General features: G+C 70.9%; 97 protein-coding genes (1 of these 97 running past the window's edge). 55 read left to right on the top strand and 42 right to left on the bottom strand.

Features of this window, described 5'->3' with window-relative positions:
• The 3 genes from ACWGPE_RS04325 to ACWGPE_RS04315 form a co-directional block, all read left to right on the top strand.
• Nucleotides 1-51: the 3' end of a 5-(carboxyamino)imidazole ribonucleotide synthase gene (locus ACWGPE_RS04325; RefSeq protein WP_255679981.1), read on the top strand. It extends 1101 nt beyond the left edge of the window; 51 of the gene's 1152 nt are visible here — the last part of the coding sequence; its start codon lies off the left edge, out of view; it ends in the stop codon at nt 49-51.
• 99 nt (nt 52-150) lie between these two features.
• Complete coding sequence (purE, locus tag ACWGPE_RS04320; RefSeq protein WP_255680535.1) at nt 151-618, top strand: 5-(carboxyamino)imidazole ribonucleotide mutase; 468 nt, start codon at nt 151-153, stop codon at nt 616-618.
• The gene (locus tag ACWGPE_RS04315) at nt 615-1988 is read left to right on the top strand and encodes an LCP family glycopolymer transferase (RefSeq protein WP_452048212.1); all 1374 of its coding nucleotides are present in this window, start codon (nt 615-617) and stop codon (nt 1986-1988) included. The genes purE and ACWGPE_RS04315 overlap by 4 nt, the downstream gene beginning before the upstream one ends.
• A gap of 51 nt (nt 1989-2039) precedes the next feature.
• On the opposite strand, the gene ACWGPE_RS04310 is transcribed toward ACWGPE_RS04315, so the two are convergent.
• The gene (locus tag ACWGPE_RS04310) at nt 2040-3179 is read right to left on the bottom strand and encodes a glycosyltransferase (RefSeq protein ID WP_452048211.1); all 1140 of its coding nucleotides are present in this window, start codon (nt 3177-3179) and stop codon (nt 2040-2042) included.
• Nucleotides 3180-3322: 143 nt separating this feature from the next.
• Here ACWGPE_RS04310 and ACWGPE_RS04305 point away from each other — a divergent pair, with 143 nt between their 5' ends.
• The 3 genes from ACWGPE_RS04305 to ACWGPE_RS04295 all read left to right on the top strand — a co-directional run bounded on the left by ACWGPE_RS04305 (nt 3323) and on the right by ACWGPE_RS04295 (nt 7787).
• The gene (locus ACWGPE_RS04305; RefSeq protein WP_231431604.1) at nt 3323-4273 is read left to right on the top strand and encodes a glycosyltransferase; all 951 of its coding nucleotides are present in this window, start codon (nt 3323-3325) and stop codon (nt 4271-4273) included.
• Nucleotides 4270-5103 carry a glycosyltransferase gene (locus tag ACWGPE_RS04300; protein ID WP_452048210.1) on the top strand — a complete coding sequence of 278 codons (834 nt, stop codon included), beginning with the start codon at nt 4270-4272 and terminating at the stop codon, nt 5101-5103. The genes ACWGPE_RS04305 and ACWGPE_RS04300 overlap by 4 nt, the downstream gene beginning before the upstream one ends.
• Nucleotides 5104-5237: 134 nt before the next feature.
• Nucleotides 5238-7787, top strand: coding sequence for an LGFP repeat-containing protein (locus ACWGPE_RS04295; RefSeq protein WP_452048209.1), 2550 nt, complete (start codon nt 5238-5240; stop codon nt 7785-7787).
• A 41-nt stretch (nt 7788-7828) separates the two neighbouring features.
• On the opposite strand, the gene ACWGPE_RS04290 is transcribed toward ACWGPE_RS04295, so the two are convergent.
• The 5 genes from ACWGPE_RS04290 to ACWGPE_RS04270 form a co-directional block, all read right to left on the bottom strand.
• Complete coding sequence (locus tag ACWGPE_RS04290) at nt 7829-9778, bottom strand: DUF6541 family protein (protein WP_452048208.1); 1950 nt, start codon at nt 9776-9778, stop codon at nt 7829-7831.
• 152 nt (nt 9779-9930) lie between these two features.
• Nucleotides 9931-11136, bottom strand: coding sequence for a glycosyltransferase family 4 protein (locus ACWGPE_RS04285; RefSeq protein WP_452048207.1), 1206 nt, complete (start codon nt 11134-11136; stop codon nt 9931-9933).
• Nucleotides 11133-11747: an acyltransferase gene (locus ACWGPE_RS04280; RefSeq protein ID WP_231431600.1), complete on the bottom strand. Its 615-nt coding sequence runs from the start codon at nt 11745-11747 to the stop codon at nt 11133-11135. The genes ACWGPE_RS04285 and ACWGPE_RS04280 overlap by 4 nt, the downstream gene beginning before the upstream one ends.
• A gap of 31 nt (nt 11748-11778) precedes the next feature.
• Nucleotides 11779-12156, bottom strand: a complete 378-nt coding sequence (locus ACWGPE_RS04275) for a DUF2304 domain-containing protein (RefSeq protein WP_231431599.1) — start codon at nt 12154-12156, stop codon at nt 11779-11781.
• A 5-nt stretch (nt 12157-12161) separates the two neighbouring features.
• Complete coding sequence (locus tag ACWGPE_RS04270; protein WP_231431598.1) at nt 12162-12899, bottom strand: glycosyltransferase family 2 protein; 738 nt, start codon at nt 12897-12899, stop codon at nt 12162-12164.
• Between the two features lie 69 nt (nt 12900-12968).
• On the opposite strand from ACWGPE_RS04270, the gene wecB reads away from it, so the two are divergent.
• The 11 genes from wecB (at nt 12969) to ACWGPE_RS04215 (ending at nt 25651) form a co-directional block, all read left to right on the top strand.
• On the top strand, nt 12969-14039 hold the full coding sequence (wecB, locus tag ACWGPE_RS04265; protein ID WP_231431597.1) for a non-hydrolyzing UDP-N-acetylglucosamine 2-epimerase: 1071 nt from the start codon (nt 12969-12971) through the stop codon (nt 14037-14039).
• A 103-nt stretch (nt 14040-14142) separates the two neighbouring features.
• Nucleotides 14143-15246, top strand: a complete 1104-nt coding sequence (locus tag ACWGPE_RS04260; protein ID WP_231431596.1) for a DegT/DnrJ/EryC1/StrS family aminotransferase — start codon at nt 14143-14145, stop codon at nt 15244-15246.
• A complete protein-coding gene (locus ACWGPE_RS04255) occupies nt 15246-16232 on the top strand; it encodes a Gfo/Idh/MocA family protein (protein WP_231431595.1) in 987 nt (328 codons plus the stop codon). The genes ACWGPE_RS04260 and ACWGPE_RS04255 overlap by 1 nt, the downstream gene beginning before the upstream one ends.
• A gap of 4 nt (nt 16233-16236) precedes the next feature.
• The gene (locus tag ACWGPE_RS04250; RefSeq protein WP_231431594.1) at nt 16237-18015 is read left to right on the top strand and encodes an ABC transporter ATP-binding protein; all 1779 of its coding nucleotides are present in this window, start codon (nt 16237-16239) and stop codon (nt 18013-18015) included.
• Complete coding sequence (locus tag ACWGPE_RS04245) at nt 18012-19217, top strand: glycosyltransferase (protein ID WP_452048206.1); 1206 nt, start codon at nt 18012-18014, stop codon at nt 19215-19217. The genes ACWGPE_RS04250 and ACWGPE_RS04245 overlap by 4 nt, the downstream gene beginning before the upstream one ends.
• Nucleotides 19214-20536, top strand: coding sequence for a glycosyltransferase (locus ACWGPE_RS04240; RefSeq protein WP_452048205.1), 1323 nt, complete (start codon nt 19214-19216; stop codon nt 20534-20536). Before ACWGPE_RS04245 ends, ACWGPE_RS04240 begins: the two co-directional genes overlap by 4 nt.
• Entirely contained in the window at nt 20533-20955 is a 423-nt protein-coding gene (locus tag ACWGPE_RS04235; protein ID WP_231431591.1) for a hypothetical protein, read from the top strand. Before ACWGPE_RS04240 ends, ACWGPE_RS04235 begins: the two co-directional genes overlap by 4 nt.
• Complete coding sequence (locus tag ACWGPE_RS04230; RefSeq protein ID WP_231431590.1) at nt 20952-22187, top strand: glycosyltransferase family protein; 1236 nt, start codon at nt 20952-20954, stop codon at nt 22185-22187. Before ACWGPE_RS04235 ends, ACWGPE_RS04230 begins: the two co-directional genes overlap by 4 nt.
• On the top strand, nt 22184-23380 hold the full coding sequence (locus tag ACWGPE_RS04225) for a glycosyltransferase family protein (protein WP_231431589.1): 1197 nt from the start codon (nt 22184-22186) through the stop codon (nt 23378-23380). The genes ACWGPE_RS04230 and ACWGPE_RS04225 overlap by 4 nt, the downstream gene beginning before the upstream one ends.
• A 22-nt stretch (nt 23381-23402) precedes the next feature.
• On the top strand, nt 23403-24785 hold the full coding sequence (locus ACWGPE_RS04220; protein WP_231431588.1) for a polysaccharide biosynthesis protein: 1383 nt from the start codon (nt 23403-23405) through the stop codon (nt 24783-24785).
• Nucleotides 24782-25651, top strand: a complete 870-nt coding sequence (locus ACWGPE_RS04215) for an NAD-dependent epimerase/dehydratase family protein (RefSeq protein WP_452048204.1) — start codon at nt 24782-24784, stop codon at nt 25649-25651. Before ACWGPE_RS04220 ends, ACWGPE_RS04215 begins: the two co-directional genes overlap by 4 nt.
• Here the strand turns inward: ACWGPE_RS04215 and ACWGPE_RS04210 are convergent.
• Both ACWGPE_RS04210 and ACWGPE_RS04205 read right to left on the bottom strand, forming a co-directional pair.
• Complete coding sequence (locus ACWGPE_RS04210) at nt 25648-26076, bottom strand: hypothetical protein (protein WP_231431586.1); 429 nt, start codon at nt 26074-26076, stop codon at nt 25648-25650. The two genes, ACWGPE_RS04215 and ACWGPE_RS04210, sit on opposite strands and share 4 nt — an antisense overlap.
• The gene (locus tag ACWGPE_RS04205) at nt 26073-27434 is read right to left on the bottom strand and encodes a glycosyltransferase (protein ID WP_452048203.1); all 1362 of its coding nucleotides are present in this window, start codon (nt 27432-27434) and stop codon (nt 26073-26075) included. The genes ACWGPE_RS04210 and ACWGPE_RS04205 overlap by 4 nt, the downstream gene beginning before the upstream one ends.
• A gap of 106 nt (nt 27435-27540) precedes the next feature.
• Here ACWGPE_RS04205 and ACWGPE_RS04200 point away from each other — a divergent pair, with 106 nt between their 5' ends.
• Nucleotides 27541-28842 (top strand): nucleotide sugar dehydrogenase, encoded by a 1302-nt coding sequence (locus ACWGPE_RS04200; protein WP_452048202.1) that lies wholly within the window; start codon nt 27541-27543, stop codon nt 28840-28842.
• The gene (gene glf / locus ACWGPE_RS04195) at nt 28839-29990 is read left to right on the top strand and encodes a UDP-galactopyranose mutase (protein ID WP_231431583.1); all 1152 of its coding nucleotides are present in this window, start codon (nt 28839-28841) and stop codon (nt 29988-29990) included. The genes ACWGPE_RS04200 and glf overlap by 4 nt, the downstream gene beginning before the upstream one ends.
• Before the next feature lie 59 nt (nt 29991-30049).
• Here the strand turns inward: glf and ACWGPE_RS04190 are convergent, their stop codons facing one another.
• Both ACWGPE_RS04190 and ACWGPE_RS04185 read right to left on the bottom strand, forming a co-directional pair.
• Nucleotides 30050-31972: a glycosyltransferase gene (locus ACWGPE_RS04190; RefSeq protein WP_231431582.1), complete on the bottom strand. Its 1923-nt coding sequence runs from the start codon at nt 31970-31972 to the stop codon at nt 30050-30052.
• 49 nt (nt 31973-32021) lie between these two features.
• Complete coding sequence (locus ACWGPE_RS04185) at nt 32022-33251, bottom strand: lipopolysaccharide biosynthesis protein (RefSeq protein ID WP_452048201.1); 1230 nt, start codon at nt 33249-33251, stop codon at nt 32022-32024.
• Between the two features lie 186 nt (nt 33252-33437).
• Between ACWGPE_RS04185 and ACWGPE_RS04180 the strand changes: the two genes are divergently transcribed.
• On the top strand, nt 33438-35027 hold the full coding sequence (locus tag ACWGPE_RS04180) for a methyltransferase domain-containing protein (protein ID WP_231431580.1): 1590 nt from the start codon (nt 33438-33440) through the stop codon (nt 35025-35027).
• Nucleotides 35024-35233 (top strand): hypothetical protein, encoded by a 210-nt coding sequence (locus ACWGPE_RS04175; protein ID WP_231431579.1) that lies wholly within the window; start codon nt 35024-35026, stop codon nt 35231-35233. Before ACWGPE_RS04180 ends, ACWGPE_RS04175 begins: the two co-directional genes overlap by 4 nt.
• 60 nt (nt 35234-35293) lie before the next feature.
• Here the strand turns inward: ACWGPE_RS04175 and ACWGPE_RS04170 are convergent, their stop codons facing one another.
• The 6 genes from ACWGPE_RS04170 to ACWGPE_RS04145 are packed head-to-tail and all read right to left on the bottom strand — an operon-like array spanning nt 35294 to nt 44596.
• The gene (locus ACWGPE_RS04170) at nt 35294-36688 is read right to left on the bottom strand and encodes an SDR family NAD(P)-dependent oxidoreductase (protein WP_452048200.1); all 1395 of its coding nucleotides are present in this window, start codon (nt 36686-36688) and stop codon (nt 35294-35296) included.
• Nucleotides 36685-37434 carry an ABC transporter ATP-binding protein gene (locus ACWGPE_RS04165; protein WP_231431577.1) on the bottom strand — a complete coding sequence of 250 codons (750 nt, stop codon included), beginning with the start codon at nt 37432-37434 and terminating at the stop codon, nt 36685-36687. Before ACWGPE_RS04165 ends, ACWGPE_RS04170 begins: the two co-directional genes overlap by 4 nt.
• Nucleotides 37418-38287 carry an ABC transporter permease gene (locus ACWGPE_RS04160; protein ID WP_231431576.1) on the bottom strand — a complete coding sequence of 290 codons (870 nt, stop codon included), beginning with the start codon at nt 38285-38287 and terminating at the stop codon, nt 37418-37420. The genes ACWGPE_RS04165 and ACWGPE_RS04160 overlap by 17 nt, the downstream gene beginning before the upstream one ends.
• Nucleotides 38288-38344: 57 nt before the next feature.
• On the bottom strand, nt 38345-39601 hold the full coding sequence (locus ACWGPE_RS04155) for an O-antigen ligase family protein (RefSeq protein ID WP_231431575.1): 1257 nt from the start codon (nt 39599-39601) through the stop codon (nt 38345-38347).
• Nucleotides 39598-40998 (bottom strand): O-antigen ligase family protein, encoded by a 1401-nt coding sequence (locus ACWGPE_RS04150; RefSeq protein WP_452048199.1) that lies wholly within the window; start codon nt 40996-40998, stop codon nt 39598-39600. The genes ACWGPE_RS04155 and ACWGPE_RS04150 overlap by 4 nt, the downstream gene beginning before the upstream one ends.
• 10 nt (nt 40999-41008) lie before the next feature.
• Nucleotides 41009-44596 carry a bifunctional glycosyltransferase/CDP-glycerol:glycerophosphate glycerophosphotransferase gene (locus ACWGPE_RS04145; protein ID WP_452048198.1) on the bottom strand — a complete coding sequence of 1196 codons (3588 nt, stop codon included), beginning with the start codon at nt 44594-44596 and terminating at the stop codon, nt 41009-41011.
• 236 nt (nt 44597-44832) lie between these two features.
• On the opposite strand from ACWGPE_RS04145, the gene ACWGPE_RS04140 reads away from it, so the two are divergent.
• Nucleotides 44833-47412 (top strand): CDP-glycerol glycerophosphotransferase family protein, encoded by a 2580-nt coding sequence (locus ACWGPE_RS04140; RefSeq protein WP_452048197.1) that lies wholly within the window; start codon nt 44833-44835, stop codon nt 47410-47412.
• Between the two features lie 210 nt (nt 47413-47622).
• On the opposite strand, the gene ACWGPE_RS04135 is transcribed toward ACWGPE_RS04140, so the two are convergent.
• On the bottom strand, nt 47623-49206 hold the full coding sequence (locus ACWGPE_RS04135) for a polysaccharide pyruvyl transferase family protein (protein WP_452048196.1): 1584 nt from the start codon (nt 49204-49206) through the stop codon (nt 47623-47625).
• Nucleotides 49207-49459: 253 nt separating this feature from the next.
• Here ACWGPE_RS04135 and manA point away from each other — a divergent pair, with 253 nt between their 5' ends.
• Complete coding sequence (gene manA / locus ACWGPE_RS04130) at nt 49460-50734, top strand: mannose-6-phosphate isomerase, class I (protein WP_452048195.1); 1275 nt, start codon at nt 49460-49462, stop codon at nt 50732-50734.
• Nucleotides 50735-50768: 34 nt separating this feature from the next.
• Here the strand turns inward: manA and ACWGPE_RS04125 are convergent, their stop codons facing one another.
• A complete protein-coding gene (locus ACWGPE_RS04125) occupies nt 50769-51725 on the bottom strand; it encodes a GlxA family transcriptional regulator (RefSeq protein ID WP_231431569.1) in 957 nt (318 codons plus the stop codon).
• A gap of 99 nt (nt 51726-51824) precedes the next feature.
• On the opposite strand from ACWGPE_RS04125, the gene ACWGPE_RS04120 reads away from it, so the two are divergent.
• The 5 genes from ACWGPE_RS04120 to ACWGPE_RS04100 all read left to right on the top strand — a co-directional run bounded on the left by ACWGPE_RS04120 (nt 51825) and on the right by ACWGPE_RS04100 (nt 58267).
• Nucleotides 51825-51971 (top strand): hypothetical protein, encoded by a 147-nt coding sequence (locus ACWGPE_RS04120; protein ID WP_231431568.1) that lies wholly within the window; start codon nt 51825-51827, stop codon nt 51969-51971.
• Between the two features lie 147 nt (nt 51972-52118).
• Nucleotides 52119-53081, top strand: coding sequence for a UDP-glucose 4-epimerase GalE (gene galE, locus ACWGPE_RS04115; protein WP_231431567.1), 963 nt, complete (start codon nt 52119-52121; stop codon nt 53079-53081).
• 169 nt (nt 53082-53250) lie between these two features.
• A complete protein-coding gene (locus ACWGPE_RS04110; RefSeq protein ID WP_231431566.1) occupies nt 53251-53571 on the top strand; it encodes a WhiB family transcriptional regulator in 321 nt (106 codons plus the stop codon).
• A 105-nt stretch (nt 53572-53676) separates the two neighbouring features.
• The gene (locus tag ACWGPE_RS04105; RefSeq protein WP_452048194.1) at nt 53677-56802 is read left to right on the top strand and encodes a glycosyltransferase; all 3126 of its coding nucleotides are present in this window, start codon (nt 53677-53679) and stop codon (nt 56800-56802) included.
• On the top strand, nt 56792-58267 hold the full coding sequence (locus tag ACWGPE_RS04100; protein WP_231431564.1) for a DUF5719 family protein: 1476 nt from the start codon (nt 56792-56794) through the stop codon (nt 58265-58267). The genes ACWGPE_RS04105 and ACWGPE_RS04100 overlap by 11 nt, the downstream gene beginning before the upstream one ends.
• Nucleotides 58268-58316: 49 nt before the next feature.
• Here the strand turns inward: ACWGPE_RS04100 and ACWGPE_RS04095 are convergent, their stop codons facing one another.
• Nucleotides 58317-58757, bottom strand: a complete 441-nt coding sequence (locus tag ACWGPE_RS04095) for a hypothetical protein (protein ID WP_231431563.1) — start codon at nt 58755-58757, stop codon at nt 58317-58319.
• Between the two features lie 45 nt (nt 58758-58802).
• Between ACWGPE_RS04095 and ACWGPE_RS04090 the strand changes: the two genes are divergently transcribed.
• The 3 genes from ACWGPE_RS04090 to ahcY all read left to right on the top strand — a co-directional run bounded on the left by ACWGPE_RS04090 (nt 58803) and on the right by ahcY (nt 61997).
• Nucleotides 58803-59018 (top strand): DUF3499 family protein, encoded by a 216-nt coding sequence (locus ACWGPE_RS04090; protein ID WP_231431562.1) that lies wholly within the window; start codon nt 58803-58805, stop codon nt 59016-59018.
• Complete coding sequence (locus tag ACWGPE_RS04085) at nt 59015-60451, top strand: phosphomannomutase/phosphoglucomutase (protein WP_452048193.1); 1437 nt, start codon at nt 59015-59017, stop codon at nt 60449-60451. The genes ACWGPE_RS04090 and ACWGPE_RS04085 overlap by 4 nt, the downstream gene beginning before the upstream one ends.
• A 64-nt stretch (nt 60452-60515) precedes the next feature.
• Nucleotides 60516-61997, top strand: a complete 1482-nt coding sequence (gene ahcY / locus ACWGPE_RS04080; RefSeq protein ID WP_231431560.1) for an adenosylhomocysteinase — start codon at nt 60516-60518, stop codon at nt 61995-61997.
• Between the two features lie 101 nt (nt 61998-62098).
• On the opposite strand, the gene ACWGPE_RS04075 is transcribed toward ahcY, so the two are convergent.
• Complete coding sequence (locus ACWGPE_RS04075; protein WP_275506611.1) at nt 62099-62959, bottom strand: RDD family protein; 861 nt, start codon at nt 62957-62959, stop codon at nt 62099-62101.
• Between the two features lie 17 nt (nt 62960-62976).
• On the opposite strand from ACWGPE_RS04075, the gene ACWGPE_RS04070 reads away from it, so the two are divergent.
• Nucleotides 62977-63975 carry a stage II sporulation protein M gene (locus tag ACWGPE_RS04070; protein ID WP_275506612.1) on the top strand — a complete coding sequence of 333 codons (999 nt, stop codon included), beginning with the start codon at nt 62977-62979 and terminating at the stop codon, nt 63973-63975.
• A gap of 141 nt (nt 63976-64116) precedes the next feature.
• On the opposite strand, the gene ACWGPE_RS04065 is transcribed toward ACWGPE_RS04070, so the two are convergent.
• The 6 genes from ACWGPE_RS04065 to ACWGPE_RS04040 form a co-directional block, all read right to left on the bottom strand.
• A complete protein-coding gene (locus ACWGPE_RS04065; RefSeq protein WP_275506613.1) occupies nt 64117-64854 on the bottom strand; it encodes an aquaporin in 738 nt (245 codons plus the stop codon).
• A gap of 168 nt (nt 64855-65022) precedes the next feature.
• Nucleotides 65023-66360 carry a DUF58 domain-containing protein gene (locus tag ACWGPE_RS04060; protein WP_452048192.1) on the bottom strand — a complete coding sequence of 446 codons (1338 nt, stop codon included), beginning with the start codon at nt 66358-66360 and terminating at the stop codon, nt 65023-65025.
• Nucleotides 66361-66406: 46 nt separating this feature from the next.
• Nucleotides 66407-67477 (bottom strand): AAA family ATPase, encoded by a 1071-nt coding sequence (locus tag ACWGPE_RS04055; protein ID WP_452048191.1) that lies wholly within the window; start codon nt 67475-67477, stop codon nt 66407-66409.
• Complete coding sequence (locus tag ACWGPE_RS04050) at nt 67474-68742, bottom strand: DUF4350 domain-containing protein (RefSeq protein ID WP_452048190.1); 1269 nt, start codon at nt 68740-68742, stop codon at nt 67474-67476. The genes ACWGPE_RS04055 and ACWGPE_RS04050 overlap by 4 nt, the downstream gene beginning before the upstream one ends.
• On the bottom strand, nt 68739-69389 hold the full coding sequence (locus ACWGPE_RS04045; protein ID WP_452048189.1) for a DUF4129 domain-containing protein: 651 nt from the start codon (nt 69387-69389) through the stop codon (nt 68739-68741). Before ACWGPE_RS04045 ends, ACWGPE_RS04050 begins: the two co-directional genes overlap by 4 nt.
• A gap of 2 nt (nt 69390-69391) precedes the next feature.
• A complete protein-coding gene (locus ACWGPE_RS04040) occupies nt 69392-70504 on the bottom strand; it encodes a glycerophosphoryl diester phosphodiesterase membrane domain-containing protein (protein ID WP_452048188.1) in 1113 nt (370 codons plus the stop codon).
• A 402-nt stretch (nt 70505-70906) separates the two neighbouring features.
• On the opposite strand from ACWGPE_RS04040, the gene mtrA reads away from it, so the two are divergent.
• The 7 genes from mtrA to ACWGPE_RS04005 all read left to right on the top strand — a co-directional run bounded on the left by mtrA (nt 70907) and on the right by ACWGPE_RS04005 (nt 81071).
• Nucleotides 70907-71587: an MtrAB system response regulator MtrA gene (gene mtrA, locus ACWGPE_RS04035; protein WP_231431551.1), complete on the top strand. Its 681-nt coding sequence runs from the start codon at nt 70907-70909 to the stop codon at nt 71585-71587.
• A 17-nt stretch (nt 71588-71604) separates the two neighbouring features.
• Nucleotides 71605-73275: an MtrAB system histidine kinase MtrB gene (mtrB, locus tag ACWGPE_RS04030; protein WP_231431550.1), complete on the top strand. Its 1671-nt coding sequence runs from the start codon at nt 71605-71607 to the stop codon at nt 73273-73275.
• Complete coding sequence (locus tag ACWGPE_RS04025; protein WP_452048187.1) at nt 73268-74971, top strand: GerMN domain-containing protein; 1704 nt, start codon at nt 73268-73270, stop codon at nt 74969-74971. The genes mtrB and ACWGPE_RS04025 overlap by 8 nt, the downstream gene beginning before the upstream one ends.
• A 95-nt stretch (nt 74972-75066) precedes the next feature.
• Nucleotides 75067-75906, top strand: coding sequence for a ComF family protein (locus tag ACWGPE_RS04020; RefSeq protein ID WP_275506618.1), 840 nt, complete (start codon nt 75067-75069; stop codon nt 75904-75906).
• Nucleotides 75907-75929: 23 nt separating this feature from the next.
• Nucleotides 75930-76634, top strand: a complete 705-nt coding sequence (hpf, locus tag ACWGPE_RS04015) for a ribosome hibernation-promoting factor, HPF/YfiA family (protein WP_231431547.1) — start codon at nt 75930-75932, stop codon at nt 76632-76634.
• A 179-nt stretch (nt 76635-76813) separates the two neighbouring features.
• Complete coding sequence (gene secA, locus ACWGPE_RS04010; RefSeq protein WP_231431546.1) at nt 76814-79609, top strand: preprotein translocase subunit SecA; 2796 nt, start codon at nt 76814-76816, stop codon at nt 79607-79609.
• Nucleotides 79610-79616: 7 nt separating this feature from the next.
• Complete coding sequence (locus ACWGPE_RS04005) at nt 79617-81071, top strand: carboxylesterase/lipase family protein (RefSeq protein WP_452048186.1); 1455 nt, start codon at nt 79617-79619, stop codon at nt 81069-81071.
• Between the two features lie 132 nt (nt 81072-81203).
• Here ACWGPE_RS04005 and ACWGPE_RS04000 read toward each other — a convergent pair whose 3' ends face one another.
• Nucleotides 81204-81653 (bottom strand): Rv3235 family protein, encoded by a 450-nt coding sequence (locus ACWGPE_RS04000; RefSeq protein WP_231431544.1) that lies wholly within the window; start codon nt 81651-81653, stop codon nt 81204-81206.
• 182 nt (nt 81654-81835) lie between these two features.
• Between ACWGPE_RS04000 and ACWGPE_RS03995 the strand changes: the two genes are divergently transcribed.
• On the top strand, nt 81836-82435 hold the full coding sequence (locus ACWGPE_RS03995; RefSeq protein ID WP_275506619.1) for a hypothetical protein: 600 nt from the start codon (nt 81836-81838) through the stop codon (nt 82433-82435).
• Nucleotides 82436-82538: 103 nt separating this feature from the next.
• Here the strand turns inward: ACWGPE_RS03995 and ACWGPE_RS03990 are convergent, their stop codons facing one another.
• Nucleotides 82539-82832 carry a helix-turn-helix domain-containing protein gene (locus tag ACWGPE_RS03990; protein ID WP_275506620.1) on the bottom strand — a complete coding sequence of 98 codons (294 nt, stop codon included), beginning with the start codon at nt 82830-82832 and terminating at the stop codon, nt 82539-82541.
• A gap of 132 nt (nt 82833-82964) precedes the next feature.
• On the opposite strand from ACWGPE_RS03990, the gene ACWGPE_RS03985 reads away from it, so the two are divergent.
• From ACWGPE_RS03985 to ACWGPE_RS03975, 3 genes are all read left to right on the top strand, one after another.
• Nucleotides 82965-83585, top strand: coding sequence for a CpaB family protein (locus tag ACWGPE_RS03985; RefSeq protein WP_231431541.1), 621 nt, complete (start codon nt 82965-82967; stop codon nt 83583-83585).
• Between the two features lies 1 nt (nt 83586).
• Nucleotides 83587-84828, top strand: a complete 1242-nt coding sequence (locus ACWGPE_RS03980) for an AAA family ATPase (RefSeq protein ID WP_452048185.1) — start codon at nt 83587-83589, stop codon at nt 84826-84828.
• 116 nt (nt 84829-84944) lie between these two features.
• A complete protein-coding gene (locus ACWGPE_RS03975; protein ID WP_231431539.1) occupies nt 84945-86438 on the top strand; it encodes a sensor histidine kinase in 1494 nt (497 codons plus the stop codon).
• 157 nt (nt 86439-86595) lie between these two features.
• Here the strand turns inward: ACWGPE_RS03975 and ACWGPE_RS03970 are convergent, their stop codons facing one another.
• Complete coding sequence (locus tag ACWGPE_RS03970) at nt 86596-86844, bottom strand: WhiB family transcriptional regulator (RefSeq protein ID WP_055859573.1); 249 nt, start codon at nt 86842-86844, stop codon at nt 86596-86598.
• A 197-nt stretch (nt 86845-87041) separates the two neighbouring features.
• On the opposite strand from ACWGPE_RS03970, the gene ACWGPE_RS03965 reads away from it, so the two are divergent.
• Entirely contained in the window at nt 87042-87533 is a 492-nt protein-coding gene (locus ACWGPE_RS03965; RefSeq protein ID WP_231431538.1) for a hypothetical protein, read from the top strand.
• 95 nt (nt 87534-87628) lie between these two features.
• Here ACWGPE_RS03965 and bcp read toward each other — a convergent pair whose 3' ends face one another.
• From bcp to aroA, 3 genes are all read right to left on the bottom strand, one after another.
• On the bottom strand, nt 87629-88105 hold the full coding sequence (gene bcp / locus ACWGPE_RS03960; protein ID WP_231431537.1) for a thioredoxin-dependent thiol peroxidase: 477 nt from the start codon (nt 88103-88105) through the stop codon (nt 87629-87631).
• Between the two features lie 68 nt (nt 88106-88173).
• Nucleotides 88174-89211: a ribosome small subunit-dependent GTPase A gene (rsgA, locus tag ACWGPE_RS03955; RefSeq protein ID WP_231431536.1), complete on the bottom strand. Its 1038-nt coding sequence runs from the start codon at nt 89209-89211 to the stop codon at nt 88174-88176.
• Nucleotides 89208-90578 carry a 3-phosphoshikimate 1-carboxyvinyltransferase gene (aroA, locus tag ACWGPE_RS03950; RefSeq protein ID WP_452048184.1) on the bottom strand — a complete coding sequence of 457 codons (1371 nt, stop codon included), beginning with the start codon at nt 90576-90578 and terminating at the stop codon, nt 89208-89210. The genes rsgA and aroA overlap by 4 nt, the downstream gene beginning before the upstream one ends.
• 51 nt (nt 90579-90629) lie before the next feature.
• Between aroA and ACWGPE_RS03945 the strand changes: the two genes are divergently transcribed.
• Genes ACWGPE_RS03945 through ACWGPE_RS03935 form a run of 3 tightly spaced genes read left to right on the top strand, consistent with a single transcriptional unit; the run spans nt 90630 to nt 93902 of the window.
• A complete protein-coding gene (locus tag ACWGPE_RS03945) occupies nt 90630-91349 on the top strand; it encodes a sigma-70 family RNA polymerase sigma factor (protein WP_374201136.1) in 720 nt (239 codons plus the stop codon).
• Nucleotides 91346-91606 (top strand): zf-HC2 domain-containing protein, encoded by a 261-nt coding sequence (locus ACWGPE_RS03940; protein ID WP_231431534.1) that lies wholly within the window; start codon nt 91346-91348, stop codon nt 91604-91606. Before ACWGPE_RS03945 ends, ACWGPE_RS03940 begins: the two co-directional genes overlap by 4 nt.
• Nucleotides 91607-91664: 58 nt before the next feature.
• Nucleotides 91665-93902 carry an MMPL family transporter gene (locus tag ACWGPE_RS03935; protein WP_452048183.1) on the top strand — a complete coding sequence of 746 codons (2238 nt, stop codon included), beginning with the start codon at nt 91665-91667 and terminating at the stop codon, nt 93900-93902.
• Between the two features lie 72 nt (nt 93903-93974).
• Here the strand turns inward: ACWGPE_RS03935 and ACWGPE_RS03930 are convergent, their stop codons facing one another.
• The gene (locus ACWGPE_RS03930; RefSeq protein WP_231431532.1) at nt 93975-97751 is read right to left on the bottom strand and encodes a multifunctional oxoglutarate decarboxylase/oxoglutarate dehydrogenase thiamine pyrophosphate-binding subunit/dihydrolipoyllysine-residue succinyltransferase subunit; all 3777 of its coding nucleotides are present in this window, start codon (nt 97749-97751) and stop codon (nt 93975-93977) included.
• A gap of 144 nt (nt 97752-97895) precedes the next feature.
• Here ACWGPE_RS03930 and guaB1 point away from each other — a divergent pair, with 144 nt between their 5' ends.
• From guaB1 to ACWGPE_RS03910, 4 genes are all read left to right on the top strand, one after another.
• On the top strand, nt 97896-99335 hold the full coding sequence (guaB1, locus tag ACWGPE_RS03925; RefSeq protein WP_376931137.1) for a GMP reductase: 1440 nt from the start codon (nt 97896-97898) through the stop codon (nt 99333-99335).
• Nucleotides 99336-99474: 139 nt separating this feature from the next.
• Nucleotides 99475-100806 carry a hemolysin family protein gene (locus ACWGPE_RS03920; RefSeq protein WP_231431530.1) on the top strand — a complete coding sequence of 444 codons (1332 nt, stop codon included), beginning with the start codon at nt 99475-99477 and terminating at the stop codon, nt 100804-100806.
• The gene (locus ACWGPE_RS03915; RefSeq protein WP_231431529.1) at nt 100803-101840 is read left to right on the top strand and encodes a hemolysin family protein; all 1038 of its coding nucleotides are present in this window, start codon (nt 100803-100805) and stop codon (nt 101838-101840) included. The genes ACWGPE_RS03920 and ACWGPE_RS03915 overlap by 4 nt, the downstream gene beginning before the upstream one ends.
• Nucleotides 101841-101933: 93 nt before the next feature.
• Nucleotides 101934-102362 (top strand): VOC family protein, encoded by a 429-nt coding sequence (locus ACWGPE_RS03910; RefSeq protein ID WP_231431528.1) that lies wholly within the window; start codon nt 101934-101936, stop codon nt 102360-102362.
• 9 nt (nt 102363-102371) lie between these two features.
• Here ACWGPE_RS03910 and ACWGPE_RS03905 read toward each other — a convergent pair whose 3' ends face one another.
• Together ACWGPE_RS03905 and ACWGPE_RS03900 are read right to left on the bottom strand one after the other, a co-directional pair.
• Entirely contained in the window at nt 102372-103466 is a 1095-nt protein-coding gene (locus ACWGPE_RS03905) for an NADH:flavin oxidoreductase/NADH oxidase (protein ID WP_231432366.1), read from the bottom strand.
• Nucleotides 103467-103477: 11 nt separating this feature from the next.
• On the bottom strand, nt 103478-104128 hold the full coding sequence (locus tag ACWGPE_RS03900) for an HAD family hydrolase (RefSeq protein ID WP_275506626.1): 651 nt from the start codon (nt 104126-104128) through the stop codon (nt 103478-103480).
• Between the two features lie 24 nt (nt 104129-104152).
• On the opposite strand from ACWGPE_RS03900, the gene ACWGPE_RS03895 reads away from it, so the two are divergent.
• The gene (locus ACWGPE_RS03895) at nt 104153-105001 is read left to right on the top strand and encodes an ADP-dependent NAD(P)H-hydrate dehydratase (protein WP_452048182.1); all 849 of its coding nucleotides are present in this window, start codon (nt 104153-104155) and stop codon (nt 104999-105001) included.
• A gap of 59 nt (nt 105002-105060) precedes the next feature.
• On the opposite strand, the gene ACWGPE_RS03890 is transcribed toward ACWGPE_RS03895, so the two are convergent.
• Genes ACWGPE_RS03890 through ACWGPE_RS03880 form a run of 3 tightly spaced genes read right to left on the bottom strand, consistent with a single transcriptional unit; the run spans nt 105061 to nt 107653 of the window.
• Nucleotides 105061-105837 (bottom strand): amino acid ABC transporter ATP-binding protein, encoded by a 777-nt coding sequence (locus ACWGPE_RS03890; protein WP_231431525.1) that lies wholly within the window; start codon nt 105835-105837, stop codon nt 105061-105063.
• Nucleotides 105834-106736: an amino acid ABC transporter permease gene (locus ACWGPE_RS03885; RefSeq protein WP_376931135.1), complete on the bottom strand. Its 903-nt coding sequence runs from the start codon at nt 106734-106736 to the stop codon at nt 105834-105836. The genes ACWGPE_RS03890 and ACWGPE_RS03885 overlap by 4 nt, the downstream gene beginning before the upstream one ends.
• A 53-nt stretch (nt 106737-106789) precedes the next feature.
• Nucleotides 106790-107653 carry an ABC transporter substrate-binding protein gene (locus tag ACWGPE_RS03880; protein ID WP_275506628.1) on the bottom strand — a complete coding sequence of 288 codons (864 nt, stop codon included), beginning with the start codon at nt 107651-107653 and terminating at the stop codon, nt 106790-106792.
• 97 nt (nt 107654-107750) lie between these two features.
• Between ACWGPE_RS03880 and ACWGPE_RS03875 the strand changes: the two genes are divergently transcribed.
• The 3 genes from ACWGPE_RS03875 to ACWGPE_RS03865 all read left to right on the top strand — a co-directional run bounded on the left by ACWGPE_RS03875 (nt 107751) and on the right by ACWGPE_RS03865 (nt 110735).
• Nucleotides 107751-109007, top strand: coding sequence for a glycosyltransferase 87 family protein (locus tag ACWGPE_RS03875; RefSeq protein WP_275506629.1), 1257 nt, complete (start codon nt 107751-107753; stop codon nt 109005-109007).
• A 34-nt stretch (nt 109008-109041) separates the two neighbouring features.
• Nucleotides 109042-109344, top strand: coding sequence for a thiamine-binding protein (locus ACWGPE_RS03870; RefSeq protein ID WP_231431522.1), 303 nt, complete (start codon nt 109042-109044; stop codon nt 109342-109344).
• Between the two features lie 116 nt (nt 109345-109460).
• The gene (locus ACWGPE_RS03865) at nt 109461-110735 is read left to right on the top strand and encodes an MFS transporter (protein ID WP_231431521.1); all 1275 of its coding nucleotides are present in this window, start codon (nt 109461-109463) and stop codon (nt 110733-110735) included.
• A gap of 45 nt (nt 110736-110780) precedes the next feature.
• Here ACWGPE_RS03865 and ACWGPE_RS03860 read toward each other — a convergent pair whose 3' ends face one another.
• From ACWGPE_RS03860 to metX, 4 genes are all read right to left on the bottom strand, one after another.
• On the bottom strand, nt 110781-111431 hold the full coding sequence (locus tag ACWGPE_RS03860; protein ID WP_231431520.1) for a response regulator transcription factor: 651 nt from the start codon (nt 111429-111431) through the stop codon (nt 110781-110783).
• Nucleotides 111432-112724: a hypothetical protein gene (locus tag ACWGPE_RS03855; RefSeq protein WP_231431519.1), complete on the bottom strand. Its 1293-nt coding sequence runs from the start codon at nt 112722-112724 to the stop codon at nt 111432-111434.
• Complete coding sequence (locus ACWGPE_RS03850) at nt 112721-113875, bottom strand: sensor histidine kinase (protein WP_231431518.1); 1155 nt, start codon at nt 113873-113875, stop codon at nt 112721-112723. The genes ACWGPE_RS03855 and ACWGPE_RS03850 overlap by 4 nt, the downstream gene beginning before the upstream one ends.
• Nucleotides 113876-114028: 153 nt before the next feature.
• Nucleotides 114029-115234, bottom strand: coding sequence for a homoserine O-acetyltransferase MetX (gene metX / locus ACWGPE_RS03845; protein ID WP_231431517.1), 1206 nt, complete (start codon nt 115232-115234; stop codon nt 114029-114031).
• Nucleotides 115235-115343 lie beyond the last annotated feature (109 nt).

Raw genomic sequence — 115343 nt, 5'->3', positions numbered from 1 at the left:
GACGCCGTCGTCTACGAGGCGCGGGCGGCGGCGGCATTCTTCCAGGACTGACGTCGACCCGCGGTGGGGCGTTGCGGGGTTCTCCCAGCGCCCGGCCGTACACTCGATCAAGTGACTGAGACGAACACCAGCCCGCTCGTCGGCGTCGTGATGGGGTCGGACTCCGACTGGAGCGTCATGCGCGACGCCTCCGCCGTGCTCGACGAGTTCGGCATCGCCCACGAGGTCGAGGTCGTCTCGGCGCACCGCACGCCCGAGAAGATGATCGACTACGGCAAGCAGGCGGCCGCGCGCGGCCTCAAGGTCATCATCGCCGGCGCAGGCGGCGCAGCTCACCTGCCGGGCATGCTCGCCTCGGTCACGACGCTGCCGGTCATCGGGGTGCCCGTGCCGCTGGCGAAGCTCGACGGCCTCGACTCGCTGCTGTCGATCGTGCAGATGCCAGGAGGCATCCCCGTCGCGACCATGGCGATCGGCGGGGCCAAGAACGCCGGCCTCTACGCCGTGCGCGTGCTCGGCGCGTCCGACCCCGCCCTGCGAGCGGCCCTCGACACCTACGCCCGCGACCTCGCGGCGCTCGTCGAGCAGAAGAACGAACGGCTGAAGCAGACGCGATGAGCGTGGCAGCAAGCCCCATCCGGTACCCGGATGTCGCGTCGCGCACCGTGATGACCCGCCGCGGCTGGTGGCTCGTCGTCCTCAACTTCCTCATCCCGGGCGCACCGCAGGTGCTCGCGGGCAATCGTCGACTCGGCCGCTTCGGGCTCGGCGCCACCCTCGTGCTCTGGGCGCTCGCGATCCTCGCGCTCGTCGCCTGGTTCTTCTGGCGCTCGGCGCTGTTCACGCTGTTCACGACGACGTGGAGCCTGTGGCTCGTCGCGCTCGCGCTCCTCTTCTACGGCGTGCTCTGGGTGGTGTTGACCCTCGACACGCTCCGGCTCGTGCGCATCGTGAAGACGGCGCCCTCCGCTCGCGGCTGGATCGCGGGGCTGACGACGCTCGTCATGGTCTTCCTCTCGGGCGGCGCGGCCTACGGCGCGTACCTCTCGATCACCGCGAGCGGACTGATCTCGTCGATGTTCGTCGCCGGCCCCACCGAGCCGCCCGACGAGAACGGCCGCTACAACATCCTGCTGCTCGGCGGCGACTCCGGACCCGACCGTGAGGGCATGCGCCCCGACAGCATGTCGGTCGTGTCGATCGACGCCGAGACCGGCGCGGCCGTCACGATCGGCCTGCCGCGCGACCTCGAGTACTTCCCGTTCTCGGAGGGGTCGCCGCTCGCCGACGTCTATCCCGATGGCTACGGCGCGATCGACGGCTGCGAGGTCGACGTCTGCCAGCTCAACTCGGTCTACACCGAGGTGGAGCTCAAGAGCCCCGAGATGTATCCGAACGCCGTGTCCGAGGGGTCGGAACCGGGCATCGAGGGCATGCGCGACGCGGCCGAGGGCATCACGGGGCTCGACATCCAGTACTACGCGCTCATCGACATGCAGGGCTTCGAGGCGCTCATCAACGCGCTCGGCGGTGTCGACATCGACGTCGAGACGCGCATCCCGATCGGCGGCGACGAGGACAACAACGGGGTCGACGGCTGGATCGAGCCGGGGCAGCAGCATCTCGACGGCTACCACGCGCTCTGGTACGGCCGGGCGCGCTACGGCGTGGCCGGCGGCGACTACGAGCGGATGGCGCGCCAGCGCGTGCTGCAGGAGGCGATCCTGCGACAGTTCACGCCGACGAACGTGCTCGCGAAGTTCCAGGAGGTCGCTTCGGCCGGCGCCGACACGGTGAAGACCGACGTGCCGCAGTCGATGCTCGGGTACTTCGTGAACCTCGGCATGAAGACCAAGGAACTGCCGATGGGTCACGTCGAGCTCACGCCCGAGAACGACATCGACCCGACCGACCCCGATTACGAGTACATCCGGCAGCTCGTGCACGACGCGGTCGTGCCGCCCGCGACCGAGGAGCCGGCCGAGTAGGGCGGGCCTCCGCCCGGCCGCCGGCATCTCGGATGCCTCGGGGCGCGCCGCTCAGATCTCGGCGTGCAGCGCCCAGACGCGCTCGGCGGAGTCGCGCCAGCTGAACGCGTGCGCGCGGTCGGTGCCGGCGACCGAGAGCCGTTCGGCGAGGTCCGCGTCGCCGACGACGTCGGCGATCGCGCCGGCGAGCCGCTGGGCGTATCCGGCACCCCCGTCGCCGATCTCGACCGCACGGCCGGCGTCGGCCGAGATCTCGACGTACGCGGGCGTGTCGGAGTGGACGACGGGCACGCCGAGGTGGAACGCCTCGATGAGGGACGTGCCCGCTCCCTCATCGTGGCTCGGCGCGACGTACGCGGTCGCCCCGGAGAGCACGGTCGCCAGGTCGGCCGGATCGGCGAGCTCGAGCGCCCGTACCCGCCCGGGCGCGACGCCGGCCTCTTCGGCGACCGCCGCGAGGTGCAGCTCGCCCCAGTTCTCGGGACCGAGCACCACGAGCGGCACGTCGGGGGCGCCCTCACGGCCGAGCGCCGCGAGCAGGTCGACGACCCCGCTGCGGGGGTCGAGCGACCCGCTCGTCACGAGGTAGTCGCGGGGCAGTGCGAACCGGGCGGCCCGGTCCGCCGCGTCGCGAGGCATCTTCAGGCCGAGCCGCGGTGCCGTGCCGATGACCCGGACGCGGTCGCCGAAATCGGCGACCATCGCGAGCCGCTCGGCGAGCGCATGAGTGGGCACGACGACCGCGTCGGCGTGCTTGCGGGCCCGCTTGAGCATGCCCTTGTGCCACGAGACCGTGGTCGCGGTGAGCGACTCGGGGTGGGTCCACGCGAGGAGGTCGTGCACCGTCACGACCGTCTGGTCTCCGGTCGAGCGGTCGTGTCGCCGCAGCGGTGCGAAGAGACCGGGCGCGTGCACCATGCCGCCGCCGGGCGACGTGGTCAGGCCGAACTGCCATGCGGCCGCGAGCTCGCGTCGCGCGAGGCTCGTCTTGTAGAGCCCGGACAGGCCGGGGAACCGGGCGAGCAGCCGGTCGTAGTCGGCGGGGAGCGATGACGAGACGATGCCCTCGACCTCGCAGCCGGAGGGCGCCGAGGCGATGAGCGACTCGGTCAGCGCCTCGGTGTACCGGCCGAGCGCGCCGGGAACCGGCGCGACCACTTGGTCGACGATCATCCGAAGCGTCGTGGGCATGCCCCTCCTTCGAGTGTCACAGGCGACCCTCCAATCTATCGCGCCGCTACCCGAGAATCCGGCGAGAGCCCCGTGCTGTGGAAAGTCCGACGTCGGGGACAGGGCAAGATAGTGGGGAGCAATCCCGAGATCAGCGAGAGTCGATGAGTCCGTCACCTGTGCCACCGCGCGTCGTCGCCGTCGTCGTCGCCTACAACCGCGCAGCCCTCCTGACCGAGGTGCTCGCCGCGCTCGCGACGCAGCACGCCGCGCTCGCGAAGGTCGTCGTGGTCGACAACGCCTCGACCGACGACTCGGCCGACGTGGCTCGTGCCGCAGGCGAGCTCGTCGACCTCGTCTCGCTGCCGCGCAACACGGGCGGGGCCGGGGGATTCGCCGCGGGCATGGCCGTCGCCCTCGCCGACCACGAACCCGACTGGCTCTGGCTCATGGACGACGACACCGTGCCGACCGCGTCGTCGCTCGCCGAGCTGCTCGCCGCCGTCGACGGCACCGACCTCGTCGTCGCGGGCTCCCGCGTCGTCTGGCACGACGGTACCGAGCACCCGATGAACACACCGCGGGAGAAGCCGTTCGTGGCTCGCGACGAGCGCATCGCCGCGGCTCGCCGCGGAGGCATCCCGATTCGCAGCACCTCGTTCGTCTCGATGCTCGTGCGAGCCGACGTCGTGCGCGAGGTCGGCCTGCCGATCGCCGACTACTTCATCTGGAACGACGACTTCGAGTACTCGACCCGGGCGTTGCGCGGCCGCCGGGGCGTGCACGTGCCCGCATCCGTGGTCGTGCACAAGACGAAGGTGCTCGGCGCGACCGACGCCGATCCCGGGCCCCGCTTCTACTACGAGGTGCGCAACAAGCTCTGGATGTTCCGCCGCTCCGCGAGCCTGTCGAGGGGTGAGAAGCTCCTCTACGGCGCCTCGAGCGTGCGCCGGTGGGTTCGCACGGTCGTACGGTCGAGCGACCGCACGACCCTGCGCGACGGCTGGCGGCGCGGCTATCGCGACGGCACGCGCACTCGGCCGCGGCCGAACGCGATGGCGCTCGACGGGCTCGGCCGCGCGAGCGACGCGGTGCGCCTGGTGGAACCGACGTGAGCACGCCCTTCTCGCTGCTCATGCCCGTGTACCGCGGCGACGACGCCGCGCACTTCGCGAAGGCCTTCACCTCGAGCGTCGGCGACCAGACCGCCCGACCGGCGCAGGTCGTGCTCGTGCAGGACGGCCCCGTCGGCGACGACCTCGCGGCCGCGATCCACCGCGTCGTCGGCGAGAGCCCGGTGCCCGTGATGCACCACGCCATCGACGAGAACGTCGGGCTCGCTCGAGCCCTCGAGACGGGCCTCGGCCTCTGCGAGCACGAGATCGTCGCCCGCATGGACGCCGACGACATCTCGCTGCCCGAGCGGTTCGCACGGCAGCTGCCCGTGATCGAGGGCGGCGTCGACCTCGTCGGCACCGGCATGTTCGAGTTCCTCGACGACGGCGGGGCGATCGTCGCCCGACGCACCCCTCGCACGGGCCACGACGAGATCTCGCGCTACGCACGCTTCCACGACCCGTTCAGCCACCCCACCGTCATGTACCGGCGCACCGCGGTCGAACGCGCGGGCGGCTACCAGCCGCTGGGGCTCATGGAGGACTACTGGCTGTTCGCGAGGATGATCCACGCCGGGGCCTCGGTCGAGAACCTGGCGGAGCCCCTCGTGATGTACCGCGTGGGCGCGGGCGCGTACGCGCGCCGCGGTGGACGCGCGCAGTGGCGCAGCGAGCTCGAGCTGCAGCGGGCGCTGCGTCGGATCCGGTTCACCAGCCGCTGGGAGTACCTGCGCAACGTGACCGTGCGCGGGGTGTACCGGTTCGTGCCCGAGCGAGTGCGCAAGGTCGCCTACCGGCGGCTGATCGCGGGCGGCGGCAGCACGGACTGAACGGCCGTGCGCAGGCACGCCGGTGCCGTCGTGTCGGTGAGTCCGACGCGCGCGAGAACCCCGCATCTCCCGTTCGAGCGCCCTGATGGATAGCATGGGCGGGACCGGAGTTCGGGGGCGGGACGGTTCGGAAGATGCGTACAGGGTTGAAGCGGCGGATGCTCGCGGTCGTCACGGCACTGGTTCTGGCCGTCGGTTTGGCCACGGCCGACGGCATCGCCGATGAGGCGCCCGCGACGGCCGCGGTCGGCTCCGCGTTCAATCCGGGCATGATCATCAGCGACGCCGTGTTCTACAACAGCGGCACGATGACGGCGGCGCAGATCCAGTCCTTCCTCAACGCGAAGGTGCCGACCTGCCGGTCGGGGTACGTGTGCCTGAAGAGCTATCGGCAGACGACGACGTCTCAGCCGGCGCGGAGCGAGGGCTGCTCGGCATACGCCGGTCAGGCGAACGAGACCGCCGCGCTCATCATCTACAAGGTGGCACGCGCATGCGGCATCAACCCGCAGAGCCTGCTCGTCCTGCTCGAGAAGGAGCAGGGGCTCGTCACCGACACGTGGCCGACCTCGAGGCAGTACCGGTCCGCGACGGGCTACGGCTGTCCCGATACGGCCGACTGCGACATCAACTACTACGGGTTCTTCAACCAGCTCTACAACGCCGCCTGGCAGTTCAAGAAGTACCGCGCCCGACCCGATCGCGCATACCGGGCCGGCCGGTACAACACGATCCAGTGGCACCCGAACTCCGCGTGCGGTACGTCGCAGGTCTACATCCAGAACCAGGCGACCGCCGGCCTCTACCTGTACACGCCGTATCGACCGAATGCCGCGGCGCTGCAGAACCTGTACGGGACCGGCGACGGTTGCTCGAGCTACGGCAACCGGAACTTCTGGCGCATGTTCACCGACTGGTTCGGCTCGACCGGGGGCTACACCGTCGATCCGAACCTGCTCTCCCTCTACAACTCGACCGGTGGCGCCACGGGCATCCTGGGGCCGGCGACGGACAAGCCCGTGCACTATGCCGACGGCGGCGCGGGGCAGGAATTCCAGCGCGGATGGGCCTACTGGCACTCGACGACGGGCGCCTTCCGCACGGCGGGCACCGTCGGCAGGTCGTACATCACGCTGAAGGGGCCCACCGGCGTGCTCGGCTACCCGCTCTCGAACCCGAAGAGCGAACCGCTCTCAGGGTCGAGCCAGCGGTTCCAGAAGGGCTCGCTCTATTACTCGCCGACGACGAAGATCCACATCGTCTCCGGCAAGATCCTCACGTCGTACACCACGCTGAAGGGCCCGTCGGGAGTGCTCGGCTTCCCGGTCTACAGTGCCATCGCCGGCCCGAACGGCGGCTTCGGCCAGCAGTTCCAGTACGGCTGGTTGTACACGTCGCCGACGACGAGCATCCATCGTGTGTCCGGCGCCATCGCGAAGTCGTACCAGGCGCTCAAGGGCCCGGCGGGCATTCTCGGCTACCCGATCGCCGCGCAGAAGTCCGCGGGCGACGGATGGGTCAGCCAAGCCTTCCAGAAGGGCGTGCTGTACTACTCGCCGAGCGGGGGAGTCCACTACGTCCTGACGAAGATGCAGGCCGGATACGCGCTTGCCGGCGGGGTCACCGGGGCGCTCGGCGCACCCGTCGACAGCACGAAGACCTACGGCAGCGGCCTCGGCCAGCAGTTCCAGAAGGGATGGCTGTACTGGGGGCCCGACACGGGCTTCGTGCGCAGCTGGGGGGCGATCGGGAAGTCGTATGCGGCGCTGAAGGGACCTTCGGGCCTCCTCGGGTTCCCGGTGTCGACGCCGAAGACCGCGGCGAACGGATGGACGACCCAGACCTTCCAGAAGGGTCTGCTCTACTACTCCTCGTCGTACGGCATCCACTACGTCCTCAACACGATGAACGCGGCCTACGTCAAGGCGGGCGGGCTGACCGGGAAGTACGGCATTCCGCGCGACAGCACGAAGTCGTACGCCGACGGCGGATTCGGCCAGTGGTTCAGCAAAGCCTGGGTGTACGTCTCCTCGAAGGGCGTCGGAACCACGACCGGCGTGCTCGGCACGTCGCATTGGAAGCTCGGCGGCGGTGGCGGTGTGCTCGGCTATCCGACTGCGGCGCAGAAGTCGGAGCCGGGCAGCGGTCTCAGCCAGCAGTTCACCGGCGGCGGCCTGTACTACTCGCCGAAGTACAGCATCCATTACGTGCGCAGCACGCTCAACACCGAGTACCTCCGCCGTGGCGGAGTCAGCGGTTCCCTCGGACATCCCCTCGGGAGCACCCTCGGGTTCAAGGGAGGCTACGGGCAGCGGTTCGTGAACGCCTCGCTCTACTGGTCCGAGGCGTCGGGGTACCAGACGACGAGCGGGGTCATCGCGACCTCCTATTCCGCGCTCGGCGGCCCCGACGGCGTGCTCGGCTACCCGGTCGCGCCGCAGCGCAAGGAGCCGGGCGGCGGCCTGAGCCAGGAGTTCCAGAAGGGATGGCTCATCTGGTCGCCGTCGTCGGGGATCGACCGGATCGCACGCCCGATCGGCGAGTACTACTTCCAGAACGGTGGGACCGAGGCCTTCGGCTACCCGAAGAACAGCACGGTGTCGAAGACCGGTGGAGTGCTCGAGCAGGAGTTCGCGAAGGTCCGGCTGCGCTGGACGAGCACGGGCGGTGTCGTGAAGTACTGAGTCCGACGGCGGTCCGGGTGACCTGAACCGGCCCCGCCGGGTCAGTCGCAGTCGACCGCGTAGAGCCCGATCTCTCCGTCGGCGTCGACGAGCGTCAGACCGTCGGCGTCGGCGTCGATGCCGGTCAGCCCGGGATACTGCTCGGCCCGTTCGTCCGTGCCGAAGATGAATCGGTCGCCGAAGTCGAGGACGTGCGTGACGCCGAGATCGCGCGCCGCGGCGCAGGCCTCGGGAGTCCCATCGGCCAGGCCTTCCGCGAGGGCCCAGTACGCGTCGGGGTAGGCGCCGCCGACATGCGGGAACAGCGTCCGGAGGCCCGTGTACGCGTACACCAGCGAACTCCCGTTCCATGGATTGCCGGCGATCACCGCGTCGTCGGGCACGAGTTCGGGGATCCGGTCGAGGAAGGCCACCTCATCGCGGGAGAGCATCACGCTGCGATCGTCGAGTCGGTACCGCGCGGCGACATAGGGGCTGCTGTCGGCGACGTTCGACGCGAACGGCACGCCGATCGCGACGAGGGTCACGACGATCATGGTGGCGAGCGCGGGCAGGCGCGGGGTGCGCCGGCCGCTCGTGCGTCCGAGGCGAACGCCCCGGGCGAGCCATCGGGCGACGCTCACGGCGCCGAGGGCCGCGAGCGGGATCGCGAGGACGGGCGTGAGGGCCGCGAGCCGGTAGGCATCGTTGTACCAGACGCCCGTGATGGCGGTGCGGAGCGGGCCCGCCGGCCAGCCGACCGCCACGGCGTAGAGGAGGACGCTCAGCAGGTAGGCGCCGACCGTCCAGCGCAGTCTCGGCCGCCAGCAGGCGACGACCAGCCCGATGAGCATGAACGCGCTCACGACCCAGGCGTAGTCGAGGTCGATGGGGCCATTCGTCAGGGCCTCGCGAACCGCCGCCGGGAAGTTCCTGCTCGGCATCCAACCGTTGTCCATGGTCGTGGTCCGGGCGAACGCGACGGCCTCGACCGCGAACAGCGCGATCGCCCCGACGGACGAGAGCACCGCGACGCGGACCCGGCGCTCCGGCGCGGCCCGCCGGCTGGCGCGGACGACCGCGTACACGACGAGCGGGACGGTGAGGACGAAGAGGCTGAAGAGCGCGTTCGGGTGGGCGAGCGTCATCCCGCCGACGATCCACGCGGCGGCGAGGGCGAGCGCGACGGGCCGCATGCCGAGCATGGACCGCCGCTGGACCAACGCCGTGAGCAGCGCGAGCGCGATCGACAGAACGGCGACGGCGAGCAGGTTCGGGTAGAGCACGCCGAACCAGAGGAGCATGGCCGGGAACGCCCCGAACACGGCGCTGAGGCCGCCGACGAGGAGGGCGTGGAACGGTGCCCTGCCGAACAGCACCCGTGCGAGGAACACGCAGGCCACCGTCCATACGACGGATGCGACCGCGAGCGCGACCGCGTTCGTCGCGACCGGGATGGACGCACCGGTCAGCTGGACGACGATCGAGACGATCGCGTGCCACAGCGTCGGATAGAAGCTCGTGACCCGCCCAGGCGTCGTCATCGTCATCGCGGTCGGCGAGGCGTTGCCGGTGTCGAGGATCCACTGCACCGCGTTCAGGTGGAAGACGGTGTCATAGGTCTGTGCCGGATCGCCCGGGGCGCCGATCTGGGGCGCGATGAACAGCAGGGTGAGCACGGAGCCCAGTACGACGGCGATCGACTGAGCAAGGAAGGGACGCCCCCATTCGTTCCGGCTTCCGCGTGCAGGGGCGATCGTCAGCCGGCGACGCAGCACGAGCAGGACGAGCGCGACTACGAGCGAGAGGATGAGGGGCGGGGCGATCGTCCAAGGCAGCCCGACCCAGGGCGCCACGACCGACGAAAGGCCGATCGATGAGATCGACGAGCCGATGGCGACGCCGACGAACGCGATGCCGCGGAGCCGGAGCGCGGCGGCGATGGGCGCGCCGATGCCGATGAGGAGCGCGACGACGGTCGCGAAGACCGGGGCGAATTCGAACCAGGACATCGCGCGTTCAGCCTGCGCAACCGTGATCGGCGAACGTGCCGCAGGACGATCGGGTGGAGGTCCGGTCGCGTGAGGGGGCGAAGGTCACGTGCTCGGCTCCATTTCTGAGGGACGGTCCATGCTACTCGACCGGTCGCGGCCGAAACCGGGCGTCAGCCGAGCGCGCCGAGCACAGCTGCGGCCGCGGAATCCCCGACCGCGTGAAGCGAGGCGTTGCGCTCGACCCACGCGGCGCGATGGCGCCGTTCGGCGGCCGCGCGGTCCGTGCCGTGGCCGCGCAGGAGCGCCAGCATGGCATCCGCGACGGCTTCGGGGGTGAAGGCGGCGTGGACGCCGAGGCCGTGCTCCCCGACGAGTATGCCGCCGCTGCTCGCATCGGATCCGGCGAACACGACGGGAGTGCCGCAGGCGGCGGCCGCGTACGTCTTCGTCGGACGCGCGAAGTCGTAGCCCAGGCCGGGCACGATGCTCACGAGCGCCCCGATCGCTCCGCGGATCCATTCGGCGGAACGCTCAGGAGGAACGACTCCGCCGAACGTGACGGCGTCGGGTGCGGTCTGGGCCGCGAGCTCGCGCAGCTGCGCCTCGGAAGCGCCCTGACCGAAGAACCGGAGCTCGACCTCGGGGAAGTGTTCGCGCACGAGCGGCAGGGCCCGGATGAACACCTCCGGCCCCTGCCACTCCGACATCGTCCCGGTGTAGACGAAGTACGGTGCGCCGCCGTCGGCGGCGGGACCGTCGGGGGCGAACACGTCGGTGTCGATGCCGTTGCCGACGGTGGCGATCCGGTCCGGTCGGACGCCGAACCGCGCGATCCGGTCGGTGACCTCGTCCGAGATCGACAGCACTGTCGAGGCGTGACGCATCGTGACGCCCTCGAGCCAGCGGATGGCGGAGACGACGAATCGCGGCGCACCGATCGCCGCGACGCCGTCGGTCCAGATGTCGGCGGCGTAGTAGGCGTACGGGCGGCGCCGCAGTGCGCTGACCGCCGCGACGATGATGCCGGTGGTCGGTGGTGCTTCTGCGACGGCGAGGTCGAAGCGATTCCCGAGCAGCCGGAACACCAGGGGGATGTCGAAGCTGAGGTACTGGAGGTAGCCGCGCACGTTCCCGCCGGCGTCGCGGAGTGCGGGGAAGCGCGAGATCTCGAGGCCGGGCGACGCCTCATCGGTGCCTCGGGGCGCGGTGGGCGGCGGGGTGGTCGTGAGCACTCGCACGGTCGCCGAACGATCGATGAGCGACCGGGTGAGGGCCCGCAACCGGAACGCCCCGGCACTGACCTCTGGCGCGTACAGCCTGGTCGCGAGGACGACGCGGGGGGCGGCGGGGTTCTTGGGAGCCCTTGCGGGACTCACGCAACGACCTCGTGGAGCTCGCCATTCGACTCGGCGTAGCGGGCGCCCGTCTGCGGGCACACCCATTCCCCGTCGCCGAGCTGCTCGAGCGGCACACCGGCCCGGCCGACCCAGCGGATGCGGCGCGCAGGGACGCCCGCGACGAGCGCGAAGGCGGGAACGTCCTTCGTGACGACGGCGCCCGCGGCGACCGTCGCCCATGCTCCGATCGTGACCGGCGCGATGCAGACGGCACGTGCGCCGATGGAGGCGCCGCGCTCGATCGTGACGCCGACGGGCTCCCAGTCGGATGCGGTCTTGATCGATCCGTCCGGCGCGATCGCACGAGGGTAGGTGTCGTTCGTGAGGACGGCGGCCGGGCCGATGAACACGCCGTCTGCGAGCTGCGCCGGTTCGTAGACCAGGGCGTAGTTCTGGATCTTGCAGTCATCGCCGAGGCGGACGCCAGAGCCGATGTACGCGCCGCGGCCCACGATGCACCGCTCGCCGATCTCCGCGCCCTCGCGGACCTGTGCGAGGTGCCAGATCTTCGTGTCGTCGCCGATGCGTGCGTCGGGGGAGACGTCTGCGCTCTCCGCGATGGTTGCCACGATGGACTCCTTCTTGCTCATGGCGGGGTCTCGTCCCGGACGCCGCGGCGCCTCAGGAACGGTCGTCGGGGAGATCGCGCTTCGGGTCGATCCGCTCCTCGAGCCGCTCCAAGCGTACATTCTGCAGCGCGGACTCCTCGGCGAGCGTGCGCGTCTTGTCCTCGAGATCGGTCAGCTCCGCACTGTGCTGGAGATTGACCAGGAACAGCAGGACGATCGAGATGAAGAAGACGAGGTTGCTCGGGACGCCGACGCCGAGCACACCGGCGAGCCACGCGACGCTCGCGGGGAAGAGCGCACCGACGAGGGCGAACAGCGCCGCGAGGATCCACCAGATCGCGTGGCGTTCGCGGAGCCGGCGGCGCCGGAGGAGTTCGATCACGGACGCGAGTGCGATCAGGGCCGCACCGATTCCGAGGAGATAGGTCATGGTGCTCATTCGGGCACCCCGGCTCCCGTGAGGCGCACCCGGGGCCGGGTCATCGCGAAGACGAGCGCCATGCTCGCCCTCGCGAGATACGCCGCGGCCTTGACCGGATGGTGCGACGGCACGCCCCCCTGGCGATCGCGCATCGCCACGGGCGACTGCCGGATCCGGAGTCCGGCGCGCGCCGCGATCACGAGCGCCTCGACGGTGTCACCGAGGTACTCGGCAGGATAGGTCGCCGCGAACAGCGAGACCGCGCGCGGGCCGCTGGCCTTGAAACCGCTCGTCGCATCCGTGAGCGTCGTACCCGAGATGCGCCCGATGACGGAGGCGAGGACCTTCATCGCCCATCTCCGGGGGCCGCGGGCGCTGTACTCGCCCGTTCCGGCGAATCGGGCACCGATCACGATGTCGGCGTCCTCGAGTTCGGCGACCAGCCGTGGCACGTCCCGCGGGTCGTGCTGTCCGTCCGCATCGACCTGCACGACCGCCGAGTACCCGTTGCGCAGGGCGTAGCGGAAGCCGGCTCGCATCGCCCCTCCGACGCCGAGATTGAACGGGAGGTCGACCACCGTGACCCCGCGATCCCGCGCGACGGCGACCGTCCCGTCGCCCGAGCCGTCGTTGACGACGAGGCAGTCGATCGTGGGAAGGGCCTCCGAGATCTCGTCGAGCAATGGCCCGAGCGCCTGCTCCTCGTTGAACGCTGGCAGCACGATGAGCGGGCGCAGCGGAGTCGAGGGCATGACGGTGATACTAGCAATCGAACCCTTTCGAGAACGTGCGCGGAAGTCGCGCTCGTCTACGATCGATGCGTGAAGGTTCTCAGTGTCGTCGGCGCCCGCCCGCAGTTCGTCAAGCTCGCTCCCATCGCCCGGGCCGCCCAGTCTGCCGGCGTGGAGCACGTCATCGTCCACACCGGGCAGCACTACGACCCGATGCTGTCGGACGTCTTCTTCGACGACCTTCGCATCCCCGCGCCGACGGTGCACCTGGGTGTGGGGTCCGGCAGCCACGGAGTGCAGACCGGCGCCATGCTCGGTGCCCTCGACGCCGTGCTGGGCGAGCACGACCCCGACTGGGTTCTCGTGTACGGCGACACCAACTCGACGCTGGCGGCGGCCGTCAGCGCCGTCAAGCTGCACTACCCGGTCGCGCACCTCGAGGCGGGGCTGCGGTCGTTCAACCGGCGGATGCCCGAGGAGCACAATCGCGTGCTCACCGACCACGCGGCGGACCTCTGCCTCGCGCCGACGCAAGTGGCGCTCGACCACCTCGCCGCCGAGGGCCTCGCCGAACGCAGCGTGGTCGTCGGCGACGTCATGACCGATGTCCTGCTGGCCGTGCGAGACGCCGTCGCCGACGAGTACCCGAAGCTCCTGGAGGAGGCGGGACTTCCGGAGCGCGGCTACTACCTCGCGACGATCCACCGCGCTGAGAACACGGATGACCCCGATCGCCTCCGATCGATCGTCGAGAGCCTCGCCAGCCTCGACCGGCCGGTGCTGATCGTGGCGCACCCGCGCCTCGTGGCGAAGGCGGCCGAGCACGGCATCGAGCTCTCGACCGGCACGCTCGTGCCCCATCGTCCGCTGCGCTACCCCGAGCTCGTCTCGGTGGCGCTCCGCAGCGCGGGTGTGGTGACCGACTCGGGAGGTCTGCAGAAGGAGGCGTTCCTGCTGGGCGTCCCGTGCACGACCGTTCGGACGGAGACCGAGTGGGTGGAGACGGTCGAGCTCGGCTGGAACGTGCTCGCGGAGACGCATGAGGAGATCGCGCGCGCCGTCCAGCGGCCGGCGCCCGCGCCCACCGATGCGCAGCCGTACGGCGACGGTCGTGCGGCCGAACGCGTGATCGAGGCGCTGCTCGCCGGCTCTCGCGCCTGACATCGGCGCCATCCGACCGCGATGGCGCGAGTTTTCGGAGACGGTAGGATTGGCGGTCGTGCCTTGTGCCGTCGAGCAGAACTACGTAGTGAAAGGTGGGCGCGTGAGCGGTCCAGAGTTCATCCCTGCGGCGAAGCCGATCATCGGCGACGAGGAGCGAGCGGCGGTCGATGCCGTGCTTCGTTCCGGAATGGTCGCGCAGGGGCCTGAGGTCGCCGCGTTCGAGCGCGAGTTCTCCGAGGTCCTGCTCGACGGCAGGGCTGCCGTGGCCGTCAACTCCGGCACGTCCGGGTTGCACCTCGGCCTGCTCGCCGCTGGCGTCGGGCCCGGCGACGAGGTGATCGTTCCGTCCTTCACGTTCGCCGCGACCGCCAATTCGGTCGCCCTGACCGGCGCGACGCCGGTGTTCGCCGACATCGAGCCCGACTACTTCGGCCTGGACGTCTCGTCGGTCGAGTCGCTCATCACCGAGCGAACGGTCGGCATCATGCCGGTCCACCTGTACGGGCACCCGGCGAACGTGGGCGCACTCGGCGATCTCGCCGAACGACGCGGGCTGAAGCTGTTCGAGGACGCCGCGCAGGCGCACGGGGCGTCGCTCGGCGGCCGTCGGGTCGGAACGTTCGGCGCGTTCGCGATGTTCAGCCTCTACCCGACGAAGAACATGACGTCGGGCGAGGGCGGAATGGTCTCGACGGGAGACCCCGAGGTCGAACGACGACTCCGCCTGCTGCGCAATCAGGGTATGGAGCGCCAGTACCAGAACGAGATCGTCGGGTTCAACGCGCGGATGACCGACATCCACGCCGCGATCGGCCGAGTCCAGCTGACGAAGGTGGATGCCTGGACCCGGGCGCGTCAAGAGAACGCGGCGTTCCTCGACGCCAACCTGAAGGGCGTCGTCGTACCGCCCGTGGCGCCCGACGCCGTGCACGTCTACCACCAGTACACGATTCGCGTGGTCGACGATCGCGATGGCTTCGTCAGGGCGCTGAAGGAGGAGCACCAGGTCGGCAGCGGCGTCTACTACCCGATCCCGAATCACCGGCTCCCATCGCTCGCGCAGTATGCGCCGGGCCTCGACCTCCCCGAGACCGAGCGCGCCGCGCTCGAGGCCGTATCGCTGCCCGTCCACCCCTCGCTCACGCAGGGCGACCTGGAGCGCATCGCCGCCGCCGTCGAAGCCGTGGCAGGGGCCGGCGCCTGATGGCCGCGCTGCGCGCCGGCCTCCTCGGCGTCGGCATGATGGGCCGGCACCACGCACGGGTGCTCCGCGAACTCGACGGCGTCGAGCTCGTCGCGATCGCCGATCCCGGCGGAGACCCCCACGGCGTCGCGGGCGGTCTCGAGGTGCTCCCCGACATCGACGCGCTCATCGCGGCGGGCATCGACGTCGCGGTCGTGGCGGTACCGACGCGATTCCACGAAGATGCCGCGCTGAAGCTGGCGGACGCCGGGATCCACGCGCTCGTCGAGAAGCCCATCGCGGATTCGGTCGAAGCCGGTGCCCGCATGGTCGATGCATTCCGCGAGGCCGGCCTCGTCGGCGCGGTCGGACACATCGAGCGCTTCAACCCGGCGTTGCAGGAGCTGCGCCGCCGGCTCGAGGCCGGCGAGCTGGGGGCGGTCTACCAGATCCAGACGCGGCGGCAGGGTCCCTTCCCCTCGCGAATCGCCGATGTCGGGGTCGCGAAGGACCTCGCGTCGCACGATGTCGACCTCACCGCGTGGGTCGCGCAGAGCGAGTACGAGACGGTGTTCGCGCAGACCACCTTCAAGAGCGGGCGCGAACACGAGGACATGATCGCGATCACGGGCCGACTGGCGTCCGGGGCGATCGTCAGCCATCTCGTGAACTGGCTCAGCCCGATGAAGGAGCGGGTCACCGTCGTGACGGGTGAGCGCGGAGCGTTCGTCGCCGACACGTCCACGGGCGACCTCACGTTCTACGCGAACGGCACCATCCCGCTCGAGTGGGAGTCCGTGACGGCGTTCCGGGGAGTGTCCGAGGGCGACGTGACGCGCTTCGCCTTCCCGAAGCGGGAGCCGCTGCGGGTCGAGCACGAGGCCTTCAGGGACGCGGTGCTCGGCAAGCCGAGCGACGTCGTGACGATGGAGCAGGCGCTGCGGACGCTCGCCGTCGTCGAGGCGGCGCTCGAAAGCGCCCGCGAGGGCAAGGTTCTGCAGCCCTAGCACCATGAAGCAGATCGCTCGCACGCTTCGGCGGCTCCTGCCGTTCCTGCCGCACTCGGCCCGGCGGTTCCTCCTCGTGTTCTCACTGGTATCCGCGGGGCTCGCCGTCGTCGACGTCGTGGCGTTGATGCTGCTCGCCCTGACGCTCGCCGCGGTGATCGCCGGTGGTCCGTTGTCGCTGCCCGTCATCGGCGCGATCGACGAAGCCCAGGTGCTGTGGCTGGTCCTCATCCTCGCCCTGGTCGTCATCGGCAAGTCGGCGGCCAACGTCTGGCTCCAGTGGATCGCCACGCGGCGGTTCGCCTCCTACGAGCTCGCGATCGGCCAGCAGCTCTTCGGCGCATACATTCGCGCGTCCTGGACGGACCGACTGTCGCGCAACAGCGCGCAGATCGTCGCCATGACCGACAGCGGCATCGCCAACGTCGTGGCCGGCTTCCTGCTGCCGCTCACGACGCTGCTGGGCCTCCTGGTGACCTCCGTCGGCGTGGTCGGCGTCATCGTGTTCGCGCAGCCGGCGACGGCGCTCGTGACGGTCGTCTACCTGGGCGGCATCGCCATGCTGCAGTACGTCGTGCTGAGCGGCAAGACGCGACAGGCGGGCAGGGTCGCTCGCGATTCGTCGTTGCGCGTCGCGGCGCTGATCTCGGGGATGGTCGCGTCCCTGAAGGAGATCACCCTGCGGGACAAGGCGGACGAGGTCAGCGAGGTCATCCGGAGGAATCGCGCCCAGACCGCGCAGGCGCGCGCGAACGCGAGCTTCCTCTCGACGGTCCCGCGGTTCATCTTCGATGCGGCGATCATCGGCGGCTTCCTCATCGTCGGCGGAGTCGCGTTCCTCTTCGGGGGACGGGAGGAGGCCATCGCCGCGATCGCGCTCTTCGGCATCGCCGGATTCCGGCTCGTTCCATCACTCACCGGCTTCCAAGCGGTCATCACCCGGACCATGACGTCCGTCCCGTACGTCGATGCGGTGGTCGCCGACATCGAGGCGTCGACGAAGTTCCTCGCCGATCGTGAGGTGCTCGGCAAGGCGCCGCTGCCGGGCCAGCCCCGAGTGCTCGAACTGACGGACGTCGCGTTCACCTTCCCCGGCAGCGACATCCCGGCGGTGCGCGAGGTCGACCTGCGTGTTCCGATGGGATCGACGATCGGCATCGCGGGTGCCTCGGGCGCAGGCAAGTCGACCCTCATCGACCTGCTGCTCGGCCTGCTGACGCCGACCGGTGGACAGATCCGCATCGACGGGCTGCCGCTCGAGGACGTGATGGATGCCTGGCGCAAGCACGTCGCGTTCGTCCCGCAGGAGGTGACGCTCTTCGACGGCACGATCGCGCAGAACATCGCCCTGACGTGGGGTGACGACGTCGACCTGGCCCGAGCCGAGCAGGCCGCCCGCCGTGCTCAGTTGTGGAGCGTGATCGAGCAGCGTGCGGACGGCCTGAATGCGCGCGTCGGCGAGCGTGGGCTCACGCTCTCCGGCGGCCAGCGCCAGCGCCTCGGCATCGCCCGTGCGCTCTACACCGATCCGCTCGTCCTCGTCCTCGACGAGGCGACGAGCGCGCTCGACACGAAGACGGAATCCGACGTCGCCTCGGCGATCCGGGAGTTGCGCGGCGACGTCACCGTGATCGCCGTCGCGCACCGCCTCAGCACGATCCGCGATTCCGATGTCGTCCTGTTCATGAAGGACGGAACGGTGGCGGCGCAGGGCGATTTCGCGACGGTCGTGGCGCAGAGTCCTGAGTTCGCGGCGCAGGCGAAGTTGGCCGGGCTCGCATGACCGGCGTCCTGACGGGCATCAAGCGGAAGGCCGGGATCGCGTACCGACTCGTCGTCGGACGGCTGCCCGATCGGGTCTCGCGCTGGCTCCGGCCGCCGTCGCGCCGGTTCTCGCCCGCGGACGTCCCGCCGCCGGTGACCGCACCCTCCGGCGAAGCCCGCCTCTACGTCGCCCCCGCGAACTTCGCCGCCCAGGGCTACCGCTGGGCACGCTCGGCCGAGCGTTTGCCGGGTGTCGGCGCCGTCAACATGCAGTACCGCACACGCGGCGACTTCGGATTCCCGGCCGACTACTCCGTTCCCGAGATGGTGTTCACCTCGTCGGGGGACTGGGGGCGGCGGCAGCGGGACGCCGTGGCGGAGCGGTTCACGCATGTGCTCATCGAGGCGGAGCGGCACCTCTTCGGCCTCGCTTTCCAGGGGTTCGTGGAACGAGAGGCGATCTGGCTGCGCGACCGCGGGCTCGCGGTCGGCCTCGCGAGCCTCGGAACGGACCTGCGCCTGCCCAGCCGCCACGCCCAGGTCGACAAGTGGTCGCCGTTCCGGGACGCGGATCAGGATTGGATCCGAGCGCTCGAGGCGCGCGCGCTCAAGAACCGGCAGCTCTTCGCCCGGCTCGACGCGCCCTCCTTCGTCGCGACGCCCGAACTCCTGCTCGACTGGCCGGCGGCGTCGTGGCTTCCGATCGTGGTCGATCCGGCCGAGTGGAAGGCGGAACGCGAAGCGCTGTCCGGCGGAACGCCAGTGGTCCTGCACGCTCCGACGAACCCGGCGGTGAAGGGCACCGCGCTCATCGAGCCGATCGTGAATCGCCTGTCCGACGAGAAGGTCGTCGACTACCAGCGGATCGTCAAGGTCCCCGCGAACGAGATGCCGGGTCGCTACTCGGACGCCGACATCGTCCTCGACCAGTTCACCCTCGGCATCTACGCGACGACGTCGATCGAGGCGATGGCGGCGGGTCGACTGGTGATCGCGCATCTCCACGATCAGGTCCGGGACCACATCCAGCAGGTGAGCGGACGCGAGGTGCCGGTGGTCGAGGCGACACCCGACACCCTTGAAGAGGTGCTCCGTGACGTCGCCGAGCGTCCCGAGGCGTATCGGCCGATCGCGAACGCCGGTCCTGCCTTCGTCGAGGCCGTCCACAACGGGGAACTGTCGGCGCGCGTGCTCGCGCCGTTCCTGGGGCGGACACCATGAGCGGGCGCCACCTCCTGCTCACCGCATGGGCGTTCGCGCCGGCCAGAACCAGCGGTGTGTACCGTGCCATCGGACTCGCGAACGCCTTCGCGGCGCGCGGATGGGAGGTGACCGTCCTCACCGCTCCACGGAAGCTCTTCTCCGATGAGGGACTCATCGACGCGTCGCTGTCCGCCCAGGTCGGCGAACGGGTGCGCAGGGTCGAGGTGCCGTTCTCCTCCGGCCTGTACGCGAGCGACGTCGGCGACTGGACGCGCGCGCAGGCGCGATTCCCCGAACTCTGGGGTGCTGTGCGCGGACTTCCGTTCCCGGAGGCGGGCTTCGGCGGATGGCGTCGCGAGCTCGTGCGGGCCGCCGAGGAGATTCACCGCGCGCGACGCGTCGACGTCGCACTCGGCACGGCGAGCCCGTCCGTCGACTTCATCCCCGGCTGGCACCTGAAGCGCCGGCACGGGGTTCGGAACATCATGGATTACCGCGACGCCTGGACGATCGACGTCTTCACCGGCGGGCGGAATCCGCGCGCGACGCGACGTGCGGAGCGCTGGGAGTCCCGACTGATCGAGTCCGCGGACCAGATCTGGTTCGTGAACGAGCCGATTCGTGGTTGGCACGCCGCGAAGTACCCTCGGTCGAGCGAGCGGATGCGGGTGGTCCCCAACGGGTTCGACACCATCGACGGCGTCTCGCCCGCCGTTCCCCTCGTGTCCGCAGCCCCGGATCGTCCGCTGACGTTCGGCTACATCGGCACCATCAACCACGGCCAGTTCCCCGCCGAGGAACTCCTGGCGGGCTGGGTGCGGGCCCGCGAGCGCTCGCCCGAACTGGCGCGGGCGAGGCTCGTGCTTCGAGGCCACCTCGGGCGGACTGGGATCGCCGGCGAACATCTGGAGAGCTTCCTGCAGCGCGGTTCCGCGGTCGGCATCACCTACGAGGGGCCGGTGGCGAAGGCGCAGATCCCCGAGGTGTACGCAACCTTCGACGCGCTGGTGCTCGCCCTGGCGAGCGGGCCCGGGGTGACGAGCGGCAAGGTCTTCGAATTCGCGGCGACCGGCCTCCCCGTCGTCTCGGTGCACGATCCGTCGAGTGCGGCGTCGGCGGTCATGGCGGGTTCGCCTGCGTGGTCGCCGTCGGCCTCGATGGCCGCCGACGACATCGCCGATGCGCTCATCGCCGGCGCCGCGCAGGCACGCGCGCAGACCGACGGATCGAGGGCTGACGCGATCTCATGGGGAGCCCGTTGGGAGCGCGGGCATCAGCTCGAGGCCGCCGTCGACGGTGTCGATCGCTTGCTCCCGGTGAACGGTGGTGGCCGATGAACATCGTCGTGCTCGCGCCCAGCGGGCGCCATTCGGCCGAGGACCTCCCGGGGCTGACCGACGAGGACAGCGTGACCGTGGTCTGCTGGAGCGGCCCCGCCGTGCCGGAGACCGACGGGTGGGTGACCCTGCGGCAGTCGCACCGATCCGCCAGGCTGGTCGCGGCGCTCTCCCACACGTTGCCGGGACGGATGCTCGTGCGGGTCCTGCCGCTCGACGGCGGCGTTCGATTCTGGCGCGCTTCGGCTTCGGCTGCAGAGGTGGAGCGCCGGATCGGGGACGCGGACATGATCATCGCCGCCGAACGCGACGCCGGGTTCGCAGCATGGAAGTGGCTGCAGCGCGGCGAGCGCGGTGGTTCGACCACGGTCGCCGTGCGCGGGTACGCCGCGGCGCGGACCAGGATCGCACACCGGTGAGCGGTCTCGGCTCCGTCCTCGCCCCTCTGGCGCCGATGCTCGCTCGCCTCGTTCCCGAGCCGCTGCTGCTCCGGGTCCTTCCATCGGGGTTGCGCTGGGATCCGACCGGCCTGGCGGTCGCCGTCGCCCCGTCGTCACGGGTCGCCGTGTTCATCGGTCCGGCGAACTCCGCAGGGCAGGGGTTCCGGTGGGCCAACGCCATCCGGAACGACCTCGACGGGGCCGCGGCCGTCAGCCTCGCGACGATTCCGCGCGGGGCTCGGAACCCTGCGTTCCCGGTGGACGTCGCGGTGCCGTTGGCGGCCACCGTCTTCTCGCGGCGCTGGCAGCGCGCCCAGCGCCGCGAACTCGTCGAGGGGTTCTCGCACGCGCTGATCGAGTCCGGTCGGCACCCGTTCCGCGGCGCGCTCGGGGGATCGGCGGCGGACCCGCTCCGCGAGCTGTCGCGATCGGGCCTGTCCGTCGCGTTCCTCTGGCACGGGAGCGACATCCGGCTCCCGAGCGCGCATGCCCGGAGCGAACCCGACTCGCCGTTCGGGCGTTCCGGCTCCTATCCCGACGATCAGACCGCCAGGCTCGAACGCAACGCCGCGGCGAACCTCGAGGCGGTCGCCGAATCCGACTTCCCGGTCTTCGTGTCGACGCCGGGTCTCCTCGACGTCCCGCGGGCGGTCTGGCTCCCCGTCGTCGTCGACATCGACTCGTGGACCGCACCCGACGCGCCGCTCACCTCGGACCGCCCGGTCGTCGCCTACGCCCCGAGCAATCCGGCGATGAAGGGCGATCCCTCGATCGACGCCCGGCTTCAACGGTTGGATGCGCGTGGCGTCATCCGGTACCGCCGCCTCGAAGGCGTGCCCGCAACGGAGATGCCGGGGGTCTATCGGGCCGCGGACATCGTGCTCGACCAGTTCCGCCTGGGAGACTACGGCGTCGCTGCCTGCGAGGCCATGGCCGCCGGCCGCGTCGTCGTCGGTCACGTCTCCGACCGCGTGCGAACCGAGGTCCAGCGGGCGACCGGCCGGGAGCTGCCCATCGTCGAGTCGCGCATCGACGCGGTCGAGGAGACCGTGCTCGCCCTCCTCGACGATCGGGCGGGTGCGCGGGCGATGGCGGCCTCCGGGCGCGCCTTCGTCGAGGCGGTCCACGACGGGCGAGCGTCTGCGAGGACGCTGTCCGAGTTCCTCGGCACCTCCGCCGCATCCGAAGCCAGTGATCAGGAGCGACCATGACAGCATCCCGACCAGCCCGCATCCTCTGCATCTCCTTCTCGGACATCACCGCTGACGCGCGCGTGCTCCGGCAGCTCGACGTGCTGTCGCGCTACGGGCACGTCACGACGCTGTCCTACGGGCCACGTCCTGCCGCCGCGGACGATCACATCGAGATCGACAGCGCGCTGCCGTCGCTGCCCCAGACCCTCGGCGGCGTGCTGAAGCTGGGTCTCCGCCGCTATGCATCGGTCGAGCTCGATGCGCCCGCGGTGAAGGCGGCGCATCGGCTGCTCGCTGGCCGCGAGTTCGACGTCGTCGTCGCCAACGAGGCCCGCGCGCTTCCCCTGGCGTTCACCGTGGCGGGTTCGCCGAAGATCTGGTGCGACCTGCACGAGTGGGCCCCGGCCGAGCGCTCCCACGTGCTGTCGTGGCGACTCCTGGTCGCTCCGTTCATGGACTGGGTGTGCGCACGCTACCTTCCGCGGGTCGATGTCGCGACGTCCGTGGGTGCGGCCATCTGCTCGATGTACGAGGAGCGCTACGGCGTCACCACCGAGCTCGTGCGGAACGCCAGGCCGTTCGCCGACGGACTGGGGCCGTCGCCGATGGAGAACGACCGCATCCGGCTCGTGCACAGCGGAGGCGCGGTGCCGGGTCGCAACATCGAAGCGCTCATCGATGCGGTCGACGACCTGGGGGACGGCTACAGCCTCGATCTCTTCCTGATCGCAGCCCGGCAGGGCGATGCGTACTGGAAGAAGCTGCTCGCCAGGATCGAGGCGAGCCCCCGCACGACGTTGCACGAGCCCACGACTCCGAGCGGACTCCCCGCAGCGCTGAACCCCTACGACCTCGGGGTGTACCTGCTCCCGCCGCACACGCCGAATCACCGCCTCGCATTGCCGAACAAGCTCTTCGACTTCGTCCAGGCGCGGATCGGGGTCGTCTTCGGACCGGGGGACGAGACCAGTCGCGTCATCGACGACAACGGCATCGGAGCCGTGACCGCCGGTTACGAGGCCGACGACCTCACGGCGACCATCTCCGCCCTCTCGCGTGAGCAGATTGCGGCGTTCAAGCAGGCGGCGGATGCCGCGGCGGAACGATTGTCCTCCGATGCCGACATCGCCGTCGAGGAGCGGATCATGGCGCGCCTGACCGGGAGCCGGCCGCAGGACGTCGACGAGGGATCGGATAGGATCGGGGAGTGAACAGGTGGCTGGAACGAGCGCAATGAGCCGGGTATTGGTCGTCGGGTACGGCACCGCCGGCATCGGGATCGCCGACGATGCGAAGGCGCTCGGAGATGAGGTCGTCGGGTTCCTCGACGACGTGAAGCAGGACCCGCAGGTGCTCGGCCGCCTCTCGGATGTCAATCGTGTCGTCCGCGACCACGCCGTCGACTCGGTGTACTTCGCCATCCCGACGATCGATGCGGCCGGGCTGCGCGAGTTCCTCACGGGGCTGGAGCAGACCGGCCTCCAGTTGTCGATGCTGCCTCGGACCTACGACACGATCAGCCGTGAGACCGTCAGCGTCAGCGACCTGACCGACGTCGACGTCCTCCAACTGGTCGGGCGTCGGCCGGTCAAGCACGACATGCTGGACGCCCGACGGATGGTGGAGGGCCGCAGGGTCCTCGTGACCGGGGCGGCCGGCTCGATCGGGTCCCGGCTGGTGGAACACCTGCTCAACCTCGACGTCGCGACGGTCGTCGCCGTCGACTGGTGGGAGACCGGCCTGTTCCACCTCGCGAACCGACTCGACGACGAGCGGCTGGAGGTCGCCGTCGCGGACGTGAAGAACGTCCGTCGACTCGAGCGGATCTTCGACGCCGCGCGTCCCGAGCTCGTCTTCCACGCCGCGGCTTACAAGCACGTGCCGCTGATGGAGGAGAACCCGTCCGAGGCGATTGCGAACAACGCGCTCGGGGCGGAGAACGTCCTGCGCCAGGCGATCGCATCCGGGGCGAGTCATGCCGTCTATGTCTCGACCGACAAGGCGGTGCGACCGGCCAACGTCATGGGTGCCACGAAACGACTGGGTGAACTCCTCCTCGGCGACCTCGCGCGCGACTCGGGCGCGACGAAGCTGACGGCCGTGCGATTCGGGAACGTCCTCCAGAGCAACGGCAGCGTGATGGAGACGTTCCGACGACAGATCGAGCAGGGCGGACCGCTCACGGTCACCCATCCCGATGTCACGCGCTTCTTCATGACGATCGACGAAGCGGCCCATCTCATCATCCAGTCGGCCCTGCTGGGCGCGAACGGCGACATCTGCGTGCTCGACATGGGCGAGCCGGTGCGCGTCATGGATCTGGCCGAGAGTCTCGTGAAGGCGACGGCGCCGCACATCGACATCGAGGTCACCCAGCTCCGCCCGGGCGAAAAGCTCTACGAGGAACTCACGTACAACCCCGAACTCGCCACGAGCACGGCCAACAGCAAGGTGTTCATCCTCCAGGTGGAGGAGGAGATGGACGTGCCGGTGGCGGAGATCCGACGGACGCTCGATCGTGGGCGCGCGGGCGACCTCTCCGACGAGGACGCGCGAGCCGCGCTCGTGCAGATGGGGTTCAACATCGACCCGCGCCTGCCGCAGGCAGGGTCGTGACCGGAGGCATCCCCGAGCACACGATCCTCGTGACGGGCGGGCGGGGCCGTCTCGGTCGGCTGCTCGTCCGTGACCTGCGCGAACGCGGTTCCCGAGTGGTCTCGCTCGGCCGGACTCGACCCGACATGCACCACGACGACGAGATCGTCATCGACCTTCGGGATGCCGGGGCGGTGGCCGACCTCGCACGGCGAGTCGAGCCCGAGATCATCGTGCACCTCGCGTCCGTCCTGCACGGCGACGACCTGGTCGTGCAGAACCGGCTCATCGACTCCGCCGTCGTGGGTGCCGCGCGCGAAGCCCGCATCGGACGGGTCGTGCACGCGTCGTCAGGTGCCGTCTACGGGACGACCGCGACCGAGGCGCGTCGGGAGGACTCCGCACTCGCCGGTGACAGCCCGTACGCGACGTCGAAGATCGCGGGGGAGGAGCTGTTCCGCAGGCTCGCCGCGGATCGCCCCGAAGCGGCCGTGACGACCCTCCGGATCTTCAACATCGCCGGACCCTCGTTCCCAGACTCCCTGGTGTACAAGCTCGTGCACGCCACCCCGGCCGCACCGGCGACGGTCCTGGCCCCCGATCACTTCGTCCGTGACTACATCCATCAGGGCGACGTCGTCTCGGTGCTTCGAGCGGCCGCCGATGCCGAGCACTCAGGTCATCGCGTCATCAACGTGGGCGCGGGGGCGGCGGTCTCGACGCGGGTGCTGCTCGACCGGCTGCAGGTCGAGGACTCCCGGGTCATCGTGAAGGACGGCGGGCCGAGCACCAACTGGGCCGACGTCTCGCGCATGGTCGACGAGCTCGGAGTCGTGCCGAGCCGCATTCCGACCCTCGCGTGGGAATCGGCGACGCTCTCGGACTAGTCGCGCGCGGCGGCCAGGAGCGTCCGCGCGGGGGCGATGCCGTAGACGGCCTTCGCGTCGGCACCGGCCCAGCGTCGCACGCTCTTCCAGGCGGCGAGGATCCCGTCGCGCTCGAGTGCGACGATCAGGTCGGCGGCGGCGACGCGTGCGCGAAGCTCCCGGTGATGACGGGCCGCGCCTGAGAATCGCCGCCCGGGGTCGAGCGGGCTCAGTCGCAGCAGGTTGCGGCCGGCCGCGGAGCCGCCCAGGGCACGCTCGGCACTGCGCGTGAGGGACATCAGCGCCGGCTGCAGCACGATCGAGTGCACGTCGGCATCGGGCGCTGCCCGGGAGACCACGGTGATCCGGTCGCGCTCGGGGTCCGGCGCGAGCTGCCGAATCGCCGACGCCGTGGCGCCGGATGGGGCGAAGAGCACGATGTTCATCGGGGAACCCCCGCAGCGCGGCGATCCTCGACCATTGTGCGAAGCGATGCGATCTGGGGGCCGAGCTGCCGGTCGCGCTGGAACTGCGTCGCCCACTCGCGCGCGGCCCGGCGCTCCTCCGGGGTCTGGTCGAGCGCCGCGTGAGAGGCCGCGACCAGCGCGTCGGCGATGGTCTCCGGCTCGAGGTCGGCGACTGGGAACCAGGCGGGAGCATCGCGAAGCACGTCGCTCGCCGCGTTCCCGGGGTCGTGCACCGAGACGATGGGCAGCCCGGTGGCCGCGTACTCGTACACTTTGCCGCTGGTCACGTAGCGACCGGTGCCGAGGGCGAGCAGGAGCGCGTCGAAGCGCGCGTAGACGGCTCCGATCTCCTTCTTGGCGACTGCCCCGTGATAGCTGATGCCGTTCTCGGCGAAGGCGCCCATCTGTCGGGCGATCGCCTCGTTGGGGGTGCCGGCATGGTTCAGGTGGCCCCAGAGCTCGATGCGCGAGGCAGCGAGCAGCGGCGAGCGCGTCCGAGCCAGGCGCCACCCGTCGATGAGCCGATCGACCGGGACGGCCGCCGACATCGTACCGATGTAGCCGAAGACCAGACCCTGCTGGGAGGGTCGCCGGGTCGTCGTCTCGGGAGGCGCGTCGTAGCCGTTCGCGACGACTTGGAATCGGTCGGCCCGGGTCGGGTACAGGTCGGCGTGCCAGCGCAGGATCGGCTCGTTGACGAACCAGACGGCGTGGGCGTCCTCGACGAGCCTGCGCTCCCATTGCGCCACCGCGCTGCCCTCAGGCGACACGCGATCGCCGCTGAAGACGTCGAGCTGCCAGGCATCGCGGTAGTCCATCACGTAGGGCACGCCGAAGCGCTCGTGCAGGACGTGACCGGGAATGAAGTCGACATGCGGGTTCGCCGAGCCGAGGACGAGGTCGATCGGGTGACGCTCGTGGACCTCGACGGCCGCCGACTCAAGGGCGGGACGCCACCCGCCGTACGTCCGCTCGGGGAACGTGCGCTGTTCTCGACGCGCGTTGAGGACGTTCCACAGCTCGGGTGCCGCGGCACGCGATCGAGGCCATCGGCGCAGGTCGCTCTCGAACGCTGCAGCGTGGAACGGCACCCGAACGATGCTGATGGAAGGGTCGACGGTGCGCTCGAGGGATTCGTCGATACCCGTCGACATCGTGAAGGTCTCGCGCGGAGCCGTCAGCACCGTGACGTCCCAGCCGGCCGCGGCGAAGGCGTTCGCGGTGGCCCAGGCACGATAGACACCGCTGCCGCGGCAGGGGGGAAACCCCCATGCGACGTACAGGAGGTGCGGGCGGTGCTCGCCGGCGGAAGCGGGGGTCGGCGTCGGAGCACTCACGCTGCGGCGCCTCCCAACCGTCGATGTCCTGATGCAGTCTACCCGGTCGTCCGCCGGGGCTCGCCCGGTGCGGGCGTGCCCGATTCGTCGACCTAAGATGTTATCCATGCGTATCGCCGTCGTGGCCCTCGGAAAGATCGGCCTCCCTCTTGCTGTGCAGTTCGCCGATCAGGGCCACGAGGTCATCGGCGTCGATGTCAACCAGGCCGTCGTGGACCTCGTGAACTCGGGCACCGAGCCCTTCCCGGGCGAGGCCCACCTCCAGGAGAAGCTCGCCGAGCTCGTGCCCGCCGGGCGCCTGCGCGCGACGACCGACTACGCCGACGCCGTGCCGGGCGCCGACGCGGTCGTCATCGTGGTGCCGCTGTTCGTCGACGACGCGACCTGGGAGCCCGACTTCGGCTGGATGGACGCGGCGACGCGCTCCCTCGCCGAGCACCTCACCCCCGGAACGCTCGTCTCCTACGAGACGACGCTGCCGGTCGGCACCACCCGCGGCCGCTGGAAGCCGATGATCGAGGAGATCTCGGGCTTGGCCGAGGGCACCGACTTCCACCTCGTGTTCTCGCCCGAGCGCGTGCTCACGGGCCGGGTGTTCGAAGACCTGCGCAAGTACCCGAAGCTCGTCGGCGCGATGAGCCCCGAGGGCACCCGCCGTGCGGTCGAGTTCTACGAGGCCGTGCTCGAGTTCGACGAGCGCCCCGACCTCGCCCGAGCCAACGGCGTGTGGGACATGGGCTCGCCCGAGGCATCCGAGATGGCGAAGCTCGCCGAGACGACCTACCGCGACGTCAACATCGGGCTCGCGAACCAGTTCGCGCTCTACGCCGACGAGATCGGCGTCGACGTCTACGCGGTCATCGAGGCGTGCAACTCGCAGCCGTTCAGCCACATCCACCGCCCCGGCATCGCCGTCGGCGGGCACTGCATCCCGGTGTATCCGCGCCTCTACCTCTCGACCGACCGCGACGCCGAGATCGTGCGCACCGCGCGCCTGCTCAACGCCTCGATGCCCGAGCGGCTCGTCGGCCAGGCCGCGGGCGTGCTCGGCGACCTCACGGACCTCACCGCCGTCGTGCTCGGCGCCGCGTACCGCGGAGGTGTGAAGGAGACGGCGTTCTCCGGCGTCTTCGCGACCGTCGAGGCGCTCGAGGCCCGCGGGGCGAAGGTGCTCGTCCACGACCCGATGTACACCGACGACGAACTCGCCCGCTACGGATGGACGGCGTACCACCTCGGCGCGCCCGTCGATCTCGCGATCGTGCAGGCCGACCACGCCGACTACAAGACCCTCGCCGCGAGCGACCTGCCCGGCGTGCGGCTCGTCGTCGACGGCCGCAACGTCACAGCCGCCGACCGCTGGGTCGGCACGCCGCGGCTCGTGATCGGTGCGGGGGGCGCTCGATGACCGATCTCGTCGTCGTCGGGTCGGGGTTCTTCGGTCTCACCATCGCCGAGCGTGCGGCGAACGAGCTCGGCCTCACCGTGCAGGTCATCGACCGTCGCGACCACATCGGCGGCAACGCCTACAGCGAGGTCGACCCTGCGACCGGCATCGAGGTGCACCGCTACGGAGCGCACCTGTTCCACACTTCGAACGAGAAGGTGTGGGAGTACGTCAATCGCTTCACGACCTTCACGAACTACGTGCACAAGGTCTACACGAACCACAACGGCGTCGTGTTCCCGCTGCCGGTGAACCTCGGCACGATCAACCAGTTCTTCGGCGCCGCCTACTCGCCCGACGAGGCCCGGGCGCTCATCGCCTCGCAGGCCGACGAGTTCGACACCAAGCAGGCGGCGAACCTCGAAGAGAAGGCGATCTCGCTCATCGGGCGCCCGCTCTACGAGGCGTTCATCCGCGACTACACGGCGAAGCAGTGGCAGACCGACCCGACCGAGCTGCCGGCCGAGGTCATCAGCCGTCTCCCGGTGCGCTACAACTACGACAACCGCTACTTCAACGACACGCATGAGGGCCTGCCGGTCGACGGCTACACCGCATGGATCGAGCGGATGGCAGACCACCCGAAGATCGACGTCAGGCTCTCGACCGACTTCTTCGACGCGTCGCAGCCGTTCAACAAGGCGGCCGTCGTCGGCAACGTGCCCGTCGTCTACACCGGACCCGTCGACCGCTACTTCGACTCGTCGGCCGGGCACCTGAGCTGGCGCACCCTCGACTTCGAGCGCGAGGTCGTGCCGGTGGGCGACTTCCAGGGCACGTCGGTCATGAACTACGCGGATGCCTCGGTGCCGTTCACCCGCATCCACGAGTTCCGCCACTTCCATCCCGAGCGCGAGTATCCCTCCGACAAGACGATCATCATGCGCGAGTTCTCGCGTTTCGCGGAGCACGGCGACGAGCCGTACTACCCGGTGAACACCCCCGAAGACCGAGCGGCGCTGCTCGCCTATCGCGAGCTGCAGGACCATGAGCCCGACGTGTACTTCGGCGGGCGCCTGGGCACCTATCAGTACCTCGACATGCACATGGCGATCGGTTCGGCACTGAGCATGTTCCAGAACCGGCTCGTGGAGCGCTTCGCGCGCTGACATCGCAGACGAGAACGGCCCGGGGCGGATGCCTCGGGCCGTTCTCGTCGGGTCGGCGACTACTTCTTCGTCGTGAAGTGCGGCGCCCACGCCTCGGGCGAGGTGATCTCGGGCAGCGCAGCGCGATACTCGCGTGCGAGCTCGGGCCAGCGCTTGCGCAGCTCGCGGTGCAGGCGCCGGCTCTCGCGCAGCAGGCGCCGGAAGGTCTTCGGGTCGCGCGTGTACCGGACCTTGCCGGAACCATCCGCGGTCGACACGAGTGCGCTGTCGAAGTGGGGGAGCCGGAACCAGGTGCCGTCGCGCTTGGCGAGCTCGACCTGGGGTTCTGCGACGTTCTTCGGCGCGGGCCGGGTGAACCACTGGCGCACGGTCATCCTGACGGTGAACAGCACGAGCGCGACGCCGCGCGGTCCCTTCGGTCCTGCCGCGGTCTTCGGCACCGGGTAGACGCGTTTGCCCTCCACCGTCATCGGGATCTCGGACTCGTGCCGGAGCACGGTCTTCTCCGGGAAGTCGGCGGCCGCGGCGCGGAGTTCGCCGAGGATGGTCGCCATGCCGAGCTGCATGTGCACGGGCCCCGACAGGATGTCGCGGAGCGCGCGATGGCGCAGGGTCACGGGGTAGTACTGCATCGAGAGCAGGTGCTTGAGGTCCCACCGCTCGCTGTCGCGGGCGAGCAGCCCGCCGTTGGGGTAGGGGGAATGCAGCAGGCCGGCGACGATTCGGTTGCGGGCGTGGAAGTAGGCCTGCCAGTCGATCGAGTCGTCCTTGTCGAGCCATGACACGTGCCACAGTGCCATTCCGGGCAGGGTCACCGTCGGATAGCCGGCGTCGCGGGCGCGCAGGCAGTACTCGGCGTCGTCCCACTTGATGAAGGCCGGAAGCGAGAGCCCGACCGACCGGATGACCTCGGTCGGGATGAGGCAGAACCACCAGCCGTTGTAGTCGGCGTCCATGCGGGCGTGCATCCACCGCGTCTGCCGAAGGTTCGAGAACCGGAAGTCGTGCGGGACCTCGTCGTGCGGCTGGGCGTGCCAGACGAACGGCTTGAGGTCGACCGTCTCGGCGAAGGCGTGCAGCACCGGGCGGTTCAGCAGGTCGAACATGTGCCCGCCCACGACCACGGGGCGGGTCGTGTGCCGGGCGAACCGCACAGCGCGTGCGATGCTCTCGGGCTCGACCGTGACGTCGTCGTCGAGCAGGATGAGGAAGTCGCTCGTGTCAGCCTCGAGGGTCTCGGCCATCGACCGCGCGAACCCGCCGGAGCCGCCGAGGTTCGGTTGCTCGATCATGGTCAGCGTGTCACCGAGACGTTCGGCGACCTGGTCGAAGCCGGGTTCGTCGACGACGCGCTGGTTGCCCTGGTCGACGATGTAGATGCGGTCGATCACGTCGCGCGCCGTCTCGTCGCCGGCGAGGGCCTCGAGTGTGCTGACGCAGTAGTCGGGCTTGTTGAAGGTCGTGGTGCCGATGGAGGCGCCGCCCGAGCGCAGCTCGGAGGCATCCGTCTGCCAGCGGCCGTCTGCGACGACCACGTCGGCGTCGCCCGCCACGATGTCGAACCAGTACCAGCCACCGTCGCCGAAGGTCGTCACCGGCAGCTCGATCTCGTGGCGCACCGTGCCTGCGAACGGCTCGGAGGCGACGCGCTGCGGGACCCCCTGTGCGGTCGAGCGATAGACGAGCAGGGTGCCCTCGCCGCTCGTCTCGACCGAGAGGCGGATTCGCTCGACGTTCGTCCACTGCTGCCAGTACGAGGCGGGGAAGGCGTTGAAGTAGCTCGCGAACGAGACGCGTTCGCCGGAGGAGATGCGGAAGCGATCGCGCCCGAGCACGTCGTCGAGGTGCGCGCGGTCGCTCACCCGGACTTCGCGGTCGCCGACCTTCGCCCAGACGTCGGCGTCGACGTACAGCGAGATGACATCGGGGTCGGCGTCCTGTGGGAAGACGACGCGTTGGATCTCGTTCCAGGTTGCGCTCACGCTGCGGTGCTCCGTGTGTGTGGGGGTGGTATCGCGCCGCGGCGCGCGACTACGAGCCTACCGGTTCGGCCCGGCGAAGTCTGGGGGACAGGGTCACGAGCTGGACGCCGAGCACGCAGAGTTCGGCGACGGCGAGGCCCCACGCCACGCCCGGCGCGCCGATCCAGAGCAACAGCGGGTACATGAGGAGGGTGCCGACGATCGCACCGACGATCGTGCTCGTCGCGAGGGCCTTCGTGAGGCCGAACGCCGTGAGGCAGGCGAAGCCCGTGATCTGCGAGGCGAGGATCGCGGCGAGGTTCACGGCCATCGGGACGGCGAGATCGAACGGGATCGTCAGCGTGCCCCCGGAGAGCAGGTCGCCGATCCAGGGACCGGCGAGCGCATAGGCGAGGCCGCCGACCGCGCCGAGGCCGAGCGCGATGGCGGTGACCCGCCGGGCGCGCGCCGACTGCACGTCGGGAAGGGGGTTCGGCACCCAGCCCTGGGCGATCTGAACCACGGGGCGCGTGGAGTAGAGCGCGAGCCGGACGATGCGCTCGGCGAGTGCGTAGACGGCGGTCGCCTGAGGCAGGAAGAGGTCGATGAGCACGATCGGCACGTTGACGTAGATCGACGCCGTCGCGCTCATCGCAACGGGGCTCGCCTGGCCGGCCAGGTTGCGCACGGCGCGCACCGGGGAGAGTCCGAAGCGCCACCCCCGGTACCTCGCGAGGATGTTCCAGTTCGCGATGAGCGCGGACACGACGACGCCCGCGAGCTGCAGCGCGGCGAATGCGATGACGTCGCCGGTCGCGACGAGCACGAGCGCGCCGATGACGGTACCCGCGATGCGCGGCATGGTGTCGATGAGCAGGAAGCGCATCGGGCTCGCCTCGCCGACGTAGAACCATCCGGCGCCGAGCGCGACGAGCACGCCGCTCGCGACCGTGAGCGCCGCCAGCAGTGCGTCGCCGTCGACGATCGCGACGGCGATGACGATCGCGATCGGCACGATCACGAGGCAGAGCCACACCCGGCTGAGCAGGGAGTCGAAGTAGTACGCGCCGCGGTCGGCGTCGGGGCGGCTCGCGATCTCGGTCGGTCCGACGACGCCCCATCCGTACACCGCGAAGACGGACGCGAAACCCGCGACGGCCTGCGCGACCGCGATCGTCGCCCACGAATCGGCGCCCGCTGCGACGATGATCGCCGGGATGACCGCGAGACTCACGACGCCGCTGATCGCCACCGAAAGGCCGTATCCGCCGGCGTATCGCAGCGCGGTCTTCGTCTTCACGCGCGCGACCTCCTTCGCGATCGGGTTCGGGCAGTCGGCGCCCGGGGGTGTCGTGCGCGTTCCCGGCTATTCTCCCCCAGAAACGGGGACGTGAGGAACGGACCGCGGATGGGTGGATCGCACGCGTTCGCATAGACTCGGGACATCCCCTGGCCAATTGTCCGCCGACCCGAAGGAAGCGTGTTCGTGACTCTCTTCCGACGCGGTGCCCGGCGCGCATCGCTCAGAGTCGGGCGTCGGGGCCTCGTCGTGCGGTTCGACTCACCCGCGATCGGCCGCACGGTCGACGTCGAGATCAACGGCCGGAAGCTGTGGACCACGCTGGTGCCCGAGGCGGGCGGCCGGGCCGCGCACGTCCGCTGGCCCACGGTGCTGCACAGCCACCTCGACGGAGCGGGTACCGTCGTGCTGCGTGATCAGCGCAACGGTCTCGCGCTCGCGGAGGGCCGTTTTTCGTGGCCGGCGAAGCCCGGGGCGGTGGGCCTCGCCGAGCTCGTCGCCGCCGGGCAGATCATCGACAAGTGGGGCAAGCTCACCGACGCCCCCTCAGATGCATTGCATCGCCGGCTCATGGAGTCGATGCAGACCGTGCTCGACGACCTCGACGAACTGGGCTATACCGCGGCGATCACCGGTGGCACGCTGCTCGGAGCGATCCGCGAAGGCCGCATCCTCGCGCACGACGACGACATCGACCTGCTCGTCTACCTCGGTGAGGTGGCTCCGCCTGACGTCTCGATCGCGTCGTACGCGCTCGAGCGCCGCATTCGCGACCGGGGCCATGAGGTCGTCCGGCACAGCGACGCGCACCTGCAGGTGATGTTCGCGGGCGAGGAGTCCGGCGGCGCCGCAGGGCAGGTCAACCCGCTCGGATCGACGGTGCACGTCGACCTCTTCCTCGGCTTCCACGATCAGGGCGTCTACAACCAGCCGATCGCCGTGCGTGGAACCTTCGCGCCGGCGTCGCTGCTGCCGCTCGGCGAGGTGACGCTCGAGGGCGTGGCCGTGCCGTCAGTCGCCGACGGCGACGCCTGGCTCGCACTCTGCTACGGCACCGGATGGCGCACGCCCGACCCGTCGTTCCGCTTCCGCACCCCGTCGTCGACACGGCGGCGTTTCGAGAACTGGTTCGGCGTCTACGACCTCAATCGAGACTTCTGGGAGCGTCACATCAGGCTCGGGCGTTCGCGCCACTGGCACGGCGACGTCGAGCGGCTGCTCGCGGCGACGAGTCCCGGTGACCGGATCATCGACCTCGGCTGCGGCGACGGCGAACTCGCCGCGTCGCTCGCTGCCGCAGGCCGCCGGGTCGTCGCCGTCGACTACGCGCGTGCGGCACTCGCAGCGGCGTCGTCGCGCACCGGGCTCAGCGTGCAGCGCCTCAACCTCGCCGACCGGCGCGCGGTGCTCGACTTCATCGCCGACGAGCTCGCCGTCGGCGGCACTCGGCATTTCCTGCTCTCGAACGTGCTGCACACGCTCACTCGCGATGCTCGAGCGAACACGTTCCTGATGCTTCGAGCCCTCATCGATGCGGGCTCGGTCGTACTCGCCTCGTTCTCGGTGAACGCATCGTTCGTCTACGATCACGATCGCCCCGACACGTGGCACCTGCCGCTGAAATGGCTCCGCGACGAGGCATCCGCCTTCGGGCTCGATTGCGCCGTCGAGAGCCGGCAGATGCGCAAGACGGCCGCCGGACCGCGCACGGTCGCCACGGTCAGGCTCTACAGTACGAAGGTGGCCGCGTCAGCGGCCCGGGAGGAGGCACGGTGAACCGGTTCGAGGCGGCACTGCGCAAGCTGAAGCGCCGAGGCCCGGCCGTTCCCGAGTCGGCCGAGGTCGCTCGGTTGCAGGGCGAGATCGACGCGCTGCGCGCCGAGATCGACGAACTGCGGGTCGATTCGCGCCGCATCGCCGAGCTCTACGACCTTGTCTTCGAGCGCCTGCGCGAGCATGGCGAGCGGCAACCCAAGGGCTGACGCTTCTCGTATCGAGCAGCGCCGACGCCCAGCGGCGACGCGTATCGCGACTCCGCGACCTCAGCGCTTGGCCGAGGCGACCTGCACGTCGACGACCTGGCCCGTGAGGTCCGAGTCGAGCAGGCGCAGCGACACCGCCGCCACGTGCTCTGGGTCGAGCAGCGTGTGGGTCGGCTCCTCGCCGAACGCCTTCGTGCGCATCGGCGTGCGGGTGCGCTGCGGGTTGAGGCAGTTCACGCGCACCCCCGACTCGGCCCATTCGTCGGCGAGTGCCTGCGTGAGGTTCACGACACCCGCCTTCGTCGCGGAGTACATGCTGTAGCCGGCTCGGCCGCGTGTGTACGAGCTCGACGTGAAGAGCAGCAGCTGGCCCCTCGACGCCTCGAGGTACGGATACGCCTCCTGGGCGATCTTCGCCGGGGCGAGCAGGTTCGTCTCGAGCGTGTTGCGAAGCCGCTTCTTCGAGGTGTCGGTGAGGTTCGCGATCGAGAGCACACCCGCCGTGATCACGACATAGTCGATCGGGCCGTCGGCGGCTGCGGCCTTCAGCGCACGACGCACCTGCTTGCGCGAGGTGACATCGGTGCCGGTGGCCGACCGGCTGAACGAGTGCACGCGCGCTCCGGCGGCCTTCGCCTGCTCGGCGATGCTCGCACCGATCCCGTAGCTGCCGCCGAAGACGACGACCGACTTGCCGGAGAGATCGAGCGAGTCGGTGCCGTCGGCCGTGTGCGACGTGAGCGAGGTGGTCTGCAGCTGGAAGATCTTGTCGGCGATGTGGATGTCGAGCGGCTCGGTGATCTTCATGTTCTCGGCGGTGCCTGCGACGACCTTGATCGGCACGTCGGGCAGGTACTTGAAGATCACACCGCAGTCGTCGGTCGCGGCGAAGTCGGGGTCGCCCGCGGCGAGCTCGTACGCCCTCCGGATCGTCGAGAGCCGGAACGCCTGCGGGGTCTGACCGCGGCGCAGGCGCGAACGCGCCGGGATGCCCGTGATGATCGACCCCTCGTCGACCTCGATGATCGTGTCGGCCGAGGGGATGGCGGTGTCGACGGCGTCGTACTCGTCGAGCGCCGTGACGCAGTCTTCGATGATGCGCTCGTCGACGAACGGGCGCACCGCGTCGTGGAACAGGACCTTCGCGTCGCCGTCGTCCGGCAGCGCCGCGAGCGCGAGCTTGGTGGTGTCGTTGCGCGTCTCGCCGCCGGGCAGCACTGCGGTGAGTTTCGTGAACCGCGGGTCGGTCTTGAGGTGGTCGAGCTCGTGGAGGGAGCCCGCGTTCATCATGACGAGCACCTCGTCGATGAGCGGGCTGGCTTCGAGCGCTTCGAGGGTGTGCTCGACGATCGCTTTGCCCGCAATGCGGATGAGCTGCTTCGGCATGCCGAGACCGACGCGAACGCCGATGCCGCCGGCGAGGATGATCGCGATGGTCGAGGAGGACGGGGTCATCGGGTGGAAGCCTTCAGCGTCGTGATCGCGTCGCCGATAGCCCCGTCGAAGACCACTTCGCCTCGCCGGAGCACGATGCCCCTGCTGCAGAGGTCGGACACCATCCCGAGGTCATGGCTCACGATGAAGAGCGTCTTGCCGGCCGCGACGATCTCACGGATCTTCGTCTTGCACTTCTCACGGAACGGGGCATCGCCGACGGCGAGCACTTCGTCGACGAGGAGGATGTCGAGCTCGGTGTGAATGGCGACCGAGAATGCGAGTCGCACGAACATGCCCGAGGAGTAGTGCTTCACCTCAGTGTCGATGAACTCACCGATCTCGCTGAACTCCACGATCTCGTCGAAGCGAGCATCGATCTCGTCTTTCGACATACCCAGGATTGCGGCGTTCAGGTAGACGTTCTCGCGCCCGGAGAGGTCGGGGTGGAAGCCCGCGCCGACCTCGATGAGACCCGCGACGCGTCCGCGGGTCAGGACTCGACCGGCGTCGGGGCGCAAGACGCCGGAGACGAGCTTGAGCAGGGTCGACTTTCCGGAGCCGTTGTAGCCGAGCAACGCGATCGCCTCGGAATCGCCGACCGTGATGTCGATTCCGTTGAGCGCCTGGAACGACGTCGAGGTCCGCTTGCGCTTGAGCCAGGCGACGAAGGTCTCCTTGAATGACTGCGTGTGGCGGAGGGTATAGGTCTTCCGAACGCCCTCGACGATGATCCGAGGCGGTTCGAGTTCAGAGGTCTTGGGCAAAGCGACCCTCCAGCTTTCGGAATACGAACTGGCCGATGAGCAGCATGACGAGAGCGACGACGACCGAGATCCCGGCGAAGAACCAGAGATGCTCGGGTCGTTCGGCGGTCTCACTCGTCGTGGGGAACCAGAACGCCGAGTGGAAGAGTTCCACCGCCGAGGTGAGCGGATTGAGCATGTACAGGTCGAACAGCCAGGTCGGCAGCTTGTCTCGCACCATCGTGAACGAGTAGAGCACCGGGGAGGTCCAGGTCGCGAACATGAGGATGAGGTCGACGAGGTTCTGCGAATCACGGTACGAGACGTTGATGGAGCCGAAGAACAAGCCGAGCCCGGTCGCGATGAGGAGCACGATGAAGATGGCGAGCAACGCCCCTGCGAGCTGCACGAAGGTCGGCACCCAGCCGAAGACCAGGCACACCACGATGAGGATGCTGAGCTGCGGAAGGAAATGCACGAAGGCGATGAAGACGTCCGCGATGGGGAAGAGTTCGCGTGGAAGGTAGATCTTCTTGACGAGCGCCTTGTTGTTGACGATCGACTTCGTCGCATTGCCGAAGGCCTCGTTGAACAGGTTGACGACCACGATCCCCGAGAACAGGTAGATCGGGAACGCCTCGATACCTCGCGAGAGGTTGAGGAAGACTCCCATCACGACGTAGTAGATGAAGAACTGCGCCGTCGGCTTGACGTACGACCAGGCCCAGCCCAGGACGGAGCCGTGGTACCGCGTCAGGATGCCCTTGCGCACCAGCAGCCGCAGCAGGTATCCGTAGCTGAACACGTCGAGGATCCCACGTCCGGATCCGGGTACGGAGAACGCCGAGAGGTCGACGGGTTCGGTCTTGGACATCTCGACGATTCTATTCGCCTCGCGCCCGCGAGAATGCCGAGCGTTCGCAGGAGCCGCTCAGCTTCGCTTGAGCGCGTCGCGCCAGCTCATGTCGCGGGCGGCCTTGACCGCGCAGATCACGACGAGCATCCAGCCGCCCTCGTAGAGCGCGAAGCTCTCGGCGGCGCTCGTCACCGCGATCGCGACGAGCACGAGCGCCGGCCACAGGTAGACGACGCTGCGACGGTTCGAGGCCAGCAGCCACGAGCGCACGAGCGCGACGCCGATGAGTGCGGCGAATGCGAGGGCGCCGATGACGCCGACCTGGAAGTAGGCGTCGAAGTAGGCGTTGAGCGCGGATTCGTGCGCCCGGCCGACACCGGCTTCGAGCCAGGTGTACGGCGGAGCATCGGGCCACTTGCCGACCCAGCCCCAGCCCTGCAGCGGGTTCAGGCTCAGGTAGCGCGAGAGCTCGCGCCAGAGGTCGAGCCGCACGTCGAACTCGGCGCGTGCGTCGAGCAGCTCGATGATCCGGATTCGCAGGATCCAGCCGGTGACGAGCGCCGCGGCGACGAGTACGAGCAGTCCGAGTTGCCAGCGCCACCGGTTCTGTTCGGGCACGCGGCGGAGACCGTAGAGTGCGGCGAGGGCGACGAGGGCCGCACCGAGCGCGATCCAGGTGGTCGGCGAGCCCGCGAACACGACGCACAGCGCCGCGAGCGCGATCGAGAAGATCGTGCGGGTGCGCGTCACGATATGCGTGCGCCACTCGACGATGAAGGTGATGAGCGCGATGAGCGCCACGAACCCGAGCAGGTTGCGCGACCCGAAGATTCCCTGGATCGGGCCCAGCGCGGCGATGTTCCCCTCGACGCCCAGGAACTGGATGGGCTGATCGACGAGGATGCCGGAGAACACCTCGAGCGCGAGCGAGACGCCGAGCAGCAGCCGGAAGGTGTCGCCGAACGCACGAACGATCTGGATCGTGTCGCGCATGAGCGCGATGTAGATACCGAGTACCGCGTACGCGACGAGGTAGGCGACCCGCACGGCGGAGGCGAGCGGAGTGTTGCTCCAGAGCACCGAGGCTGCGCTCCAGCCGACGAACACGAGGATCGTGAGCGGCAGGATGCCGTACCACTCGATCGCCCGCCATCGCGTCACGAGCGAGGCCGCGCAGAGCATCAGCAACCCGCCGAGTGCTGCGAGGAGCCCGGGCCAGCCGATGAGCGAGCGTACCGCGTGCGTGGAGAACGCGAGCCCGATCGCGATCAGCGCGAGTGCCTGGGCGAACCGTGCCGATCCCACGAACTCGCGAACCGCGCCCCAGCTCAAGCGTCGTCCTTCGACGAGTGGTTCGAGGGGGAGCGGAGCGACGTCTCGAAACCCATTCCACCCGGCAGCCTTCGCCGGTCGGTCCCGGCCACGAGGGGCTCCGGCTTCCACTGCCGCTGCTTCGTCGCCCAGGCGATCGCGATGAGCAGCGCCCATCCGCTCTCGACGAGCAATCGGCTCTCCGCGAGGCTCTGCCCGATGAGTGCGACGATCAGGAGCAACGGCAGCAGGGCAGCGGCAGAATACGGGACCGCCCGCCCCGAGGCGTCCATCGGTCGGTCGACGGCGAGGAACCACGACCGCCAGAGCGCGCCGATGACGACGGCGGCGAACGCGAGCAGCCCGACGACGCCGATCTGCATCCAGACGTCGAGCCAGGCGTTGTGCGCCTGCAGGTACACGACGCCCTTGCGCACGGCGAGGCCGTCGAACGGCTCGACGAACGGGTTCCAGTAGCCGACCCAGCCCCACCCGAACCACGGCCGTTCGGTGATCATGCCGATCACCGAACTCCAGATGTCGAGCCGGCCGGTGAGGTCGTCGCCTTTGCCGAACACATCGAGCAGGCGCCCCCAGAACACCACGAGCAGCGAGACGGAGGCCACCAGTGCGCCGCCGGCCGCCCAGTAGACGCCGCGTCGACGATCGGGCCCGACGCGTCGCGCCCAGAGCGAGAACGCGAGGGCGACCGCCACGACGACCGCGACGAGGATCACGGTCGCCGACCGGGTCAGCGCGAATGCCGTGCCCGCGACGACGAGCCAGAAGATGCCGCTCGCGCGGCGCATGGCGCCGGAGGCGAGCATCGTCCCGAACACGATGATCGCGAGCAGGGAAGCCATCGCCAGCAGGTTGCGGCTCGCGACCACGCCTTCAATCGGGCCGCCGTCGAAGAGCAGCGCACGCGACCAGTAGAACGCCATCGGCAGCTTCTCGGCACTCGCATCGAAGTCGGGGAAGTTCGGCAGCAGCGGCTCGCGCACGAACGCCGCGACCCAGAACTCGAAGAGCAGCGACAGCGCGAGCACCCACTTGAGCGCGGCGGACAGCGCGTGGACGAGGCGCGGCCAGCTGAGGCACAGGGCGATCGCGACGCCGACGAACGTCGTGACGAGCGTGAGTGCGATGCCCAGCGCCGAGGCGCCGGGGTAGAACGACCACGCGATCGAGAGCGTCGCGACGACGAGGAAGACCAGGGTCGATTTCGGTACGCGCCGCCACTTCCACGTCGGCTTCGTGGTGACGACGAGCCAGATGGCGCCGACGACGACGAGCGCGGCGACGATGCCGAAGCCCCACCACCCGAGCAGATTGCGCCAGAACTGGCCCGCGAGCAGCGTGAAGAGCGCGAACGTCGCATACGCGCCGATGAGCGCGTTGCGCCGTGGGGACTCCATGCGGACAAGGCTACCGCGCGGCACTCGGCGGATCGGCGAGCGGAGGTGCATCCCCGCGCGGAACGAACACCCGGTCGATCAGCCGGTCGGCGGCGTTGCCGTCGTCGAGCGGCGTGAAGCTCGATCGGAACTGCGCACGCGCCGCAGCCCATTCAGCGCCGAGCCGATCCGGGTCGCGCAGCAGGTCGACGACCGCATCGGTCGTCGTCGCCCTCGGCCCTGGCGCCGTCGGCGCGTAGTCGAAGAATCCGGGTCGCTCGGCGAAGTACCGCTCCTCGTCAGGGGTGAAGAAGATCATCGGCTTGTCAGTCAACGCGTAGTCGAATCGCAGCGAGGAGTAGTCGAGGATCCCCGCGTCCGAGGCGAGGATCAGGTCGTTGATGTCGGGGTGGTTCGTCACGTCGATCGCAGAGCCGGCGGACTCCGCAGCACCGCGCGCGTTGAACGGGTGCCCGCGCGTGAGAACCCGGTACCCGGACCCGAGCTTTCGCGTGAGGGCGTCGGTGTCCAGGAACTCCGAGGCCGTGGCGGACATGTCGTCTGCTGAGAGATAGTCGCGGAAGGTCGGTGCGTAGAGGACGGCGAAGTCGCCCTCGGCCAGTCCCAGTGCTCGACGGGCACGCGAGCGCCGCTCGGCGGCGCTCGCGTCGAGCAGCGCATCGTTCCGGGGATACCCGATCTCGAGGATCTCCGTCTCGGCGGGATCGCGGTCGCGGAAGAATTCGAGCAGGTACGGCGTCGCGTACGGGGCGGGGGAGACGAGGTAGTCCCATTCGGCCGCGCGCCGGTGGAAGGACTCGATGCGCTCGGGCGGGAAGCCCAGCCTTCGCCACCAGGCGGCCCCGTTCACCTTGAAGGGGTAGCCGTGGAAGGTCTCGATGACCACTTGGCCGTCGCGCTTCTCGAACCAGTCGGGCTGGTGCACGTTGACGACGACGTAGTCGGCCCGCACGAAGGCTTCGAAGTACTCGCGCGAATTCTCGATCACCCGTCGGCCGCCTTCGGGCACGGCCGTCGAGTGGTCGCGTGCGGCCCAGACGAGTTCGAGGTCGGCGCCGCGCTCTCGCAGCCGCTCGTGCAGGGCAAGAGCCGTGTCGTTCGCCGACTCGCTGTAGAGGCAGCGGAACAGCACCATCGGACGCTCCGACTCGCCGGCGGCTGTCAACGCTTCGAGTCGGAGCCGTTCGATGCTGCCCGGGCCGCGGTCCTGAACCGGGCGGGCCACGTCGATGTCCACGACGAGCGTGTTCCAGTCGTCCGCCCGGACGGTGATCTGCTGGGTGCCGGTCAGCAGTGCGATGGGAAGGCGAAGGCGCAACCCCTCGTCGATGGCTGTGTCCCGTCCGGCGGACGTGATGCGGTACACGCCCCGGGGCAGGGGCATCGCGGCGCGGCCGAACTCGTCGATCGTGAGCGGAAGGGTGAGCGCATTCTCGCCGGGAGTGCGCGCGACGGGCACGCGCCGGCTGCCGGAGACCGCGGCGAAATCGCCGTCCGGGCGATCCTCGGTCGAGAGCACCAGCACGTCATCGGCGAGGGACACCCCGGAGAAGCAGTTCGTCTCGCGGCGGTGCACCGTGGCCGTGGCCGCCGGTACGGCGACTCCCGATGCCGTCCTCGTCTGCGTCCGCAACCCGGTCAGCCCATGACCTTCGACCCCGGCCGCGTCGTCGACCTCGACCCAGTGCCAGGCGCCGTGCTCATCCTGCGCCGTCACGTACCAGTCGCCGGGCCCGTGACCCGTTGCCGGCATCGGTCGGCCGATCCGGAGCGTCGCCCGCTGCACTCCGTCGCGACGTTCGACGCGGGCTTCCCGCCGTCGACGCCCGAACCGATCCATCGGGCTCACGAGCGCAACGCGCTGGAAGGTCCCGCCTGCCAGGCCGATCGTCGCCCGCGAACCGTCCGTCGCCCACGAGATGACCGACGCCGACGCGCGCCCGGTTCGGAGCACGGCGTCGTCGCCGTGCCCGGTGACGAGGTCGAGCCGGAGTCCCGTCGCGAGCGTCGTGCTGGCGAAGCTCGGGTGCGGGCTCGGACGGGTCGCGAGGCCCGTGCGCACGAGCGCGTCCGACCGGAGGGTGAGGCGGAGCCGGTAGTCCTCAGGATGATCCGCGAGCCGATCGAACGGCACGAACACCCGCAGCATCTGGCTCGAGCGATCGACATACGGTGTCGATCGGCTCGCGAGTTCGGCAGGGGCGTGGACCCACTCGCTCGCGACCGGGAGACCGATCTCGCCGCGATCCGGTACGAGCTCGACGGCGGCCAGCAACTCGGCTGCGTGCGGGTCGTGGCCGTCGATGTATGCGATGATTCCGAGTTCGATGCCGTCCTCGAGGCGCCGCGCGTGGGCGACCTCTGCGACGAGGGCGGATTCGCGGGGCGACAGCTTGAATGCCGACTCCGGTCCTGCAATGATGCCGTCCGCGGCATCTGGGTGCGCGTAGAGGGCGTCGCCCCGGAGCTCGGCGTGGTAGAACTCGCGTCGCCATCCATCGCGCTCGAGGAATCGAAGGGCGGCCTTCCGGTCACCGGCGGCCACGATGTGCGTCAGCAGCTTGCTCCGAGCATCGATCTCGTCCCAGACGGAATCGAGGTCGATCTGGTCGACGAGGTACTGCACGGACGCTGCGAACACAGCCCAGGCCTCGTCGGACATCTCGCGGATGAGCATGAAGAACTCGGTGAGGTTGTTCGAGATGATCTGGGCGAGGCGGGCACGCCTCGCCTCGGCGTGGCCGTATTCGGCGAGGACATCCAGCGAGGCACGGACGGCGCCCCAATGATCGGTGATGTTGCGGACGCTCGTGACCTGCTGGGAGATCGAAGTCTGGTCTTCGCGCATTCGCCAGTTGATCGACACGGTCGACAGCACGTCGAACGACCGGGCCATCGCATAGGCCCGGGCCGACACGGCCTGATCCTCGTAGAGCACGCCGACCGGGAACGCCAGCTCGGAGGCATCCCAGAACGCCCGACGGTAGACCTTGCTCCAGGCGACGGCATTGACCTGGATCTCGGGGAACTCCTCGAGGGTGCACGCGAACCGATCCCGCGCGTGAGCGGCATGGATCCACGGAGCAGCGGGCGGGAACCCGTTGCGATACTTGCGCCGGTACGGGGAGACCGCGAAGTCAGACCCGGTCGCTCGCAGCGACTCGATCGCCTGCGTGAAGACGTGCCGGTCGACGACGTCGTCGCTGTCGATGAAGGTCAGGTACTCGCCGCGTGCATTGGCGGCGCCCGTGTTGCGTGCCGAGCTCAGGCCGCCGTTCTCCTGGCGGATCACGACGATCCGCGGGTCGCGCTTGGCGAGGCGTCGTGCGATCTCACCGCTCCGATCGGGCGAGCCGTCATCGACGACGATGATCTCCACGTTCCGGTAGTTCTGTCGTCTGAGAGACGAGAGGCACTCCTCGATGTAGGCCTCGACGCCGTAGGCGGGAACGACCACGCTGAGGAGCCCGGCCTCCGACCGAACACCGCGGGAAGTGCGAAGACGGACTCCCTGTGCCCAGCCCAGGCCGTCGCGCACGCGGTCGCGCAGCGGCAGGAGTGAGTCGTGGGCGAGGAGGTCGATGATCGCGTGGCGCAAGTGGGTGTACTCCTACGACGGCTGTGTGTCGGTGGTGGGTGTCGAGCGGTGTACGACGCCCGGGCTCGCCCGAAATGGGACGCGCGCTCGATCAATCGTAGAATGTCCTGCGGCCCCCGCCGCTTGCGAACACGAAGGCGCGGTCGGAGCCCGGTCCGCCTGTTCGGCGGTCATGCGATTCCTGCTCTCGACACTCGGAGGCCCGCCCTATGACGCAAGCACGTCCGACACTCTCGTTGGTCATCCCGGTCTACAACGTCGAACGCTGGCTTCCGGAGTTCCTCGAAAGTATCGCCGCCCAGGGGGCCGCACTGGACTCCGCCGAGGTGATCTTCACCATCGACGGGGCGACCGACCGCAGTGAGCAGGTCATCCGCGACTGGGTCGCCGAGCATTCGCGGATCAGGACTCAGATCGTCACGAAGGAGAACGGGGGACTCAGCAGTGCGCGGAACGCCGGGATGGCGGTGGCCTCCGGAGTCTGGATCAGCTTCCCCGACCCTGACGATGTGCTCGGCGCGGGCTACGTGCGCTCCCTGATCGATTGCGTCGAGCGGGACGACGTCGACGTCGCAGTCGCCCGATTCCTGCCCTTCTTCGGCAGTCCCGCGAGTGCGACGGACTCGCACCCGTTCCGTTTCCGCTTCTCCCGTGGAACGCGCGTCGTGGATATCGATGAATCGCCCCGGTTCTTCCCCTTCGCCGTGAATTCGGCGGCGTTCCGGCTCGACGCGATCCGTTCGATCGCCCTGGAATTCGATGACCGTGTCTCGACGGTGGAGGACGGTGTCTTCACCGCTGAGGTCCTCGCCAGCTCACCGCGCCGCAGGATCGCGTTCGTCGCCGAGGCGGAGTACTTCTATCGGAAGCGCGATGACGGAACCTCGCAGCTCGACAACGCGTGGACGCGAGCAGACCGATTCGATGGCGCGTTGGAGCACGGCTTCGCTCGAGTCGCCCAGAAGTACTTCTCCGACATGCCGGTGCCGCGGTGGCTGCAGTACATGATGCTGTACGACCTTCAGTGGTACTTCAAGATGGACTTGAGGAACGATTCGCCGACGGCCGGACTGAGCGTCGCGGAATGCGTCGCGATCAACCGCCGATTCGAGCGATACCTGAGTCACATCTCCAGGCATGTCATCCTCGAGTACAACGTGACCGACATCCCGCCTCACATTCGGGAAGCGTGGATCCTCCGAAGCACCGGCGCGCTCGCCGATCAGGATGTGTACCTCACGGAGCTCGATTCTGCTCGTGGACTCGTCTGCATCCGATACTTCACCGACTCCGTGGACGCCACCGAGACCATTCGTCTCGATGGCGTCGAAGTGCAGCCGTTCGCCTCGAAGACGCGCGCGTTCGTCTATTTCAGGGAAGCGTGGCTGTGGGAGCGGATCATCTGGGTCTCCGCGATGCAGGACGTCACCGTTCAACGGGCGGGTCGGTCGATGCCGGAACGACTGAGGTTCGGGAACCCGGGCCAGGCGATCATCGAGGCGACGCCGGGCCACATCTGGCAGAAGCTTCGACGAGCGAATCCGCCGTTCAAGAACCACCCGCGCACAGTTGCAGCGGTTCGTTCACGGGCGACCCTGGCCGCCCGCGTCGCGAATCGAGCACGGCGCGAGTTGACCAAGTCGCGGCAACGGGAGTGGCGCAGGTATGCGAAGTCGGCCTCCGCGGCGAAGCAGTACGCGAACGCATGGCTGCTCATCGATCGGGACACGATCGGGCGCGACAACGCGGAGTCCCTCTATCGCTATCTCGCGCAGCATGAGCCCGAGGTGAACGCCTACTTCGTCGTCGATCGAGAGTCGCCCGACTACACGCGGCTGAAGCGCGAAGGATTCCGCGTCGTCGCACACCGTTCTCGTGAACATCTCGCGCTCTGGTACCACGCGCGGCATCTGATCTCGTCGCAGATGGACCACTACATCCTCCACCCGTTCCCCGAGAAGGCGCTCTGGAAGGCCGCTCCGACGTTCACCTTCCTCTCGCACGGCGTCACCCATAACGACCTCTCGCGGTGGATGAACGCGAAGCCCATCGGCCTCACGATCACGGCGACCGAGCAGGAGCAGCACGAGTTCACCAGATCGGGGGGAGCATACAAGCTCACCTCGAAGGAAGTCGTGCTCACGGGGTTCCCCAGGCACGACGAGCTCGAACAGCTGGCGTCGAATGGTCGACGCGACCTCCTGCTGATCATTCCGACGTGGCGCAAGTCGCTGCTCGAACTCGTCGATGGGAAGACCAACGAGCGCAGCGCGCTCGAAGGCTTCCGGGACTCGCGGTATTTCCGTTCCTGGATGGAGGTCGTGGCGAGCGATCGGCTCCGAAGCCTCGCTGAGCGGACGGGCCTGCAAGTGGCCTTCGCCCCGCATCCGAACATGCAGGGTCACATCCTCCCATCGGATGTTCCGGACTGGGTACAGCTCGTTTCATACGCTGAATCCGACATCAAGACATGGATCGCGAGATCGAGACTCGCGGTGACCGACTACTCATCGCTTGCGTTCGAAGCGGCGTACGTCGGTTCCGGCGTGGTCTACTACCAGTTCGACCATGATGAGTTCTTCTCTGGCAGCCACGCGTTCCGCCGGGGCGAATTCAGCTACGAGACCGATGGTTTCGGGCCGGTGGTCGCGGGCCATGACGAGGTCATCTCGGCGATCGAGTCGTCGATCGTCGATGGCGATGCCTTCGATCGCATCTACGGCGACCGCATTCGACGGGTCTTCGCGTTCCGGGACGGTCGGGCGTCCGAGCGGACGGTGGCCGCTATTCGAGCACTCGAAACGCGAGTCGGGTAGCACGATTGCGACACCGAATCTGCGACTGAGCAGTCCGAAGTCGCTCGATCATCTCGAGAGATCATCGGGCGGACTCCGGACTGCTCGGCGGAGCTCCCGATGAGGAGCGGTCGTCATCGCTACTCGGGTGACGAGGTGTGGAGACGTCTCCCCGAGGTGCGCAGACCCGCCATCAAGCACCCTTCGGATCCGGCAGCTGATCCGGACCCGCTACGTGCGGATTCCCCGCAGCCTTCGCCACTGCCTCCCGGCGGCGTCGGCCAGCCGGACCGCGCGGCGCGAGAGGGCTCGCTCCAGCTCGCCGTCGCGAATCTCGAGATCCCGTTGCGATCGGGTCAGGGCACGATGCGCGGCCGCGAGCTGCTCCCGGTGCGCCTCGAGCTCCGATCCCAGCGAATCTCGGTCGCGCTGCAGGGAGTCGAGGTTCTCCCGGAGGGACGCCGCCGTCGATGAGAGCTCAGCCATCGCGGAATCGAGTTCGTTGATGCGCTGAGACTGCCGCTCGCTCGTCAACCGTTCCAGCCCGAGGAGGTCTGACACGCGGGTCACCTGTTCGAGCGGCACATGCCATCCACCGGTCGCCGGGAACGGAGCCGCCGGCGTGAGGTCTGCCGCGGGCGTCGTCGCTGCGCCTCGGATCTCCGAAGATATCGCGTCCCACCAGGCGCGGAGTTCGCGCTCGCGGGTCGAGCGAACACCTGCGATGTGCTCCGCGAACTCATCCGCCCGAGCGGCGAGCTCCACTGCCATCGCTTCCACGCCGCCGCTGAACCACGTCTCCGCCGGGGCCACGAAAGCGGACAGGCCGGTGTTCTCGAGCGCGCCGCGCATCCGGATCGAGGAGTAGTAGTTGAGCGCGATGCCGATGGCAGGAGTTCCCACCATGGGTGCGAACACGACGGGGTGATAGCGCGTCGAGATCGACAGGATCGCGTGGGCGGTATGGCTGATCGCGTCGCGCGCCATCATGATTCCGGTGGCCCGCACACGGCCGCTCTTCGTCGAGCCGATGATCTCGGCGTGCACGCGTTGGTCGACACCGGTCGGATCCCCGTGCAACGGTCCCATGTGGGGGATGAGCACGACGTCCGCGTCGAGCTCGGTTGAGAGGCGGTCGAGCGTGTGTGCGATCTGGTCGATGTACTCGACGTCCGTCAGCCCTGATCCCTCGGGATTCGGGGCGAAGCTCCCGACGATGTAGCGTCCGGTCGGCGGCGCGAGCGGAGAGGGTGAGAGTGCTGCGGCGTCATCCATGGTGTGGGTGACCGGTGTGTGTCGGGAGATCAAGCGGTGGCTCGCGGTGTCGCGGGCTCCGAACAGTCGTGCTGACCTTGCGATCTCGATCACGAGGGCTTCGTCGACGTCATCGGTGAACGGGCCGACGGTCTGACTCGAGACGAAGACAGGGACGTCGAACCGGCGTGCGAGTCGTACTGCGCACAGCCGGTCGAGAGCGAGATGGAAGTACCGGGAATTGAGATTGCCGCCGCCCGCGATCAGGAGGGCTTCGGACGAGGCGATGGCCGCGATCGCCGGGTGGGTGCGATCGGCCTCATCGACCACACGATCGAGCCACGCGAGCGAGCGTGCTCGGTCCCATCGCCCCGAGAAGCCGAAGCGCGGGACCGCTGGGAGGCCGTACAACTCAGTGGCCGCATCGGGATCGCCGGCGGTCAGGATCAGATCTTCGTGACCACGAAGGCGCAACTGCTCGATTGCGGCCTCCGTCATCGCGTCATCCCCGAGATGGTAGTGATTCCGCCAACCGATATCTCCGATGATGACGATTGACATTCCGCTCCAGGTGATGTGGGGCCGAGCCGGCTGAGAGCATTCAGGCTATCAGTGGCTCTCGCTCGGGCGTAGCCGAACGAGTGGGACGTGACGGGAACGGGCGTGGTGCAGCTCCGGTCAGGTGATCGTCGTCGCGGTCGATGCTGACGGTTCCCACGATCGGCTCGCATCGGATCGCGCAGAAGCGGACACCATCATGACGACCGGCCCGTCGATACGCTGGGAGTCACGCCGACGAGAGGACCATGCACGGATGTTCGTGACGATCGACAACACCCCGCGCGACTACGCCTGGGGCTCGCGCACCGCGATCGCCGACTACCGCGGGCGCACCGCGTCGGGTGACCCAGAGGCCGAGCTCTGGCTGGGGGCGCACGCCGGATCGCCGTCGAAGATCGTCGACGCGGCATCCGTCGGCCATGCCGACCTCGCCGAGTGGATCGCCGCCGACCCGGTGACCGCGCTGGGGCCCGAGCTCGCGGCACGGGGCGCGAGGTTGCCGTTCCTGCTCAAGGTGCTCGCCGCGGGCGCACCGCTGTCGCTGCAGGCCCATCCGACGCCCGCACAGGCGCGAGCCGGCTTCGCCCGCGAAGAGGCCGAGGGAGTCGCGATCGATGCGTACGACCGCAACTACAAGGACGAGTTCCACAAGCCCGAACTCATCGTCGCGGTGAGCGAGACGTTCGACGCGCTGTCGGGGTTCCGCCCGCTCGACGAGGTGCAGGGCCTCCTCCGCGTGCTCCGCGCCGCCGATGCGGCGTCGGCCGAGCCGCAGCCGGGCGCGCTCGACCTGCTCGCCGAGCACCTCGCCGAACCCGAGCCGCTGCGGGCGACCGTCGAGTGGCTGCTGCGCGACGGCCGCGGCGGCGACTCGGGTGAGGCGAACTGGGTGATCGAGCGGGTCGTCGCGCTCGCCGCATCGCCCGAGGCGGCCGTCTCCCCGTACGCACCGTCGTTCGAGACCGTCGGCGCACTCGCCGACGCGTATCCGGGTGACCCGGGCATCGTCATCTCGCTGCTGCTCAATCGCGTGCGGCTGCGCGCGGGCGAGTCGCTCTACCTCGCTGCGGGCAACATCCACGCCTACCTCGACGGGCTCGGCATCGAACTCATGGCTGCGAGCGACAACGTGCTGCGCGGCGGCCTCACCCCGAAGCACATCGATGTGTCGGAGCTCGTCGACGTGCTCGACTTCACACCCGGGGCGCCGCCCCGGCTCCAGCCCGAGCGGCCGCGCGCCGGCGTCGAGACGTTCCGTCCCGACGTGCCCGACTTCGTGCTGCACCGGCTTTCGGGCGCTGCATCGGGCGATGCGGATGCCTCCGGCGCGGCCGCCGGCGCCGCGCCGGCCGCCGACCTCGACGGGCCCGCGATCGTGATCGCCGACGGCGGGCCGGTCGTCCTGCGCGGCGAACTCGGCGAGGCGCATCTCGAGCGCGGTGAGATCGCCTACGTCACCCCCGACGAGCGGCGTGTCGTGGTGAGCGGGCCGGGCGTCGCCTGGGTGGCGACGAACGGCGTCGGCTGAGGGCGGGCTCGAGGCCTCCGCCTCGGAGCGACGGTCAGCTCGCGACGCGCATGCCGAACAGGCGTCGGTAGGCGGTCGGAGTCGTCTGCAGCACCTTGACGAAGTGGTGTCGCATGACGGCAGCGGTGCCGAAGCCGGTCTCGCGGGCGATCTCCTCGAGGTTGAGATCGCTCTCTTCGAGCAGCTGCTGCGCCCGCAGCAGTCGCTGACGGTTGAGCCATGCGTTCGGCGTCGTGCCGGTCTCGGCCCGGAATCGGCGGGCGAACGTGCGGGGCGACATCAGCGCCCTGCGCGCGAGCAGGTCGACGGTGAGGTCCTCGTCGAGGTGCTCGAGCATCCACGCGGTGATCGTGGCGAACGAGTCGCTGCGGCACTCGACCACCGGCGTCTGGATGAACTGCGACTGGCCGCCGTCGCGCTGCGGTGGCACCACCATGCGGCGGGCGATGATGTTCGCGGCGCTCGCCCCGAGCTCGGTGCGCACGACGTGCAGGGCGGCGTCGATGCCGGCGGCCGTTCCGGCGCCGGTGACGACCTTGCCGTCTTGCACGAAGAGCACGTCGGGGTCGACCTCGGTGTCGGGGAAGTCGGCGGCGAGGCGGTCGGAGTACATCCAGTGGGTCGTGGCGCGGCGGCCGGCGAGCACGCCCGCCTTGCCGAGCATGAAGGCGCCCGAGCAGACGCTCAGCACCCAGGCGCCGCGGGCGACGGCGTCGCGGAGCACCTCGGCGATGCGCTCGTCGACCGGCTGGTCGATGAGCGCGGCCGGGACCGCGACGAGGTCGGCGGTGCGAGCGAAGTCGAGGCCCTCGTGCACGACGAGGTCGAAGCCGAGCTTCGTCGACACGGTGCCGGGGTCGGCGGCGACGACGTGGAAGTCGAAGACCGGACCGCCGTGCTCGGATCGGTCGATGCCGAACACCTCGCAGATCACGCCGAACTCGAACGGCGCCATCTGGGGAACGGCGAGACAGGCGATGGAGCGGAGCATGCGGACCTCCGGATGTCGGCGAGTCGATGGCAGGAATGAGTTGTTCTGTGTCAACTCTGCCACTGTCGGCAGGATCTTGCAATCCATACATTAACTGCCATGTCCATCTTCATGATCCTCCTCATCGCCGTCCTCGTCGCGCTCGCCGTGTGGGGTGTCGTCGCCACCGTCGCGGGGCTCGGTCGCGACGGCTACGGCAGGCCCGAGATCCGGGACCGGGTACGGCACGTCGAGCGGCTCGGATGACCCGGGGCCTCGAGCCGTCCCGCCGCCACCCCTCGGCCCTGGCCTGCCGGGGTCTCGAGGCGCTCGCCGCGCTCGCTCCTCGGCCCGCTCGACGCCCCCGTTAGGATCGTGTGGGCGCCGGAGACACCGCCGCCGGAGAGGCGGAACATGAGCTGGCTGGTCACCGGGGGAGCGGGCTACATCGGTGCGCACGTCGTGCGGGCGTTCGCGGCGAAGGGCATCGACACGGTGGTCGTCGACGACCTGTCGTCGGGCCGTCGCGGCTTCGTCGCCGACGGCACGCCCTTCGTGCAGGGCTCCATCCTCGACGGACGCCTCCTCGAGTCCACCCTCGAGCGCTACGACGTGCGCGGCGTCGTGCACCTCGCCGGCTTCAAGTACGCCGGCGTCTCGGTGCAGCGTCCCCTTCACACGTACCAGCAGAACGTCACGGGCACGTCCACCCTGCTGGCGGCAATGGAGTCGAAGGACGTCTCGCGCATCGTGTTCTCGTCGAGCGCGGCCGTCTACGGCACGCCCGACGTCGACCTCGTCACGGAGTCGACCCCGAAGCATCCCGAATCGCCCTATGGCGAGTCCAAGCTCATCGGCGAGTGGCTCCTCGCCGACCAGGGCCGCGCGGCGGGGCTCGCGCACACGAGCCTGCGCTACTTCAACGTCGTCGGCTCGGGCACCCCCGAGATCTTCGACCCGAGCCCGCACAACCTCTTCCCGCTGGTGTTCGACGCGCTGCTCGACGGCCGTACGCCCCGCATCAACGGCGAAGACTACCCGACGCCCGACGGAACATGCGTGCGCGACTACATCCACGTCGCCGACCTCGCCGAGGCGCACGTCGCGGCCGCACAGCGGCTCGACGCCGGCGAGCCGATCGAGCCGGTCTACAACCTGGGCTCGGGCGACGGCGTCTCGGTCGGGGAGATCATGCGCACCGTCGCCGACGTGACCGGCATCGAGTTCGCGCCCGAGATCGCGCCGCGCCGCGCCGGCGACCCGGCCCGCATCGTCGCCTCGGGCGAGCTCGCCGCCCGCGACCTCGACTGGAGGATGCGCCACACGCTCGCCGAGATGGTGCGCACGGCGTGGGAGGCTCGCCGCGCCGCTGCGTGAGCCGACGATTCATAACGTCTCCCCAACACACCGGCGTGTCGCGTGCCGCGTGAAGCCTCGACAGGTGATTGAGGGTTTACCATCTGCGACTTGACTCGCGGGAATTACATGGGTGTAATTGTTCATGACACACCCTTCGGGTGGTCGGTACAACTGGGTGGGAGACGATATGGCGAGTCCTGAATATCGTTCTGGAGTACCTGACGATTGGTTCGTCGATCCGGTCAGGCTGGGAGTACCCGGTGTGCGCCCGGCGGTCGATGACGACAATCCGTTGGCGTGGCAGAGCGACGCATTGTGCGCGCAGACCGATCCCGAGGCGTTCTTCCCTGAGAAGGGCGGATCGACGAGGGACGCGAAGAAGATCTGCACCGGCTGCGAGGTCCGCGCCGAATGCCTCGAATACGCGCTCGGCAACGATGAGCGGTTCGGCATCTGGGGCGGGCTCTCCGAGCGCGAGCGGCGCAAGCTGCGCAAGCGAGCGGTGTGAGTCGCGGGGCCTGCTTCGGCAGGCCCCGCACTCGTCTTCGCGGGTTTCGAGGCGCGCCCGGGGGAGTCTCCCGACGAGCGGCGTGCGCCGCTTAGGCTGACTGCGATGTTCCCCAGAGTCACCGCCGTCCTCGTCGTGCACCACGGCGGCGACCATCTCCGTCAGACGCTCGAGGCGATCCGCTCGCAGGAGCGCGCTCCTGATGCGCTCGTCGTCGTGCTCACCGAGGCCGACACGGTTGCGCGAGAGCAGATCGCGAAGATCTCGCCCACCCACTTCGTCGACCTCTCCCAGCGTCTCTCCTTCGGCGAAGCAGTGCGCGCCGCCGATGGCGTGCTCGACGAGCCCGACTCCGATGGCGATGCCCTCTGGCTGCTCGCCGAGGACAGCGCGCCCGCGCCAGATGCCCTGGCCCGCCTCGTGGCGACCCTCGAGACGGCCAAGTCGGTGGCGATCGCCGGGCCCAAGCTCGTCGAATGGCACGAGCCCGACCGCATCGCCCGCTTCGGCCGCTCCGTCACGCGCCTCGGTCGCAGCGTCACCCTCGTCGCCGACGAACTCGACCAGGGTCAGCACGACGGCATGAGCGACGTGCTCGGGCTCGACCCGGCGGCGATCCTCGTGCGGCACTCGGTGTGGCGCACTCTCGGCGGCTTCGACCCGGGCCTGCCCACCGTCGACGACGCGCTCGACCTGTCGATCCGGGCCCGCCTCGCCGGGCACCGCGTCGAGGTCGTACCCGAGGCGAAGGTGCGATTCGCGGGCGCCGGCGTCGCCGGGCCCGAGACGGGCCCGAAGGCGCGGACGACGCGCCGGCGCGTCCGCAACACCCGCGCGGCGCAACTGCACCGGCGTCTCGTCTACGCACCCCTCGTCCTCGCTCCGCTGCATTGGCTGACCTTCCTGCCGCTTGCGGTGCTCCGCTCGATCCGGCTGCTCCTCGTGAAGGCGCCCGGCGCCATCCCCGGCGAGTTCGCGGCCGCCGTGACGACGATGTTCTCGGGCGCCCGCGTGCCGCGTGCCCGCCGCAGGCTGAAGTCCGCCCGCACGGTCGGCTGGTCGGCGATCGCGCCGCTGCGCATGCAGCCCGACGAGATGCGCCGCCGCCGGCAGCACGCCGCGGAGGGCCGCCGCGAACGCGCGCGCGGGCGAAAGCACGAGCTCCAGTTCCTCGGCACGGGCGGTGGTTGGGTCCTGCTCGCCTCGATCGTCGCGTCGATCGCGCTGTTCTCCTGGCTCTTCGGCGCGGGCGGCGTGAGCGGAGGCGGCCTCGAGCCGCTCTCGAACGGCCTCGACGCACTCTGGCGCAACGCCGCCTACGGCTGGCGCGACATCGGCCCCGGATTCATGGGCGGCGCCGACCCGTTCGCCGGGGCGCTCGCCGTGCTCGGATCCGTGACCTTCTGGGCGCCGTCGACCGCGCTCCTGTTGCTGTGGCTCCTCGCGATCCCGGCGGCGGCGCTCGGCGCCTGGTTCGCGGCATCGCGACTGACCGAGCGCGGGTCGCTCCGGGCGGTCGCCGCATTGATGTGGGCGTTCGCCCCGCCGTTCCTGATCGCCCTCGGCGACGGGCGCCCCGGGGCCGTCCTCGCACACGTGCTGTTGGCATGGCTCGCGTTCGCGGCGTTCGGCGCCGCGACCTCGTGGGCGGCTGCCGCGACCGCATCGCTCCTGTTCGCCGCGGTGATCGCCGCGGCGCCGAGCCTCGCGCCGGCGCTGCTCATCGCCTGGATCGTCGCGCTCGCCGTGAGCGGGCGGGCCGCCGTCCGGCTCGTGGGCCTGCCCATCCCCGCGATCGTGCTCGCCGCGCCGCTCGTGATCGGGCAGATCGACCGGGGCAATCTGCTCGGCCTGCTCGCCGACCCCGGGCTGCCGACCGAGAGCACCGTGCCGTCGGTGTGGCAGCTCGCCCTCGGCCTGCCCGACGGCTCGTGGGGAGGCTGGAACAGCTTCTTCGCGACCACGAGCGTCGATTTCCGCATCGCCGTCAGCGCGCTCGTGCTGCCGCTCGTGATCGTCGCGCTCACCGCGGTGCTCGCGCCGGCCTTCCGCTCCGCCGTGCTCGCGCTCGGGGCGGCGCTGCTCGGCTTCGCGACCGCCCTGCTCGCGACGCACCTCGCACTGTCGAGCTCGGGTGCGACCGCTGTGCCGCTGTGGTCGGGTGCCGGTCTCAGCCTCGCCTGGATCGGGCTCGTGCTCGCCGCCGTCGTCGCGCTCGACGCGCTGCGACGAGGCCGTGCGCTCGTGGCATGGGTCGTGCTCGCCGCCGTCGTCGCCGCCGTCGTGCCGACGGCGATCGACCTCGCCACGGGCACGGTCGCCGTACGGCCCGCCGCGGTGCGCACGCTGCCGGCGTTCGTCGGTGCCGAAGCCGAGAACGACTCCCGCGTCACGACGCTCCGCATGACGCCCGACGCCGACGGCAGCCTCCGCGCGACGCTCGAGCGCGGCGCGGGGACCACGCTCGACGAGCAATCGACCCTCGACGCCACCGCACTGACGCTCTCGGCCGATGAGGAGCAGCTCGCCGAGATCGCGGGCAACCTCGCGTCGCGGAGCGGCTTCGACCCGGAGGCCGCGGTGCGCGAGTTCGGCGCTTCGTTCGTGCTGCTCGACGACCCCGAGGTCGACGACCGCGCCGCGGTCGCCACCGCCGAGCGAGCGCGTACCGCGCTCGACGGCAACGCGGCGCTCGTGGCCGTCGGCGAGACCGACTTCGGCACGCTCTGGCGGTTCACGTCGGCAGAACCGGATGCCTCGGCGGCGCAGATCCCGCCGGAGGCGAGCAGCTGGCTGGTCGGCGCGGTCGCCGTCGTGCAGCTCATCGTGCTCGGAGCGACGCTGCTGCTCTCGATTCCGACGGGTGCCGGCCGCGAAGCCGACCGGAGTCCGCAGCGTCGACCCGCGCGGCGCCCGCTGATCCGTGCACGCAAGCCGAAGCCGGTCGCGGCAGCGGGCGGGGCGGAAGATGCGAGCGGCATCGTCGCCGCCGGATCCGACGACGGGATGACGTCGCCACCGGGGAGCGGATCGCTCGAGCCGGCCCCGAAGACCGAGCCCGTCGACGACGAGCCGCAGGCCGCGGCCTTCTACGACGAGCATCCCACGACGGCAACCGACGACGTCGAGCCGTCCGCCGACGCGACCGACGGTGGCGAGCCGGAGGCGTCCGAACCGCCGCGAACCGAACCCGAGCCCGACGCGACCGAAGGAGACGACGATGGCCGCTGAGCGCAACCTCGGCCGCCGGCTCGCCCGGATCGGCGCACGCGGCCTCGCCGTCGTGATCGCGGCCGGCATCGCCGTCGGCGCCCTCGCGGCGGCCGCGCTGGTGCCGTGGCCGGAGCACCGCATCACGCCGCCGTCGCTCGTCGTGAAGCCTGCCGAGACGGGACAGCTGCGGGTGTGCCCCGGCCCGCTGCTCTCGCTCGGCGACGACCCCGATGAGGCGACGACCGCGAGCTCGGTCGGGACGACCTCCGTGACGCACGGCGCCGTCCCCGACGATGCCGAGGTCGCCGAGACCCCACTCGCCGCCCCCGAGAATCCTCGTGCCGACCGCGACGGCACCCCGCTCGCGCTGACCACCGAGGCCGGTGCGGTCGAGGCGGGCATGCTCGCCGGTGCGCAGGGGCAGCAGGTCTCGCGCGACACGATCGCCGGATACGCCGCGGCCGCCTGCGACGAAGTCGTCACCGAGGCGTGGCTCGTCGGCGGCGCCACCGACGTCGGGCGCTCGGGGCTCGTGCTGCTCTCGAACCCGACCGCCGTCGCGTCGACCGTCGATGTCCGCGTGATCGGCGAGGGCGGCGCGGTCGACGCACCGTCGGGTCTCGGCATCACGGTGCCGGCCGGCGAACAGCGCGTCGTCTCGCTGGCCGGGCTCGCCCCGAACCTCGCCTCGCCCGTCGTGCACGTCACGAGCACCGGCGGTGGGATCGCCGCGTCGCTCGAGCACACCGTCGTCGAGGGGCTCACGCCGGCGGGCGTCGAACTCGTCGGGCCGACCGCGACGCCCGCCGAGGTCCAGATCATCCCCGGCTTCACCGTGCCGGTCGACGGCGGCGTCGACGCGACGGACGACCACGCCGAGGGCGACGCCTTCCCGGCAGTGAGGCTCCTCGCGACCGGCGACGATCCCGTGCAGGTCTCGATCGACATCGCTCCCGAGTCGGGCGGTGGAGGCGGAAGCATCGATGCGACGCTCGAGCCGGGGATCGTCAGCGACGTGCCGCTCGGCGACCTCGATGCGGGCGAGTACACCATCGCGCTCGAGGCCGACGGGCCGATCGTCGCCGCCGCGCGCGCGACGACCGGCTCCCCGCAGGCGCAGACCGACCCCGACGGGGACGACCGCGAGGCATCCGTCGACCTCGCCTGGACCGCGGCGACGCTGCCGCTGCTCGACACGGCGGTCATCGCAGTTCCGCGCGGGCCGAACCCGGTGCTGCACCTCGCGAACCCCGGCGACGACGAGGTCGAGGCGACGCTCACGGTCGACGGCGATGAGCGCGAGGTGCGGATCGCCCCTGGCACGACCGAGGCGATCGAGGTCGAGGCACGCGGTGTCGTCGAACTCGACGGGACGGCCGGATTGCACGCGACCGTGGCGTACTCGGGCGAGCGGGCACTGTCCTCGTTCCCGGTGCGCCCACCGGGGCCGCTCGACTCGCCGTTGCGGGTGTTCCCGCACTGACGGCCGCGGCGGGGCCTCGTACGCGCTTCGCGCTACCGGATCACCGGGGTCAGAAGTGGCGATACCGCCCGGGGGCGAGTTCCCACGGGTCGCGCCCGAGGAAGTCCGCGATCGCGCGGAACACGCAACTCTCGACCAGGAGCTTCTCGTCTTTGTCTTCACCCTCCTGCAGCCGCAGGAACCGCACGATCGGCAACCGGAAGAAGACGATGCGCCGCTCGTCGTGGTAGACCTTCCACCGGTCGATGTGATCATCGTGAATGGCCTCGGCCGGCGCCTGGGCGACCTCGAAGACGACCCCCTCGAGCTCGGGCCAGAGGCCGCGCAGGTACGACACCGTCGTCGCGACCGTGAGCTCGAACTCGTCGAGCCGGTTCGTGAGCATCGGGAGGTGCGGACCGGTCACCGGCGAGCGCATGCCGCGCCCGTGGCGGTCGCGGGCGAGCCGCCTCGGAGAGCGCGGGTCGGCGACACGACGAGAGCGGGGCATACCCTCCATCGTAATGGCGGGGGTCGTCGCTAATCTTGATCTGCCATGAGACGTTGTTCGCGCACCGCATGCGCCGCCGAGGCGGTCGCGACCCTGACCTTCGACTACGCCGATTCGATGGCCGTGCTGGGGCCGCTCGCGACCGTGCCCGAGCCGCACGGTTACGACCTGTGCGCCCGCCACGCCGAGCGCACGTCGGCACCCGTCGGCTGGCAGGTCGTGCGGCACGTCTCACTCGGTGAGGTAGGTTTCAAAGCATGAGTCCCGCTGCAGCGTCCGGCGCTCGTGCGCGCCTCGAGGCGATCGTGAAGGCCTACGACGTCCGCGGGATCGTGGGCGAGGGGCTGACCGACGAGACCGTCGAGGCGCTCGGAGCGGCCTTCGTCGACGAGGTGGGCGCCGCAGGCGGCCGCGTCGTCGTCGGCCATGACATGCGCGACTCGTCGCCCGGGTTCGCGGCGGCGTTCGCGGCGGGCGCATCGGTGCGCGGAGCCGACGTCGTCTCGATCGGGCTGTGCTCGACCGACGAGAGCTACTTCGCATCCGGTTCGCTCGACGCCCCGGCCGCGATGTTCACTGCGAGCCACAACCCCGCCGCGTACAACGGCATCAAGTTCTCCCGCGCCGGCGCGCAGGGCATCTCGCTCGACACCGGACTCGCGGCGATCCGCGATCGCGCCGCCGACTACCTCGAGGGCGGCATCCCCGTCGCAGAGACCGCCGGCGCCGTGACCGAGGCCGACGTGCTCGCCGACTACGCGGCGTACCTGCGGTCGCTCGTCGACCTGTCGAGTGTTCGCCCGCTGAAGATCGTCGTCGACGCCGGCAACGGCATGGGCGGGCTCACCGTCCCCGCCGTGCTCGGCGAGGCTGCCGGCCTGCCCGCGCTGCCGCTCGAGATCGTGCCCCTGTACTTCGAGCTCGACGGCACCTTCCCGAACCACGAGGCGAACCCGCTCGAGCCTGCGAACCTCGTCGACCTGCAGCGCGCCGTGGTCGAGCACGGCGCCGACCTCGGACTCGCCTTCGACGGCGACGCCGACCGGTGCTTCGTCGTCGACGAGCAGGGCGGCGCGGTGAGCCCCTCGGCCGTCGCAGCGATCGTGGCACTGCGCGAGATCGCACGCGTCACCGCGGCCGGCGAGACCGGGGTGAACGTCATCCACAACCTCATCACCTCGCGCTTCGTGCCCGAGACGATCGAGGCGGCCGGGGCGATCCCCGTGCGTACGCGCGTCGGGCACTCGCTCATCAAGGACCAGATGAAGGCGACCGGGGCGGTGTTCGGCGGCGAGCACTCGGCCCACTACTACTTCCGCGACTTCTGGGGCGCCGACAACGGCATGCTCGCCGCGATGCACGTGCTCGCCGAGTTCGGGGCGCAGTCGGCACCGCTGTCGGAGGTCGCCGCCCGCTTCACGCCGTACTCGCTCTCGGGCGAGATCAACTCGGTCGTCGACGACGTGCCCTCGGCCTACACGCGCGTGGTCGAGGCGTTCACCGGCCGCGGCGAGTTCGACGAGCTCGACGGACTGACCGTCACGGGCGTCACCGCGGGAGACGAGCCGTTCTGGTGGTTCAACGTGCGCCCCTCGAACACCGAGCCGCTCCTGCGGCTCAACGTCGAGGGCGGCGACGAGCCGACCATGGCCGCGATCCGCGACGAGGTGCTCGCGCTCATCCGCGTCGAGTAGGAGTCCTCGGCCGACACGAGTTACGCGACGTCGCCCATCGCGCGGGCCTGCGAGAATGGTCGGCATGAGCATCGAGCCCGCCACCATCGCCCTCCCGTTCAAGGTCGCCGACCTCTCGCTCGCCGAGGCGGGGCGACACCAGCTGCGGCTCGCCGAGAACGAGATGCCGGGGCTCATGGCGCTGCGAGCCGAGTTCGGCGCCGCGAAGCCGCTCGCGGGGGCCCGCATCGCCGGCAGCCTGCACATGACCGTGCAGACCGCGGTGCTCATCGAGACGCTCGTCGCCCTCGGGGCGCAGGTGCGGTGGGCGAGCTGCAACATCTTCTCGACGCAGGACGAGGCGGCCGCCGCGGTCGTCGTCGGTCCCGAGGGCACCGTCGACGCGCCCGCGGGGGTGCCGGTGTTCGCCTGGAAGGGCGAGACCCTCGACGAGTACTGGTGGTGCACCGACCGCATCTTCGACTGGAGCGCCGAGGCGACGGCGGCCGGCGCCGACTGGATCGGGCCCAACATGATCCTCGACGACGGCGGCGACGCCACGCTGCTCGTGCACCGCGGTCGCGACGTCGAGGCCGCGGGCGCCGTGCCCGAGGCATCCCCGGGCGACAGCGCGGAGTACCGCGTGGTGCTCGACACCCTGCGCCGCTCGCTCGAGCTCAGCCCCGACCGCTGGACCCGTATCGCCGCCGAGCTCAAGGGCGTCACCGAAGAGACGACGACCGGCGTGCACCGGCTCTACGAGCTGCACGCCGCCGGCGGGCTGCTCTTCCCGGCGATCAACGTCAACGACTCGGTCACGAAGTCGAAGTTCGACAACAAGTACGGCATCCGCCACTCGCTGCCCGACGGGCTCAACCGGGCCACCGACGTGCTCATGGGCGGCAAGGTCGCGTTCGTCGTCGGCTACGGCGACGTCGGCAAGGGCGCCGCCGAGGCGCTGCGCGGCCAGGGCGCGCGCGTCATCGTGAGCGAGGTCGACCCGATCTGCGCGTTGCAGGCCGCGATGGACGGCTACCAGGTCGCCCGCGTCGAAGACGCGGTCGGCGAGGTCGACATCTTCGTCACGTGCACGGGCAACAAGGACGTCATCCGCCTCGAGCACATGCTCGCGATGAAGCACCTCGCGATCGTCGCGAACGTGGGCCACTTCGACAACGAGATCGACATGGCCGCGCTCGAGTCGCTCGCGGGCGCCGAGAAGGTCGAGATCAAGCCCCAGGTGCACGAGTGGCGGCTGCCGACCGGCCGCTCGATCCTCGTGCTGAGCGAGGGACGCCTCATGAACCTCGGCAACGCCACCGGCCATCCCTCGTTCGTCATGTCGAACTCGTTCGCCAACCAGGTGCTCGCCCAGATCGAACTGTGGACCCGTCCCGACGCGTACCCGGTCGGCGTGTACGTGCTGCCGAAGCACCTCGACGAGAAGGTCGCCCGCCTGCACCTCGACTCGCTCGGCGTGCAGCTCACGACGCTGAGCCCCGAGCAGGCCGCCTACATCGGCGTGCCGGTCGAGGGCCCGTACAAGGTCGACCACTACCGGTACTGAGCGCGTGCATCCGCTCGTCGGCGAGCCGGCGGGCGGTGCGCGGCGTGCGGCGCCGCGCCGGAGTCCGACGTGCGTGCGGCGCGGATGCCTCGTGGCCGACGTCAGCGCTCGGGGAACCCGGCCGGGCGCGACGTGAGCACGGGCGCGAGTGCGGCGATGCGCGCATCTTCGAGCGAGAGCGCCGCGGCGTCGCGTTCGCGGCGGAGCGCGGCGACCCCGGCGAGGAAGAGCTCGGGCGGCGCGGCCGGCACCGGCGACACGTAGGGGGAGACCTCGGCGGCGAGCGACGCGGCGACGCGTGCGCGGCTCTCGGGCACGAGGTGCTCGACGTTCGCGAAGAACGACGCGACGCGTCGCGCGAGCGGGTCGGGCAGTCGTGCGACGTCGGCGGTCGTCGCCCACGCCGCGAGCTGCACCGGCACGCCGAAGGCGTTCGACGGCGGCGCAGGCACCCGCTCGACCTGCGAGTGGGTGCCGGCGAGGATGTCGCCGAGCCGCTTCGACGACGGATTGAGGAAGCCGACGAGCAGCGCGAGCCCGCCGAACGTCATGTAGATCTCGACGACGCCGACGAGCGCGCGGATGAACGCGTGCCGGAATCCGCTCGCGCCGCCGTCGTCGCGGACGACCCGGAGTCCGAGCGCGAGCTTGCCGAGCGAACGACCGCGGGCCGCCGTCTCGACCGCCGTCGGCACGATCACGATGACGGTCACGATGCCCGCGATCATCGCCGCGCGCAGCGCCGCCTCGTCGGCGCCGAGGCTCGCGACGATCCAGAGCAGCCCGAGGATGAGCGCGATGCTCACGAGCACGTCGATCGCCGCACCGCCGGCGCGCATGAGCACGCTCGCGGGGCGCACGTCGAGCGAGACCGCCTCGCCGGTGAGCACGCCGTCGTCCTGGAACCGGCCGACCCGCACGAAGGCGGCCCCCTGGGGTGCCGTGCCGGTCGGAGACGCCATGGGTAGTATTCAAGCAGATGGACCTCGAAGCCCTCGCCGCCGCACGCCACGACGACTGGCAGCGGCTCGACGCGCTCGCGCGCGGATCGCGGCGCTTGTCCGGCCCCGAGACCGATGAGCTCATCGAGCGGTACCAGGCCGCGGCATCCGACCTGTCGCTCGTGAAGTCGACGGCGGGCTCGACCGCCCTCGGCGACCGTCTCTCGCTGAGCCTCTCGCGGTCGCGACTGCGCTTCACGGCCGCGCCCGAGAATCCGCTGCGCCGGCTCGCCCGATTCGTCGCGGCCGACCTGCCTGCCGCCCTCTACCGGCTTCGCTGGCCGACGCTCGCGGTCGCCCTCGCGACGTTCGTGATCGCCGGGCTCTACGCGTGGTGGATCATGGGCGATCCGCGCGTGCTCGCCTCGCTCGGCTCTGAGCGCGAGCTCCGCCAGATCGCGGAGGAGGGTTTCGTCGCCTACTACTCCGAGCACCCGGCCGGCTCGTTCGCGGGATCGGTATGGACGAACAACGCCTGGATTGCCGCGCAGTGCGTCGCGTTCGGCATCCTCGGGGTGTGGGTGCCCTGGGTGATCATGCAGAACGCGCAGAACCTCGGCATCAACGCCGCCATCATGTTCACGTACGACGAGGGCGACACGTTCTTCCTCTACATCGCGCCGCACGGGCTGCTCGAGCTCACGTGCGTGTTCATCGCGGCGGCGGCGGGACTGCGCATCTTCTGGGCGTGGGTCGCACCGGGGCCGAGGCCGCGGGGCGTCGCGCTCGCCGAGGACGCGCGGGCGCTGTTCACGGTCGCGATCGGGCTCGTGTTCTTCCTCTTCGTCGCCGGCGTCATCGAGGGCTTCGTCACCCCGGCGCCGTGGCCGTGGCCCGTGAAGATCGGCATCGGCGCACTCGCGCTCGGCGCGCTCCTCTTCTACATGCTCGTCGTCGGTCGCCGTGCGTGGCGGGCCGGCGCGACCGGCGACCTCGTGGATTTCGAGGCGGGCGCGACCCGCATCGTCGCCGGCTGACGCGCGACCTCCGCCCAGGTCCGTTCCTTCAGCCTCCTGGTCGGGAGGCTGCCTCATCGGGTGGGGAGGGCGAGCACGACGAAGGCGGATGCCTCGGGGGCATCCGCCTTCGTGCGATCGCGGCCGTACGGCCGGGCGAACCTACGCCGTGAGGCGCGTCGGCCGGTCGAAGACCGCCTTGTAGATGATGCCGGCGAGCAGCGCACCGACGATCGGTGCGACGATCGACGCCCAGAGCTGGCTCAGGGCGAGCTGGCCGCCGAAGATCGCGGTCGCGATCGAGCGGGCCGGGTTGAACGAGCCGTTGGTGACGTACCCGGCGACGAGCACGAGCACCGTGAGGGTGAGGCCGATCGCGAGCGGGGCGAGGTTCGACGCGGCGCGGCCGGCCGAGGTGACGCCGAGGATCACGAACAGGAACACCGCGGTCGCGACGATCTCGGCGATGAAGAACGACACGAGGCCGAACCCGCCCGGGGAGAGCTCGTCGTAGCCGGTCGACACGCCCTGGAAGATCGCCATGTCGAACTTCGGCCCCGTGGAGAGGATGCCGAGCAGCACGACCGAGCCGAGGATGCCGCCGACGATCTGCGCGACGATGTAGCCGAGCGTGTCGCGCCAGGCGAACCGGCCGGCGATCGCGAGCCCGAGCGTGACGGCCGGGTTGAAGTGGCCGCCCGAGATCGGGCCGAAGGCGTAGATGCCCACGACGACGGAGAGGCCGAGGCCGAAGGCGACGCCGAGCAGGCCCACGCCGTCGGCCGCCGAGAAGATCGCCGTGCCGATCACGCCGAAGACGAGGATGAAGGTGCCGAGGAGCTCGGCGGTGAGCTTCTTGCCGGTCGAGGGTGCATCGACGGCGGGTGCTGTGTCGGACATCTGAGTGCCTTTCGTTGGGACCGGCTCGGCGGATCGAGCGGTCGGCGGACGCGGCGCACGGCCTCGACGGCGCCTTCCAGAGCGTAGCGACCCCGAACTCGTCGGCGCGTGAACCTCGGGCGAATGTCTCGAATCGAGTCGTCGTGCGACAGCGTGCGTCGCATCGCCTCAGAGCTGCCCGGAGGCCTTCAGGTCGAGGTAGCGGTCGGCGAGGGCCGGCGGCAGCTCGAGCGGCGACGCCGACACGGTCTGCCCGCCGAGCCTGCGGATCGCGGCGGCCACGCGTTCGCCGTCGTCGAGTCCGCGCTGGGCGGCCGCGGCCCGGTACACGGCCTCGAGGTCGTCGTGCTGACGGCCGGCCTCGATGAGCGCGGGGTCGGCGACCGACGCCACGACGACCGTGTGCCGCGAGGTGAGCTGCGGCAGCATCGAGAGCAGACCGCGTGAGCTGCCGGGGGAGTCCGCGGCGGTGAGCAGCACGACGAGCGCGCGCCGGCTCGTGACCTGGCGGACGAGCCCCGGCACGAGCGACCAGTCGGCCTCGAGCAGCTCGGCGTCGATGCCCGCCATCGTGTCGACCATGCGGGCGAGCAGGTCGGGTCCGGTCGCGCCGTGCACGCGCCCGCGGAGACGCCGGTCGGTCGCGAGGAAGTCGACGCGGTCGCCCGCGTGCGTGGCGAGCGCGGCCAGCAGCAGGGATGCCTCGTAGGCGGTGTCGAGGCGGGGTTCGTCGGCGATCCGCGCGGCGGCGGTGCGTGAGGTGTCGGCGACGATGACGATGCGCCGATCGCGTTCGGGACGCCACGTGCGCACCATCAGCCGGGCGTTGCCCGGCACCTCGGGGTCGATGTGGCGCGCGGTCGCGCGCCAGTCGATCGAGCGCACGTCGTCGCCGCGCACGTACTCGCGGATCGAGTCGAACTCGGTGCCCTGGCCGCGGATCAGCAGCGGTGTGCGACCGTCGAGCTCCCGCAGGCGCGTGAGCCGCGACGGCAGGTGCACGCGCGAATGGAACGGCGGCAGCACCCGCACGCGGCCGGGTGCCGCGAGGGTCGCCTGGCGGGCCCAGAGCCCGAGCGGCCCGGCCGAACGGATCGTGACCTGCGCCGTCCGCCGGTCGCCCCGGCGCACCGGCACGAGCCGCAGGGTCATGCGGCGCCGCTCGGCGGGCGGGATGACGAGGCGAGTGCGGTTCGCACCGTCGACGCCGGCCGACGGCTCCCACCCGTCGCGCACGGTGGCGCGCATGGTCCGGCCGCCGAGATTCTGCACCACGAGCACCGAGGCGACCGGTTCACCGAGGCGGACGCGCTCGGGCAGCTCGCGCGCGAACGCCACCCGTCGCGGCGACGCCGCGATCGAGAGGTCGACGGCGCCGGCGCCGACCACGACGAACAGCCAGCCGACGAGCGCGAGCCAGGCCTCGGGCGCGCCGGTGAGCCCAGCGATCACCACGGGGACGACCCCGAGGGCGACGAGCAGGACGAAGCGGCCGGTCAGCGCCATCGGAACGGCTCCGTCGTGATCGGCGTCGGGTGCACCCGCCCCGCGTTCAGAGCGGCACCTGCACCTGCTGCACGATGCCGCGCAGCACCTGGTCGACCGACACGCCCTCGAGCTCGGCCTCGGGGCGCAGCTGGACACGATGGCGCCAGACCGGCAGCAGCATCGCCTGCACGTGATCGGGCGTGAGCGAGTCGTGGCCGGTGAGCCAGGCCCAGGCCTTCGCCGCCGCGAGCAGTCCGGTCGTGCCGCGCGGGCTCACGCCGAGCCGCATCGACGGGCTTCGGCGGGTCGCCCGGGCGAGGTCCACGAGGTAGGCGAGCACGTCGTCGGAGACGCGCACGGCGGCCGCGGCGGAGCGGGCACGGGCGAGCTCGGCGGCGCCGAGCACCGGCTCGACGCCGGCAGCGGCGAGGTCGTGCGGGTCGAACCCGTCGGCGTGCCGGCGCAGCAGCGAGATCTCGGCGTCGCGCTCGGGCACGTCGAGCACGAGCTTCAGCAGGAAGCGGTCGAGCTGTGCCTCGGGGAGGGCGTACGTGCCCTCGTACTCGATCGGGTTCTGGGTCGCGGCGACCATGAACGGATCGGGCAGCGGCCGGGTGATGCCGTCGGCCGAGACCTGGCGCTCCTCCATCGCCTCGAGCAGCGCCGACTGCGTCTTCGGCGGCGTTCGGTTGATCTCGTCGGCGAGCAGGATGTTCGTGAACACCGGTCCCTCGCGGAACGCGAACTCCCCGGTGCGCGGGTCGTAGGCGAGCGAGCCGGTCACGTCGCCCGGCATGAGGTCTGGCGTGAACTGCAGGCGACGCGTGTCGAGCTCCAGCGTGCGGCTGAGCGTGCGCACGAGCAGCGTCTTCGCGACGCCCGGCACGCCCTCGAGGAGGACGTGCCCACGCGTGAGGAGGGCGATGATGAGGCCGGTCACCGCACCGTCCTGCCCGACGACGGCCTTGCCGACCTCGACGCGGACCCGGTTGAGGGCGGCGCGCAGCTCGGCGTCGGGCGAGGCCGCGGGCGCGACGGGTGCGGCGGGCGCGACGGGTGCGGCGGGCGCAGCCGGGGTGGCGGGTGCCGCCGTGGCTCCGCGCGGGATCGGGTCGTTCGCGATCGGGTCGGTCATGGTCGCCTTCCTGGTCCGGTCTCGGGTGCGAGTCTCGCACGTACGTCGGCTTCGAGCTCGCCGAGCTCGCCCGCGAGGCGCACGAGGTCCGCGTCGCCGACGGGCTGCGCGTCGACGAGCAGCTGCCGCACTGCCACGGGGTCGCGCCCCGTCGATGCGGCGACCGCCTCGGCGAGGCTCGCGACGTCGACCGCGCGCGGGAGCCGCAACGCCTGCGCGAGCCGGCCGATGGAGCCGATGCGCAACTGGTCGAGTGCGTGCAGCCGCGCCGTGTTCCGCGCGTACAGGCGCGCGCGGCCCTCGCTGGTCTCGCCGGCGGGCACCTGCACGGGCAGGTTCTCCGCGACGAGCGGTCCGAACCGGCGACCGCGCCACACTCCTGCGGCGATCGTGAGGATGACGGCGAGGGCGAGCACGGGCGAGACCCAGCCGGGCGTGAGCTCGGCGATGGTGGGCGCTTCGCCTGCGGCGGCGTCCGTCGGCCCGGGCAGGTACCAGGCGAGGCGCTCGGACGCACCCGTCAGGCCGATCGCGAGCGCCGCATTGCCGTGTTCGGTGATGCGGCCGTTCTCGAACGACGTCGTCGCAGGGACGAGCGTGATCTCACCGCCCCGCCCCTCACCGGTGACGACGGCGAATGCGTCGCCCTCGTCGCGGAAGCATCCCCGCCATCCGTCGGCCGCCGCGTCGTCGTCGACCCTGAGCAGCCCCTGTCCGTCCGACAGCGAACCGGCCCGGCGCGCGGCGGGCACGTCGCAGGCGACGTCGTCGAGCGGCCCGCTCGCGAAGCCCGCGAGCCGGACGCCGGGCGCGAGCGCCTCGAGCGCGACGAAGTCGGGGGCGACGACGACGAGCCGGTCGGCGTACAGCCCGAGCTTCGAGTAGCGGTCGGCCGTGAGCACGCCGAGCTCGTCGTACACGAGCACCGTCGATCCGGACTTCGCCGCGTCCAGTGCGAGGTCGTAGCTCTCGACGGGAGTCACGTCGACGCCGTGTCCGCGCAGGACTTCGACGAGCGCCTTCGCGCCGCCGGGCGCCGCATTGTCGGAACCGAGGAGCGGGCCGCCGCCGCGGGCCGTGCCGCCGATGAGGTTGATCGCGAGCACCCCGAGCGCGACGAGGGCGGCGAAGACGATCCAGATGCGCCGGCGACGCAGTGTGGCGCGGATCGTGGGGGTGAGCGCGGTGGCTCCGGCCGGTGCGGCGGGGTCGTCCGGCGCGGTGGGGGGCGGCGCCTCGAGGGACGTCGTGGCGTGCGGGCTCATCGCACCGCCTCCGCCTCGACGTCCGCCGCTCCCGCCGGGCGCGTTTCGGCGATGCGGCGCTCGAGGCGGGTGAGCTCGTCGTAGCCGACGACGTCGCCCGTGCCGTCCGAGTAGCGGACGTCGTCGAACGCGGCTGCCGCGGAGGCGAGGGACCCGGCCTCGGAGGGGAAGGGTCGGGCCGCGGCATCCGCGAAGGCGCCGGCCGTCGTGCCGGGATGGACCTGGACCAGATCGCGGTCGACGATGCCGCGTACGAGCGCACGGAATCGCTCCTCGATCGCGCGCGGCCAGTCGCCGGCGCGGGCCGCGGCGTCGGAGGCCGCGCGGATCTCGCCAAGGTCGCGCACGTCGTGGTCGTCGAAGAGCGGCAGGGGGGTTCGGCGGGCGCGTCGCAGGCGCGGCAGCCCGAACACGAGGAAGGCGACGACGACGAGCGCGACGATCACGAGCACCACGATGAGCGTGACGACAGGCCCGGGCACGCCGCCGGCTCCGCCGAGGAGGTCGGCGATCCAGTCGCGGATCGCCTGCATCGCGAGATCGAATGCCGTGGGCTTCGCGTTCTGGTACTCGGGTTTCTGCAGTTCGTCCTCGAGCCACCGGCGCGCCTCGGGCGCGTCGGGATCGAGCGGGGTCGCGAGGAGCACGATCAGCGCGGGGTCCAGGTCTCGCCAGTCGAGGCGTCGGGCACGGGGCCGTCGTGATGCGGCGCCGTCGGACCGGACATGGTCGGAGTGGCATACGGATCGCCGGTGGGCCGGCCCGCGTCGCGGTCCTCCACGTGGCGCGCGAGTTCGAGGTCGAGGCCCTCCCGGCGCATCCGCAGGTCGATGTAGATGACCGCGACGAGCGCCGCCTGCACGACGGCCGTGATCGCGCTGATCACGATCGTGAGCACGAGCGATACGACGACGGTCGCGATCATGATGCCGATCGAGGCGCCCGAGCCGGTCGGGTCGATGACCCCCGCGAGGATCGTGCCGATCAGCGAGACCGGCTGCGTGACGAGCTGGCTCGCGAAGTAGAGGATGACCGCGACGAGGAGCAGCGTGCCGAACGTCCGCCAGAAGTAGCCGGTCGTCAGCCGCCACGAACGGCGCACGGCCTGTGCGACGCCGGCGCGCTCGAGCACGATCGCGCTCGGCACGACGGCGAGCTTCGTCGTGAGCCACGCCGAGAGGACGAGGAACCCGAGCCCGCCGACGAGCCCGATCACGAGTCCGCCGATGGCGCCGGCCGGGCCGCCCGTGATCGCGGTGCCCGCGACCGCCGCGGCCGCGATCAGGGCGACGAAGCCGATCACGGCCAGCAGTACCGCGCCCGTGACGATCGCCGTCCAGCCGAGCAGCGGGCCGAACCGGCGAGCGGCCCGTCGCCAGAGCGCACCGAACGCGAGGCGTTCGCCGATCGTGCCGCTCGCGACCTCGACGACCATGACGCCCTGCAGGAACGCGCTCGCGACGAGCGTGATCGCGATGGGCACGAGCATGAGGAGCAGGAACCCTCCGACCGCACCGGACGCCAGGGCGTCGGCGTCGTCGGAGGTCGCCGCGCTCTCGACGCGGTTGAAGATCAGGATCATGAACGGGACGATCACGGCGAGCGTCGCGACGACCGTGACGAGCTGCACGATGAGACCGGAGCCGAAGGTCGCGGCCGGGTTGCGCCGCAACGTCTGGAACGGCGCCCACAGCAGGGTGCCGAACCCGAGCGGCCTCAGCGGCAGGAGCCCGGGCTTCGGCGGCGGCGCCCACCCCGGCACGGGCGGCGGAAATCCACCGGCCGGCGGCAACCCGCCGTGGGGCGGGTACGGGGCGGTAGCCGAGTACGAACCCGGAGCCGGATACGAACCCGGAGCCGGGTACGCGGGCGGCGGGTAGTCGCCGCGGGGCGGGGTCGGGGCGACGGGCGGCGGGTACGCGGGCGGCGGGTACTGCCCGGGCGGCGGATTCCCCCCGGCGGGCGGCACGGCCGTGGGCGGGACCGGTGGCTGGGCATCGTTCGCGCCACCCGGCGCCTGCCAGTCGTGATCCGACACGTCTACGCGCTCCTTCCGGCGGGGTGCCCCCATGCTCGCACATTCGGCCGATGCGCACCCTCGACCGGTTACGCTGGGGGACACCGGATTCCGCCGGGCGATCGGCTGCTGACAGGAACGAACGGGATGACTCCACGCGTACTCGTCGTCGACGACGACACGGCCCTCGCCGAGATGATCGGCATCGTGCTGCGCACCGAGGGCTTCGAGCCCGTCTTCTGCGCCGACGGCGGCGCCGCGGTCGCCGCTTTCCGCGAGCACAAGCCCGACCTGGTGCTGCTCGACCTCATGCTTCCCGGCATGGACGGGATCGAGGTCTGCGGCCGGATCCGCGCGGAGTCGGGCACGCCGATCATCATGCTCACGGCGAAGAGCGACACGGCCGACGTGGTCAAGGGGCTCGAGACCGGCGCCGACGACTACATCGTGAAGCCGTTCAATCCGAAGGAGCTCGTCGCCCGCATCCGCACGCGGCTGCGGCCCACGCCCGAGACGGCGTCGGCGACGCTGCCGATCGGCGACCTCGTGATCGACGCGGCCGGCCACGAGGTGCGCCGCGGCGACAGCCGCATCAACCTGACCCCGCTCGAGTTCGACCTGCTGCTGACGCTCGCCTCGAAACCGCAGCAGGTGTTCACGCGCGAGATGCTGCTCGAACAGGTGTGGGGCTACCACTACAAGGCCGACACCCGCCTCGTGAACGTGCACGTGCAGCGGCTGCGCGCCAAGGTCGAGCACGACCCCGACAACCCCCGGATCGTGATGACGGTCCGCGGCGTCGGCTACCGTGCCGGCGCCACCACCTGAGACCGGGCGACGGGCGGATGACGGAGGCCCATGCCGCGGCGATGCCGTTCGCCGGATCGTGGCGAGAGCAACCGAGGCGGCTCGCGGCACTGTGGCGACGCTCCCTGCAGTTCCGCACGGTCGCGATCACGCTCGCCCTCTCATCCCTCGCCATCTTCGTGATCGGCCTCTACATCTCGTTCAGCGTCGCCTCGAACCTCTTCCAGAACCAGCTCGACGAGTCGCTCGGCGCATCGAACAACGCGACCACCGCGGCGCAGAGCATCCTCAACTCGTCCGACGCGAGCGACCGTGCGTCACTCCAGGCCCTCATGAACTCGACCGCGCGCACCGTCCAATCCGTGTCGGGGTCGACCGCGATCGCGTACTTCCGCATCGACGAGGAGCCGAACAGGGTCGCTCCGCCCGATCGCGGCGCGCCCGCGCTCGACGGCGTCATCACCGAGGAACTGCAGCAGCGCGTCGCCGACAACCCGGAGGGGCAGTTCTGGCAGTCGGTCGCGCTCGAGGACGGCGCCGGCGGAACCGATCCGGGTGTCGTCGTGGCGTCGAGCATCACCGTGCCGCAGGCCGGCCGCTACGGGCTCTACATCGGCTACAACTTCGCCGACGCGCAGGAGACGCTCGCCTTCATGCAGACCGTCGGCATCATCGGGGCGATCGCGCTGCTCGCCCTGCTCAGCGCGATCACCCTGCTGGTCGTCCGCTGGGTGATCGAACCGATCCGCTCCGCGGCGGCCACGAGCCGCCGACTCGCGGCGGGCGACCTCGGGGTGCGCATGCCGTCGAAGGGCGAAGACGAGCTGGCCACCCTCGCCGCCTCGTTCAACGGCATGGCCGACAGCCTGCAGGCCCGCATCCGCGAGCTCGCCGAGCTCTCGGTCATGCAGCAGCGATTCGTCTCCGACGTCTCGCACGAGCTGCGGACCCCGCTCACGACGATCCGGCTGGCGGGCGACGTACTGTACGGCCAGCGCGACGACTTCGCAGGTCCCACCTCGCGCACCGTCGAGCTGTTGCACACGCAGACCGACCGGTTCGAGACGCTCCTCGCCGACCTGCTCGAGATCAGTCGCTACGACGCCGGCTCGGTCGAGCTCACGACCCAGCCGACGAACCTCGTGCACCTCGCAGGCGACGCGATCGAGTCGATGCACGAGCTGGCGCGCGAGCACGGCTCGGAGCTCCGGCTCGTCGCACCCGGCGGGCACCTCGACGCCGATGTCGACCCGCGCCGGATCCGGCGCATCGTGCGCAACCTGCTCGGCAACGCGATCGAGCACGGCGAGGGCAAGCCGATCGTCGTCGCCGTCGACAGCAACGAGTCGGCGGTCGCGTTGTCGGTGCGCGACTACGGACTGGGAATGACCGAGGTGGAGAGCGCGCGCGTGTTCGACCGCTTCTGGCGCGCCGACCCGAGTCGCACCCGCACGATCGGCGGCACCGGGCTCGGGCTCGCGATCTCGCTCGAGGACGCGGTCGCCCACGGCGGCGTGCTCGACGTCTGGTCGAAGCCCGGGGCCGGCAGTGTGTTCCGGCTCACCCTGCCCCGCACGCGCGACGCCGAGGCGGTGGTGTCGCCGCTGCCGCTCGAACCCGACGACGTCGATGCGACCGGACCGCCGCCCACGGGCGTCGTGACCGCGATCGACCTGGATGCCTCGGACGGAGGTCGGCACGATGCGTAGACGCCCGTTCGCGGCATCCCTGCTGCTCGTCGTCGCAACCATGCTGACGGGTTGCGTCGCCCTGCCCACGTCAGGGCCGGTAGGGGTCGGCCACCCCGATCCGGTGGAGGAATCGCTCGAGCTCGACACCTTCGTGCGCGGCCCGCAGCCGGGCGCCTCGCCCGAGCAGATCGTGCTGGGCTTCATCGATGCGGCGGCGAGCCCGCGGGGCAACTACCAGGTGGCGCGGCAGTACCTGACCGACGAGTTCTATCCCGAATGGCATCCCGACGCCGGGACCACGATCGACGTGCGCGCCGACCGCACCATCGATGCGCCGAAGGTCGCCGACGGCGCGACCGAGTCGGAGGTCTTGGTCACGGCGACGCCCGCCGCAGCGCTCACGGCCACCGGGCAGTACGAGCTGCCCGAGACGACCGCCGAGGCGACGCTGCCGTACCGTCTCGTCACCGTCGACGGCGAGTGGCGCATCGCCGAGGCGCCGCAGGGCCTGCTGATCGACGAACTCACCTTCAGCGAGGTGTACCGCTCCTACGAGCTCTACTTCTACTCGGCCGACTTCCGCTACCTCGTGCCCGACCTGCGCTGGTTCGCACGCACCGATGCGGCGCAGACGAACGTCGTGCGGGCACTGCTCGCCGGACCGGCCGAATGGCTGCTCCCCGGAGTGAAGACCTCGTTCCCGGAGGGCACGGCGCTCGAGCAGAGTTCGGTGCCGATCGCGAACGGCACCGCGAGCGTCGACCTGTCCGGGGCGCAGTTCGAGGACACGCGCACGGTGCAGCGCATGCAGGAGCAGCTCGACGCGACCCTCGTCGGCAGCGTGCGAGACGTCAGCGACGTCGCCCTGTCGATCGACGGGGCACCCCAGGACCCGCCGCCGCTCGCCGATCCGCCGATCCAGAATCCCGCGGTCGATCCGCGACCCGTCGTGTACGACGGCACGAGCTTCGGCCACCTGGCCTCGTCGAACGACGAGATCGAGCCGATCGACGGCGTCTCGCCCCAGGTCGAGGGACTCGCACCCGACGGAGCCGCGGTCGGCGCCGGCGGAACGTCGGTCGCGGTGCGGAACGATGCGGGGGTCTCCCTCGTGCGGGCGGGCGAGGAACTCGCCGAGCTCGACCCCCGCCCCGGCCTCATCGTGCCGGCGATCGACCCGCAGGGGGTCGTGTGGTCGGTGCCGGCGGCCGCGCCGGGCGAGCTGGTCGCGTACCCGCCGTCGGGCGACCCGATCCCGCTCGCCGTGCCGTGGGTCGGCTCGACGATCGCCGCGCTCGAGGTGTCGCGCGACGGCACGCGCATCATCGCGCTGCTCGGCGACGGCACACGCGCCCGGTTCGTCGCCGCGTCGATCGAGCGCGACGAGAACGGCCTGCCGGTCGCGCTCGGCAAGACCGTGCTGCGACTCGCGAGCATCGCAGGCACGCCGCGCGACGTCGCCTGGCTCGATGCGAACCGGGTCGCCGCCCTCGTCGAGCTCCCGGGCGGCGACACCCGCGTGCTCGTGCAGGACCTCGGCGGCGTGCCCGACGACACCGCCGGTCCGGCCGACGGCCGTTCGCTCGACGCCGGCAACGGCGAGCGGAGCCTGCGCGTACTCACCTCCGGCGGGGCCCTCGAGGTGCCGAGCGGCGTCACCTGGCAGGAGCGGGCGACCGACCTCGGTTTCGTGTCGGTGCAGATGCCCGACTGAGCCGACCCGTCCTCCCCAGGCGCCGGCTGCCGACATCGTCCGCGTGCGGCTCGGCCCGCGGCCCCGACGCTCGTGATCCGGGACAGTCTGGTCGCATGAACGCCGGGCTTCGCACGCTCACCGCACTCGCCGCGGCCGCCGGGGGAGCCGTGCTCGACGCGCTCGCCGTGCTCGTGCCCGTCGTCTGCGCCGGGTGCGGACGGCCCGACCGGAGCGTCTGCGGCGAATGCCGCGTGCAGCTCGCCGGATCGCCGCGGGCGGTCCTCCGGGAAGGCCCAGAGGGCGCGTTCGCCGTGCACGCGGCGCTCGAGTACGAGGGGGTCGCGGCCGCGGTGATCGGCGCCTTCAAGGACGGCGGACGAACCGACGCCGCGCCCGTGCTCGCGACCGCCCTCGGCGATGCGATACGAGCGGCGCTCGACGCGGTCGCACCCCATCGGCCCGGCGGCGAGGTCGGCCACGCCGCGGCGAGCGGTCGAGACCCGAGCACGCCGATCGAGATCGCCGTCGTCCCGTCGACGCGACGCGCGATGCGCGAGCGCGGCTACGCCCCGGTCGAGTTGCTGCTCGCCCGGTGCGGCCTGCGCCCGGCCCGGGTGCTGCGACTCGCTCGCGAACGCGCCGACCAGGCGGCGCTCGGGGCCGACGCGCGACGCGCGAACGCCGCCGGGGGCCTCACCGCCGACCGTCCGCTCGACGACCGCTCGTTCCTGCTCGTCGACGACGTCCTGACGACGGGCGCGACCATGGCGGAGGCCGCCCGCGCGCTGCGTGCGGCAGGGGCGTCGACCGTCGGCGCGGCCGTGCTCGCCGAGACCCCGCTCCGCCATGTTCGGCTCTCGGCGAACTCGACGGAAACACTCCGTGACTTTGCCGGGCGGGCGGGCTACGGTGGCAGGACAGGCGTGGTCGATCCACCCTTCAGAACCGGGTGACACGCCGGTGAACGGAGGTCGTCATGGAACTGAACATCGTCGGACGAAACCTGGGGATCACGGACCGTTTCCGCGCCTATGCGACGGAGAAGTCCGAGAAGGTCACGCATCTGACCGACCGCGCCATCTCCCTCGACGTGAAGCTCAGCCGTCACAACGAGAAGAACGGCAACCCCGGGCTCGATCGCGTCGAGCTCACGCTCTTCGGCAAGGGGCCCGTCGTGCGGGCCGAGGCCGACGGCACCGACAAGTACGCGGCGTTCGACGTCGCACTCGGGCGATTGCTCGAGCGGATCCGCCGCGCGAAGGACCGGCGCAAGGTGCATCGCGGCGGCAACCACCGGCACACCTCGCTCCGCGAGGCGGCCGAGGCCGGCTTCAACGGGGTCGGCGTCCAGGCGGCCGGCGTCGAGGTGCTCGAACAGGTGCGCACCGGCAGCATCCCGGTGGTCGAGACGACCGACGAGATGGGCGACGACGAGGTCTACACGCCCGTCGTGATCCGTCGCAAGGTGTTCGCGTCGGCACCGATGACCGTCGACGAGGCGCTCTACTTCATGGAACTCGTCGGACACGACTTCTACCTCTTCATCGACTCCGAGACGAGCCGGCCGAGCGTGGTCTACCGCCGCAAGGGCTGGGACTACGGCGTCATCGGCCTCGACGAGCACGGCGAGGGTGCGATCGACACCCCCGTGACGAGCGGGCGCGAGCCCGTGGCATCCTGATCGGAACAGGCTTCGCCGACGACCCCGCCACCGCATCCGAGGATGCGGTGGCGGGGTCGCTCAGGTCGCGGCCCACTAGCATGGCTATGATGACCGCTGCACAGGCGGCAACGGGCGCCGAGGCCACCCGAGGCCTGCACCCGATGATGCGGCGCCGATGAAACAACAGGAGAACATTCGTGGCTTCGATTCTTGAAAAGGTCCTCCGCGTCGGCGAGGGTCGAACCCTCAAGCGGCTCGAGAACTACGCGGCGGCGGTCAACGCACTCGAAGAGGGCTTCAAGGCGCTCAGCGATGACGAGCTGAAGCACGAGACGGTCGAGCTGCGCGAGCGCTACGCGAGCGGCGAGTCGCTCGACGACCTGCTGCCCGAGGCCTTCGCAGCCGTGCGCGAGGCGAGCCGGCGGACCCTCGGCCTCCGCCACTTCGACGTGCAGCTCATGGGCGGCGCCGCCCTGCACCTCGGCAACATCGCCGAGATGAAGACCGGTGAGGGCAAGACCCTCGTCGCGACGACCGCGGCCTACCTCAACGCGCTCACCAGCCGCGGCGTGCACGTCATCACGGTCAACGACTTCCTCGCGAGCTACCAGTCCGAGCTGATGGGTCGCGTCTTCCGCGCCCTCGGCATGACGACGGGCTGCATCGTGGCCGGCCAGACGCCGCAGGTGCGACGCGAGCAGTACGCGGCCGACATCACCTACGGCACGAACAACGAGTTCGGCTTCGACTACCTGCGCGACAACATGGCCTGGCAGGCCTCCGACATGGTGCAGCGCGGCCACCACTTCGCGATCGTCGACGAGGTCGACTCGATCCTCATCGACGAGGCGCGTACGCCGCTCATCATCTCTGGCCCCGCGTCGGGCGAGGCGAACCGCTGGTTCGCGGAGTTCGCGCGCCTCGCCGACCGCCTCGTCGCCGGCGAGGACTACGAGGTCGACGAGAAGAAGCGCACCGTCGGCGTGCTCGAGCCCGGGATCGAGAAGGTCGAGGACTACCTCGGCATCGACAACCTGTACGAGTCGGCGAACACGCCGCTCATCTCGTTCCTCAACAACTCGATCAAGGCCAACGCGCTGTTCAAGCGCGACAAGGACTACGTGGTGATGAACGGCGAGGTGCTCATCGTCGACGAGCACACCGGCCGCATCCTCGTCGGCCGTCGCTACAACGAGGGCATCCACCAGGCGATCGAGGCGAAGGAGGGCGTACAGGTCAAGGCCGAGAACCAGACGCTCGCGACCGTCACGCTGCAGAACTACTTCCGCCTGTACGACAAGCTCTCCGGCATGACCGGTACCGCCGAGACCGAGGCGGCCGAGTTCATGTCGACGTACAAGCTCGGGGTCGTGCCGATCCCGACGAACAAGCCGATGGTGCGCATCGACCAGCCCGACCTCGTCTACAAGAACGAGGAGGCGAAGTTCGCGCAGGTCGTCGAGGACATCGTGGAGCGCCACAAGAAGGGCCAGCCCGTGCTCGTCGGCACGACGAGCGTCGAGAAGAGCGAGTACCTCTCGCGCCTGCTCGCGAAGAAGGGCGTGCGGCACGAGGTGCTGAACGCGAAGAACCACGCCCGTGAGGCGGCGATCGTCTCGCAGGCGGGCCGGCTCGGTGCGGTCACCGTCGCGACGAACATGGCCGGCCGCGGCACCGACATCATGCTCGGCGGCAATGCCGAGTTCATCGCCGTGCAGCAGATGCACGAGAAAGGGCTCTCGCCCGCCGAGACGCCCGACGAGTACGAAGCCGCCTGGGACGACGTGTTCGAGGCCGTGAAGGCCGAGGTCGCGGTCGAGGCCGAGAAGGTGCTGGCCGCCGGCGGTCTCTACGTGCTCGGCACCGAGCGCCACGAATCGCGCCGCATCGACAACCAGCTGCGCGGTCGATCGGGCCGTCAGGGCGACCCGGGCGAGAGCCGGTTCTACCTGTCGCTCACCGACGACCTCATGCGCCTCTTCAACGCGGGTGCCGCAGAGAGCCTCATGTCGCGCGGGGTGCCCGACGACGTCGCGATCGAGTCGAAGGTCGTGACGCGAGCGATCCGTTCGGCGCAGTCGCAGGTCGAGGCGCGCAACGCCGAGATCCGCAAGAACGTCCTCAAGTACGATGACGTGCTGAACCGCCAGCGCGAGGCGATCTACTCCGACCGCCGCCACATCCTCGAGGGCGACGACCTGCACGAGCGCACCCAGAAGTTCCTCGACGACGTCATCGACGAGGTGCTCGACCAGCACACCGCCGACGGCAACCCCGACGAGTGGGACTTCGACGCGCTGTGGGCCGAGCTCAAGACGCTCTACCCGATCGGCATCACGATCGACGAGGTCGTCGCCGAGGCCGGCGAGAAGGGCCGCGTGAACCGCGAGTTCGTGCGTCGCGAGATCATCTCCGACGCGAAGCTCGCCTACCAGCGCCGCGAGCAGCAGCTGGGCAGCCCCGCGATGCGCGAGCTCGAGCGCCGCGTCGTGCTCTCGGTGATCGACCGTCGCTGGCGCGACCACCTCTACGAGATGGACTACCTGAAGGACGGCATCGGGCTCCGTGCGATGGCCCAGCGCGACCCGCTGGTCGAGTACCAGCGCGAGGGCTACGCGATGTTCCAGCAGATGATGGGCTCGATCCGCGAGGAGACGGTCGGCTTCCTGTTCAACCTCGAGGTCGAGGTCGCCCCGCAGGCCGGAGCCGGCGCGGCCACCACGATCGAGGCCAAGGGACTCGCGCGCGAGTCGACGCCCGACGAGAAGCTCAGCTACACCGCGCCGAGCGACTCGGGCGGCGTCGAGGTGCGCAACCAGCGCGGCCAGGTGCAGCAGGCGGCGACGCAGCGCGCCCGTCGCGCCGTCGCCGAGAGCCAGTCGCCCCAGCAGGCCGTCGAGGGCGGAGAGCGCGGGGCGTTCGGCCAGCGGTCGGGCGGCGAGGCGCCGCAGAACCGCGCCGAGCGTCGTGCGCAGGAGCGCAAGGGTCGCTGAGCTCGGCGTGACCGACCCGATCGCCGTCGTCTCCGCGGGGAGGCTGCGCGGCACCCGCTCCGGCGGGGTCGCGCGCTTCCTCGGCGTGCCGTACGCGGCGACGCCGTTCGGCGACCGCCGCTTCGCGGCCCCCGAGCCGCATGCGGGATGGGCGGGCGAACGGGATGCCTCGTCGCCCGGCGCCACCGCGCCGCAGGCGCCCTACGGCGGCGGCCTCGAGCGGGTGCTGCCCTCGATCGAGGTCGACGGCAGTGAGATCCTCAACCTGAACGTGTGGTCGCCGGATGTCTTCGGCTCGGGCGCCGTCGCCGATGCGCCCGGGTCGAGTCCGGTGATGGTGTGGGTGCACGGCGGCGCCCTGACACGTGGTGCGAACGCGCTCGACAGCTACGACGGAGCACCGTTCGCGCGCGACGGCATCGTCTTCGTCTCGGTGAACTACCGGCTCGGGTCCGAGGGGTTCTCGGTGCTCGACGGCGCACCGCTCGACCTCGGGCTCCTCGACGTCATCGCGGCGCTGCGCTGGGTGCGTCGTGAGATCTCGGCCTTCGGCGGCGACCCGGCCCGCGTCACCGTCGCGGGGCAGTCGGCCGGTGCGTCGCTCATCGCCGCCGTGCTCGCCCATCCCGAGGCATCCGGCCTCGTCGACCGGGCCATCCTGCAGAGCGGGCCGCTCGCGGCGCGACCGCGGGAGAAGGCCGGCCGCATCACACGGCTCATCGCCGCGGACCTCGGCATCGCCTCGACGCGAGACGCGTTCGCGGCGGTCGCGCCGAGCGACCTCGTGGCCGCGCAGCAGCGGGTGACGCAGGGAACGACCCCCGTCACGGGCGGGCCCGGGTTCGCGATCGCGATCGGCGACGGGCTGCCCGATCCCGAGCAGGCGCTCGTGGCCGGCTCGGCCGACGAGGTTCCGATGCTCATCGGGTGCACCGCTGAGGAGGCCCGGTTGTGGCTGCATCCGACGGGGCTCGTCGCGCGGATCGGCCGCCGGCACCTGCTCGCCGCGCGTCTCGCGTTCCGCATCCGTGCCGGCACGATGCGCCGCTACCGTCGCAACCGGCCCGGCATCGGACGGGGCGACCTGTTCGGCGTGCTCGCCACCGACCTCCTGCTGCGGTTGCCGATCAACCGGCTCGCCGACGCCCGGCTCGACCGCGGTGCCGCGACGTGGGTGTACGAGTTCGGCTGGCGGAGCCCGCGACTCGAGCTGGGCGCCGCGCACTGCATGGAGCTGCCCGCCGTGTTCGACCGGCTCGACGCGCCCGACGCGTCGGCGCTGACCGGGGGAGCGGCCCCGGTGTCCCTCGCGGTCGAGATGCACGGCGCATGGGTGTCGTTCTGCCGTGACGGCAACCCGGGGTGGGAGCGGTGGAGCCGCGAACGGCCGGTGCGCACCTTCGACGCGGAGACCCGCACCGTGCTCGCTCCGCGAGAGGACGAACGCGCCTCCTGGTCGTGACGACCGCGCACGCGGGGCGTCGCACGATCGCATGGCGATGACCCGGTGCTGCGGCGCACCCGAGATGCGCGGCGCACCGAAGCATGCGGCACCGGCTCGCGTGCTGGGCCCCGGCCGACGGATCGGGTGGTGCTAGAGCACGCCGATGGCGCTCGCGCGCCAGCGCTGGTCGAGCCCTTCGAGTCGGATCGCGACGGCGCGCGAGCGCGCCCGCTGGTGCACCATCACGACTGCCTCGACCACACCGTCGGCGGGTTCGCAGATGTGCACGTTGCCGACCGAGAAGGCCGGGCGCTGGGGCGACTGGCCCTTCACGCGGCGGGCCCTGGCTGCGAGGACGACGCGCTTCGAGAGGTTGCGGTAGACCTCGTCGGTCACCCACCGGGCCAGCTGCTCGAGGTCGCGCGCCCCGGCGAGCGACTCGATCACGCAGTGCGTGAGATTGCGCAGCAACTGCTCGGGGTCGGGCAGCTGGTCGCGCCGAGCCCGTTGCCGGGCGAAGTACTCGTCTTCGTCGTCGAGGTGGCGGGCTGCAGCGCCCTGCACGGCCGTCGTTCGGGCGGCGGCATCGCGTACGGTCATCTTCGCTCCAGTAGGGCTGGCGGTCGCGAGCCTCGCAGCGTCGCGACGGGAACCACCCCCACTCGGGGGACACGGTGGATTCCTGAAGCGAATGTAAGCATGCCTGCCGAAGGTGTCAAGAGAATTCTCCGGCTGTGGAGAACTCCGCGCGCCGTCGTCGTCGTCGAGGTACCGTCGCGGGTATGCGCTGGGACCAGCTGTTCGCCGACCTCGAGGGTCAGCTCGATCGCGAGCACCTCGACGAGCAGCGCGCGCTCGAGCTCGAGGAGGAACGGCTCCGCCTCGGCCGGCTGACCCTGCGCGACCGCATCGCGGCGCTCACCCGGTCGTCCGAGTCCGCCGCCGAGTCGGTCGTGCGCATCGAACTGCAGGGCGGCGGCGTCGTCGGCCTGCGGCCGCTCGCATTCGGGCGCGACTGGCTGAGCGCGGAGACCCGGCACCACGGCCGGGTACCCGACCAGGTGGTCGTGCCGTTCACGGCGATCGCCGCGATCCTTCCGGGTCGCGAGCAACTCGAGCCGAGCCTTGCTGCGGTACCGGAGGCTTCGGTGCGCCTCGCCGAGCGGATCGGGCTGCCGTTCGTGCTGCGCGACCTCGCGCGCCGCAGGACGGCCGTGCAGCTGACGACGGTCGACGGCATCGCGCACGGCACGATCGACCGCGTCGCACGCGACCACCTCGACCTCGCGCTCCACGAGCCGGGCGCTCCGCGTCGTGAGCGCGACGTGCACGGCTACCGGATCGTGCCCCTGGCGCGCCTGCTGCTGGTCCGGTTCGACTGATCGGCCGGGCGGCGCGGGGAGCTCGCCCGTGCCCGCTCCGCCCCTTGGCAGCTCCGCGCCGGGCCGGCGGGCGGTCGCGCCGGCCTTGCAGGGCGCGGGCGGATCAGTCGACCGGGCGGATGCGACCGGCTCGCACGCCGGAGAGCTCGGTGATGTTGGCGAACTCGCCCTCGTTCCACGCGACGTCGACGCGCGTCGCTTCGTACCGCAGCTCGATCCACACCTCGAGCTGGGCGCGCTCGATGCGCCACGGACCCGAGCTGCCCACGCGGATCGCGGGGAGCTCGCCGCTGCGGATGAGCGCGTCGACCGTCGCCACGTCGACGGCGAGGATCTCTGCCGCGTCGGCGATCGTGAGGAAGCGGCCGATCGCGTCGCCCGAACCTGGTGAGGTCATGTCTCGATTATCGACCCGTCGCGTCGACCGCAGGCGGCGCCGCGGCCGTTGTGGATAACTTCGGGACGAACTTCGCGGATGGGGTGACGATGGTGTCCGGCGCATGCGCGCCGGGAGGAGGAGCGAGACCAGATGACCGGTCGCAACCGACGTGAACGCGGCGCCGTTCGACTCGACCCGAGGCTGCTCATCGGGATCGTGCTCGTCGCCGGCTCGACCATCGGCGTCTGGGCGCTCGTCGACGGCCTCGACGACACCGTCGACGTCTACGTGGCACGGGAGACCCTCACACCGGGCGCCGAGCTCGAGCTCGATCGGCTGGACGTCGAGTCGGTCCGCCTCGGCACGGCCGAAGCAGGCTATCTCCGGGTCGACGACACCGACGACGGGCTCGTCGTCACCCGCACCGTCGGCAAGGGCGAGCTCGTGCCCGCCGCAGCCGTCGGCGATGCCGACGCCACCGGGCTGTCCGTCGTCGTGGTACCGAGCCGAGGCACCCTCGCACGCGGTCTCGACGCAGGGTCGAGGGTCGACGTGTGGTCGGCGCGCGCGAAGGACCGCGGCGGATTCGAGGCGCCCAAGGTGCTCGTCGCCGACGCCGAGATCGCGGGCATCGTCGAGGACGACGGCATGGTCTCGTCGGGCGGGGCCTCGGTCGAGGTCCTCGTCCCGAGCGACCGGGTCGCCGCCGTGCTCGAGGCGCTCGCCACCGGCGATGCCATCGACCTCGTCGCATCCGGCTCGGGCGACTGAGATGGCGCGGATCGCACTCGCGCTCGACGCCGCGACCGAGGAACGGCTGCTCGCCGACCTCGTCGAGCACGGGCACACGGTCGTCGCGCGGCTCGTCGGCTGGCGCGACCTCGTCGACAGCCTCGACGTCCTCGCGCCCGAGGCGGTCGTCGTCGGCGCCGGGCGGGGCACGCTGAACGCCGAGCTCCTGCGTGCCTGCGACGAGCGCGGCATCCGGCTCGTCGCCGTCGCGGGCGATGACGCGGAGCGGGCGCAGGCGGCCGCCCTCGGCGTGCACGAGATCGCCGGCCGCGGCGCCGGATGGCCCGAGATCGAGCCGCTCGTCGCCGGGGCGGCACCGCTGCCGTCGCGGTTCGACTCCGGTTCCGCGGCACGGCCGGAGGCTGCGGTCATCGCCGTGTGGGGCCCGGCCGGCGCGCCCGGGCGCACGACGATCGCCGTCAACATCGCCGCGGAGCTCGCCGCGGCCGGCCATCGCGTCGCGCTCATCGACGCCGATCCGTACGGGGGTGCGGTCGCACCCGCGCTCGGCCTCCTCGACGAGACACCCGGGTTCGCCGCCGCGTGCCGCCTCGCCGGCGCCGGTTCGCTCGACCGGACTGAACTCGAGCGCGTCGCGCAGCGTTACACCTCGCCGCGCGCGTCGTTCGACGTGTACTCGGGACTCGTCGGGCCCAACCGATGGCCCGAGCTCGCGCATGCGCGCGTGAGCTCGGCGCTCGAGGCGATGCGCGGGCAGTTCGAGTACCTCGTGATCGACACCGGGTTCAGCCTCGAACGCGACGAGGAGCTCACGAGCGACCAGTTCGCGCCGCGACGCAATGCTGCGACGTTCGCGGTCCTCGAGGCGGCCGACCGTGTCGTCGCCGTCGGCCTCGCCGATCCCGTGGGCCTGTCGCGACTCCTCCGCGGCCACGGCGAACTGGTCGCGCTCGTCGACCCCGAGCGTGTCGACGTGATCGTGAACCGGGTCCGCCAGAGCGCCCTCGGCATCGACGCCCACGCCCAGGTGCGGCAGACCCTGCAGCGGTTCGCCGGCATCGACACGGCCACCCTGCTGCCGCATGACGGACGCGCCGCCGATGCGGCGATCCTCGGTGCACGCACCCTGCGCGACGCCGCGGGCCGGGCACCGCTGCGTGCGGCGCTCCGCGATTACGTGCTGCGTGCGATCCTCCCCGACCCGGCGCCGCGTCGGCGAGGGTTCGCGCTGCCGGTGCTCCGCCGGGCCGAGCTCGGGTGAGGCCTGCGGCCCCGCTGCGTCGCGCGCCGCGAGCTCCGCCGCCGAGCGGCCAGGCCGATCGATCACGGCTCCGCCGGCTGCGTGGCGACGAGGCATCCGCGCACTACGCTGGGTCTGTGTCGACCCTCAGTGATCTCGTCCTCGCCCAGGGCCGCAGCAGTCAGGCCGACGTCGACTGGCTGCACATGCTCGTCGGCGACCTGCAGCTGCTCGCCGATCTCGCCTTCGCCGACATCGTGCTCTGGGTGCCGTCGGGCGACGACGACTTCGTCGCCGTCGCGCACTCGCGGCCGTCGAGCGCGGCGACGCTCTTCTACCGCGACTTCGTCGGCCAGGAGATCAAGCCGCAATGGCGCGACCTCGTGACGGCGGCGTTCGCGACCGCGACGATCGCCGACTCCTCAGCGCCCGACTGGTACGAGGAGATGCCGACCCGGGTTCGGGCCGTGCCCGTCATGCGACGCCTCACCGACACGGGGACCGCCATCGCCCCCGAGCCGGTGGCGGTCATCACCCGGCACACCAACCTCGGCGCGACGCGCACCCCGAGCCGGCAGGAGCTCACGTTCAACGAGTGCGCCGAAGAGCTCTTCCAGATGATCGCGTCGGGCGACTTCCCCGACCTCGGGGCGCCCACGGGCCCGCGACGGGGCGCGCCGCGAGCGTCCGACGGGCTGATCCGCCTCGACGTCGACGGCGTGACGACGTTCGCGAGCCCGAATGCGCTCTCGGCGTTCAACCGCATGGGCTTCGACGACGAGCTCGAGGGCGAGTCGCTCGCCGAGGTGACGACCGGACTCCTCGGCGGCAAGCTCGTGGTCGACGAGTCGCTGCCGCTCGTGGTCACCGGCCGCGCACCCTGGCGCACCGACGTCGAGTCCCGCGGGGTGACGGTGTCGCTCCGGGCGATCCCGATCCGCCGGCGCGGCGAGCGCATCGGTGCGATCGTGCTCACGCGCGACGTCACGGAACTGCGCCACCAGGAGCAGGAGCTCATCACGAAGGACGCGACGATCCGCGAGATCCACCACCGCGTCAAGAACAATCTGCAGACGGTCGCGTCGCTGCTGCGCATCCAGGCGCGTCGCACGCACTCCGACGAGGCGCGCGAGGCGCTCACGCAGGCGATGCGCCGCGTCGGGGCGATCGCCGTCGTGCACGACACGCTGTCGACCGGCCTCAGCCAGAACGTCGACTTCGACGAGGTGTTCGACAGGGCGCTGCTGCTCGTCGCCGAGGTCGCGTCGGCGCACAACACGACCGCGCACCCCAAGCGGCAGGGCTCGTTCGGCGTGCTGCCGAGCGAGTACGCGACGCCGCTCGCGCTCGCGCTCACCGAGCTCGTCACGAACGCGGTCGAGCACGGACTCGCGGGGCAGGAGGGCGATGTGGAGATCATCGCGAACCGCTCCGACACGATGCTCACCGTGCAGGTGCGCGACACGGGCGCCGGCCTGCCCGAGGGCAAGGTCGGCGAAGGCCTCGGCACGCAGATCGTGCGCACGCTCATCCAGGGCGAGCTCGGCGGCACGATCGACTGGCACACGGTCGTGGGCCGCGGCACCGAGGTGACGATCGACGTGCCGCTGCGCTGGATCACCCAGGCGTAGCGGGCGGCACCGACGCGGCGACAGGCCCGTCGTACCGTCGCGGCATTCGCACGCCGGTCAGGACGCGCTCGCGGAGAACGGCCCGACCGGCGTCCGAGCCTCTGAAGCGATGGTGCGCCGGGTGCGCGCGGCTCGGCGGCGCGGAGCGCGCGGGGTCTCAGCCCGCGCGGCGGGCGCGAGCGGCGCGGCGCTTGAGGGCGCGACGCTCGTCTTCGGAGAGGCCACCCCACACGCCCGAGTCCTGACCGGTCTCGAGGGCGTACTGCAGGCAGATCTCGGTGACGGTGCAGCGGGCGCAGACGGCCTTGGCCTTCTCGATCTGGTCGACGGCGGGGCCGGTGTTGCCGACCGGGAAGAAGAGTTCCGGGTCTGCGGTGAGGCAGGCGGCCTTGTCGCGCCAATCCATGGAGATGCTCCTTGCGGGTGTTCGTTCGCAGACGTGCGTGATTGCACGTGCCCGTTCGGGCTGCTGCAGGGGGAAAGTCGAATCTCGGGAAGTAGGATCATGACTGATCGGCTCACCACCCTGTGAGCATCAATTCGACCTTGTAAATGGTCGCATAGCCCCGAGTCCGAATCAATAGCCATGAATGGGATAACCCTGTGAATCGACGCGACGACCGGCCCGACGCGACAGGCGGCGTCCCGTCCGCGGCATCCTCGTCGGCCGTTGCCGACGGCGGGGCCCGCACCGCGCTCGTCGTCGTGAGCGCGCTGCTGTTCGCCGAGGCCCTGCTCGTCGCGGGCCTGCTGGGCTGGCTCGTGGTCGACCTCTTCTCGCTCGAGCCGTCGTCGATGGCGACGGCGATCGCGCTCATCGTGCTCGTCGCGATCGGTGCGATCTGGGTGTGGGCGGTCGCCGTCGCGTCGCTGCGTCGGGCCCCGTGGTCGCGTGCAGCGGCCATCGTGTGGCAGATCCTGCAGCTGTCGGTGGCCGTGGGGGCGTTCCAGGGCCTGTTCGCGCGGCCCGACGTCGGCTGGCTGCTGCTCGTGCCGGCCGTGACCGTGATCGGGCTCTTGCTGTGGACGCCCGTGCGCATCGCCTACTCGCGCCCCGAGGACCGCCCCGTCGAGGAGGCGCCACCCGGAGCCTGAGGCCGCGGGAGGCCGCCGACGCGGTGGGTCCGGCCCGGAGACACGGGAGCCCGGTCGCACGCGCGACCGGGCTCCTGGCGGATCAGGCGACGGACTCAGCCGTCGAGGCCGAGCTCGCGGCGCACGCGTGCCACGTGCCCCGTCGCCTTCACGTTGTACATGGCGCGCTGGATGCGGCCGTCCTCGTCGATGATGAAGGTCGAGCGGATCGAGCCGACGACGATCTTGCCGTAGAGCGACTTCTCGCCCCACACGCCGTACTGCTGCTGCACCGCGAGGTCGGGGTCGGAGAGGAGGGTGAAGTTCAGGCGGTCGCGCTCGGCGAAGCGGGCGAGCTTCGCGGCGTCGTCCTTCGAGACGCCGATCACCCGGATGCCGGCGCTCTTGAAGGAGTTGAGGCTGTCGCGGAAGTCGCACGCCTCGGTCGTGCAGCCGGGGGTCATCGCCTCCGGGTAGAAGTAGAGGACGACCTTCGACCCGCGCAGCGACGAGAGCGTGACGGGGTCGCCGTGCTGGTCGTCGAGCGTGAAGTCGGGGGCGAGGTCGCCAGGGCCAAGTCGTGCATCGGTCATGCCTTCCATCGTAGGCAGCCTTCGATGTGCGGATGCCTCGGCCGCTGCCGAGCGACCGCCGGAGCAGGTCAGGCGAAGGTCTCGAGCAGGCGCTGCAGCGAGTCGAGGCGGGCACGGCCCGTGTCGCCGAGCTCGCCGGCGTCGACGGCTTCGACGATCGCGCAGTCGGGCGCATCGGGCAGGTGCGTGCAGCCGCGCGGGCAGCGCTCCGCGATGCGCGCGAGGTCGGTGAACGCGCCGAGGATGTTCGCCGGATCGACGTGCCCGAGCCCGAACGAGCGCACTCCGGGGGTGTCGATCGCCCAGCCGGTGCGACCGTCGTGCTCGATGCGCAGCGACACCGTCGACGACGACGTGTGCCGTCCGCGGCCGGTCACCACGTTCACGTGCCCCGTCGCACGGTGCGCGCTCGGAACGAGCGCGTTCACGAGGGTCGACTTGCCGACGCCCGAGTGGCCGACGAACACCGTGCGATGGCCGACGAGCGCGTCGGCGATCTCGTCGAGCGGCATCGCGTCGGCACGCGAGCGGAACACGGGCAGGTCGAGCCCCGCGAAGTTCGCGAGGAACGCACCAGGATCGGCGAGGTCGGTCTTCGTCATGCAGAGCAGCGGCCGGATGCCGGCGTCGAAGGCGGCCACGAGGTACCGGTCGATGAGGCGGATACGGGGCTCGGGGTCGGCGGCGGCCACCACGATGAGCATCTGGTCGGCGTTCGCGACGATCACGCGCTCGACCTCGTCGGTGTCGTCGGCGCTGCGGCGCAGCAGCGTGGTGCGCTCCTGCACGCGCACGATGCGAGCGAGCGTGCCCTCGGAACCCGAGACATCGCCGACGAGATCGACCCGGTCGCCCGTGACGACCGACTTGCGGCGGAGCTCCGATGCGCGGGCGGCCGTCAGCTCGTGCTCGTCGGGTCCGCCGTCGTCGACGAGCACGGTGTAGCGCCCACGGTCGACGCCGAGCACGGTGCCGGTCACCGCGTCGGCGTGCTCCGGTCGCACCTTGGTGCGCGGGCGCGAGCCCCGGCGGTTGGGGCGCACGCGAACGTCGGACTCGTCGAACTCGGGCTCGTCGTCGTCATCGTCGGTGCTCCACCACGTCATGCCAGCAGCCGCTCCCAGAGCTCGGTGAACTGGGGCAGCGTCTTCGACGTCGAACCGATGTCGTCGACGACGACATCGTCGACGGCCAGCCCGACGATCGCGCCGGCGGTCGCCATGCGGTGGTCGGCGTAGGCGTGCCAGACTCCGCCGTGGAGCTCGGCCGGCTCGACGCGCAGTCCGTCGTCGAGCTCGGTGACGCGCCCGCCGAGGGCGTTGAGCTCCGCCGCGAGGGCCGCGAGGCGGTCGGTCTCGTGGTGGCGGATGTGGCCGATGCCCGTGAACGTCGACGGCTCGCCGGCGAAGGCGGCGAGGGCGACGAGGTTGGGCACGAGCTCGCCGGCCTCCGAGAGGTCGAGATCGACGCCGCGGATGCCGCGACCCGCGCCGTCGGCGGCCTTCGGTGCGTGCACGGTGAGCCGGTCGCCGTCGCGCTCGACGCGAGCCCCGAAGCGGGGGAGCAGCTCGGCCAGCTGCGCACCGACCTGCGTGGTCTCGCTCGGCCAGCCCGTGATCGTGACGGAACCGCCGGCCACGAGCGCCGCGACCAGGAAGGGGGCGGCGTTCGAGAGGTCGGGCTCGATGTCGACGTCGACGGCGTGGATCGGACCGGCGGCCACGGTCCAACGGCCGGTCTCGGGACTTTCGACCGCCACGCCGCGTGCCGCGAGGGTCGCGATCGTCATCTCGATGTGCGGCATGCTCGGCAGGCGGTCGCCGACGTGGCGCAGGTCGAGTCCGTCGTCGAACCGCGCTGCGGACAGCAGGAGACCGGAGACGAACTGGCTGGACGCCGACGCGTCGATCTCGAGGGAGCCCCCGGCGACGCGGCCCGTGCCGTGCACGGTGAACGGCAGGGTGCCCCGACGGTCGTCGTCGAGATCGACGCCGAGGCCCGTGAGTCCCTCGATCACGCCCGACATCGGTCGCTTGCGTGCGTACTCGTCGCCGTCGAAGGTCGTCGGGCCGAGCGCGAGCGCCGCGACCGGCGGAAGGAAGCGCATGACCGTGCCCGCCAGGCCGCAGTCGATCGTCGTCGAGCCGACCAGTTCCTCGGCGGGCGTCACCCGAAGGTCGTCGCCGAAGCCGCCGTGCCCGGGAACGCGCTCGAATCGCGTGCCGAGTGCGCGCAGGCCCTCGATCATGAGCTCGCTGTCGCGCGACCAGAGCGGGGCGCGCAGGGTGGACGGGCCGTCGGCGAGGGCGGCGAGCACGAGCTCGCGGTTCGTGAGCGACTTCGAGCCGGGCAGCGCCAGTGCCGCGGTCAACGGGGCGGTCGCGCGCGGCGCGCGCCACGAGGCATCCGCATCGGTCTGTTTCATGTCGCCGTACGGGTCGAACTCGGGTTCGGAATACCTCGAAATCTGCATCGGTTATCAACAGTAGCGTCGCAGGGCCAGGGGAGCGCGACGCGGAAGGAGATGGTGCGCGTGTCGCTTGCCGTGCTCGAGCGCCCGACGAGGGCGGTCGCCGACGATCTAGGATTGCTCGTGATGACTGCCGACGAGATCGACCAGGCGCCCAGCGGTTCGGAAGCCCCCGAAGAGGCCCGACCGCTCGGCGAACTCTTCGAAGAGCAGGCGCTGCCGTTCCTCGACCAGCTCTACGCTGCTGCGTTGCGCATGACGAAGAACCCGGCCGACGCGCAGGACCTGGTGCAGGAGACCTTCGTCAAGGCCTACGCGGCGTTCGCGCAGTTCAAGCAGGGCACGAACCTGAAGGCGTGGCTCTACCGCATCCTCACCAACACCTTCATCAACAGCTACCGCAAGAAGCAGCGCGAGCCCTACCAGGGCACCATCGACGAGCTCGAGGACTGGCAGCTCGGCGGCGCCGAGTCGACGACCGCGCGGTCGAGCCGCTCGGCCGAGGCCGAGGCGATCGACCACCTGCCCGACAGCGCCGTGAAGGACGCGCTGCAGGCCCTGCCCGAGGACTTCCGGCTGGCCGTCTACTTCGCCGACGTCGAGGGATTCTCGTACCAGGAGATCGCCGACATGATGAACACCCCCATCGGGACCGTGATGAGCCGCCTGCACCGTGGCCGGCGGCTGCTGCGCGAGTCCCTCGCCGACTACGCCCGCGAACAGGGATTCGCCGCGGCCGAGAAGGCGCCGAAACCTGCGAGGAGCACGAAATGACCGACTGCGGTTGCGAGAAGGCCCGGGCCGAGCTCGAGGAGTTCCTGCACAACGAGCTGCAGGCCGCCGACGCGGTCGACATCCGCGAGCACGTCGAGAACTGCGTCGACTGCCAGGCGGAGCTGCGCGTGGGCGTCGCGATCACCGAGGTCGTGCAGCGCGCGTGCCGCGAGAGCGCGCCCGACGAGTTGCGGGTGCAGGTGCTGACGAAGATCCGCTTGTACCAGTCGACCCACACGGTGACCGTCGCCGAGTAGCGCGGGTTCAACCGTTCGTTCGATGTGCGACGGGTCTCGTCGCCCGTAGCGTCGGGGTGTGATCGAAACTCGTGCCCGTCGTCGCGTGCCCACGTGGCTGCGCGTCCTCATCCCCGTCGTCCTCATCCTCGTCTGGTTCGCCGCGTTCGGCGCCGGCGGCTCGTCGTTCGGCTCGCTGAGCAAGCTGTCGGTCAACGACCAGAGCCAGTTCCTGCCGTCCTCCGCCGAGGCGACCGAGGTCGACGCGCTGCAGGAGGCGTTCCGCGACACCGAGACGATCCCGGCGATCGTGGTCGTCGCGACCGACGACGGCACCGACCTCGACGACGCGCAGCTCGCCGCCGTCGACGACCTGCGCTCGGCGTTCGCCGACGTGCCGGGCGTCATCGATGACGAGGTATCGCCCGCGATCGCCTCAGACGACGGCGAGGCGGTCGAGATCGTCGTGCCGATCGAGTCGGGCGACGGGGCCGAGCGCGCGTCGGACGTCGTCGGCGAGCTCCGCGCCGCCATCGACGACGTGCCGATCGAGGGGGCGACGGTCGCCGTAGCCGGGCCGGCCGGCTTCAGCGCCGACATCGCGGGCGCCTTCAGCGGCATCGACGGCCTGCTGCTCGCGGTCGCGCTCGCCGCCGTCTTCGTCATCCTCATTGTGGTCTACCGCTCGCCGCTCCTGCCGCTCATCGTGCTGTTCACGAGCATGTCGGCCCTTTGCGCGGCCGTGCTCACGGTCGTCTCGCTCGCGAAGGCCGACGTCATCGTGCTCTCGGGGCAGACGCAGGGCATCCTCTTCATCCTCGTGATCGGCGCCGCGACCGACTATGCGCTGCTGTACATCGCGCGGTATCGCGAGACACTCGCCCGGTACGAGCGCAAGTGGGATGCCACGTGGGCGGCGCTGCGCGGATCGTGGGAGCCGATCGTGGCGAGCGGCGGCACGGTCATCGTCGGGCTGCTCATCCTGCTCGTGAGCGAGCTGAACTCGAACAAGGCGCTCGGCCCCATCGCCGCGATCGGCATCGTGTTCGCGCTGCTGTCGGCCCTCACCCTGCTGCCGGCTCTCCTCCTCTGGGCCGGCCGTGCGGCGTTCTGGCCGCGCAGGGTCGCGCACGCGGGCGATCCCGACGCCGACCTCGCACACGCGAAGCACGCGGCGGGCGTCGTGCACGGTGCATCCGCCCCCGACGAGCGCGACCTGCCCGACCGCGGCCTGTGGGCCGGTGTCGGCCGCCTCGTCTCCCGCCGGCCGCGCACCGTCTGGATCGTGTCCGTGCTCGCGCTCGCCGGCATGTCGCTCGGCCTCGCCCAGCTCGACGCCGACGGCGTGCCGTCGAGCGAGTTCGTGCTCGGTGAATCGCAGGCGCGCGACGGGCAGGCGACGATCGGTGAGCACTTCCCGGCCGGGTCTGGCACCCCGGCGGTCATCATCGGACCGGAGGACGAGCTGCAGGCGATGGCCGACGTGGCGCTCGCGACCCCCGGCGTCGACTCGGTGTCGGTGGTCTCCGCCGATTCGCCGTCGGGCTCGGCACCCGTCACCGGGGACGGCGTGCAGGCGTTCGGCCCGCCCGGAACCCCCGCGCCGGCGCCCACCGTCGTGGACGGCCGCGTCCTCGTGCAGGCCACCCTGTCGGACGCCTCGGACTCGCTCGAGGCCGAGGCGACCGTCGCCTCGTTGCGCGACGCGCTCGACGAGGTCGGCACCGACGTGCTCGTCGGCGGCCAGACGGCGGTCGCGCTCGACACGAACGACGCGGCGATCGCCGATCGCACGCTCGTCATCCCGCTCGTGCTCGCGGCGATCCTCGTGATCCTCATGCTGCTGCTGCGCTCGATCGTGGCGCCGCTCATCCTCATCGGCAGCGTCGTGCTGTCGTTCGCCGCCGCGCTCGGCGTCTCGGCGCTCGTGTTCGAGCACGTCTTCCACTTCCCTGGCGCAGACCCGTCGGTGCCGCTCTTCGGATTCGTGTTCCTCGTCGCGCTCGGGGTGGACTACAACATCTTCCTGATGACGCGCGTGCGCGAGGAGTCGCTGCGGTTCGGCACGCGGCCCGGCATCATCCGCGGGCTGCGGCTCACGGGCGGCGTGATCACCTCGGCCGGGCTCGTGCTCGCCGCGACCTTCGCGGCGCTCGGGGTACTGCCGATCCTGTTCCTCGTGCAGATCTCGTTCATCGTCGCGTTCGGCGTGCTGCTCGACACGTTCCTCGTGCGCACGCTGCTCGTGCCGGCGCTCGCCTACGACCTCGGTCGCGCGATCTGGTGGCCGAGTCGCCTCGCGCGCGGCGAGCTCTGACCTCGATCCGACGCGAATACGACGAAGCGGGATGCCGTGGAGGCATCCCGCTTCGTCGTACCGGCCGATCGGCTAGAGCGTGGTGGCCCGGCGCACCAGCTCGGCCTGCTCGGCCGCGTGGCGCTTGGCCGACCCGGTCGCGGGCGACGCCGCGGGCTGTCGGGCGACGACCTCGACGGGGCGCGGCCCGAGCTTGTTCGTCTCGATGATGAAGTACGGCCAGGCGCCCTGGTTCTCGGGCTCGTCCTGCGCCCACATGAGTTCGGCGTCGGGGTAGGCGTCGACGACGGCCTTCAGCTCGACGGCCGGCAGCGGGTAGAGCTGCTCGACGCGGACGACGGCGACCTCGGTGTTCTGCTGCTTGTCGAGCTCGGCGATCAGGTCGTAGTAGATCTTGCCCGAAACGAAGACGACGCGCTTGACCTTCGAGCGATCGGTGATGCGCGCATCGTCGATCACCGGCTCGAACTTGCCCTGCGTGAAGTCGTCGACCGGGCTCGTCGCACCGCGCAGGCGCAGCATCGCCTTGGGCGTGAAGACCACGAGAGGCTTCCGCGGACGGGCGTACGCCTGCCGGCGCAGCAGGTGGAAGTACGATGCGGGCGTCGAGGGGCGCGCGACCGTCATGTTGTTCTCGGCGCAGAGCTGCAGGTAGCGCTCGATGCGGGCGCTCGAATGGTCGGGGCCCTGGCCCTCGTAGCCGTGGGGGAGCAGCAGCACGACGCTCGAGCGCTGGCCCCACTTCTGCTCGGCCGAGGAGATGAACTCGTCGATGATGGTCTGCGCGCCGTTCGCGAAGTCGCCGAACTGCGCCTCCCACAGGACGAGCGCGTCGGCCCGCTCGACCGAGTAGCCGTACTCGAAGCCCATGGCCGCGTACTCGCTGAGGAGCGAGTCGTAGATCCAGAAGCGGGCCTGGTTCTCGGCGAGGTTCTGCAGCGGCAGCCACTCCTGGCCGTTCACGCGGTCGTGGAGCACCGCATGGCGCTGCACGAACGTGCCGCGGCGGGCGTCCTGGCCGGCGAAGCGCACCGGCGTGCCCTCGACGAGCAGTGATCCGAGCGCGAGCAGCTCGCCGAAGCCCCAGTCGATGTTGCCGTTGCGGCTCATGTCGTGGCGCTTCTGCAGCAGCTGCTGGATCTTCGGGTGCACCGTGAATCCGGCGGGCTTGTTGTTGAAGGCGTCGCCGATGGCGTGCACGACCTCGAGCGAGACGCCGGTGGTCTCGAGCTCGCCGGTGGCGGGCTCGGGCGGGTGCACCTGTGCGGTCGCGCCGACCACGTCGATCGCGCCCGTCTGCACCGCGTGCGTCTCGGCGAAGGCGCGCTCCATCCGGTCCTGGAAGTCGCGGTGCGCCTCTTCGTACTCGGCCTCGGTGATGTCGCCGCGACCGACGAGCGCCTCGGTGTAGAGCTTGCGGACGCTGCGCTTGGCCTCGATCAGGTTGTACATGAGCGGCTGCGTCATCGAGGGGTCGTCGCCCTCGTTGTGGCCGCGGCGGCGGTAGCAGACGAGGTCGATGACGACATCGCGCTTGAACTCCTGGCGGTATCGGAACGCGAGCTCGGCCACCCGCACGACGGCCTCGGGGTCGTCGCCGTTCACGTGGAAGATGGGCGCCTGGATGGTCTTGGCGACGTCGGTCGAGTAGATCGACGAGCGGGCGTCGCCCGGCACCGTCGTGAAGCCGACCTGGTTGTTGATGTTGACGTGGATGGTGCCGCCGGTGCGGTAGCCGCGCAGCTGCGACATCTGCATCGTCTCGACGACGACGCCCTGGCCGGCCATGGCTGCGTCGCCGTGCACGAGGATCGGCAGGGTCGAGAAGGTGCCGATCGGCTTGCGGTCCTGCTTCGCGCGCACGATGCCCTCGAGCACGCCGTCGACGGCCTCGAGGTGCGAGGGGTTCGCCGCGAGCGAGACGGGCACCTGGTGTCCGTCGTCGGCGGTGAAGGTGCCCTCGGTGCCGAGGTGGTACTTCACGTCGCCGGAGCCGTGCGCCGACGCCGTGCCCTCGAACTCGCGGAACACCTGGCCGTACGTCTTGCCGGCGATGTTGGTGAGCACGTTGAGCCGCCCGCGGTGGGCCATGCCGATGGCGACCTCGTCGAGGCCCTCTTTCGCGGCACCCTGGAGGATCTCGTCGAGGAGGGCGATGACGGACTCGCCGCCCTCGAGGCTGAATCGCTTCTGGCCGACGTACTTCGTCTGCAGGAAGGTCTCGAACGCCTCGGCCTCGTTGAGCTTGCGCAGGATGCGCATCTGCTCGTCGTGCGTCGGCTTCTCGTACGGGCGCTCGACCTCGTTCTGGATCCACTGGCGCTGCACCGGGTCCTGGATGTGCATGTACTCGATGCCGATGGTGCGGCAGTACGAGTCGCGCAGGACGCCGAGGATGTCGCGCAGCAGCGCCTTGCGCTTGGCGCCGAAGCCGCCGGTGACGAACTCGCGGTCGAGGTCCCAGAAGGTGAGCCCGTGGGTCGCGATGTCGAGGTCGGGGTGCGAGCGCTGCACGTACTCGAGCGGGTCGGTGTCGGCCATCATGTGACCGCGGACGCGGAACGAGTTGATGAGCTCCTGCACGCGGGCGGTCTTGTCGATCGCGCTCGCGACGTCGACGGCGATGTCGGGCGCCCATCGGATGGGCTCGTAGGGGAGGCGGAGCGCGGCGAAGATGCCCTCGTAGAAGTCGCGCTGGCCGATCAGCAGCTCGTGGACCTTCTTCAGGAACTCGCCCGAGCCGGCGCCCTGGATGACCCGGTGGTCGTAGGTCGACGTGAGGGTGATGGTCTTGCCGATCGCGAGGTTGGCGAGCGTCTTCTCGCTCGCGCCCTGGAATTCGGCCGGGTACTCGAGGGCGCCCGCACCGATGATGCAGCCCTGGCCCTTCATGAGGCGGGGCACCGAGTGCACGGTGCCGATGCCGCCGGGGTTCGTGAGCGAGATCGTGGCGCCCGAGAAGTCGTCGGCCTTGAGCTTGTTCTGGCGGGCCCGCGAGACGAGGTCTTCGTAGGCGGTCAGGTACTCGTTGAACGTCATCGTCTCGGCGCGCTTGATCGCGGGCACGAGGAGCGCACGGGTGCCGTCGGGCTTCGGGATGTCGATCGCGATGCCGAGGCCGATGTGCGCGGGCTTCACGAGGCTCGGCTTGCCGTCGACCTCGGAGTAGTAGACGTTCTGGCTCGGGAAGTCCTTGAGCGCCTGGATGAGCGCCCAGCCGATGAGGTGGGTGAAGCTGATCTTGCCGCCGCGGGTGCGCCGCAGGTGGTTGTTGATCACGATGCGGTTGTCGATCATGAGCTTCGCCGGCACGGTGCGCACGCTCGTCGCGGTCGGCACGGTGAGCGACGCGTCCATGTTCGCGGCGAGGGCCTTCGGCATGCCCTTGAGGGTGACGACCTGGTCTTCCTCGGGGGCCTCGGCGACGACCGGCTGCGGGCTCGTGACGGGCACGTCGGCCGGAACCGGCTGGGTGCGCGGCGCGACGGAGGTGGTCCGTGCCGCGGGGGTCTGGCCGATCACGGGGATCGGCGCGGTCGCCGGCGCGGGCTGCGCAGGGGCATCGGCGGCGGGGGCCGCCGGCTCGGCGCCCGTCTGGGTCGGCGCATCCGGCTGCGCGGAAGCGGCCGGTCCGGCCGGCGCGGGCGCTTCGGCTCCGACGCCGTTCGACGCGGCACCGCCGTCGGTCTGCACGCGGTGGTACTGCTCGAGCACCGGCCACCAGGTCTTGTCGACCGATTCGGGGTCGGCGAGGTACTTCTCGTACATCTCGTCGACGAGCCACTCATTGGCCCCGTATTCGCCCGACGCCGTCTCGTCGGCTCCCGCCCCGGTCAATTGGCTCGACACAGCCTCTCGCCCACTCTCTCCGTTGATGCTGGTTTGCGGAGATCGACCCGGCCGCGCACGCGAACGTGGCCGATCACCCACACAAGCCTAAACCCCGCGCGCGGCGCCCGGCGCACGTCGTCGCGCGCCGCCTACGCTGGGGGCATGGAGTTCTACCGAACCGCGCCGACGCACGACCTCACCTACTCCGACGTGTTCCTCGTTCCGAGCCGCTCGGGGGTCACGAGCCGGCTCGACGTCTCGCTCGCACCCGACGACGGTTCCGGTGCGTCGGTGCCGATCGTGTCGGCCAACATGAACTCCATCACTGGGCCCCGCCTCGCCGCGACGCTCGCCCGCCGCGGCGGCATCGGGGTCCTCCCGCAGGACCTCCACCTGCAAGACCTGGCGGAGTCGATCCGATGGGTGAAGGCGCAGTCGCCGGCGTTCGACACGCCGCACTCGTTCGCGCCGGGCACGACGGTCGCGGAGGCGCTCGAGGCGATTCCGCCCGTCGACGGCCACGGCATCGTGCTGCACGACGAGAGGGGCGATTATGCGGGATGCCTCGTGGCCACGCGTCTCGCGACCGCCCTTCCCGACGCCCGGCTCGGCGACCTCGTGCACGGCGGCATCCCGTCGCTCGACGCCGAGGACGTCGACACCCCGCGTCGCGCGTTCGATCTCATGGTCGATGCCGACCTCGAGTTCGCCCCCGTGCTGCAGCACGGCCGGGTGGTCGGCACGCTGAGCCGGCGCAGCGCCCTGCGCGGAACGATCTACTCGCCGAACGTCGATGCCGACGGTCGGCTCCGGGTCGCCGCCGCGGTCGGCATCAACGGCGACGTCGCGGCGAAGGCGACGGCGCTCGCCGCGGCCGGGGTCGACATGCTCGTCGTCGACACCGCGCACGGGCACCAGGAGGGCATGGTGCGCGCGGTGTCGATCGTGCGCGATCTCGACCTGGGGCTGCCGATCGTCGCGGGCAACATCGTCACCGAGGGCGCGGTCGCCGACCTCGTCGAGGCGGGCGCCGACGTGCTGAAGGTCGGTGTCGGACCGGGCGCGATGTGCACGACGCGCATGATGACGGCCGTCGGCCGCCCGCAGTTCTCGGCGGTGCTCGAGACGGCCGAGGCGGCCCGCGAGCTCGGCGCGCGGGTCTGGGCCGACGGCGGCGTGCGCTATCCGCGCGACGTGGCGCTCGCGCTCGCCGCGGGCGCCTCGTCGGTCATGATCGGCTCGTGGTTCGCCGGCACGATCGAGGCGCCCGGCACGCTCCGGCGCGACACGTCGGGTCGCCTGTTCAAGGAGAGCTGGGGCATGGCGTCGACGAAGGCGGTGCGCGAGCGGTTCGACCGGCTCTCCGCGTACGACCTCGCCCGCAAGGAGCTCTTCGCCGAGGGGATCTCGTCGTCGTCGATCTACCTCGATCCCCTGCGCCCGTCGCTCGAGGACCTGCTCGACATGATCACCTCGGGCGTGCGCAGCTCGTTCACCTACGCCGGCGCCCGCACGCTCGACGAGTTCCGCGAGCGCGCGCTCGTCGGCATCCAGTCGGCGGCCGGCTACGAGGAGGGCAAGGCGCTGCCGGTCAGCTGGTAGGCCGCTGCGCCGCGCTTCGGTGCGGTTCGCCCGGGATACCCGCGTCGTCGCCGATATACTGGATCGACAATGGACGATCCTCCCTCTGCGACTACGCCCGGCCATAGACCCTCGCCCGTGACCGTTCGGGGAGGTCGCGTTGTCTGAGTGGATACTCCTCGGCATCGGATTCCTCCTCACGATCGGCACGGGCTTGTTCGTTGCGAGCGAGTTCGCACTCGTGAATCTCGATCGCGCCGACCTCGAGGCTCGCCGCGAGCGCGGCGAGAGCCGGCTCGGCATGACGATCGCCGCGCTGAAGATCACCTCGACCCACCTGTCGAGCGCACAGCTCGGCATCACCCTCACGACGCTGCTCACCGGCTACACGATGGAGCCTGCGATCTCGTCGCTGCTCGCAGGTCCGCTCACGGCGGCCGGGCTGCCCGAGGCACTCGTCCGGCCGGTCGGGGCGACCACCGCGGTCGTGGTCGCGACGCTGCTGTCGATGGTGCTCGGCGAGCTCGTTCCGAAGAACTTCGCGCTCGCCCTCCCGCTCGCCACTGCGAAGCTGGTGATCCCGTTCCAGGCGGCGTTCACCTGGGTGTTCCGGCCGGCCGTGGTCCTGCTCAACGGCAGCGCGAATGCGCTCCTCCGGGCGATCGGCATCGAGCCGAAGGAGGAGCTCTCGGGGGCGCGCTCGGCCGAGGAGCTGTCGTCGCTCGTCCGGCGCTCCGCAAGCGCCGGGCTGCTCGAAGCGGACACCGCCACGCTGCTCGGTCGCACGTTGAGGTTCGCCGACCACGACGCATCCGACGTCATGACGCCGAGGCCCAGGGTCGCCGCCGTGCAGCGCCTCGAGCCCGCCGAGGCCGTGCTCGAGCTGGCCCGGCAGACCGGGTTCTCGCGCTTCCCCGTCTACGACGAGAATCTCGACGACATCGTCGGCGTGGTGCACGTCAAGCAGGCCGTCGCGGTGCCGCGCGAGCGGCGGAGCGACGTGCCGGCCTCGGCCCTCCAGTCCGACGCGCTGCGGGTGCCCGAGACGATCAAGCTCGACGCGCTGCTCGGCGAGCTCCGCGGACGCGGATTCCAGATGGCGGTCGTGGTCGACGAGTACGGCGGGACCGCGGGCGTCGCGACACTCGAGGACCTCGTGGAGGAGCTCGTCGGCGAGGTGGCCGACGAGCACGACCGCACACGCGCGGGCATCGTGCGCCGCGGCGACGTCGTGAGCTTCCCGGGCATCCTGCGTCCCGACGAGCTCGAGGAGCGCACCGGCATCCACGTGCCCGAGAACGGCGACTACGAGACCGTCGCCGGATTCGTGATGTCGGCGCTCGGGCGGCTGCCCGTCGTCGGCGACGAGGTGACGATCGACGAGGGCACGCTCGTCGTGCAACGGCTCGACGGCCGGCGCATCGACCGGTTGCGGTTCGTGCCGAAGCCCGTGCCCGCCGAGCCCGGCGACGACGAGGAGGCGGGTCGATGAGCGACTGGATCGGAATCGTCTGGCTCGTGGTGCTCCTCATCGCGAACGCCTTCTTCGTCGGCGCGGAGTTCGCCGTCATCTCGGCGCGCCGCTCGCAGATCGAGCCGCTCGCCGACGGGGGGCGACGCAGCGCCAAGACGGCGCTCTGGGCCATGGAGCACGCGACGCTCATGCTCGCGATGAGCCAGCTCGGCATCACGGTCTGCTCGCTGCTCATCCTGAACGTCTCGGAGCCCGCGATCCACCACCTGCTCGAGGTGCCGCTGCACCTCACCGGGTGGTCGGAGGAGGTCGTGGCGACGGTCGCGTTCGTGGTGACGCTCGTGCTCGTCTCGTACCTGCACGTCGTGTTCGGCGAGATGGTGCCGAAGAACCTCTCCTTCTCGGTGCCCGACAAGGCGGTGCTCCTGCTCGCGCCGCCGCTCGTGTTCCTGGCGCGCATCTTCAAGCCGATCATCGTCGCGCTCAACGCGACGGCGAACGGGGTGCTGCGGCTGTTCGGCGTCCAGCCGAAGAACGAGGCCAACTCGACGTTCACGCTCGAGGAGGTGCAGACGATCGTCGACCAGTCGCGCCGCGAGGGCGTGCTCGACGATGCGAGCGGCACGCTCACTGCGGCGTTCGAGTTCACCGCGAAGCGCGTGAAGGACGTCGCGGTGCCGGTGTCGGCACTCGTGAGCCTCCCGCCGGGGGCGACGCCCGGCGACGTCGAGCGGGCGGTCGCCCGCCGCGGGTTCTCGCGGTATCCGATCCTCGATGCCGACGGCGAGCCCGACGGCTACGTGCACCTGAAAGACGTGATCGACCTCGACGACGACGAGTTCGACGATCCGATCCCGGCCAAGCGGGTGCGCCGGCTCGTGTCGATCTTCGACGGCACCGACCTCGAGGACGCACTCGCCACGATGCGGCGCCTCGGCACGCACGTCGCCCGCACCTTCGAGGAGGACGGCGCGACCAGCGGCGTGATCTTCCTCGAGGACATCATCGAGGAGCTCGTCGGCGAGGTGCAGGACGCGACTCGGCGCGGATAGGGGCGCGGGCGTCTCGACACGTCGCATCGTCCCCTCCTCGATCGCGATCGGAGGCGTAGACTTGGCTCGGCCCGAGGAACCCGAGGAAAGATCATGTTCGAGAAGATCATGGCGTCTGCGGTGCTGCCCGCCGCGGACATCGCCCGTTCGCGGCAATGGTGGCACGACGTGCTGGGCCGCGACCCGCTGATGGAGGACGACGAGTCGCTCTTCTACGAGATCGGCGGCGTCGTGGTGATGGTCTACCGCACCGACTACGCCGGTACCGCGCAGAACACCGCGTTCAACCTGTTCACCGACGATCTCGACCGCGACATGACGGCGCTGCGGACGCTGGGGGTCGTCTTCCACGACTACGACCTTCCCGGGCTCACGACCGTCGACGGCGTCGCCGACCTCGACGGCGAGCGTGCCGCCTGGTTCAGCGACAGCGAGGGGAACATCTTCGCCCTCGGCGAGATGTCGCCGGAGCGGAGCGAGGCGGCGGCGCGACTGCGGGAGGCGATGACGCGCGGCGCGTGATGGCGCCCGTCACCATTCGCCGTCGTTGAGCTCGGGCCGAGCCCGCAGGTACTGGCTCGGCCACATCGAGGTGCCCGCACCGAGTTCGTGCGCGGCCCGCATCGCGAAATGCGGGTCGCGCATCATGGCCTTGCCGAGCATCACCGCGTCGGCGCGGCCCTCCGCCACGAGCGCCTCGGCCTGCGCGGCGTTCGTGATGCGGCCGACGGCCGACACCGGGGCATCCGATCGTTCGCCGACGTACTCGGCGAACCGGGCCTGGTACCCGGGGCCGACGGGGATGTCGGCCGAGGCGACGAGACCGCCGGTCGAGACGTCGAAGAAGTCGGCGCCGGCCTCCTCGGCCCAGCGGGCGACCTGCGCGGTCTGCGCCTCGTCCCAGCCGCCCGGGGTCCAGTCGGTTGCCGAGAATCGCACGAAGAGCGGCATCGCCTCGCCGATCTCGGCGCGGACCGCGCGCACGACCTCGAGCAACAGCCGGGCGCGGTTCTCGAGGGTTCCGCCCCACTCGTCGGTGCGCCCGTTCGACAGGGGCGAGAGGAACTGGTGCACGAGGTAGCCGTGGGCGGCGTGCACCTCGACGAGGTCGAAGCCCGCGCGAACGGCGCGCGCGGCGGCTCGACGGAAGTCGTCGACGACGCCCGCGATGCCGGCCGCGTCGAGGGCGACCGGCTCGCGCAGCCCGTCGAAGGCGATCGCCGATGCCGACACCGTCGTCCAGCCGCCCTCGTCGAGCGGCTGCGAGCCCCGGCGGCGCATGGGCTCGGGCCAGACCGAGGCCTTGCGGCCCGCGTGCGCGAGCTGCAGACCCGCAGCCGCGCCCTGCGACCGGATGAACCGGGTGATGCGCGCCCACGCCTCGACGTGCTCGTCGCCCCAGATGCCCGTGTCGTGATCGGAGATCCGTCCCTCGGGACTCACCGCCGTGGCCTCGGCCATGACGAGCCCGGCGCCGCCGGCCGCCATCGCGCCGAGGTGCACGAGATGCCAGTCGCCGGGCGCGCCGTCGCGGCCCGTGACCGAGTACTGGCAGAGCGGCGGCACCCACACCCGGTTGCGGATCTCGAGCCCGCGGATCGTGATGGGCCGGAAGAGCGCGGGCAGGTCGCCCTCGCTCACGCGAGGCTCCGGAGCCAGCGCTCGAGCCCCGAGGCATCCGTGAAGACGTGGCCGTCGCCGCCCACAGCTCGGGCGCCCTCGACGTTCTCCGACTTGTTGTCGACGAAGAGCAGGTCGGATGCCTGGATGCCGAGCTCGTCGATGACGTGCTCGTAGATCTCGGCGTCGGGTTTCACGAGGCGCAGCTCGCCGCTCACGAACACGCGCTCGAACAGCGGCGCGAACGAGCCGTGGCGAAGCCATCCCGCGTAGTCGGCGCCCGCGTTCGACAGCAGGGCGAGCCGGGTGCCGCCGGCAGCGAGGGCGTGCACGACCGCGAGCGTTCCCGGGTCGACCGAGAGCCACCCGCGGTGGTCGATCGCCCACAGCTCGTGCACGTCGATCTCGCTCCACTCGACACCGAGGTCGAGGGCGACGGCCCGCCAGTAGTCGGCGATCGAGGTCGTGCCGCGGTCGAGGCCGTCGCGGTGCGCCCAGTACGCCGACCAGAACGCGCCGGTCGCGGTGCCCGAACCCGGTTCGACGCCCGCCCGGGCCAGGAGGGCTGCACGGTCGGCTCCGCTCGGCTCGCGCGAGATGACCTCGCCGTAGTCGAACACGACGACTCGAGGGGACAGGCTGATCGGGGCGAGGGCTGTCGGAGACATCACCCTCCAACCTATCGTTGGAGCATGGGCACCGAGTGGCAGGACTGGACGGCCGCCGACGCGGCCCGCTGGGTGCGGGCACCCCGCATCGACGACGACAAGTACTCCCGCGGGGTGCTCGGCGTGATCACGGGATCGAGCGACTACCCGGGGGCCGCGGTCCTCGGTGTCGAGGCGGCCACTCGGGCCGGCGTCGGCATGGTGCGCTACACCGGGCCGAGGGGCGTGCGTGCCGCGGTGCTGCTGCGCAGGCCCGAGACCGTGACGGTCGCCGGCCGCGTGCAGGCGTGGCTGATCGGCTCGGGCATCGATCCGGGGCGGCGTTCGTTCGTGCTGCAGGGCGACCTGCAGCACGCGCTGGCGTCGCGGTTGCCCGTCGTGCTCGACGCGGGTGCGCTCGACCTCGTCGGGACGCACACGGCACCCACGGTCATCACGCCCCACGCGCGTGAACTCGCGACCCTGCTCACCTCGCGCGAGGTCGACACGACGGTCGAGGCGGTGCGCGCCGACCCGGGCGGGTGGGCCGAACGCGCCGCGCACGAACTCGGGGTCGCCGTGCTGCTGAAGGGCGCGGTCACGCGCATCGCCGACCCGGCGGGTTCCCGCATCGCGGTGACGGCGCCGACGCACTGGCTCGCCTCCGCGGGGACCGGCGACGTGCTCGGCGGGGTGCTCGGCGCCCTCGTTGCGACGCACCACGCCGAGCTCGCCGTCGACGCGGGCGTCATCACGAACCTCGCGGCGACCGCGGCCTGGATCCACGGCGAAGCGGCGCGACGTGCGAGCGAGGCCGTCGCGGGGGGCCCGGTCGCCGCGCTCGACATCGCCGCGGTCGTCCCGACCGTCGTGGGCGAGCTGATCGCGAGCTGAATCGGGGCGGCGACCGGCTTGGGACCCCGCGCGGGGAGGCTCGGCTCGGGTGAGCCCGGTCAGCTGGTGAGGTAGCGCGCGAGGAACTCGCGCGTACGGGCCTCGCGCGGCGCTCCGAAGAACTCGGCGGGCGGCGCGGCCTCGATGATGCGACCGCCGTCGAGGAACACGACGCGATCGGCCACCTCGCGGGCGAAGGCCATCTCGTGCGTCGCCATCACGATCGTCGTGCCGCCCTCGGCGAGCGAGCGCACGAGCGCGAGGACCTCGCCGACGAGCTCGGGGTCGAGCGCGCTCGTGATCTCGTCGAGGAGCAGCAGCTCGGGTTCGGTCGCGATCGCGCGCACGATCGCGGCGCGCTGCTGCTGGCCGCCCGAGAGCCGGTCGGGGAACGCGCGGGCGTGCTCGGCGAGGCCGATGGAGGCGAGCAGCTCGAGCGCGCGCCGTTCGGCGTCGCGGCGAGGCATCCGGTGCACCAGTCGCGAGGCGAGCGCGACGTTGTCGAGCACGCTGAGGTGCGGGAACAGGTTGTAGTGCTGGAACACGACGCCGATGCGGGCCCGCACGGCGTCGGCGTCGACCCGCGGATCGCTCACGTCGTCGCCGCGGAGCCGGATCACGCCGTCGTCGATGGGTTCGAGGAGGTTGACCGTGCGGAGCAGCGTCGACTTGCCCGAGCCGCTCGCGCCCACGAGGGCGACGACCTCGTGCGCGGCGACGTCGAGGTCGATGCCGTCGAGCACCACCTTCTCGCCGAAGGCGCGGCGGACGCCGCGGAGGCTCAGCACGGTGCCGGTCGCGTCGGTGGCGACGATCGTGGGGTCGCCGCCGCTCATACGATGCTGCCGATCTGCTCGCGGGAGCGCATGCGGGCGGTCACCCAGTCGGTGAGCCGGATCATCGGCCACGCGAGCAGCACGAAGAGCAGGCCGGCCACGACGTACGGCGTGTAGTTGAAGTAGTGCGCCTGCTCGATCTGCGCCGCGCGAACGGCATCGACGGCGCCGAGCACGGAGATGAGCCCCACGTCCTTCTGCATGGCGACGAAGTCGTTCATGAGCGCCGGGGTCACCTTGCGCAGGGCCTGGGGCAGCACGACCCGGCGCATGGTCTGGCCGTGGCTGAGCCCGAGGGCGCGGGCGGCGAGGCGCTGCGAGGGGTGCACGGCCTCGATGCCCGCCCGGAACACCTCCGAGACGTACGCCGAGTAGGTGAGGATCAGCGCGATCGTGCCCCAGACCGCGACCGGCACGCGCGGGAAGAAGTCGAGCCCCGGCACGCCGAAGCCCACGAGGTAGAGCACGATGATGAGCGGCACCCCGCGGAACAGGTCGGTGTATCCGGCTGCGAGCGCCCGGAGCGGGAAGAACACCGGCCCGCGGAGGGTGCGCAGGCTCGCGAGCAGCAGTGCGAAGACGATGACGCCGATCGATGCCGCGACGAGCACCTGGATGTTGAGCCACAGCCCCTGGAGGATGCGCGGCAGCGAGGCGAGGGCGACCTCGGGGTCGAAGAAGGCATGCTGCACGGCGGCCCAGCCGGGCGAGCCGATGAGCGCCCAGGCGATCAGCACCGCGAACACGACGGTCGAGAGCGCGCTGATGAGCACCGAACGACGCGTCTGGCGGCGCCGGTACCCGCGTCGCTCGAGCTCGAGCGCGCTCGGCTGCCATGCCGCGGCGGTACCGGAGGGCGCGCCGGTCGCGCCGTCGCCGGAGGAGGGGGTGGTGATCACGACAGCAACGCTATCGGCCCGTGCGCGCCGGGCGGCGCGTCACGCTGCCGTGCTCACTCGAGGACCGGTGCCGTGTCGTCGCCGCCGAGCCACTCGGCCGCGAGGTCGTCGAGCGTGCCGTCGGCGCGGAGCGCGTCGACCGCGGCCGTCACGTCGGCGGTGAGCGGGGAGTCCTTCGCGAGCACGATGCCGAACTCGTCGCCGCCCTCGGAGGTCTCGGGCAGCTGTCCGATGATCTCACCGCCGTCGAGCTCGGCCCCCGTGAGGTAGAACGCGGTGGGAAGGTCGACCACGATCGCGTCGACGGTGCCGCTCTGCAGCGCCAGCTTCGCGTCGTCGTTGGTGTTGAACACCATCGCGCCGGCGGCCGGCTGGATGACCTGCTCGATCGCGTCGAAGCTCGTGGTGCCGGTCTGCGCGCCGATGAGCAGCGGCTTGAGGTCGGCGATCGACGACGCGCCCGACGCGGGCGAGCCCTCGACCGTGATGACGACCTGGGTCGTCTCGTAGTACGGCGACGAGAAGTCGACGCTCTCGGCCCGCTCGTCGGTGATCGAGAACTGCTGCAGGTTGAGATCGAAGTCCTTCGGGCCGGGCGCGATGGCCTGGTCGAAGGTCGTGCGCACCCAGACGACGTCGTCGCGGGCATAGCCGAGCTCGTCGGCGACGGCGTAGGCGACCGCAGCTTCGAAGCCCTTGCCGCTCTCGGGGGCGTCGTCGAGCACCCAGGGGAAGTAGGCCGGTTCGCCGGTGCCGACCGTCAGCTTGCCGGGGGTGACGTGCCCGTCGTCGGCGGTGCCGTCGTCGCCGGCGCCCGTCGACGCGCAGGCGACGAGGGCGAACGCAGCAGCGCCGGCGCCGACCAGGGCTGCGATCGTGCGTGCGAACGGGCGCCGGGACGAGGTGCGTCGGGTCATGGGGGCCTCCGGGGTGGTCGTGGCATCCAGCATCGCGGATGTCGCCGACACTACGCCTGCGCGTGGCGGAATGTGACGCTCGGCTAGGATCTTCCGCGTGACGGGGGACGAACGCGGGGCGACGGGCGTCGCGTTCCGGCGATGGCTCGGCGGGCGCGGGGCCCTGTGGGTGGGCTTCATCGTCGCGCACGGCCTCGTCGTGTGGCTGAACCTCGAGGCGCCGGGCCTGCCGATGGGCGACGTCACCGGCGTCTACCGGATCTGGGCGGAGAACGCGGCGCACGGCTGGCTGCGCATGGGCATCGACGCCCCGTGGGTCTACCCGATCCTCGCCTTCGCGCCGATGTCCGCGGCGCTCGCATTCGGCGAGGCGTACGTCGCGCAGACCTGGCTCGCGATCGTCGTGCTGCTCGACGCGATCGCGTTCTCGATCCTGATCGGGCGCGCTGCGCTCTCGCGCCGGCGCCGGCTCGCGGCATGGTGGTGGCTCGCGTTCATCGCGCTGCTCGGCCCCATCGCGCTCGGGCGCATCGACGCGGTGACGGTTCCGTTCGCGATCACCGGCCTGCTGTGGGCCGCCGGCCGGCCGCGCGTCGCGGCGACCCTGCTCACGATCGGCGCCTGGGTGAAGGTCTGGCCGGCCGCGCTCGTCGCCGCGCTCGTCATCGCCGTGCGCCGGCGGCTCGAGGTCGTCACGGTCGCCGTCGTGCTCAGCATCGGCATCCTCGGGGTGAGCCTGCTCGCCGGTTCCGGCATGAACGCCGTCGGCTTCATCGCCGAGCAGGCCGGCCGCGGACTCCAGATCGAGGCACCCGCCGCGGTGTTCTGGCTGTGGCGGATCGTCGCCGGTGCCAAGGACGTCACGATCGTCTACGACCGTGACATCCTGACGTTCCAGATCGCCGGCCCGGGGGCCGGGACCGCGGCCGCGCTCACGACCCCGCTGATGATCGTCGGGGTGCTCGTCGTCGTCGCGTTCGGCATCCGCGCGGCGCGTCGCGGCGCGTACCTCGGGCTCCTGCTCGCGCCGCTCTCGCTCGCGTTCGTGGTCGTGCTCATGCTCGCGAACAAGGTCGGCTCGCCGCAGTTCGTGACGTGGCTCGCCGCGCCCGTCGTGCTCGGCCTCGTGCTGCGCCCGTCGCGCTTCGTCGTGCCGGCCGTGCTCGCGGCCGCGATCGCGCTGTTCACCCAGATCATCTACCCGTACTGGTACGGCTGGCTCCTCATCGCGAACCCCGCGTTCGTCTTCCTGCTCACCGCGAAGGTCGTGCTGCTCGTGGCCGTGCTCGTCTGGGCGCTGCGAGCCGTGTGGCAGGCTGGTTCCCGGCGGGACGGGGCGCCGACGATCGCGTGAGCGCCGGGCCGTGCCGCCGGAGGGATGGTCGAACATGCTGGTCGCATTCTCCGTCGCGCCGAGCGGCACGGGCCGTGCAGACGGGTCGGTGCACGACGCCGTCGCGGCGGCCGTGAAGATCGTGCGCGAGTCGGGGCTCCCGAACCGCACGACGTCGATGTTCACGGAGATCGAGGGGGAGTGGGACGAGGTCTTCGACGTCGTCCGTCGTGCGACCGAGGCCGTCGGGGCGTACGGGTCGCGGGTGTCGCTCGTGCTGAAGGCCGACATCCGGCCGGGGTTCACGGGTGAGATCGACGGCAAGCTCGAGCGGCTCGAGGCCCAGCTCGACGGCTGAGTCCCACCTCACCGCGCCGGATCGGGCGCAGGTGGTCGCCCGCAGCGCGCGTGCTGGTCGGGGCAGTCGGTGCGGCCGGGTTGTCGAATCGATTCGATCCGTGCGAGAATCGGTCGGTGACCCCAGATCTCTCCGGGCCGACGACGTTGTCGCCGGCCCGCGTTCGTTTCGCGCTCCTCGCGCTCGCCCTCGGCGGCTTCGGCATCGGATCGACCGAGTTCGTGGCGATGGGCCTGCTGCCCGACCTCGCGCTCGACCTCCTGCCCGGCATCCACGCCGAATCGGCCGACGCGGCGAACGCGACGGCCGGCTGGATCATCTCGGCGTACGCGCTCGGGGTCGTCGTCGGCGCGCCGACCATCGCGGCCGTGGCCGCGCGCTGGCCGCGCAAGCGACTGCTGCTGGCCCTCGTCGCCGCGTTCACGATCGGCACCGTGGCGTCGGCGGTGCTGCCGTCGTTCGGGCTCGTGCTCGTCGCCCGATTCCTCTCGGCCCTCCCGCACGGCGCGTACTTCGGAATCGCCTCGCTCGTCGCCGCGAGCCTGATGGGTCCCGGCAAGCGCGGTCGCGGCGTCGCGCTCGTGCTGTCGGGCCTCACGATCGCGAATGTGATCGGCGTCCCCGCGATCACGTGGCTCGGGCAGGCCACGAGCTGGCGGGTGGCCTACCTCGCCGTCGCCGCGATCTTCGCGCTCACGTTCGTCGCGGTCGCCGTCGCGGTGCCGTGGCAGCCCGGCGACCCGGCGGCGAGCGTGCGCCGCGAGCTCGGCGCGTTCACCCGGCCGCAGGTGTGGTTCGCGATCGCCATCGGCGCGATCGGGTTCGGCGGCTTCTTCGCCATGTACAGCTACATCGCTCCGCTCGCGACCGAGGTCACCGGACTCGCGACGGCGGCCGTGCCGCTCGTGCTCGTCGCCACCGGCCTCGGAATGACGGTCGGCAACCTCGTCGGCGGCCGGCTCGCCGATTGGAGCGTGCGTCGCACGATGTACCTGTCGTTCGCGGCGCTCGCGGCCTCGCTCGCGCTGCTGGCCCTCACCGCGCAGTTCGCGGCGGGGCTCTTCGTCGGCGCGTTCCTCATCGGGGCGACCTCGTCGGCGCTCGCGCCGACCATCCAGACCAGGCTGATGGATGTCGCGCGCGACAGCCAGTCGATCGCAGCTGCGTTGAACCACTCGGCGCTGAACATCGGCAACAGCCTCGGCGCCCTGCTCGGCGGCACCGTGATCGCCGCCGGCTTCGGCTACGTCGCACCGATCTGGGTCGGCCTCGTGCTCACGATCGCCGGCATCGGGCTCGCGCTCTGCAGCTTCGCGATGGACCGGGCCCTGCGCGGCCGCGGTGTTCACGTGCCCTACGCGACCGGAGCCACCCCGGCCGTCGACGTCTGAACGGGTGAGCGGCACCGGGCAGGTCACCGATGAAGGATGCCGCCGTCAGTCGGACTGCAGCAGGATGCCGTCGGCGATCGCGCGCTTGCGCAGCGCGACCTTCGTGCCGACGTCGTACCCGGCGGCACGGTACTTCTCACGGATGCGCTTGAGATAGCTCTTCGCCGTCTCCTCTGAGATGCCGAGCTGGAAGGCGACGGCCTTGACCGGCTGGCCGGCGCCGTAGAGCGCCATCACGCGACGCTCCTGCGCCGAGAGCTTCGGCACCGTGCCGTCGTCGAGCAGCGCGGCCTCGAGCTCGGGCGTCAGGTACGACTCGCCGAGCATCGCCGACCGGATCGCCTCGATGATCGATTCGACGGGCTCCGACTTGACGAGGTAGCCCATCGCACCGGCGCTGAGCGCCTCGCGAACGACGGCGGGTTCGGAGTAGTTGCTCATGAGCATCGTCTGCACTTCGGCGGACTTCAGCATCGAGAGCTTGAGCGAGATCGGGATGTTGTCGCGCAGGTCGAGGTCGAGCAGCACCACGTCGACCGGGAAGTCGGGGTGGGCGAGCAGCTCGGACCACGAGGGCACGGCCGCGACGAGCTCGATCTCGGCCGAGGCGCCGCGCAGCCACTCGGTGAGCGCACCGAGCAGCATTCGATGGTCGTCGACGATCGCGAGTCGGATCGGTGGAGCGGTGTCGGGCATTCAGCTTCCCCTCGGACGGGCCGCGGTGGCGGCCGACGCACTCGCCGGGACGGTCGGGTCCGCCCGGCACTCGATGTCGATGCGGAAGGCAGCGGGGCCGCCGACGACATCGTGTGTTCCGACATTACCGATAGCGTCCCACGTCGCGGCGTCCAGACGTCGGTGTGCGACGCCGTCGATCTCGATGCCGATGAGCACGACCGGTGCCGTTCGAGCCGCTTCCGACGTCGCGTGCTCTTCGTCGTCGACCTCGGAGTCGGACGTCGTGACGACCACCGAGATCGGCGTCGTCTGGCCCTTCCTGCGCTCGCCGCCCAGCAGCCAGAGCGCGAGCAGCAGGTTGTCGCGCTGCGTCTTGCCGAGGTAACCGGCGGCGCCCTCGGGATCGTCGACGACGACGTGCTCGCTCAGATACGCGGACTCGGTCACGGCGTGTCGCAGCCAGGTGTCGGTGCGACCCTCGATGAGACGGGCTCGAAGCGCGGCGGCGAGCTGACCGGCCCGCTCCGCGGCCTCGGCGGGCAGCGGGATCGCGATGCGCCCCGATCCCACGTCGTCGAGCAGGGTCTCGGCATCGAAATCGAGCTGCGCGAGCTCCTCCGAGGCGCGCATGCCGACGGGGGAGGGCGGCGTCGCGACGGTGCTCTGCACGAGCGAGAGATCGAGCTCGCGCACGACGAGCCGGCGGAACCCTCGGATCGTGACGACGGCGAGCACGAGCGGCAGCACTGCCGCCGCGGCCACCGCGAGGCCGGTGGCCGTGTACGGCCCGGCCGACGCGGCCTGCAGGAGGGCCGCAACGGCGAGCACCACGCCGGTGGTGATCGCGACGGCGAGCGGCACGCGCGTGCCGCGGATCGCCGCGACCGGCATGAGGACGGCCCCCGTCGCGGCCGCGGCCGTCGGCGTGACCCCGAGGTGGAGCAGCCCCCACGTCGCGGAGACGTCGAGCCAGATCGGTACGGCCAGTGCGACGAGCAGGAAGACGTAGAGCACGTCGGGCAGCGGCTGGTCGCGCGAGAAGATGCGCGAGACGACCCCGATGCCGATGATGACGGCGAGGGCGATCCAGGCCGGCCACGGCCCCGGCCCCGGTGGGAAGAGCGGCGCGAGGATGATCGCGCGCGCCAGGAACCACAGGATGACCACGCCGCCGGCGACCGCGATGCCGGTCGCGAGTCGACGCCCGCCGTGGCGGTCGCGCACGTCGCCGACGGCGCGGACCGCCCGCGCCGTGCGCGACGGCCGCCGGAACCCGTTGGCGCCGGTCTGCTCGATCGTCCCCGTGGTCACGGCTTCGGCACCTCGAGCATGACGGTCGTCCCCGAGCCTGGCGACGAGAAGATGCGGGCGCGCCCGCCGACGGTGTGAAGTCGGCCGACGACCGACTCGGCGTAGCCGAGCCGGGCCGGGTCGACGGACTCCGGCGCGAATCCGTGGCCGGCGTCGGTCACCATGGCCCGAACCGTGCGGTCGTCGTCGCTGACGGTCACGTCGGCCTCGTTGACCCCGGAATGGCGGCGCACGTTCTCGAGGCACTCGCCGAGCGCGCCGAGCAGGGCATCGAGCGTCTCGCGCGGCAGCGCGAGCTGTCCGACGCCGTGCCAGTTGACATCGAGGCCCATCCGGGCGAAGCGCTGCCTGACCGACTCGAACGTCGTCGACAGCAGGTCCTCGTCGGAGTCGGGCGAGAAGATCGCGTTCGAGGTGTTGTCGAGGGAGGCGCCGAGGCGGAGCTGCTTCAGCAGCCGTGCGTCGTCGCCCGCCTGCTGCCGGAGCGCGGCGGCACCGACGCCGACGCCGGAGTGGGCGAGGAGGCTCAGCGTCGCGAGCACCGTGTCGTGCAGCACGCGGGCGTCCTGCCGCTGCCGGGCCTCGGTCTCGCTGGCGATGCGCTCGGCCTCGTGGGCCCGGCCGATCTCGTCGATGCGAGCCGCGGCGCCGGCGATGCCGTGGTCGAGGGCGAGGCCGATCGCCGAGCCGACCGACCAGCCGGCGATCGTCGCGACGATGATGGTCGGCTTCGTGTGCCCGCTGACCACGATGACGCCGGCGACGACCACCGAGAGCGCGCCGAGCGACACGACGAGCGGCACGCCGCCCGGACGCACGATGAGCGTGATCGCCACCGACGGCGCGGCGGCCGCGCCGGTGAGCGACATCGCGGCGAACGCGACCGGGTCGACCTCCGCCGACCCGAGCACGGCCACGGTCGCGAGCGAGCTCGCGACCACTCCGAGCGCCGCGGGGACGCTGCCGTGCGCGGTGTGCACGACGACGAGGACGGCGGTGACGAGGCCGAGCAGGACCACCACTCCGAGCTCGAGCGGCCCGGCCGAGCTCGGGATGAGCATGCACGCGAGCGCCCCGATCGCGCCGGAGAGTCCGGCGATCCTCGCGATTCGGCGGAGGAGCCGATCGCGCTCCTTGTGGATGCGCTTCATGTCACCCCCTCGGCACGACGAGCGCGCCCGCGCAGGCACCCGTCATCTCGAACACTAGTCCAGTAGTGGCTCGAAATGGGCTGCTCCGCGGCGAATCCGCGACGGCCGGCACGGCCCGCACCGGACGGGCGCGCCGGTCGGCGGCCCCTCCGCTCACGCGGCGAGCAGGCGGGCGAGCTCGGCGCCGACCGCGTCGCGCTCGATGAGGAACGCGTCGTGACCGAAGTCGCTCTCCACGACCACGGGCGTCGGACCGTGCACGCTCCGGGCGAGGCCGGCGGCGATCTCGACCTGCCCCGCGAGGGGGAAGTAGCGGTCGCTGTCGACGCCGAGCACGAGGCTCTTGGCCTGCACCCGGGCGAGGGCCGCGGCGACGCCGCCTCGCCCTCGGCCGATGTCGTGCGAGTTCATCGACTCGGTGAGCACGATGTAGCTGTTCGCGTCGAACCGACGGGTGAACTTGTTGCCGTGGAAGTCGAGGTACGACTCGACCGCGAAGCGGCCCTCGCCGCCGAGCGGGTCGAGACCGGACTGCCAGCTGCGCTCGAACCGGTCGTTGAGTTCGGCGGCCGTGCGGTAGTTGAGCATCGCCATGCGTCGCGCGAGCGCGAGCCCGCGCGTCGGGCCCTCCCCGTCGGGAGCGTCGTAGAAGGCGCCGGCGCGGAATGCGGGGTCGGTGCGGATCGCCTCGATCTGCACGGAATTGAGCGCGATCTGGTCGGCGGTGGTGGCCGCGGGAGCCGCCAGCACGGCGATGCGTTCGACGGCGTCGGGCGCCTCGATCGCCCACTCGAGCACGTGCATGGCGCCCATCGACCCGCCGATGACGGCGGCGAACCGCTCGATGCCGATCGAGCGTGCGAAGGCGATCTGCGCCCGCACCTGGTCTCGAATGGTGAGGAACGGGAAGCGAGCCCCCCACTCGCTGCGGTCGGGGGCGAGCGAGGCGGGCCCGGTCGAGCCCTGGCAGCCGCCCACGACGTTCGGCGCGACGACGAACCACCGGTCGGTGTCGACGGCGAGCCCCGGCCCGACGACGCCGTGCCACCACCCGGCGCTCGCATGCCCGGCGCCCGCCTCGCCGATGACGTGGCTGTCGCCGGTGAGCGCGTGCAGCACGAGCACGGCGTTGTCGCGCTCGGCCGACAGGGTGCCCCACTGCTCGTACGCGATGCGGACCCCCGGCAGGACCCCGCCCGACTCGAGCCCGAGGTCGCCGATGCCGACGAACCGACGATCGCCGACGGGGTCGCCCTCGCGCCAGGCGCCGGTCGCCGGCGCGCGCCCGAGCAGGGCGAGCGCGCCCGCCTCGGGCACGAATCCCGCCGGAACCACGTCGGCCGTCGTCTGCCAGTCCATGCCTTCGATTCTCCCGCGCCGGCCGAGCCGATCGTCCATTGTTACGACCCGGGCGCCGGCGGCACCGCACTGACGCGGTGCCGGAAGGGCGGATGCCTCGAGCCGGCGT

This window comes from Agromyces sp. NPDC055658 (genome assembly GCF_053618155.1).
Note: the sequence above shows the minus strand (reverse complement) of the source record. Positions and strands in the feature narration are given on the sequence as shown.

Bases quoted from the DNA above. Each gene is read 5' to 3' on its own strand.
- purE (WP_255680535.1), top strand. From the start codon at position 151: ATGGGGTCGGACTCCGACTGGAGCGTCATGCGCGACGCCTCCGCCGTG.
- ACWGPE_RS04315 (WP_452048212.1), top strand. From the start codon at position 615: ATGAGCGTGGCAGCAAGCCCCATCCGGTACCCGGATGTCGCGTCGCGC.
- ACWGPE_RS04310 (WP_452048211.1), bottom strand. From the start codon at position 3,179: ATGCCCACGACGCTTCGGATGATCGTCGACCAAGTGGTCGCGCCGGTT.
- ACWGPE_RS04305 (WP_231431604.1), top strand. From the start codon at position 3,323: ATGAGTCCGTCACCTGTGCCACCGCGCGTCGTCGCCGTCGTCGTCGCC.
- ACWGPE_RS04295 (WP_452048209.1), top strand. From the start codon at position 5,238: ATGCGTACAGGGTTGAAGCGGCGGATGCTCGCGGTCGTCACGGCACTG.
- ACWGPE_RS04290 (WP_452048208.1), bottom strand. From the start codon at position 9,778: ATGTCCTGGTTCGAATTCGCCCCGGTCTTCGCGACCGTCGTCGCGCTC.
- ACWGPE_RS04280 (WP_231431600.1), bottom strand. From the start codon at position 11,747: ATGAGCAAGAAGGAGTCCATCGTGGCAACCATCGCGGAGAGCGCAGAC.
- ACWGPE_RS04275 (WP_231431599.1), bottom strand. From the start codon at position 12,156: ATGACCTATCTCCTCGGAATCGGTGCGGCCCTGATCGCACTCGCGTCC.
- ACWGPE_RS04270 (WP_231431598.1), bottom strand. From the start codon at position 12,899: ATGCCCTCGACTCCGCTGCGCCCGCTCATCGTGCTGCCAGCGTTCAAC.
- ACWGPE_RS04255 (WP_231431595.1), top strand. From the start codon at position 15,246: ATGGCCGCGCTGCGCGCCGGCCTCCTCGGCGTCGGCATGATGGGCCGG.
- ACWGPE_RS04250 (WP_231431594.1), top strand. From the start codon at position 16,237: ATGAAGCAGATCGCTCGCACGCTTCGGCGGCTCCTGCCGTTCCTGCCG.
- ACWGPE_RS04245 (WP_452048206.1), top strand. From the start codon at position 18,012: ATGACCGGCGTCCTGACGGGCATCAAGCGGAAGGCCGGGATCGCGTAC.
- ACWGPE_RS04240 (WP_452048205.1), top strand. From the start codon at position 19,214: ATGAGCGGGCGCCACCTCCTGCTCACCGCATGGGCGTTCGCGCCGGCC.
- ACWGPE_RS04235 (WP_231431591.1), top strand. From the start codon at position 20,533: ATGAACATCGTCGTGCTCGCGCCCAGCGGGCGCCATTCGGCCGAGGAC.
- ACWGPE_RS04225 (WP_231431589.1), top strand. From the start codon at position 22,184: ATGACAGCATCCCGACCAGCCCGCATCCTCTGCATCTCCTTCTCGGAC.
- ACWGPE_RS04220 (WP_231431588.1), top strand. From the start codon at position 23,403: ATGAGCCGGGTATTGGTCGTCGGGTACGGCACCGCCGGCATCGGGATC.
- ACWGPE_RS04210 (WP_231431586.1), bottom strand. From the start codon at position 26,076: ATGAACATCGTGCTCTTCGCCCCATCCGGCGCCACGGCGTCGGCGATT.
- ACWGPE_RS04200 (WP_452048202.1), top strand. From the start codon at position 27,541: ATGCGTATCGCCGTCGTGGCCCTCGGAAAGATCGGCCTCCCTCTTGCT.
- glf (WP_231431583.1), top strand. From the start codon at position 28,839: ATGACCGATCTCGTCGTCGTCGGGTCGGGGTTCTTCGGTCTCACCATC.
- ACWGPE_RS04170 (WP_452048200.1), bottom strand. From the start codon at position 36,688: ATGACCCCGTCCTCCTCGACCATCGCGATCATCCTCGCCGGCGGCATC.
- ACWGPE_RS04160 (WP_231431576.1), bottom strand. From the start codon at position 38,287: ATGTCCAAGACCGAACCCGTCGACCTCTCGGCGTTCTCCGTACCCGGA.
- ACWGPE_RS04150 (WP_452048199.1), bottom strand. From the start codon at position 40,998: ATGGAGTCCCCACGGCGCAACGCGCTCATCGGCGCGTATGCGACGTTC.
- ACWGPE_RS04135 (WP_452048196.1), bottom strand. From the start codon at position 49,206: ATGTCAATCGTCATCATCGGAGATATCGGTTGGCGGAATCACTACCAT.
- manA (WP_452048195.1), top strand. From the start codon at position 49,460: ATGTTCGTGACGATCGACAACACCCCGCGCGACTACGCCTGGGGCTCG.
- ACWGPE_RS04125 (WP_231431569.1), bottom strand. From the start codon at position 51,725: ATGCTCCGCTCCATCGCCTGTCTCGCCGTTCCCCAGATGGCGCCGTTC.
- ACWGPE_RS04120 (WP_231431568.1), top strand. From the start codon at position 51,825: ATGTCCATCTTCATGATCCTCCTCATCGCCGTCCTCGTCGCGCTCGCC.
- galE (WP_231431567.1), top strand. From the start codon at position 52,119: ATGAGCTGGCTGGTCACCGGGGGAGCGGGCTACATCGGTGCGCACGTC.
- ACWGPE_RS04110 (WP_231431566.1), top strand. From the start codon at position 53,251: ATGGCGAGTCCTGAATATCGTTCTGGAGTACCTGACGATTGGTTCGTC.
- ACWGPE_RS04105 (WP_452048194.1), top strand. From the start codon at position 53,677: ATGTTCCCCAGAGTCACCGCCGTCCTCGTCGTGCACCACGGCGGCGAC.
- ACWGPE_RS04100 (WP_231431564.1), top strand. From the start codon at position 56,792: ATGGCCGCTGAGCGCAACCTCGGCCGCCGGCTCGCCCGGATCGGCGCA.
- ACWGPE_RS04095 (WP_231431563.1), bottom strand. From the start codon at position 58,757: ATGCCCCGCTCTCGTCGTGTCGCCGACCCGCGCTCTCCGAGGCGGCTC.
- ACWGPE_RS04090 (WP_231431562.1), top strand. From the start codon at position 58,803: ATGAGACGTTGTTCGCGCACCGCATGCGCCGCCGAGGCGGTCGCGACC.
- ACWGPE_RS04085 (WP_452048193.1), top strand. From the start codon at position 59,015: ATGAGTCCCGCTGCAGCGTCCGGCGCTCGTGCGCGCCTCGAGGCGATC.
- ahcY (WP_231431560.1), top strand. From the start codon at position 60,516: ATGAGCATCGAGCCCGCCACCATCGCCCTCCCGTTCAAGGTCGCCGAC.
- ACWGPE_RS04075 (WP_275506611.1), bottom strand. From the start codon at position 62,959: ATGGCGTCTCCGACCGGCACGGCACCCCAGGGGGCCGCCTTCGTGCGG.
- ACWGPE_RS04070 (WP_275506612.1), top strand. From the start codon at position 62,977: ATGGACCTCGAAGCCCTCGCCGCCGCACGCCACGACGACTGGCAGCGG.
- ACWGPE_RS04065 (WP_275506613.1), bottom strand. From the start codon at position 64,854: ATGTCCGACACAGCACCCGCCGTCGATGCACCCTCGACCGGCAAGAAG.
- ACWGPE_RS04060 (WP_452048192.1), bottom strand. From the start codon at position 66,360: ATGGCGCTGACCGGCCGCTTCGTCCTGCTCGTCGCCCTCGGGGTCGTC.
- ACWGPE_RS04055 (WP_452048191.1), bottom strand. From the start codon at position 67,477: ATGACCGACCCGATCGCGAACGACCCGATCCCGCGCGGAGCCACGGCG.
- ACWGPE_RS04050 (WP_452048190.1), bottom strand. From the start codon at position 68,742: ATGAGCCCGCACGCCACGACGTCCCTCGAGGCGCCGCCCCCCACCGCG.
- mtrA (WP_231431551.1), top strand. From the start codon at position 70,907: ATGACTCCACGCGTACTCGTCGTCGACGACGACACGGCCCTCGCCGAG.
- mtrB (WP_231431550.1), top strand. From the start codon at position 71,605: ATGACGGAGGCCCATGCCGCGGCGATGCCGTTCGCCGGATCGTGGCGA.
- ACWGPE_RS04025 (WP_452048187.1), top strand. From the start codon at position 73,268: ATGCGTAGACGCCCGTTCGCGGCATCCCTGCTGCTCGTCGTCGCAACC.
- ACWGPE_RS04020 (WP_275506618.1), top strand. From the start codon at position 75,067: ATGAACGCCGGGCTTCGCACGCTCACCGCACTCGCCGCGGCCGCCGGG.
- hpf (WP_231431547.1), top strand. From the start codon at position 75,930: ATGGAACTGAACATCGTCGGACGAAACCTGGGGATCACGGACCGTTTC.
- ACWGPE_RS04000 (WP_231431544.1), bottom strand. From the start codon at position 81,653: ATGACCGTACGCGATGCCGCCGCCCGAACGACGGCCGTGCAGGGCGCT.
- ACWGPE_RS03995 (WP_275506619.1), top strand. From the start codon at position 81,836: ATGCGCTGGGACCAGCTGTTCGCCGACCTCGAGGGTCAGCTCGATCGC.
- ACWGPE_RS03990 (WP_275506620.1), bottom strand. From the start codon at position 82,832: ATGACCTCACCAGGTTCGGGCGACGCGATCGGCCGCTTCCTCACGATC.
- ACWGPE_RS03985 (WP_231431541.1), top strand. From the start codon at position 82,965: ATGACCGGTCGCAACCGACGTGAACGCGGCGCCGTTCGACTCGACCCG.
- ACWGPE_RS03980 (WP_452048185.1), top strand. From the start codon at position 83,587: ATGGCGCGGATCGCACTCGCGCTCGACGCCGCGACCGAGGAACGGCTG.
- ACWGPE_RS03970 (WP_055859573.1), bottom strand. From the start codon at position 86,844: ATGGATTGGCGCGACAAGGCCGCCTGCCTCACCGCAGACCCGGAACTC.
- bcp (WP_231431537.1), bottom strand. From the start codon at position 88,105: ATGACCGATGCACGACTTGGCCCTGGCGACCTCGCCCCCGACTTCACG.
- rsgA (WP_231431536.1), bottom strand. From the start codon at position 89,211: ATGACGTGGTGGAGCACCGACGATGACGACGACGAGCCCGAGTTCGAC.
- aroA (WP_452048184.1), bottom strand. From the start codon at position 90,578: ATGCAGATTTCGAGGTATTCCGAACCCGAGTTCGACCCGTACGGCGAC.
- ACWGPE_RS03945 (WP_374201136.1), top strand. From the start codon at position 90,630: ATGGTGCGCGTGTCGCTTGCCGTGCTCGAGCGCCCGACGAGGGCGGTC.
- ACWGPE_RS03940 (WP_231431534.1), top strand. From the start codon at position 91,346: ATGACCGACTGCGGTTGCGAGAAGGCCCGGGCCGAGCTCGAGGAGTTC.
- guaB1 (WP_376931137.1), top strand. From the start codon at position 97,896: ATGGAGTTCTACCGAACCGCGCCGACGCACGACCTCACCTACTCCGAC.
- ACWGPE_RS03915 (WP_231431529.1), top strand. From the start codon at position 100,803: ATGAGCGACTGGATCGGAATCGTCTGGCTCGTGGTGCTCCTCATCGCG.
- ACWGPE_RS03910 (WP_231431528.1), top strand. From the start codon at position 101,934: ATGTTCGAGAAGATCATGGCGTCTGCGGTGCTGCCCGCCGCGGACATC.
- ACWGPE_RS03900 (WP_275506626.1), bottom strand. From the start codon at position 104,128: ATGTCTCCGACAGCCCTCGCCCCGATCAGCCTGTCCCCTCGAGTCGTC.
- ACWGPE_RS03895 (WP_452048182.1), top strand. From the start codon at position 104,153: ATGGGCACCGAGTGGCAGGACTGGACGGCCGCCGACGCGGCCCGCTGG.
- ACWGPE_RS03890 (WP_231431525.1), bottom strand. From the start codon at position 105,837: ATGAGCGGCGGCGACCCCACGATCGTCGCCACCGACGCGACCGGCACC.
- ACWGPE_RS03880 (WP_275506628.1), bottom strand. From the start codon at position 107,653: ATGACCCGACGCACCTCGTCCCGGCGCCCGTTCGCACGCACGATCGCA.
- ACWGPE_RS03870 (WP_231431522.1), top strand. From the start codon at position 109,042: ATGCTGGTCGCATTCTCCGTCGCGCCGAGCGGCACGGGCCGTGCAGAC.
- ACWGPE_RS03860 (WP_231431520.1), bottom strand. From the start codon at position 111,431: ATGCCCGACACCGCTCCACCGATCCGACTCGCGATCGTCGACGACCAT.
- ACWGPE_RS03850 (WP_231431518.1), bottom strand. From the start codon at position 113,875: ATGAAGCGCATCCACAAGGAGCGCGATCGGCTCCTCCGCCGAATCGCG.
- metX (WP_231431517.1), bottom strand. From the start codon at position 115,234: ATGGACTGGCAGACGACGGCCGACGTGGTTCCGGCGGGATTCGTGCCC.